This window comes from Bifidobacterium catenulatum DSM 16992 = JCM 1194 = LMG 11043 (assembly GCF_001025195.1).
GTDB classification, from domain to species: Bacteria; Actinomycetota; Actinomycetes; order Actinomycetales; family Bifidobacteriaceae; genus Bifidobacterium; species Bifidobacterium catenulatum.
On record NZ_AP012325.1, the window covers coordinates 690,661 to 806,003 of the forward strand.

The following is a 115,343-nucleotide window of genomic DNA, read 5'->3' on the forward strand; positions in this document are numbered from 1 at the left end:
CGCCGATTTGCTTCGCGCGGTTGATGTCTTCCGCAGACAACGTGCTTGGTTTGCTGACGACCGGCATGGGAATGGGGGCCGGGGCCGGTGCCGGATTTTTTGGAGGGAATAAAGCCATGATTGCTACTGTAACGGGTTAAGCTGACGGAAGGGACCAATTCACAGGCTTTTCACCCGCGGCGATGAGCGCTTGATTGGCGCGTGAGAACGGCTTGGATCCGAAGAATCCATATCGTGCTGACATGGGGCTTGGGTGGGGCGACGAGATGATGAACGCATTGGTGAGCAGCGGCTCCAACGTTTGCGCCTTGCGTCCCCACAGAATAGCGACCAAAGGCTTGGCGCTGCCGTCGGGATTGCGGCGGTTGTTGAGCGCCCTGATCGCAGCGTCAGTGACGATCTCCCATCCTTTGTCTTGGTGGCTGCCGGGCTTGCCTGCTTCGACGGTCAGACACCTGTTCAGCAGCATGACGCCCTGGCTCGTCCAAGGCGTCAGATCGCCGTTCGCGGGCATGGGGATACCGAGATCATCCGTCAGTTCCTTGTATATGTTGGTCAGGCTGCGAGGTATCGGCTTGACTTCCGGTGCCACGCAGAAGCTCAGTCCCACCGGGTGCCCGGGGGTGGGGTAAGGGTCCTGTCCCACGATAAGCACTTTGATGCTGTCGAACGGAATGGTGAACGCGCGTAGAATATTCGCGCTGGCCGGAAGGTATCGGCGTCCGGCTGCGATCTCCCCTCGGAGAAAATCGCCCATGTGGTGCACCTGTGGTTCGACTTCGGCGAGGGCGTTCGCCCATCCGGGCTCCACGAGGTCTTTCAATGGTTTGATGTGCGCTTGTGTCATGAACCTTACTGTACGACGTGTTGCGGTCCTGACGATTGACGTGGTCTGGTTTTCGCGGGATGGTTTCACGGGCGTGTGGAATAGGGTGGGAATGCGGTTCGATTGCATTCTGACTGAGGTGGTCGGTACACTTGGCAGATAAGTGTGTGAGAAACGAGGTTTGCAATATGGCTAAGCAGGACAAGGAGACCTACGATTCCTACGAGAAGGATGTGTACGACAATCCTCCGGCGGGGCCTATGGGTGTTCATCGTGGTGCGCGTTCTGCAGCGTCCCGTGCCATGCCGTACGTCATTGTCATCATTGTGGCGCTGCTTGCGGGTCTACTGTTCTGGGGCGTTTACTCGGGTGAGATCAACAATCTGAAGATGCCGTGGTCGTCGCAGGAGAGTCCGACCACTTCAAGTGCCGAAAAGAGCAAGAGCGGCGAGAGCAAGTCCAAGTCCCAATCCGATTCCGCTTCCGGCAATAAGACGGACGCATCCAATGCCGGTTCGTCGACCGACTCGCAGCAAAACGATCAGAACACCGATCAGAACACCGATCAGAACGCCGAGCAGGCGGATAACGCCACTGCGCAGCAGGTCGTGAACACGGGCACCGAGGTACGCGTGGTGAACGCGACGAACATCACCGGTTACGCGCAGAGCAAGGCTGATGTGCTGGTCCAAGCCGGGTACACCAGCGTTTCCGCCAGTAATCCGACGGGAAATGTTCCTTCGCAGACCGTGGTTTGGTATCAGAACGAAACCGATAGGGCCACCGCCGAGAATGTCGCCCAGACCTTGGGGATTTCTAATGTGCAGCAGAGCGATGGGCTTGTCACGCCGATCGTCGTGGTGTTGCTGGACTGAAAACGCCGTGGGTAACCATGTGAAGCCTTGTTCTCCTCGTGAGGGCAAGGCTTTTGTTTCCTTGAAATTCCAATGATTATGGCGTTTTTTATGAGGTTTGGTTTCTTGCTTACAGCGCAACCGTCGCCATTGAGTTTGGCACTCTCGGCCTGAGAGTGCTAATCTGCCAATTAGCACTCGAGGAGTGGGAGTGATAACTAGCAGCTGACGGCTGGTACGTTCTTCGCTTCGAAAGTGGGAATAATACCGTGTAGCCATATGTGGAGGAACAATGGCAAAGATCATTGCATACGACGACGAAGCTCGTCAGGGAATGCTCGCGGGCCTCGACAAGCTCGCTGACACCGTTAAGGTCACCCTCGGTCCGAAGGGCCGCAACGTGGTTCTCGACAAGACCTACGGCGCTCCGACCATCACCAACGATGGCGTTTCCATCGCCAAGGAAATCGACCTGGACGACCCGTACGAGCGCATCGGTGCCGAACTGGTCAAGGAAGTCGCCAAGAAGACCGACGATGTTGCTGGAGACGGCACCACCACCGCAACTGTGCTTGCACAGTCCCTGGTGCACGAAGGCCTGAAGAACGTCACCGCCGGTTCCAACCCAATCGCTCTGCGTCGTGGTATCGAGAAGGCTTCCGAGGCTATCGTCAAGGAGCTCATCGCAGCTGCCAAGGACGTTGAGACCAAGGATCAGATCGCTGCCACCGCAACGATTTCCGCAGCCGATCCGGAAGTCGGCGAGAAGATCGCTGAGGCGCTGGACAAGGTTGGCCAGGATGGTGTTGTGACCGTTGAGGACAACAACCGTTTCGGTTTGGATCTGGACTTCACCGAAGGCATGCGTTTCGACAAGGGCTACATTGCCCCGTACTTCGTGACCAACGCCGAAGATCAGACCGCAGTGCTCGAAGAACCGTACATCCTGCTGACCTCCGGCAAGCTGAGCTCCCAGCAGGACGTCGTACACATCGCCGAACTGGTCATGAAGACCGGCAAGCCGCTGCTGATCATCGCCGAGGACGTCGACGGCGAGGCTCTGCCGACCCTGATCCTGAACAACATCCGTGGCACCTTCAAGTCCTGCGCCGTCAAGGCTCCGGGCTTCGGTGACCGTCGCAAGGCCATGCTGCAGGATATGGCCATTCTGACCGGCGCACAGGTCGTGTCCGACGAACTGGGTCTCAAGCTTGACTCCGTCGACATGTCCGTGCTCGGCACTGCCAAGAAGGTCATCGTCTCCAAGGATGAGACCACCATCGTGGCCGGCGGCGGCTCCAAGGAAGACGTGGCTGCCCGCGTGGCTCAGATTCGTGCCGAAATCGCCAACACCGATTCCGATTACGATCGCGAGAAGCTGCAGGAACGTCTGGCCAAGTTGGCTGGCGGCGTTGCCGTCATCAAGGTTGGCGCTGCCACCGAAGTTGAGGCCAAGGAACGCAAGCACCGCATCGAAGATGCCGTGCGCAACGCCAAGGCCGCCATCGAAGAAGGCCTGCTGCCGGGCGGCGGTGTCGCTCTGGTTCAGGCTGCTGCCAAGGCCGAGAACGATGTCAAGCTCGAAGGCGATGAGGCAACCGGTGCCGCGATCGTGTTCCGCGCCATCGAAGCTCCGATCAAGCAGATCGCCGAGAACGCTGGCCTGTCTGGCGACGTGGTGATCGACAAGGTTCGTTCCCTGCCTGACGGTCAGGGCCTGAACGCTGCAACCAACGAGTACGAGGACCTGCTGGCTGCCGGTGTCACTGACCCGGTCAAGGTCACCCGTTCCGCTCTGCAGAACGCAGCTTCCATCGCTGGTCTGTTCCTGACCACCGAGGCTGTTGTGGCCAACAAGCCGGAACCGCCGGCAGCTGCTCCGGCCGCTGGCGCTGACATGGGCTACTGATCCAAGGGTTCGGTAAAGCCTAACGGCATAAGCGAAAAGCTATAAGCGGAGCCTGCTTCCCAAGATGGAGGCAGGCTCCGTTTTTTCTTTGTGCCTGCTACTGCTGTGACCGTATCGGAAGTATCTGCCGCTACTGTGCGAACAGACGCGACGCCTGCATTTCGGTTTCCGAATAGAGCATGGACGCTTGCGAAAGCGCATGCTGAATCGATTCAAGCGACTGCTCCATCTGCTGCTGGGCTGCCCGCCATTGTTCCGCCACCGCATTGAATTGCGTGGCGGCTCCGCCGCGCCAAACGCTTTGTAGATTATTGAGATTGGCGTACATGCCTTGCACCGATTGGCGAATCGCTTGGATTGAGGCGTTCACTGCCGCGCTTGAGGATTGAATCTGTTCGCTGTCCACCTGATACTGTGCCATAATGATCCTTTCGTTGTCGCGTTTTGTATGGCTGGTTTTTGCCGTTCCTCACGGTTGACGCATCCGAACGGTAATGTGGACTGTATGGCAAGAGTGAACGCGATGAACGAAAAAACCAGGGTTGTGGTCGGAGGATGGCCGAATTCGTGCCCTACCGGCGTGTCGCACCAGGGGCAAAACTCCAAAAAACGTTGGAACGAAGCGCTTTGTGCACTTCTTGCCATGATATTGTGCTGTATTGCGATGATGTGGATAACTCCTGTCGGCAATGCGGATGAAGGTACCGGCACCGGAATCACGGCCACTGAAAACATCACCGACACCGAGAATCTGCTCGGATCGAACGTCGCTGAAATTACGGACGCCATCAGCAAAACGAAGCAGGAAACCGGGGTTACCGTGCGTCTACTGTATCTGGCGAGCTTCAATAGCGACGAAAAACCTGCGAAATGGGCGAGCGCATTGTTGGAATCGCTTGATCCGAAGCCGAATACGGTGTTGTTGGCGGTCGCTTCGAATGACGGCAATCTGGTGGTTGCCGTGTCATCGAATTCCGACGAATGGCTGAAAACGAAGTCGACCGTCGACGCGCTTTCCGATGCCGCGCAGAAACCTCTGATGGAAAGCACCCCGAATTGGTCGAAGTCCGCGACCGATATGATGGACCAGATCGTAGTGCAGAAGAAAACCTCGACGTCGTCGCAGACGGTGCTGTTGGGTGTTGGCGGCATGATTGCCGTATTGGTACTGCTGATTGTGATTATGGTGGTGTTTCATATTCTGCGCAAACGCGGCGTCATCAAGCGTAAGGTTCGTAAGCATGCGGGGAAGCATGCCGAGGTTGCCGTGCGTTCCGAGCCGGTGAAGGTGTGGAGCGTTGATGACGAGCTGTCCGCTGATGCGCCTGATAAGGAACCGACGCCAAAGGAAGATTCAGAATCCGTTCAGGAAACATCCAGTGAAAAGAGTGATGCTTAAGGCATGAGCAAGCCTATTGAAGCATCCATTGTCGTTGTTGATGACGAACCGTCCATCCGCGAACTGCTGGTGGCGTCTCTGCATTTCGCCGGTTTTGAAGTGAATACCGCGGCTTCGGGATCCGAGGCCATCGAGGTTATCGAAAAAATACAGCCTGATTTGATTGTGCTTGACGTGATGCTCCCGGATATCGACGGCTTTACGGTGACTCGTCGCATCCGCCAGGAGGGCATCACCACGCCGGTGCTGTATCTGACGGCTCGTGATGATACGCAAGATAAAGTCATGGGCCTGACCGTGGGCGGCGATGATTACGTGACCAAGCCGTTCAGCCTTGAGGAGGTTGTCGCGAGAATCCGAGCCATCCTACGTCGTACTCAGGAACAGGTTGAAGACGATCCGATCATTCGCGTCGCCGATCTGGAAATCAACGAGGACTCGCATGACGTGTCCCGCGCCGGCCAGCCGATCGACTTAAGCCCCACCGAATACAAGCTGCTCCGTTATTTGATGGATAACGAGGGACGTGTGCTTTCGAAGGCGCAGATTCTGGATCACGTGTGGCAGTACGATTGGGGCGGAGACGCTGCGATCGTTGAATCGTATATTTCTTACCTGCGTAAGAAGGTCGACGGCCTCACGGTTGAGGATGAGAACGGCGAGAAGCGCAAGGTGGCTCCACTCATCGAAACGAAGCGTGGCATCGGCTACATGATTCGCGCGCCGAAGAACTAAACGGTTCCCCACGATGAGTCAGGATATCCGTCAGCCGTCGGCTGACCCGCAGAACACGCAGAAGAACGCCGCCCAGCCGTGTCCGCAACGTGTGCCCTTGCATCGGCGGATTGGAAGGAAGGTGCAGGCCATTCCACTGAGCACCAAGCTGGTCACCTGCATCATTGTGCTGCTCACCATTGGCACCATTGGTATTTCCTTTTCCATTCGCACGCTTGTAGGCAATTATTTGCTGCAGAAAACCGACAACCAGTTGGTGAATCAGGCGCAGATGATCTTCAATAGCATGGATTCGCTGGACAGCACCACAAGCGAGGATGGCAGGAGCTTGGTGAACACGTACTATGTCGAGGTACGTGACAGCGAATACAAGCGTACGGGAGCGGGATCGGTGCCCATGCTTCGGGAGGGCGTGGTATCCGAGCCGAGCCTGCCTTCCGACGGCAGTATCGATGGGGTTACGCTAGGAGAGCCGTTCACCACGCAGGCGGTGGTGCATGTCACCACCAGTCGGGTGCCGGATCATGCCATCATGCAGGCCGCGCAGTCGCCATGGCGTGTGGTAGCGTTGCCTTGGAGCGAGAAAAGCAAAGCCGGTGAAGTCAAAAACAGTGGCGTCGTGTTCATCGGATTGTCGCTCAGCGACCAGATTGACACTGCAAACACGTTGACGCGGTTCTGCGCCATGGTCGGCATCGCAGTGGTGCTGATCGGAGTCATCCTCGGCACCATCGTCGTGCAAAGTACGCTTGCTCCGCTGAAACGCATCGAAAAGACCGCGGCGAAGATCGCGGCAGGAGATTTGAGCCAGCGCGTTCCCGACTTGCCGGAGAACACGGAAGTCGGTTCGCTGTCCATGTCGTTGAACACCATGCTGACGCGCATTGAGGAAAGCTTCCACGCGCAGGAGGAAACGACTGAGAAGATGAAGCGGTTCGTTTCCGACGCCAGTCATGAATTGTGCACCCCGCTTGCTGCGATTCATGGTTACGCGGAACTCTACAAAATGCAGCGTGACATGCCGGGGGCGTTGGAGCGTGCCGACGAGTCCATCGCGCATATCGAGGCGTCCAGTGCACGCATGACGGTGTTGGTGGAGGATCTGCTTTCTTTGGCGCGTCTTGACGAAGGTCGTGGCATCGATATCACCCAGCAGGTGAAACTCACTTCTGTGGTGAAGGACGCTGCTGACGATTTGCATGCGCTTGATCCGGATCGTGGCATCACTTGCGGCCAGGTTGTGCTGCAGCCGGGGCAAGATATGAACAATCCTGCGAGGTTGACGTTCCAGCCGGGGCAGATGCCGGATATTACGCTGACAGGTGATGCTTCAAGATTGCGTCAGGTGGTGACCAATATCGTTGGCAATATCCACCGCTATACGCCGGCCGATTCGCCGGTGGAGGTTTCGATGGGCGTGCTGACGGCTTCCGTCAGCCCGGAGTCGTTGTCTCGCATGCCGTCGAACGAGCAGTCGCTACGTCACTTGGTCGAAGCCATCGAAGTCGGGCAGTCGATGCAGGTGGGCATGAACTATGCGATCGTTCGCTTCAGCGATCACGGTCCCGGCGTTCCGGTCGAGGCGCGTTCAAAGATTTTCGAACGTTTCTATACGGCTGACCCGTCTCGAGCTCGGCAGAAGGGCGGTACCGGCCTTGGCATGGCGATTGCGCAATCCGTGGTCAAGGCGCATCACGGTTTCATCTGCGCTTCCGGCAGTGAGGGAACTGGCTTGACATTGACGGTGGTGCTTCCGGTGGCTCCGGTGGAGCCGCGTCCGTTAGCGCAGGTCAGTGACGAACGTAAGGGTGACAAGCGGGGTCGCAGGCCGAAAAAGCAGTGATGCAAACGCCTGAAAAGCCTGATTTGACGCTTATTGGCGCAAGAGATGGTATATATCCCGCCTCTTGCGCTAAACTGTATCTTTGATTTGTAATCGGAGGGCAGTTTTCTTTCGCTTGCCTGAAGGTATGTGGATTACGTAAGAGTGAGGTGACAATGCCTAGCGGACGTGTTCGTTGGTTCGATGCGAACAAAGGCTATGGTTTTATTCAGAACGAGCAGGGCGCCGATGTGTTCCTGCCTGCAGCTGCCCTGCCGGAGGGCGTGAAGACGTTGCGCAAGGGCGCGAAGGTCGAGTATTCCGTGGTGGAAGGCCGCCGTGGCCCGCAGGCGATGGGTCTTACGCTCGTCGCGTCCGCCCCGTCTCTGGTCAAGGCGACGCGACCGAAGCCGGATGATATGGCCGCCATCGTGGAGGATCTCATAAAGCTGCTGGATTCCGCCGGAAACCAGCTGCGCCGCCATCATTATCCGTCGCCGGCCGAAAGCAAGAAACTGGCCACGCTGATGCGTGCCGTGGCCGACAACTTCGACGTACAGGAATAATTTATGTCCGATGCCACAATGGATCCCAGGGCGATAGCTCAAGCGGTGGCCATCGAAGTCGCCGATGAGGATAGTCAGGTCGGCGATTTCGTCGAAGCCATCGATTTGGGGGACAACGTCACTGATTTTCGTTTCGAAACCCGCGTGCGCGGGTATGAGGGATGGCAGTGGTCGGTGACGTTGTATCACGATGTCGAGTTGGATCATTGGACGGTCAATGAGTCGTCGTTGGTGCCTACCGACAAGGCGTTGCGTCCACCGGAATGGATTCCGTGGAAGGATCGTCTTGAACCGACCGACTTGGCGGTGACCGATTCAATCGGCACCGATCCCGACGATCCGCGTATGGAGAAGGGGTTCCGCAAGGTGGAACCTGCTGAGCAAGGCGAAAACGTTTCTTCCGATGCGGAGTCTGCCGAAACGATGGATGCCGGCGACAATACCGAGACGGACGCTGGTGGGGTTGACGGTTCACAAGACGAGAGCGCTGCAGCATCGGTGACTTCCGAAGAGGATATCGACGAGGCGGTTGAGGAATTCGACCTGTCCCGCCGACACGTGCTTACGCCTTTGGGACGTTCCCAGATCGCGAAACGTTGGTATGAGGGGCCACGTGGACCGAAGTCGTTGTCCACCAAAACGTCGGATGGCAATCCGTGCTCGACGTGCGGATTTTTCATTCCCCTGAAGGGTGAGCTGAACCTCCTGTTTGGCGTGTGCGCCAACAAGTGGAGTCCTGATGATGGTCGTGTCGTCTCCATCGACCATGGCTGTGGCGAGCATTCCGAGATCGAGCCTCCGGAACCGTCGCATCTGTGGGTGCAGTCGAAGCCGGCTTTCGACGACCTTCATATCGACATCATCGCTCAGACTCCGCGTGACGAGCGCAGTTCCGTCGAACTGATTGAACAGTTGTCAGTGGACGAAGACGACAATCCGAACGATGAGGAGGAAGCCTCCGAAGCCGATATCGAAGCCAATACCGTGGATGACGACGCGAATCAGGAGGAAGTGCTCGAACATACGGCCCCGCAGAACGAGCCTGAAGTGGAAGCCACCGTTGAACTAGGCGATGACGAGGATTCGGAAGTCGAAGAGGTGTCTGAAAACAATGCGGAAGCCGAATAATCCGGTTTTACTGCAGATATGAGAGAAGCCCGCATTCCCAACTTGGGGAAGCGGGCTTCTCTCATATCTGCAAACGTTGCGAATGTTTAGTGCACGACGGTGACGGTACAATCGGCGAAATTGACGATCTGCTTGGAGACGGAACCGAGGAAATGCGCATCCAATCCAGACAGTCCACGGGAACCGACCACCAAATGGCGTGCGTAACGGGAAGCTGCGATCAGTCCCTTCGCCGCGGAGATGTGGAAGGCGTGCGATTCGATCTGGAAATCGTCGGGAATGCCGGCCGCGGGAATCTCCACCGAATCGAGAAGCTCGTCAAGAATGCGTTCCGCGCGCTTCTGACCTACGGCGATTGGCGCGATGGCGTTCTCATACCCCTCGATGACACCGAGATCTTTCAGCTGCCAGCAGAACATTACCTGCAGGGGAGCATGATGCAGCGCAGCCAGATCGATGGCGAACCGCAGGGCGTGTCGCGATGTTTCCGATCCGTCGACACCGACCACAATCGGACGCTGGCTTCTTGGCAGCGGGGAACCCGGCAGGTCGTATGTCACGGTGTTCTCCGAGGGTGTAAGCGCATTGGCGATGGCATCCTGCACGTTGGACTCCTCGTCGTCGAGAATGCGCACCACGGTGACTGGAACTTCCGCAGCCTCGGCGAGCGAAGCCGAAAGAGATCCGAGGAACCAGCGCGCCACACGGCCAAGGGAACGGCGTCCTACCACAATCTGCTGCGCGTCCCTGCCTATCTCCAGCAACGCGGATGTTCCTGTGGCCTTTACCGATGTTAGTTTGACATGATCCTCATTGAGGGTCATGCCTTGCGAAGCCTCAGAAACCCAATCACGAAGCCTCTGCGCGATATCGTGACGGACTTCGGCCCATTGTTCTTCGTCTTCCGGCTCTGATCCCATATCCCAAGAATGGGACCAGGCGAACACCGCATTGACCTGCTGACCTGTAAGCGATGCCTCGTTCAGCGCCCAGCGTAATGCGGCGAAGGATTCGTCGGAACCGTCAACGCCGACGACGATGTCATGGAGACGGGTGTCTGCGATCGATTCGGAGCCGGTCGCATTTAGGGTGGTGTCGCTCATTTTGGTGACCTCCTTGTTTGTTGCTATATGCCAAGCATATCTGTTTGGTTGCGTCGAGAGCGCAATTTACGCGCGGATGAAACAAACGTCACCGCGAATCGGTAGAGTATTGAAGGACTAACAAGAGTGGAAGGACAAGCATGTTCGAACGGTTTACCGACCGTGCGCGGCGCGTGATCGTGCTGGCGCAGGAAGAAGCTCGTACCCTCCAGCACAACTACATCGGTACCGAGCATCTGCTGCTTGGCCTGATTCGCGAGGGTGACGGCGTTGCAGCCAAGGCGCTGGCCTCAAAGGGTGTGACCTTGGATGACACCCGCAAACAGGTCGAAGAGATGATTGGTAAGGGGAATGCCACGCCGAACGGCCACATTCCCTTCACCCCGCATGCCAGGCAGGTGTTGGAGCTGTCGCTGCGTGAGGCGTTGCAGCTGGGGCACAGCTATATCGGCACCGAGCATATCCTGCTCGGTCTGATTCATGAAGGCGAAGGCGTAGGCACTCAAGTGCTGATCAAGATGGATGTCAATCTTGGTGAACTGCGCAGCGCCACTATCGACTTGATTCGTGGCAATTCCGGTGACGGCAAGGGCGACGGCAAGGGCGATTTGGCCAACGCCGGTGGCGTACAGGATCGTCGTAACCAGACCGGTTCCGCGATTCTTGACCAGTTTGGCCGCAATTTGACCGCTGAAGCTGCCGCCGGCAAGCTTGATCCGGTGATTGGTCGCTCGAGTGAGATTGAGCGTGTGATGGTGGTGCTGAGCCGCCGCACCAAGAATAATCCGGTGCTGATCGGCGAGCCGGGTGTCGGCAAAACCGCTGTGGTCGAAGGTTTGGCGCAGAAGATCAACGCCGGTGACGTTCCGGAGACGCTGAAGGGCAAGCAGGTCTATTCGTTGGATCTGGGATCCATGGTGGCTGGTTCGCGCTACCGTGGCGATTTCGAGGAACGCCTGAAGAAGGTGCTCAAGGAGATCAAGACCCGCGGTGACATTGTGCTGTTCATCGATGAGATCCATACCATAGTGGGTGCTGGCTCCGCAGATGGTGCTCTTGGCGCTTCCGACATGCTGAAGCCTATGCTGGCCCGTGGCGAGCTGCAGACCATTGGCGCCACCACCACCGACGAGTACCGTAAGTACATCGAGAAGGATGCGGCTCTGGAACGTCGTTTCCAGCCGATCCAGGTGCACGAGCCGAGCATTGCCGAAACCATCGAGATCCTTAAGGGCTTGCGTTCCCGTTACGAGAACCACCACCATGTGACGATCACCGATGGTGCGTTGCAGGCCGCGGCCGAACTGTCGAGCCGTTACATTCAGGACCGTCACCTGCCTGACAAGGCCATCGATCTGATCGATGAGGCTGGCGCGCGCCTGCGCATCCGTCGACTGACCGCTCCGCCGGAACTCAAGGAACTCGACACGAAGATCGCCAAGCTTGCCGAGGAGAAGGACCAGTCCATCAAAGACCAGGACTTCGAAAAGGCTGCTGAGCTGCGTGATAAGCAGGAGAAGCTGGAAGCCGAACGCAAGCAGAAGGAATCTTCATGGCGTGAAGGCGAATCCGACGTGAAGATGGTCGTAGATGAGGATGTCATCGCCGAAGTGATTTCCCAGACCACCGGCATTCCGGTGTTCAAGCTCACCCAGGCCGAGTCCAAGAAGCTCATGACCATGGAAAGCGAGCTGCACAAGCGCATCATCGGCCAGGATGAGGCCGTGTCCGCATTGAGCCGCTCCATCCGCCGCGCACGTGTTGGTTTGAAGGATCCGAAGCGTCCGTCCGGTTCGTTTATCTTCGCTGGCCCCACCGGTGTTGGCAAGACCGAGCTGGCCAAGACGCTCGCCGAATTCCTGTTTGACGACGAGGACGCGCTGATTCGTGTCGACATGTCTGAATTCTCCGAGAAATATGCGGCTTCGCGCCTGTTTGGTGCTCCTCCGGGATACGTCGGCTACGAAGAGGGCGGCGAACTCACCGAGAAGGTGCGTCGCAAGCCGTTCTCCGTGGTGCTGTTCGATGAGATCGAAAAGGCCCATCCGGATATCTTCAACACGCTGCTGCAGGTATTGGATGATGGTCATCTGACTGATGGCCAGGGACGCAAGGTGGACTTCAAGAACACCATCATCATTCTGACCACCAATCTTGGTACTCGTGACATCGCCAAGGCCGCCAACACCGGCTTCAACTTGGGTGCCAACACCGAGTCGAGCTACCAGCGCATGAAGGATCAGGTTTCCGCGGAGCTGAAGCAGCAGTTCCGTCCGGAATTCCTGAACCGTCTGGACGACATCATCGTGTTCAAGCAGCTCACCGAGCCGCAAGTGCGTCAGATCGTCGATCTTGATGTCAAGCAGCTCAATGATCGCTTGTTCGATCGCCACATGTCGCTCGAGCTTACTGACGCTGCCAAGGATCTGCTCGCGCAGAAGGGCTTCGACCCGCTGCTGGGCGCGCGTCCGTTGCGTCGTGTGATTCAGCGCGACGTCGAAGACGCCATTTCGGAGAAGATTCTGATGGGCGAACTTGAAGATGGCCAGCGCGTGAAGGTCGATGCGGAAGGCGAAGGCATTCTGGGCGAGTTCACCTTTACCGGTGAGGCGTTCGAAGAGCCGAACACGGAGCCTGCCGATACCAAGTCTGCTGAAACTGAAGCTACACCGGCTGAAGCTGAGGCATCTGCCGAATCGACGGAATCCGCAGAGTAAACAGATTAAACTGGCGCATTGTAGGCGCAACAACAAAAGGTCCTGAAATCTTGGGAAAGGTTTCAGGACCTTATTTTTATTGGAATCCTATATGACTGCATTCGCGGGTGCAAATCGGTTCTTTCGTTTCATGCGAGGTCATATATGAAATCGCACGATATGAAAGATGCAAAAGATACAAAAGGGCTGGTATGCCAACGGTTTCGTCGCATACCAGCCCTTTGATACAGTCGTCGGATCCGGGGAACTTACTTGATGGCGTTCAGCCACTGCTCCTTGGTGGCCTTCTCGGATTCAAGCTTGGCCTTCTTCTTCGGATCGGATTCGGCCGCGATCTTCGCGTCAAGCTCGGCGAGCTGCGCGTTGAGCTGCTCCTCGAAGGAGGACTTGCGGGCGTCGGCTTCCGGATCGGACTGCTTCCACGCGGCATCCTCGACAGCCTTGATCTGCTTGTCGACGGCGTCGAGACGACCCTCGATGCGGCGTACTTCGTCGCGCGGCACATAGCCGATCTGATCCCACTCCTCCTGAATGGCGGCGAGAGCCTGACGAGCCTGCTTGGCGCTTTCCTCATCCTTGACGGGAACAAGCGCCTCGGCCTTGACCAGCAGAGCTTCCTTCTTGACGAGATTCTCCTTCTCAGAGGAGCTGATCTGATCACGATCGGCCTGACGCGCGTTGAAGAATACGTCTGCGGCGGCGCGGAAACGCTCCCACATGGCGTCATCATCACGACGACCGGCGCGACCAGCCTTCTTCCAACGATCCATCAGCTCGGTGAACTTGCGGGAAGTCTCAACCCAAGCGGTGGAATCCTGAAGCGCCTCGGCCTCCGCGATGATGGCTTCCTTGGCCGCCTTGGCGGAATTACGTTCTTCGTCACGGCTCTGCACCCACTTGCGGCGGGCGAAATTAAACTTGGTGCGGGCCGCGGAGAAGCGGGCCCACAGGGCGTCTGCGTCTTCCTTGTCGATACGGATGTTGTTGCGCTGGTGTTCCTGCCACTGCTGGAAAAGTGAACGGAACTTGTCGGCAGTGGAACGCCAGTTGGTGTTTTCGTCAAGGGAATCAGCCAATGCCTCGGCCTTCTCCACAATGGCGGTACGCTCCTCACGAGCCTTGGCGATGGCAGCCTTGCGTGCCTCGGTCAATGCGGTTTTCTTGGCCGCGCCTTCCTCTTTCAGTGCCTCGAACTGGGCCTTGAGAGCGGCCAGATCGCCCACCACTGCCGGCTGTTCGGTTTCCGCGGACAACGCCTTGATGGTTTCGTCGATTTCGCGGGACTTCACATTATTGGCCTTGAGCTTGTTGGCGAACAGGTCCAGCTTGGCCTTCAGATCAAGGTAACGGCGGGCATACAGGGCCAGCGCCTCTTCCTTGGAGGCGTCAGGGAACTGGCCGACCTCACGTTCTCCTTCGCCGTCCTTGACGAACACGGTGCCATCATCGGCGACACGGCCGAACGCTTCGGCGGCCTTCACATCAGCATCGGAGAATCCGGTGGACGCTGCAGCCGGGGCGGTGTGCTGCGGAGCCTTCTTGGCGAAGGCCGCAGGGCTCGGAGCGTGCGGCTTCATTGAAGCAGGGCTCGGAACGGCCGGTTTGCTGGCCTTGACTGCGGGCGTCGTCGCCTGCTCGGTGGTTTCATTAATGTTCTCGGACGCGGTGACATTCTCGTCGGCCATGGCCAGCTCCTTTAAGTAAGCTTCATGTAGTGCAGGGGATGCGGATCGTACGAACGTGCTTCCAAAGCCTGAAAAGCGCGATGCATTTTCCGCAACCTCATTTATTATAGGGAATCGTGGCAAAAGGCGCATCTATTTCAGGATTTCCAGAGTGGCTCCCCTCTGAACGTGTTGTGGAGCAGCGTGTTATCGACACGCTCCGTGAAGTTTTCGAGCTCAATGGCTTCATAGGCATTGAAACTCGTGCGGTTGAGCAGGGTTCGAGCCTGCTCAAAAAAGGCGAAACCAGCAAGGAGATTTACTTGCTGAGCCGTCTTCAGGAGGTCGGTCATGAGTCCGACACTCCGATTGAAGATCGTCTTGGTCTGCATTTTGATTTGACTGTTCCGCTGAGCCGTTATGTCGTTGAGCATTCGGGTGATTTGGCGTTCCCGTTTAAGCGTTGGCAGATTCAGAAGGTCTGGCGTGGCGAACGTCCTCAGGAAGGTCGTTTCCGCGAGTTCGTGCAGGCCGATATCGATGTGATCGGCAATGGTGATCTACCGGATCATTATGAGGTTGAGTTGCCGCTGGTCATGGTATCGGCTTTGGAACGTCTGCGCGAGTTCGGTCTGCCGAAGGCCACCGTGCATGCGAACAACCGCAAGCTCTCCGAAGGTTTCTACCGTGGTTTGGGCCTGAATGACATCGAAGGCGTGCTTCGTGAGATCGACAAGCTCGACAAAATCGGTGCCGACGAAGTGGCCAAGCTGCTGGTGGAAGGTTGCGGAGCCGACGAGGATCAGGCTCGTGCGTGCCTTGAGCTCGCGGAGCTTACCGCCGCCGATGGTGCGGAGCTGTCCAGCAAGTTCGACGCGTTGTGCGAGAAGCACGACATCGCCAATGATTCCGAGGCGTATGCGCTCGCACGTCAGGGGCTTGACACGTTGGCGATGATTGTTGACGAGGCCGCTCGTATTCGCCCGGGTTCCGTGATTGCGGATCTGAAGATCGCTCGCGGCTTGGATTACTATACCGGTTCCGTGTATGAGACGTTCCTTGACGGTGCAGCCTCGCTCGGGTCCATCTGCTCCGGAGGCCGTTACGACAACCTCGCATCGCAAGGCAGCAAGAAGTACCCGGGTGTGGGCCTGTCCATCGGCCTGTCCCGCTTGGTTTCGTACATGCTGCACACCGCCGGTGCCCACGCGAATCGTGTGTCCCCGGCTTCTGTGCTCGTGGCCGTGTGGAACGAGGAGAACCGTTCCGCGTCCAACCTGATCGCCAACCAGCTGCGTGCCCGTGGCATCGCCGCTGACGTGGCTCCGACCGCGGCCAAGCTCGGCAAGCAGATCAAGTATGCCGACAAGCTCGGCATTCCGTACGTGTGGTTCCCTGCAGACGAGTCCGCGCAAGACGCTTCGGACGAAGTCAAGAACATTATCACAGGTGACCAGCAGCCGGCCGACGCACAGTCTTGGGAGCCGGATACTGTGTATGCCCAGCAAACCGTTACTGTAGAAGCCTGAAATCGCAAGACTTCAATCAAGAGAATAAGGAATAGGGGAAGCATGAGCCAGACGGCTTATAGAACACATCATGCAACCGAAGTGACCGAGGAACTCGTCGGTCAGAAGGTGACGCTCTCCGGTTGGGTTGATCGTCGTCGCGACCACGGCGGCGTGGCCTTCATCGATCTTCGCGACAACACTGGTTTGGTGCAGGTTGTCATTTATGACGAGGACATGGCACGTCCGCTGCGTTCCGAGTTTGTGATTCAGGTTGTAGGCGAGGTCCGCCTGCGTCCGGACGGCAATGAGAACGATCATCTGGCCACCGGCAAGATCGAGGTCGTTGCCGAAAGCATCGAGGTGCTTGCCAAGTCCGATGCGCTGCCGTTCCAGGTGTCCACCGCTTTGGAGAACGAGTCCGAGAACAAGCTGCCGGGTGAGGAAGTTCGTCTCAAGTACCGTTATCTCGATCTGCGTCGTCCGTCCATGCAGCGCAATCTGAAGTTGCGTTCCCAGATGTCGAAGGCCGCACGCCACGCTCTGGAGGAGATGGGCTTCGAAGAGGTCGAAACTCCGACCATGATCAAGTCCACGCCGGAAGGCGCCCGCGATTTCGTGGTGCCGGCCCGTTTGGTGCCGGGCTCCTGGTACGCGTTGCCGCAGTCCCCGCAGTTGCTCAAGCAGCTGCTCATGGTCTCTGGCGTGGAACGCTACTACCAGCTGGCACGTTGCTACCGTGATGAGGATTTCCGTGCCGACCGACAGCCGGAGTTCACCCAGCTTGATATGGAAATGGCATTCGTGGATCAGGAAGATGTGATGGCCATGGCCGAAAAGGTCATCGCCGCCATTTGGAAGTCTGCAGGCTATGAGATCCAGCTGCCGATTCAGCGCATCACTTGGCAGGAAGCCATGGATAAGTACGGCTCCGACAAGCCGGATCTGCGTTTCGGCAATCCACTGATCGAGCTGACTGACTACTTCAAGAACACTCCGTTCCGCGTGTTCCAGGCTCCGTACGTCGGCGCGGTGCTCTTCAAGGGTGGCGCAGCCACGCCTCGCCGCCAGTTCGACGCTTGGCAGGATTGGGCCAAGCAGCGCGGCGCCAAGGGCCTTGCCTACGTGGTGTTCGCTGAGAACGGCGAGCTCAAGGGACCTGTTGCCAAAAACCTGTCTGAAGAGGAACGCGCTGGCCTGAAGGAAGCCGTTGGCGCGGAAGACGGCGATGCCGTGTTCTTCGCCGCAGGCCGCCGCATCTCCGCTCAGGAGCTGCTGGGTGCCGTGCGTGTGGAATTGGCTGATCGTGCCGGTCTGCTCAAGCCCGACGATTTCGCGTTCACCTGGGTTGTGGACTTCCCGCTGTTCAAGGCCGCCGACGATCCGGATGATGACGATGTGGCGGTCGGCCACTCCAAGTGGACTTCTATGCACCACCCATTCACCATGCCGTCCAAGGATTGGATTGACACCTTCGACAAGGATCCGGAACACGCCATGTCCGATTCCTACGACATCGTGTGCAACGGTAACGAAATGGGCGGCGGTTCCGTCCGTATCCACCGCGATGACATTCAGGATCGTGTGCTCGATGTGCTCGGCATCACTCCTGAAGAGGCTGCCGACAAGTTCGGATTCCTGCTTGAAGCCTTCAAGTACGGCGCTCCGCCGCATGCTGGCATCGCTCTCGGTTGGGATCGTACCGCAGCCATCCTGGCTGGCGCCGACTCCATCCGCGACGTCATCGCCTTCCCGAAGGCTGGCGGCGGTCGTGATCCGCTGACCGGCGCTCCGGCTCCGATTTCCGACGAACAGCGTGCGGAAACCGGCGTTGATTATGATCCGGAAGAAGACGAAGACTGATAGCGTTTTCGCTTTGAGATAACAGGCTGCCTTTGCATGAGAGACCATGCGAGGACAGCCTGTTTTTATTGTATGCGTTGTCTATTTTCTCTTGCTGCCGGTATGGTGGAGCAAAGATGAGTATTGAAATATTATGAGAAAGAGCTGAATCTGTAGTATGAATTTGAAACAATCGTTGGAAAAACATGATTTTCATGGTGTCTGGATGCGGCTTCTCGCGTTGGCGATGACACTGATTGTGACAGTGAGCGCACTCGTTGCATCCCCAGTCAGCGCTAACGCTGCCGAAGTCGGAGACCCCTCCGCAGTCAAGGGCAAAACCTACGCGGTTGGTACTGATACCACGTTCGCACCGTTCGAATATCGGGAGAACGGCAAGATGACCGGTATCGATATGGAACTGATCCGTGCCATCGCCCAAGAAGAAGGATTCAAAGTCACCATCCAATCATTGGGTTTCAATGCGGCATTGCAGGCTTTGAGCTCCAATCAGGTGGATGTGGTGATCGCAGGCATGTCAATCACCGACGAACGCAAGGCGACCTACGATTTTTCCAATCCTTACTTCCAGTCCGGCATTCAAATGGCCATCGCTGAAAACAACGATAGTATTACCAGTTACAAGGATCTTGACGGTAAAACCGTTGTTGCGAAAACCGGTTCGGAAGGTGAATCCTACGCTAAGCAACATGCGAGCGAGTATGGCTACACTGTGACTTCTGTGGACCAGTCGTCAACCATGTACGAGATGGTCAAATCCGGCAATGCGGACGCGGTATTCGACGACTATCCGGTGCTTGCCTACGGTGTTTCCCAAAATAACGGTTTGAAGATCGTGACACCGAAGGTGCCGCACGGCGAATATGGCATGGCCGTGAATAAAGGCAAGAACGCTGATCTGCTGGCCGCCATCGACGATGGTTTGAACAAGCTCATCGCTTCGGGCGAATATGAGACGATCGTTGCGCAGTATTTGGGCGAAGCCGGCGCGAAGGAACAGGTCGAGGCGATTTCCGGCAAGGTCACCGACAATGGTGCCGACGATGCGGCTCAGAAGAAAGTCGGTTTTTGGGGGCTTGTCAAACAGTCGATGCCGGCTTTGCTGACCGGTCTGAAGAACACGTTGTTGATTACCTTGCTGTCATTTGCGATCGCGCTGGTTCTGGGTGTCGCTTTTGGTTTGATGAAGGTGTCTGAAAACAAGATTCTGGAAGGCATAGCCAAGGTCTATATTGCAGTGTTTCGTGGTACGCCGATTCTGGTATGGGCGTTCTTCTTCTATTTTGGTGTGCCGCAGCTGATCGGGCACAGTGTGAACATTTGGGTTGCGGGCGCGTTGACGCTGTCGCTCAATTCCGGCGCATATCTGGCGGAAATCGTGCGTGGCGCCGTGCAGTCCGTTGACTCTGGTCAGATGGAGGGCGCACGCTCGCTTGGCCTCAATCATCATCAGGCTATGGCGCGCGTGATCATGCCTCAGGCCGCTGCGATCGCCATGCCATCGATCATCAACCAGCTGGTCATTATGATCAAGGATTCCTCGCTGCTGCTGGCCATCGGCTTCGGTGAATTGCTGTACCAGGCGCAGCAATTGTATGCGGCGAACTTCCGCGTCACCGAAACGTTGCTGATCGTCGGTGTGATGTACTTCGTGGCCATCACCATCCTCACATGGCTGGCCAATATCGTTGACAGGAAGGTGAATCGATGAGCGAGAACGGCAATCACGGCAACAATGATGGCGAAGTGATCATCGACGTCAAGAATCTGCATAAAAACTATGGCCATACGGAAGTCATCAAAGGCGTCGATCTTACGGTACGCAAGGGCGAGGTGATTTGCATCATCGGACCGTCCGGTGCCGGTAAATCCACCATATTGCGTTGCCTGAATGGACTCGAAAAAGCCTCCAGCGGCCAGATTGTGGTCAACGGCCATGATTTGGGCGATCCGCACGTGAACATCGACCAGGTGCGTGAGCAGGTTGGCATGGTGTTCCAGCATTTCAACCTGTTCAACAACATGAGCGTGATCGACAACATCACTCTCGCGCCGAAACTGGTGCACAAGAAAACCGACGAGCAGGCACGAGAACATGCGATGGCATTGCTGAAAACCGTGGGATTGGCCGAAAAGGCCGATGTTATGCCGAAATCGTTGTCAGGCGGTCAAAAGCAGCGTGTGGCCATCGCTCGCTCCTTGGCCATGCGCCCAAAAGTCATGCTGTTCGACGAGGCCACATCGGCGCTCGACCCGGAAATGGTCGGAGATGTGCTCGAAGTCATTCGTGAACTGGCCGAAGAGGGAATGACCATGGTGCTGGTGACCCATGAGATGGGTTTCGCCCGCGAAGTGGCCACCCGTGTGATCTTTACGGATGCGGGCGTGATCGAAGAGGAAGGCACTCCGGATGAGATCTTCAACCATCCGAAGAGCGAACGTCTGAAGACATTCCTTTCCAAAGTGCTCTGACGGTTTTGACAGGGTGGCATGCGGATTACGGTGGTAACGTGATGGTTGCGCCATCGTAAAGGTTCGCATACGAATCTGCATGTAAAAGACAGGCGAATGTAGGATGAAATTCATCTTGCGTTCGCCTGTTTTGCTCTTTCTCGTTGCCTGGTGTTCCTACGTTGGAATACATGAGTATTGGTGATATGTGTCGCCGCGTTATGGACGGTTTCAAATTCAAGGTTTCCGAACGGGTAGTGTTCGGTGCGGTGGTTGTATTGTTCGTAATATCCGTGCTGGCTATCGAATTACCGCGATTGTGGTAGCTGCCATCATGGTGCGTGAGATATGAGATATCAGTATTGCGGTCGGTAACGCGCTATGATGCATTTTGAGACAACGCTGTCTCATATTTCGAGCACGTCAGGGGACGGTAACAGCCGCGGAAACATGGCTTCCATATACTATCCGTATGACAGATATCAAAGAAACGCAAGAGACGCGCCCGATTATGCCGGGCACGGAAGACAGCGACCGACCGCTGGTCGAATTGACCCACGTTGAAAAGCACTATGGTGACTTGCATGTGCTCAAGGATATCAACCTCACCGTCAAGAAGGGCGAAGTGCTGGTCATAGTCGGTCCATCCGGTTCCGGCAAGTCCACGATGTGCCGCACCATCAACCGTTTGGAAACCATTGATTCCGGTGATATTCGCATTGATGGAAAACCGTTGCCTCAGGAAGGCAAGGAGCTCGCCAGCCTGCGTGCTGAGGTTGGCATGGTATTCCAGTCGTTCAACCTGTTCGCCAACAAGACAATTCTTGAGAATGTGACGCTCGCACCGATCAAGGTGCGCCACATGGATAAGAAGGCGGCCGAGGATCTCGCCATGGATCTGCTCTCCCGAGTGGGCGTGGCTTCGCAGGCTTCCAAGATGCCATCGCAGCTTTCCGGCGGTCAGCAGCAGCGTGTCGCCATCGCACGAGCGCTTGCCATGCAGCCGAAGGTCATGTTGTTCGATGAGCCGACGTCCGCACTTGATCCGGAAATGGTCAATGAAGTGCTTGACGTCATGGTGGAGCTGGCTCACGAAGGCATGACCATGCTGTGCGTGACCCACGAGATGGGCTTCGCGCGCAAGGTGGCTGACAAGGTCGTGTTCATGGCTGACGGCCAGATTCTTGAGCAGAGCACGCCGGAGGACTTCTTTGAAAATCCGAAGACCGATCGTGCCAAGGACTTCCTGTCGAAGATTCTCACCCACTGAAATGACTGACGGGAATAAGACGGAATAAGGTTTTTCGATATGAAACTTTCTATGAGGGCGAAGCGTATGCTGCGCAGGGTTATAGCGACCTTCTGCGCATGCGCATGCGTGTTCGCAGTGTCCGCCTGTGGCGCGGACGACGCCGATGGCAAGATTCGCGTCGGTATCAAGTTCGACCAGCCTGGTTTGGGATTCAAGAAGTCCGGCACCTATGTCGGCTTCGATGTGGATGTGGCCAAGTACATTGCGAAGAAACTCGGCTATTCCGAAGACCAGATCGTATGGAAGGAGGCACCGTCGAAGCAGCGTGAGGCTATGCTGCAGAATGGCGATGTCGATTTCATCGTTGCAACGTATTCCATCACTGACGAACGTAAGAAGGTTGTCTCCTTCGCGGGACCGTACTTCGTTGCGGGTCAGGATCTGCTTGTACGTAAGGATGAAACCTCCATCAAGGGTCCGGAGGATCTTAACGGCAAGCGTCTGTGCTCCGTGACCGGTTCCACTTCCGCGGTTACCGTCAAGGAGAAGTTCGCCAACGAAGTGCAGCTCATGGAGCAGCCGGGTTACGCGGAATGCGCTACCGCACTGTTCTCGGGCATCGTTGATGCGGTGACCACCGACGATATTATTCTGGCGGGTCTTGCCTCCGCTTCGCGTGGCCGTCTGCGTGTGGTCGGCAAGCCGTTCACCCAGGAGTATTACGGCGTCGGCATCAAGAAGGACGATACGCAGCTGGCCACCCGGATTAACAACGCCATCGCCGATATGATTCAGGATGGTTCCTGGCAGCGTGCCATTTCCGACAACACGAAGGGTACTGCATACACGCCGAACGCGAAGTACAATCCGCCGGAGCCGACTGAGGGGGAGAAGTAATGGAAGCGTTCATCTCATTGTTCAGCCAGTACAATGTGCCGGCTGCGTTTTTGGTGAACATCGAACTGACCTTGTGGTCGGCGTTGTTCTCCACGATTCTTGGCGTCATCCTCGTGATGATGCGCATCTCTCCAGTCGCATCGTTGCGCATAGTGTCGGGCGCTTATGTCGAATTGTTTAAGAACCTGCCGTTGACCATTATCATGGTGTTCATGGTGCTGGGCGCCTATGCACAGCTGAAGCTCAGCTTCTCCGACACGTTCGCCACGAACTTCTTCTGGCTGGCCGTCACCGGCTTGAGCCTGTATACGGCGGCGTTCGTATGCGAATCATTGCGATCCGGCATCAACACGGTGCCTCTCGGCCAGGCTGAAGCCTGCCGCGCATTGGGATTGAACTTCATGCAGTCCGCCACCCAGATCATTCTGCCTCAGGCATTCCGCGGCTCCGTGGCGCCGTTGGGCAATACGCTCATCGCATTGCTGAAGAACTCCACGGTTGCGGCCGCGGCATCCGTCGCCACCGAAACCTCGTCGTTGATGAGCGAAATGATCGAATACCGTTCCGACGTGATTATTCCAATCTTCCTTATCTTCGCGTTCGGTTATGTGATTCTGATCATTCCGATCGGCATGCTGACCACGTATCTGTCCAACAAGCTCGCGGTGAGGAGGTGACGCACCATGGCAAGCAATGAAAGCGCGGTGCTGTTCGACCAGCCCGGTCCTAAGAGCCGTAAAACCATTCGTATCGTCAATTGGATTGCAGGCATCGCCTTCGCGATTGTGGTTGTGTTGATTCTCATGAGGCTTCACAATCCGCCGGATGGCGAGAACCAGCTGAGCTGGGAACTGTGGAAGCCGGCTCTTGATGCCGAAGCGTGGACCGACTTCTATTTGCCGGGATTGTGGGCTACTATTCGCGCCTCCGTGCTGGCAGTGATTGGCGCGGTCCTGTTCGGTTTGCTGTTCGGTATTGGCCGTCTGCTTCCGAACATCGTGATTCGTGCGATTTCCGGCGCCGTCGTTGAGTTCGCCCGCGCGGTCCCTGTGCTGTTGCTTATGATCTTCTTCTGGCGTTGGTTCGCTTTTGCCGGCCTGGCAAGCCCGGCATATTGGGCTGTTGTGCTCGCATTGGTGATTTATAACGGTTCCGTGGTGGCTGAGCTTGTTCGTTCCGGCGTCGGCAACCTGCCGAACGGCCAGCGTGAGGCGTCGCTCGCCTTGGGTCTGACTCGCACGCAGTCGCTGATGGAAATCGAAGTGCCGCAGGCCATTTACGCCATGCTTCCTGCCGCTGTGACGCAGTTGGTGGTGGTGCTGAAGGATACTGCCCTCGGCTCGATCATCATGTATACCGATCTGTTGCAGGAATCACGTCGTCTCGGTTCGATGTATTTCAATATTCTGCAGACGCTGGTTGTTGCCGCCGTCATCTACTTTATCGCGTGCTGGCTGCTGAGCCGACTTGCGGAATGGCTGCCGGAACGCATGCAGAAGCACACCGCGGCACCTGCTGAACCGGAACCAGTTGCGCCAATCGCCATTATGGATCCGTCGAATGTGAACCAGATCGCCGTGGCCAAGGAAGGCGTGCCGCTTGGCGGCGCCCAACGCCTGTACCATGTGCATCATCGTGGTTCCAACGCGTCGATCCGCCATTGGCGTCAGACCCGCTACGTTCAGGGATTCGACGAGACGCATCCGGAAAGCCAGGTTGAGTTCGACAAGAACGGCAGGCCGATCAAAGATACGGTCAAGCAGGACAAGCTAAGATTCGATAAGCCGAAGTCCGACAAATCAAAGGGCGATAAGCCCAAGCAGTGACGTCATTTGATCTGCGAAGACCATAGGGCGCTGATTTCTTGCAGAGAGCGAGGAATCAGCGCCCTATTGCATGAAAGAAGTCAGACAAAACGTAAGAAAAGCAGTATGCGGCGATTGGGTGTGGCGATGCCACGTTTCAATCGCCGCATAGCTTATTATCAGGGGATAAGCAAGGAGGCTTGTCATGCCAGACAAAGACAAGGATGCGAAGATATCGTCCATTGCGAAGACGTTGAACAAGGTTGAGGACAGACTTGAGAAGGGGAAGAACTGCAGTTCCGTTGCCGAAGGACTTGCGAATGTTGCCAAGGCAAGCGAGTTGCTCAGTTCCGTATGGACGCTTCCGCCCAGTCAGTTGCTGCGATTCCACCACGATACGAGGGTTGCCGAAATCGACGGCGATTCCACGCCGGGTTTTGATGGCAACAAGAATGATGCGGAACGGTTCATCTCGATTAGTTCTTCTGAAATCGCACGATATCAGCGGCTGATGTATGCCAATGGTGTGAAAGGGTCTCGCCGTCGTCTGCTGATTATTCTGCAAGGCATGGATGCTTCCGGCAAGGGCGGCATCGTACGTCACGTATTCAGCCAAGGCGATCCTATGGGTATGCATTATCACGGTTTCGGTGCACCCAAAGGTGAGGAAAAGGACCACGATTATTTGTGGCGCATCAAACGCGAACTGCCGAAGAATGGCTGGATTTCCATTTTCGATAGATCGCAATATGAAGATATTGTCATGCCGCGTATTTACAAAACATATCCGGAGGAAGTATGGCAGGCGCGATATGACGAAATTAACCGATTCGAATCGCAATTGGTTGCGGACGGATGCTCCATCATCAAAATATTCCTTGTGGTGAGCAAAGAAGAGCAGAAGGAGCATTTCCTTAGCAGACTGGAAGATCCGACCAAATATTGGAAGTTCGACCCGAGCGACCTTGAAGCTCGCGCCCGCTGGAACGACTACATGGCAGCATGGCAGGACGTGTTCGCGCGTACGAGCACCGAGCAGGCGCCCTGGTACTTGGTGCCTGCCGACAATCGCTGGTATTCAAGGGCGGTCGTGTCTGAACTTCTTCGCAACACGTTGAAGAACATGAATATGATCTGGCCGCCCTTGGAGGTCGATGCCGATGAAATGCGGCGTCAGTTGGAAACGCTGTAGTCGAAGAACACGACTTCGCCGCTCGACTGTGTGGTATCAAGATCGATGGTTCCGGTAATGGCCCAATCATGGTCGCCATCGGAATCGTCGATGATCTGACGCACTTTCCAGCTGTGTTCGCTGTTCTCCTTGGAATCGTCGAGGATAAACAGCTCGCCGCTACGGGCTTTCGCATCCGTGTTGACGTATTCGTGCTCATCGTAGAAGTCATCGAGCGCGTCCTCCCATTCGTGCACGCCATAACCCCAGTCTTTGTCAAGCGCACCGAGCTCATCGGGCTTGTCGAGATCCATAAGCTGCACACGGCGGAACATGGCATTGCGTATGAGCACGGTGAGGCCTCGACGATCCTCCACCACGGCCTGCTTCGCGCCGGGCGCGGCCAGGCTCGCGGCGGCTTCGGAATCGTCGGTGCCGGCTCCTGCGTTCTCCCACTCATCGACCAGCGAGGAGTCGATGGAACGAACCACCACACGAAGCCAAGAAATGATGTCCCGTAACTGTTCGTTGCGCTTCTCCAAAGGAACGGTACGCGCCAGCGTGCGATATGCGTCAGACAGATAGCGCAGCAGCGTGCCTTCGGAGCGGGCGATATTGTAGCGCGCGATGTAACCGGTGAAATCGGAGGCTGTTTCGACCATGTCCCGGATCACCGATTTCGGGCTCAACCAATAATCGTTGGCCCAAGGCACATCATGGCGGTACTCGTCGAACGCCGTCTGAAGCATGTCTTCCAGCGGTTTCGGATAGGTGATTTCCTGCAAGCGGTCCATGCGCTCGTCATAGTCGAGGCCATCTTCCTTCATGCGGATCATCGCCGCATCGCGGGCTTGACGTTCCTGCGCGCGCAACACCTGCTTCGGATCTTCCAACGTGGCTTCCACCATGGAAATCACGTCAAGCGCGTAACTTTCCGATTCCGGATCAAGCAGTTCCAACGCGGCCAGCAGGAACGGGCTTAATGGCTGGTCAAGCGCGAAATCATCCGGCATGTCGACGGTCATGAAATAGTCCTTGCCGCCATCATCTCGGTCTTCCGTTTCGATCACATTCGTGTCGAACAGCGTTTGGAAGATCTCGTCGGCACGATCATGAAGATGCTCCTTCTGTTCCGGATTTTGCGCTGAATCGTCGATTAGGCGATCGATACGGTAGCGTGCGTCGCCGCCCTGCGCCACTTCGTTCAACACCATGGAATGCGTGACCTTCATATGTGGTACCAAAGTTTCAGGGGCCGCGTCGATCAGCTTGTCGAACGTGTTCTCATTCCATGTGACAAAACCTTCTGGCGCCTTCTTGCGCTTGACTTTCTTGAGCTTCTTGGGATCATTGCCTGCCTTGGCGAGGGCTTTGGCGTTCTCGATTTCGAATTCCGGCCCTTCGGCGATGACCAAGCCTTCCGTGTCGAAGCCCATACGTCCCGCACGTCCCGCGATCTGATGGAATTCGCGGGCACGCAGTTTGCGCATTTTCGTGCCGTCAAACTTGGTCAATGCGGTCAACACCACGGAATGGATGGGTACGTTGATGCCGACGCCCAACGTGTCGGTGCCGCAGATCACCGGCAACAAGCCATGCTGTGCGAGCTGCTCGACCAAACGACGATAGCGAGGGAGCATGCCCGCATGGTGAATGCCGACTCCGGTGCGCAACAGACGTTGCAAAATCTTGCCGAATGCAGTGGTGAACTTCGTGCCCTTGATCGCCTCCGCAATGGCGGCACGTTGTTCCTTGCTGGACACACCTGTGCTTGCCAGGGCGTTCGCCGTCTCCAATGCGGCGTCTTGAGAGAAATGCACCACATAAATCGGAGTTTCGCCTCTGCCGAACGCCAGTTCGACGGTCTTCTCCAACGAGTCAAGCGTGTATTCGTACGTCAACGGCACCGGGCGCGGCGCATCGGCGATGATGTCGACGTCCGTGCCCGTCATGTCCTCCAATTTGTCGGCGATCGCATCGACGTTGCCCAATGTGGCGCTCATCAGCAAAAACTGCGTGTTCGGCAATGTCAGCAGCGGAACCTGCCAGGCCCAACCGCGCTCCGAATCGCCATAATAATGGAATTCATCCATCGCTACACAGCCGACATCGGCATGACGGCCCTCACGCAATGCCTGGTTCGCGAGAATCTCCGCAGTGCAGCAGATGATCGGCGCATCGGCGTTGATGTGCGTGTCTCCGGTGATCATGCCGACGTTCTCACGACCGAACACCTCCACCAGATCAAAGAACTTCTCAGACACCAGCGCCTTGATCGGAGCCGTGTAATACGAGCGACGGCCCGTGCACAGCGCCGCGAAATGCATGCCCAACGCCACCAGTGATTTGCCGGAGCCGGTGGGCGTGTTCAAAATGACATGGTCGCCCGCGAGCAGGTCCATGATGGCCTCTTCCTGATGGGGCCACGGCTCAACACCTTTGATGTCCGCCACCCACTCGAAAAAACGCTCGTAGATTTCGTCCGTGTCGATGTTGCGCTCGCCATCGCTCCAATTCGGCGCCAACGCGCCCAGAGAACCGTAATTCGTATCGTCAGCCATGATTGCCAGTCTAGCGGTTGGCATGAACTCGAATGTCGAACGTGTGTTCGAATTATTGCGTATGTTGCGGTACAGTAGAAGTTATGACTGAGGATTTGTTTGGCGCGATGGACGCTCCCGAAGATATGATACGCCCGCTGGCCGTGCGCATGCGTCCGTCGAGTGTGGACGAGGTGGTGGGCCAGTCGCGGGTGCTAGGGCAGGGCTCTCCTCTGCGCAGGCTCGCCAATCCGGCGTCCAAAGGCTCGCTGACGGCACCGAGTTCCATTATTCTGTTCGGGCCTCCCGGGGTCGGCAAAACCACGCTCGCCTATATTGTGGCCAAACAGTCCGGTCGAGTCTTCGAAGAGCTTTCCGCAGTCACCTCCGGCGTCAAAGATGTGCGAGATGTACTCAGACGCGCCCATGATCGTCTTGTCGCGGAAGGCAAGGAAACAGTACTGTTCATCGACGAGGTGCACCGATTCTCCAAATCGCAGCAGGACGCATTGCTGCCAAGCGTGGAAAACCGTGACGTCACATTCATTGCAGCCACCACGGAAAATCCAAGCTTCTCGGTCATCAAACCGCTGTTGAGCCGATCCGTGGTCGTCAAACTTGAATCGCTGGAACCCGACGACCTGAAAACGCTCATCAACAGGGCCATCGAAAGCGAGTATGGACTTAAAAACGAAGTCAAAATCAACGACGAAGCCGTTGACGAAATCGTGCGCATGGCCGGAGGCGACGCGCGAAAAACACTGACAATCCTTGAAGCCGCCGCAGGGGCGCTCACCGGAGACAAGGCACGCAAAAAAGGCGCGAAACGGCCGATCATCACTCCCGACGTGGTGTCGCAGGTCATGGACGTGGCCACCGTGCGCTACGACAAAGACGGCGACGACCATTACGACGTGATCTCCGCATTCATCAAATCCATGCGTGGATCCGACCCGGACGCCACCATGCACTACTTGGCACGCATGCTGCGCGCCGGTGAGGATCCGCGGTTCATTGCCAGACGCATTATGATTGCAGCTTCCGAGGAAGTCGGCATGGCGGCTCCGCAAATACTGCAGGTAACCGTAGCGGCGGCGCAGGCCGTAGCCATGATCGGCATGCCCGAAGCGCGTATTATTCTCGCAGAAGCGGCGCTCGCTGTCGCCACCGCGCCAAAATCGAACGCCGGCTACAACGCCATCAACAGTGCGCTCGCCGATGTGGACGCGGGATTGATCGGCCAAGTGCCATTGCATTTGAGGAATGCGCCGACCGCCCTGATGAAAAGTTGGGGCAATCATGAGGGGTATCGGTACGCGCACGATTGGCCAGGAGCCGTAGCTCCGCAGCAATACATGCCGGACGAGCTGGTAGGGCGGGAATACTACCATCCGAACGACCGCGGCTACGAGCATGAGATCAAACCGAGATTGGAGAAAATTCGGAAGATTCTGCATGAGAAGAATGGTGGTCAAACCGGCAACTCTAATCGAGCCTAGTGTGGTGCCTGTTCTCATTCTTCGTTGCCGTTGGACTAGGGGTCCGCTAAAATTCTTCGTTGGGGTTGATGCCTGCTTGCTATGAGCAAGGTCCATGCATCAATCGCGGCGTCGCACATGGCCGCAGGAAAAAGTGCGCGGAAAGTGATTATGCAAGAACGGAATACAACGCTCGAAACCACCAGCCATATCAGTCGAAACAGTAACGAAAACGTCAGGAAAATGCCGGACGAACGCATTCCCGGCAAGCTCATTGGAGCCATCGTGGCGGTCGGCTCCCTCGCCTTCATCGGCATTCTCACCGAAACCGTGATGACGGTGCTCTTCCCGCAACTCATGCGGGAATTCAACGTCGACACCGCAACCGTGCAATGGATCACCACCATCTACCTGCTGGTGGTCGCGGCCACCATGCCGTTGTCGTCATACCTCAACCGTCGTTTCAAGCACCGCACGTTGTTCCTTGCCGCGGTGGCGCTTGCCGTGCTTGGCTCGCTCATTATGATCGTCGGTCATGCGTTCCCGGTCATTCTCATTGCCCGTGTGATTCAGGGCATGGGTTCCGGTGTGGCCACGCCGTTGATGATCAACATCATTCTTGAACAGTCGCCAAAGAGCAAAATCGGTCGTTTGATGGGCGTCGGTTCGCTGGTCATCACCGTCGCTCCGGCAATTGGTCCGACCGTCGGTGGCGCGGTGTCGAGCATTCTGCCATGGCGTGCGATTTTCGTGATCGTCATTCCGATTGTTCTGCTGATCTCGTTGCCGGTCGGTTTAAAATGCATCGAACAGCATCGCCCGACGGAAGAGGCACGTCTCAATTCGTTGCAGTTCGTGTCGATTGTGCTTGCATTGTGTGGATTGGTGATGTTCCTAAATCAAGCTGGAGTGTCCGTCAGCGCCGCGGTTTCCGGTAGCAGCGCCATGATGTCGGCAGTGTTCGCCGTGGTGAGTCTGATCGTTGGGTTGGGAGCATTGCTGTTTTTTGGCTGGTCGTCGAAGCGTTCGTTCTCGCCGCTGATCCGTTTGGGCTGGTTGCGTGACCCGATGGTGTTGCTACATTTGATCGCCTATATGTTGCTGCCGATCGTCGGCATCGGTTTCGGTTATGTGATTACCAATGTGGCGCAGCTTTCGTTGGGAGCCAGCGCGTTCCTGTCCGGCGCGTTGGTGCTGCCGGGTGCGTTGATCGGCGCGTTTTTCGCACCGGTTGGAGGTATGCTGTATGACCGTTTCGGACCGGTGCGTCCGATTCTCGGTGCGTTTTTCGCCGCGATTTGCGGGCCGATTCTGCTGCTGGTATTTTCCATGCGACTGACACCCGTCATGCTTGCCGGTTTCTACTTTATTTTCGGACTTGGCTATTCGCTTGGTTTTTCCAATATCATGACCAATGCGTTACGCAATATCGCGCCTCAGTTCATGCCGGACGGCAATGCGGTGTTCAACACCTGCCTGCAGTTTGGTGGTGCCGCCGGTACAGCGCTCTTTTCCACGATTCTGTCGGTGGCCCAGGCCGGTTCAGGCGAAGAGGGCAGTGATGCGTTCCGTCATGCCACGGCGGTTGGCGGAAGTTGGACGTTCGCCATGATGATTGCCATCGTCTCCATAGCCATCTGCTGCCTGATTGCGGCGTTCCGAATCGGCGCAAAACGTAAATAACCGGCTATAGAAAAAGCCTGTAGCGTAATGTGAGGAAAGCGCTTCGTGGGGAAATGCTGGCTTGCTATGCTGTCTCTACCATTTATCGAGAGGACAGCAATGGACAACCAACGACTGCATGGCAGCATTACCACCGGCCTGCTCAAGCCAATCACGGCAGCGCTTTCCATCGTCGCGCTGCTTGCGGGCTGCGGATCCGTGGAAGCGAAAGATACCGTGACCGAAGCCACCAGTGCCGATAAGGTGGTCAGCGTCAACGTTACGGAACCGTCGAATGGTCTGCTGCCAAGCGACACCAGCGACATGTCCGGCTGGAAGATCGTCAGCCAACTGTACGACGGTCTGGTCACATTCGATGCGGAAGGCAATGAAACACTGGTCGAGGCCAAATCGATCACGCCGAATGATGACGCTTCCGAATACACCATCGTGCTCAAGCCGAATTTGACGTTCTCCAATGGTGAGAAGATCACCGCCGACACGTATGCGAAAAGCTGGTCGTTCGCGGCCAACGCGGCCAACGGGCAGGTGGGAGCCTCTATTTTCGAAGACATTCAGGGCTACGATGATTTGCAGGATGCCGAAGGCTCCAAAGCCGCGCAGCTATCCGGCCTTACCGTGGTCGACGACACCACGCTGAAGGTCAAGCTCAAAGCGTCGAACTCGGCGTTCCTGTACAAAATCGGAGACATCGCCTTCTTGCCAATGCCGTCCGAAGTCATCAAAAACCCCAAGGAATACGGGCAAAAACCGATCGGCAACGGCCCGTACAAGCTGAAGGCGTACAAGAGCGGCGAAGAAATCATTCTTGAAAAAGACGACTCCTACAAGGGACCGCGCAAAGTCAAGAACGCAGGCATCGATTTCAAGGTGTATCAAAGCCTTGACGCGGCCTATTCGGATCTGCTGGCAGGCAATCTTGACGTGCTTGATTCCATTCCTACTTCCGCGCTGAAAACCTATCAGAACGAAAAGAACATCACAGCCGTCAGCAAGCCCGGTCCGTCTTTTTCGGCATTTACGATTTCGCAGAATCTCAAGCACTTCCAAGGTGAGGAAGGCAGGTATCGCCGTCAGGCCATCGCGCATGCCATCGATCGTGAGAACATCGCCGACGCGATTTTCAGCGGTACCGTGACGCCCGCCACCGATTTCCTCGCTCCCGTGATCAAGGGATACGATACCGATCTTGACGCTGATGACGTGCTTACGTACGATGAGGCGAAAGCCAAGGAATTGTGGGCGAAGGCGGATGCGATTTCGCCATGGAGCGGAACGTTCCGCATCGCATACAGCGCCGATGGCACCGACAAGGAATGGGTGGAGGCTGCGGCCAATTCCATTCGCAACGCTCTTGGTATTGATGCTGAAAGTTACCCATTCGCCACGTCCAAAGAGCTGAGGAGCGCCATTCAGGAGCGTACCATCGATGCGGCGTTCAAGTCGGGCATGCAATCCGATTACCCGCATCCGGAAGGCTATCTGGTGCAGGCATACGATTCCTCTGCGGCGGACGGCAAGGGCTTGAACAACGGTGATTACAAGAGCGATGAATTCGATGCGCTGATTGATCAGGCTGCGGCCGAAACCGATCTGGACAAGGCCGTGAGCCTGTATCAGCAGAGCGAACGTGTGTTGCTGAAGGATATGCCGGTGATTCCTTTGTGGTATACCAACGTGACCGCGGCATCGGCCAAAGGCGTGGAAGTGAACTACAACTATATGGGCGTTCCCGAATACAACACCATCGTCAAATAGGTTCGTTAAGCAGCCCCTCAAAGACGCATATCGAGGTGCGCGAAGACTCCACTGTCAGCGCAATTTCGTTCCCAGTCGCTTCGAAGCGGTAGGCTGTGAAGCTATAGAGAACATAGGAAAAGGAGACAAGGTGAGCAACTTCAGTGCACCTCTGCCCGTTATGGCTGGCGAAGACATGCCGGCAGGGCCCGCCGATCCGATTTTCAACCGTCTGCTGAAAGACCGCATCATCTGGATGGGCGAGGAAGTCAAAGATGAGATGGCCAACCGCATTTGCGCGCAGATGCTGATGCTGGCCGCCGAAGATCCGAAGAAGGATATTTGGCTGTACATCAATTCTCCGGGAGGATCCATCACCGCAGGTATGGCCATTTACGACACCATGCAGCTCATCGAGCCTGACGTGGCGACCGTTGGCTTGGGTATGTGCGCATCCATGGGCCAGTTCCTGCTGAGCTCTGGCACTAAGGGCAAGAGGTTCCTGACATCCCACGCCCGCGTGCTCATGCACCAGCCTTCCGGTGGCATCGGCGGTACTGCAACCGATGTGCGTATCAATGCCGAGCTGATCATGGACATGAAGAAGACCATGAGCGAGCTGACGGCTGAGCAGACCGGCCACACGGTTGAGGAAATCTACCGCGACAACGAGTACGACCACTGGTTCACTGCGCAGGAAGCGTTGGAATACGGCTTTGTGGACAAGCTCGTTTCCACGCACGACACGATGAACGCCACCAAGGGAGAGTGAACATGGCAAGCGAAGAATCCCAGTTCGTAGCCCGCGCAGAGCGACTTGCAGGTCCGGCCGGAGTGGTCGGATTCCGGGCGGCGGCCGCTCGTGAAGCCGCTTTCGCACCGCAGAACCGCTACGTTTTGCCGCAGTTTGAAGAAAAGACCCCGTACGGTTTCAAAAGGCAGGATCCGTACACCCGTCTGTTTGAAGACCGCATCATCTTCATGGGCGTGCAGGTCGATGACACTTCCGCCGATGACATCATGGCCCAGCTGCTGGTGCTCGAAAGCCAGGATCCGAACCGCGATGTGATGATGTACATCAATTCCCCAGGCGGATCCATGACGGCCATGACCGCCATCTATGACACCATGCAGTACATCAAGCCGGACGTGCAGACCGTGTGCCTCGGTCAGGCCGCTTCTGCGGCCGCCATCCTGTTGGCAGCCGGTGCCAAGGGCAAGCGTCTGATGCTGCCAAACGCCCGCGTACTCATACACCAGCCAGCCATCGACCAGGGTTTTGGCAAGGCTACGGAAATCGAAATCCAGGCCAAGGAAATGTTGCGTATGCGCGAATGGCTTGAAAATACACTGGCCAAGCATACTGGTCGTGATGTGGAGAAGATTCGCAAGGATATCGAGGTCGATACCTTCCTGACCGCTCCGGAGGCCAAGGAATACGGCATCGTCGACGAGGTGCTGGAACACCGCGGCTGAGCGGTCGTTGCGGCAATCTTGGCCGAAGGTCGAGTTGCGCATCTTCACAAATCAATACCCCTGCCAGGCGTCGGCAGGGGTATTGTGTTTTCAATGACGATTGCATGGCGTCAGTTGTTCAATGGCAGGTACGAAAAACAAAGGGGTGCGAATGGGACGAGTGGTCAGCTACAACGACGAAGTGTCACGATGCACGTTCTGCGGTAAAACGGAAAATCAGGTGCGCAAGCTCGTTACCGGGTCGGGCGCGGCCATTTGCGACGAATGCATCGAGCTATGCGTCGACATCATTTCCGAAGAACGTGTCAAGGATGCCCAGCTGAACACGTTGCAGTTGCCGAAACCGGCCCAGATCAGCGCCTATCTCGACAACTATGTGGTTGGGCAGGAATCGGCAAAACGTACGCTTTCCGTAGCCGTATACAACCATTACAAGCGCGTCAACATGGAAATGCGCGAATCTACGGAATTAAGCGATCGTGCAACCCGCGAAAACGACGATCCGTTGGCTGGCGTGCAGGTGGCCAAATCGAATATTCTGCTGCTGGGGCCTACCGGCGTGGGCAAGACGTATCTTGCGCAGACGCTGGCGAAAGTCATGAACGTGCCGTTCGTGATTGCCGACGCCACCACGCTCACCGAAGCCGGTTATGTGGGCGACGATGTGGAAACCGTGCTGCAGCGCCTTATCCAGGCTGCTGACGGCGATGTGGCGCGTGCGCAGCAGGGCATCATCTATATTGACGAAATTGACAAGATAGCGCGCAAAAGCGGCGAGAGCACGTCTATTACACGCGATGTGTCAGGTGAGGGCGTGCAGCAGGCCCTGCTGAAGATTTTGGAAGGCACTGTGGCTTCCGTGCCTGTGGAAGGTTCACGCAAGCATCGAGAAATGGAAACGGTGCAGATCGACACCCGCGACATTCTGTTCATTTGCGGTGGTGCTTTTGTTGGACTCGCCGATATTGTGGCACAGCGCCTGGGTGCTCGCGAAAGCGGATTTGGTGCGGCCTGGCATGAGCGCGAGGTGCCGAAGCGTGAGCTGCTTGCCCAGGCTTCGGCCGACGATCTTGCCGATTTCGGTTTATTGCCTGAATTCATCGGCAGATTGCCGGTGGTGAGCGTGCTTGAGGAACTTACGGAGGATGATTTGGCGCGCATCCTGGTCGAACCGGAAAATGCGCTGGTCAAGCAGTATCAGAAGTTGTTTGCGATCGATGGGGTGACGTTGACGTTCACCGAGGATGCGGTGCGGCAGATTGCGGCCACGTCGATTCGCAGGGGCACGGGAGCGCGCGGCTTGCGGTCGATTATTGAGAAGACCTTGGAAGATACGATGTTCCAGCTGCCAAGTATGACCGGCGTGTCGGAAGTGGTGGTGGATGAGGCTTCCGTCAATGGATCCGGCACCCCGAAACTGCTGAAGGTTTCGACGGAGGAGATTCCCCGCAGACGCACCGCGTGAGAATTCAGATTTTGTGGGGCTGAGGCAAATGCGAATCTCTCTATAAAATCCATGAAAACAAGTGCGACACGCCGAGATTTTGCTGCGTGGCCATTTGGGTGTATCTTATACGAGTTGCCGAAAACAAGCAACGTTGCGCGAGTAGCCCAGCGGATTAGAGCAGCTGACTACGGATCAGCAGGTCGCAGGTTCGAATCCTGTCTCGCGCACTGGCCACCGGTCATCAGGTGGCATAAATAAATGAGATGACGTTGCGCGAGTAGCCCAGCGGATTAGAGCAGCTGACTACGGATCAGCAGGTCGCAGGTTCGAATCCTGTCTCGCGCACATGAACCTCCCTCGCGAAATGCGGGGGAGGCTTTCGTTTTCTTACGGGTCTATGGTCTCGTCGAATTTATTAAAAGCTCCTATGTTGTATACCATTTCGTATTGGGCATAGACGCTATGCGTTTACAAAGAACGCCAAGACCTTTCGGTATACTGGAGGGCGTTTTCATGCATGTTTTCTCATGCGTCGTTTACCATGTGGCTGAACGATATCGGCCGCAAGACAAGGAGCATAATGACCGCATCGAAGAGGGGAACCTGGGCAACTATTCGGCGTATCGCCGCTTCCGATCGCATATCGGGTTTGATTATGCTCGGTTTCGCACTCGCCGGTCTGCTGCTCGCGAACCTGCCATTCACGGCACATACGTTCGAAGAGCTGGAGAACTTCCGCATCGCCATTCCACACACCAATATCGACATGGGACTGGGCCACTGGGTGCAGGATGGTTTGCTGACGGTGTTCTTCCTGACCGTTGGACTGGAATTGAAGCAGGAACTTACTACCGGCTCGCTGTCGAATCCCAAGGCGGCTGCGGTGCCGATGCTGTGCGCGGTCGGTGGCATGATGGTCCCGCCGGTGCTATTCCTATTAACGCTGTTCCTATTCTCTGGTTTCGGTTCCAATCCGCTGGTCATCGCTTCCGGAACGAGTTTCACATTTGGCGAGATGTCCCACGGTTGGGCGGTTCCTACAGCTACGGATATCGCGTTCTCGCTGGCTGTGCTTGCCTTGTTCGCCAAGGCGTTGCCAGGCTCCATTCGCGCGTTCCTGATGACATTGGCTACGGTGGACGATCTGCTTGCCATCATTTTGATCGCGGTGTTCTTCTCTTCGGTGAACGCATGGTACTGGTTCGTCGGCATCGCCGTGTGCGCGGTCGTATGGTATTTCCTCGTGCGTATGCGCAAAGTGCCATGGTTTGCCGTGGCCATCGTCGGTATTCTGGCTTGGGTGATGATGTTTGAAGCTGGTGTGCATCCCACTCTGGCTGGCGTGTTGGTAGGTCTGCTTACTCCCGCGCATGAATGCTACGGCGAAAAGACTCCACGCGCCGAACGCTATGCGGACAAACTGCAACCGTTTTCCGCGTTGCTGGCCTTGCCGATTTTCGCGCTGTTCGCCACAGGCGTGCATTTTGAATCGTTGACTTTGGCGCTGTTCGTTTCGCCAGTCGTTGTCGCCGTCATGGTGGCGTTGGTGGTCGGCAAGCCTTTAGGCATCATGATCACGGCCTGGCTTTCCACGCATGTGGCTGGATTGAAGATGGCCAAGGGGCTGCGTGTGCGTGACATGTTCCCCGCAGCCTGCGCTTGCGGCATTGGTTTCACCGTGTCGTTCCTGATCTCCTCGCTCGCATATAAGGATGCCGAATTGTCTGCGGAGGCACGCTTTGGCGTGCTTGTTGGCTCCATGGTCGCAGCGGTGATTTCTGGTATTTTGTTGAGCCGTCAATCCAAGAAGTTCGAACTGACCGCTGCCGCATCGTCGAAACATAAGCATCATACTGCCGACGAGGACGCTGCTGGGGAAGTGGAATCTGTGCTTGAAGATGGCACCGTTGTGGTCAGCCAGATGATCAACACACATCCAAAGGTCAAATAACGACGTTCCGGCTATGGCATTCCGCGCCATATGCCAGACACGCAAAAAGCCGACGTTTATCACATATCGTGAGCGTCGGCTTTTGTTGTGTAAGGAAACGGCAGATCGGTGGAAACAGCCATACTAGCGTTTGACCGCTACGAGCAGACCTGTACCGGTCGGAGTGAGCGCGGTGATGAAACGTTCATCGGATTCCACGGTTTCCAGTAGGGTACGCATGGCAATGGATTTGGCGTCGCGGTTGGCGGGATTCAATACGCCACCTGCGGAAGTCGCAGCGTCGAAAGCGAGCACGTCCGTGAATACGATCACACCATGCTTCTTCAGCAGGCGGGGAGCCTGTTCAAAAGAGGCAGCATAATTTTCGGCGTCGCCAGCAACAACGATCAAATCGTATGTTTCGGCGTTCAAACGCGGCAGAAACACGTTGACAGGAGCATTCACCGCACGAAGCGTGGTCTGCGTCTCGTCGGAAAGACGATTGAACAACGTGCGAATCAGCGCAATGCCTTGGGAAGAGGAATCGACCGCGGTAAGCTGCCCCTTGTTATCCAAACCATTGACAAGCTGCAACGTTTCCACTACGGAACCGGTACCGACGGCAATCACTGACGACGCATCCACCATATGCACCAGCATGCGCAACAACTCCGCCTGTGCCGCGGAACCCTGCGGAATGCCCGCTTCTTCGGCGTGGGTACGAATGGCGTTCAGATTGGTTGACTGGCGTGAGAACGCATGATCTTCAACGTATTCCCAAGACTTGGCGAGATTGGTGTACGACGTTCTATCCATGGGTTCAGCGTTCCTTGACTTGGGCGATCAGTTGCCAGATTTCCTCGCCGACGTCGATGCCACGTGGACATTCGCGGGTGCAGGCGCGAACTGACTGACATGCTGCGATACCGTCCGCGGAATCAATGGCATCCATACGAGCATTCGCCTGACCATCTCGCGAATCATTGATGAAGCGGGACGCGGTAATCAACGCCGCTGGACCGATGAACGCCTCGCCTCCAGCGTACACTGGGCAGCTTCCTTCGCAAGTGCCGCAAGCAATGCAATTGGTGAGCAGCTCATATTTGGCAAGCTGCTGAGGATTCTGCAGATATTCGAAAGCGTTGATTTTTCCGTCTTTGGTGGTGGCTAATTCGTTATTGGCCTGCAAATACGGCTTAAGCTTCCTGATTTGATCGAGCATCTGATCGATATCAGCAATCAGATCACGCTGCACGGGGAAACCCGGCAGGGGAGCGAGCTCGATCACGCCAAGATCGCCTGAAGAAACGGAAACGGCGTCATCTGCAAGCGACGCATCTGCGTCTCCGGTATGGCGGAATCCCTCATTGTCCACTAATACGGTATTCGGCTGCTTGGCCCAATCCTTGATGGAAGCGGTGCACAGCAGCGTCGGCGTGCCATTGATGGACACTGCATCGGAGCCACACATGCCATGACCGCAGGAATAGCGGAACGCCAAAGTCGGATCGACGGTTCGCTTGATTTTCAACAGGCAATCAAGCACCGTGTCTTCCGGGCGCACATGCAACGTGTAATCCTGCACCCACTGCTTGCCGCGGGGACGGCGGCGCGCCGACGCGCCGGAATCTCCGAACGGAGAGCTTTTCTTGGCGAACGGGGAGCCCCCGCGTTCGCGGTCGCGGGCACGTTCAGGGCGCGGGGTGAACCTATTGACCCGCAACGTCACCGTGTTCATGCCGTTTTCTGTACCGCTCATCTACTCGCCTTTCCAATAAAAACCGACAACAAGTCTGCCATACACCGTGCCCAGAGGGCTCAGTACTCACGGGCTTTTGGCGGCATGTTCACAATATGCACCGGCTGCCAGGAGATCTGTCCAGAAGCATTCACCATGGAATGCGCGAGGAACTGCTCATCATCACGTTCCGGGAAGTCGAGACGTTTCAATGAGCCGCGGGACTCATGACGAGCGCCAGATGCCGCAAGCATGGTCGAACCAAGCCCAAGCAGATGTCGCACCTCCCAAATGGCGGTGATCTCCTGATTGAACGTGGCGGAATCGGAATGCGCATGCAAAACCTGGGCGCGGGCTTCCAGATCGCTACGCAATACGGATTGCGCCTGCTCGATGCTGTTCGCATCGCAGCGCACGGCGACCGCTTTTTCCATAACGGATCCCAAATCGGCCATAAGTTGGTATGGATTATCTGAAGCGTGCTCGTCGTCTTCAGGAAGCTGCGTCAGGAGATCTTTCAATTCAGAGGAACGCGCATCGGCGGCCTGCTGCACATCGTCTGTTCCATCTTCGGCATCTTCATCGGCTTCGGCCATCGGATTATTCACCGGAGCGGCGGCGATACGTTCCGCAAGCGCCTTGCCGGAACGAGTGCCGAACAGGCAGGCATCCAGCAGGGAGTTGCCGCCAAGACGGTTCGCGCCGTGCACGGATACACACGAGCATTCGCCGGCTGCGAACAGGCCGCCAACGATGGCGCGTTCGCCGTCAATCCAACGGTACACTTCGCCGTTGGTGGTGATCGGAATGCCGCCCATGGTGTAGTGTGCGGTCGGTTTGACCGGCACATAATCCTTGGTCGGGTCAAGATCGGCGTACTTTTCGATTGTTTCCACCACCTGGGGCAACACTTCATGCATATGGTCGGCATCAATGCCGGTCATATCGAGCCACACGCAATCCTTCGGGCCATCTGGATCCTTCGGATCCGCCACGCCACGTCCGGCGTCGATTTCAGCGGTGATGGAGCGGCTGACCACGTCTCGCGCGGCCAGATCGGCGTGCCCGGGAGCATACTTTTCCATGAAGGCCTCACCATCGGCATTACGGAGCACGCCACCTTCTGCGCGGGCCGCTTCCGACAGCAGAATGCCGGTATGTGCCAAACCGGTCGGGTGGAATTGCACGAATTCGCTGTCTTCCAGCTGCAGTCCGGCATGTAGTGCGAGCGCCATGCCGTCGCCGGTCAGATCCCACGAATTGGATGTGGTGTGGAACAGGCGGCCTGCGCCTCCGGTGGCCAGAAGCACGTTGTGCGCATGAATGGCGTGCACTTGACCCTTATGGGTGTCGAATGCCACCACGCCTTCGGCTTTGGTGCCATCCTCGGAGACCACCAGATCGGTCACATACCATTCTTCTGCGAATTCGACGCCTTCCGCCACGCACTGCTGCCACAGCGAGAAGAGGATCTGATGGCCGATGCGGTCTGCGGCGTATGCGGCTCGGCGAATCGGTTCCTTGCCGAAATCCTTGGTATGCCCGCCGAAACGACGCTGTGCGATGTGTCCGTCTTCGGTGCGGGAGAACGCCACGCCGGCATGTTCCAGTTCGATGACCGTTGCCGGAGCCTCTTGCGCGAACAGTTCGGCCGCATCCTGATCGACCAGCCAATCGCCGCCCTTGACAGTGTCGTAGTAGTGCCAATGCCAATCGTCGTGTTCGACATTGCCGAGGCTGGCCGCGATGCCGCCTTCTGCGGAACCGGTGTGCGAACGTAACGGCTGGAGCTTGGAAATCACCAGAATATTCGGTTCGATGCCGGCTTCCTTCAGCTCTTGGATCTGTTCGCTTCGTAACATCCCTAACGCTGCGGAAAGACCTGCCGCTCCTGCGCCGACGATTACTGCATCATACATATCTTCAACATGCTTCGGACTCATACCAACGATTTTCGCACAAGGTGTGACCTCGCTGTGGTTCGTTGGATGACGGGCATGTTGTCGTATGCGTGTTTTCACATGTTCTTGCGTGTTTGTTCGTCGGTGGCTGTGACGATTGGCGGTGTCAGTTGCGCTGTTGAGTGGTGTTTGCGTTGACGATGGTGATGTTGCCGTGTTGCGTGCTGATGAGCCCGTTGAGTTCCAGTACACCGAGTTCCAACACGATTCGTGAGATCGGATATTCTTCGGGATTGGTCTCTGCCAGTATGGCGAGCAGCCCGTCAGTGGAGACATGGCCATATTTCGCGTCGCATTTTCGTATGGCTTTCAATATGATTCTGGTGGTGTCGTCTGATTCCGGCAGGACGTCGTCGGCTGGTTTTTCCGTCTGTTCGCCGTCTATGACGATTGGTTGCGGTCGGTGCGAAGCATGGCAGAATTCATCGATGTCGGTCAGTGAGCAGATGATGTTTGCTCGTCCTTCTTGAATGAGCCGGTTGCAGCCCGTGTTGTGTGGCATGGTCACGTCTCCTGGCACTGCGAATACGCGGCGGTTGAGTTCGTTGGCCCATCCCGCGGTGTTGAGCGCGCCTGAACGTGCGCGCGCTTGGGCGACGATGAGGCTGGATGACAAGGCCGCTATCAAACGGTTTCTAATGAGGAATCGTCTGGCTTCCGGAGCGGTTCCTGGGCACAGTTCCGAAATCAGTGCGCCGGAATGGCTGATGATGGTTTCAAAAAGACGTTCGTTGCTTTTCGGCCCGATATGGTTGAGGCCTCCGGCGAATACCGCGACGGTGCGGCCTGCGAGGGGAGCCCCGATTTCGTCCATGGCTTGGATGGCACCCCAGTGGGCTGCCGCATCGGTGCCCAATGCGCCCCCAGATACTATGAGGTGCCCGGCACGGGCTGCCTGTTTGGCGAGCTCGTGTGCACTTTGCCTTCCGTATTCGCTCACTCCGCGTGACCCGACGACGCCGATCGGTTCCGGACATGATACCAATGCTTGCGGGTTGCCTTGCCCCCAGAGACATAATGGGGCGGCCCAGTCCGTATACATGGTGAGGTCGGCGAGCTGCGAAGGCCAGCAGGGATGGTGTGGTGCGACGATCCACTGTGTGCCCCCTACTGTGAACCAGTCCTTGAGCTCATCGGGATCTGTGCTGGGCAGCGTGGTCAAACGATGCTGCCAGGAGACCATCGCACCGTGGAATGAGGCCATACCTCTGGAGTTGATGCTGCGTCCCCAACGCGTGATGCCGTTGATGAACGCCGCATCCAGGGTTTTGCAAGCGGCTGTGGCCACGTTTTCGTGATTGCCTGGACCGCTGTCGGCGAGTAGTTGCAAGGTGTGCGTGGCTGATCCGATGCCTTTGATCAGCGCATACATCATTGCGTCGGCGCTGTCCAGACAGTAGGTGAGCACCGCACGTGCCAGGGTCTCGTCGTCGATGGCGGTTGTGTTGCCGTTCGTATTCGTATTTTCGTTCATATCAACTTCGTTCTCATGGAGATTCCCTGCATCATTTCTTCCGGTCCCGGAGAGGTTTTGCCTGATAGGTCGGCCAGGGTCCATGCGAGCCGCATGGCACGGTCCGCCCCTCTGAGGCTGAGCCGCTCACTGGCCAACGCATGGTTCACCAGTTCGATGGCTTTTGTGGACGTGTTGGCGCGAAGCCATGTTCCGGTGGCCTGCGCATTGCAGACCCACCCGAATTCACGAAAACGCTCCTGCGCGGTTTGCCTGGCCACGATGACTCGCAGGCGAATGGCATGGCTGGATTCGCCGGAAGGTGTCATTCCCGGATTGATTCGTTCCACGGGAGGCACTTCGATTTGAATGTCGATGCGGTCGAGGATCGGACCGGACAGTCGGCTGAAGTATTTGATACGGTCTTTTTCCTTGCATGTGCAGCGCTCTCCATTGCCGTAGGCGTAACCGCAGGGGCAGGGATTGGCCGCCATGATCAGTTGGAATCTCGCTGGATAATAGGTTGTGCCTTTCGCGCGCGATATTGCCACGTACCCGGATTCCAAGGGTTCGCGCAATGTTTGCAGTGTGCGTGCCGAGAATTCGGGTGCCTCGTCCATGAACAGAATGCCTCGGTGCGCTCGTGTGATCGCGCCTGGCTGCGCCAACCCTGCGCCACCGCCGACCAGGGACGCGGTGGATGCGGTATGGTGCGGCGCTTCGAATGGTGGAATGTCGCTGATGCCATAGCTGGGCAATGTGCCGCATAGGGAGCGGATCGATGCGACTTCCAGCTGTTCCGATTCGCTTAACGGGCTCATAATGCCGGGAATGCGAGAGGCAAGCATAGTTTTGCCGGTGCCGGGAGGGCCGGTCATCATCAGATGGTGCCCGCCTGCGGACGCCACCTCCAACGCCCATTTGGCCGTTTCCTGCCCCATGACCTCATTCATGTCTCCCGGAGGAGGGCATATCGACATGGTGCCGTCGTTGGGGTTCACGTCCCTGATCAGATCGGGAATCTCGTACTTTGTGGCGCCTCCCATCAGTTCGATCAATTCGCCCACGTGGCGCACGCCGATGGCGTTGACGTCGGGCACGAGGGTGGCTTCATCCAGATTGGCATGAGGCACGATCACCTTGCAGACGCCTTGATCGCGTGCATGCAACAGAATCGGCAGTAGGCCGTTGATGGGAAGCACCGTGCCGTCGAGATTCACTTCCCCGAGCACGACGGTGTCGTTCAGGCAATCGTGGGGTATCGTTCCAGATGCGCTGAGTACGCTCGCTGCGATCGCCAGATCATGAGAGGAACCGCGTTTGGGCATGGATGCCGGCGAAAGATTGACCGTAACTCGTGTCTCCGGCCATTTTGCGCCGCTAGCTTGGCATGCGGATTTGACACGTTCCCTCGCTTCGGAAAGCGAGGTGTCGGGAAGCCCGATGATGGAGAAGTAAGGAAGTCCGGGGGAGACGAACGCCTGGATTTGGATGATGAAGGCTTTCAGTCCGATCAGTCCCACGGAAAGTGCGCTGCCGATAGCCATCAGAACGCTCCTTCGATATGGTGCATAAGCGGCTTGCCGCTACGTACGATGACGGTGATGACGTCGAAGCGTACGCCGTTATGTGGTGTGCGATGGTCGCTGTCCGACAGCCATTGCACGGCCGCATGGCGCAGGTTGATCTGTTTGGATGACGTTACGGCTTCCTGCGGAGTGCCGTAGCGGAGCGTCCGCCTGGTTTTGACTTCGACGAAGACGATGATTCCCGCATCGTCGCGTGAGACGATGTCGAGTTCGCCATACCGGCAGTGCCAATTGCGGTCGAGCGTCTGCCAGCCTTGGCTTTCCAGCCATGCGGCCGCATATTGCTCGCCGAGTTCTCCGAGCTGCCGTGCGCACAGAGTACCATCATGCAATCGCTGTGCGATGGAATCAAGAAGCTGTTCCGAACGCTGCATTGCGGTCGGAACGTCATGTGTTGTATTGCCGTTCATGGTTCAAGTCCAGCAGAAAGAACCGGCGTGAAGCAAGCGTGAACGGCAAATGTGGATAAAGGATGCGGTTTCGGGCGTGTTTGGGATAGTCGGTGGATAACTTGCCGTTATTCACATTGCTCCACGGGGCCAATGGCTATGGAACGTCCGAAACCGTATGCGATCGGAATGCTCAGTGACGGACCAGCTGCGTCAGCTCGTCAAGATTCAGTTCAAAGCTCACGCCACGTTCATCATGATGCGGCTGATACTGCGTGTTTTCCATGGCATGACGCACAAACTCGCCTGCGATATGCGCCGATTCGGCTAACGGCCTGCCCGCCATCAGTGCACCACAGAGTGCGGAAGCGAACGCGTCGCCGGTACCATGCGTCATGAACGGCAGCTTGCTGTGCGCAAGCTCCTGCTTGCCGGAAGCCCCCGAATCAGCTGAGGCAACATAATTGCGAATCGTACCATCGTCATGATCGATGCCTTTCAAAACCACGTTTTTCGCACCCAAATCAAGCAATGCGTCAATCATGTCATCTACTTCGGCATCGCTCAGATCGCGCCCTGGATATGTGCGTTTCGTCAATATGGATGCTTCCGTCAAATTCGGCATCAGCACGTCGGCGCCATCCACCAGCGTGCCCATAGCTTCGCAGAGTTCCGGCGTGTATGTGGCGTAGATTTCGCCTCCATCTCCCATTACCGGATCCACTAAACGCAAGGCATGCGGATATTGCGAATACAGGCGTTTGATGATCGCAACCTGTTCGGCGGAGCCAAGGAAACCGGAATACACGCCGTCCAAATCGACGTTTTCCTTGCGCCATGCGTCCAGATAACCGTCCAAAATCTCGGTCGTATCGTGGAAGGTGAATACGCTGTAGCGCGTGTGTGCCGAAAATAGCGCGGTCGGCACCGGACATACGTCGCATCCGGCCGCCGACAGGATCGGAATGGCCGCCGTCAGCGAGCAATTGCCGTATCCGCACATGTCATGCACCGCCGCAACGCGCGGAATGTAATGCGGATCGCGATCATACAGAATCACGTCATCCATGTTGAAACCCTCTCTTGCGATTGTCTGACCACGACTTTAGCCGCCTGTCTGACTTCGGAGCCACGATGCTTCGTACGGTGTATCACCGCAGTGCCGTTTGCCGGCGTGTCGCAGATTTTCAGACGGTTGTCAGAACGGTTTTATAGAGCATGAATGGCAATGATTCCAACGGTTTATAAAGGGATATAGGCAAGTGCGATAACGTTTGGCTTGCATTGCGGAGCGCGGCCGGATTATTGTCGCTACCAACACCTGACCAGCCGCCACACACGGCAAGGCGGGTGGCCAGCAAGACAGGCAGCGAACCATTCCACACAAGGAGCAGAAACCATGGCAGATTCCAAGAACTACCGCTTCGAAACCCTGCAGCTTCACGTCGGCCAGGAGCAGGCCGATCCGGCAACCGATTCCCGCGCGGTGCCGATCTACCAGACCACCAGCTACGTGTTCCATAATTTTGACCACGCCGAGGCCCGTTTCGGACTGGCGGATCCAGGCAACATCTACGGCCGCCTGACCAACTCCACCCAAAGCGTGTTCGAAGACCGCATTGCAGCCCTCGAAGGCGGTACCGCAGGTCTGGCCGTCGCATCCGGCGCAGCCGCGGTCGAATACGCGGTGCGCAACATCACCCAGTCCGGCGATCACATCGTCGCCGCCAAGAACATCTACGGTGGCACCTTCAACCTGCTGCGTCACACCCTGCCGCGTGACGGCATCACCACCACCTTCGTCTCCGCCGAGAATCCGCAGGAGTTCGAGGACGCCATCCAGGAGAACACTAAGCTCGTCTACTTCGAGACCTTCGGCAATCCGAACGCCGACCTGCCGGACTTCGAAGCCATCACCGCCATCGCCCACAAGCATCATCTGCCGGTGATCGTCGACAACACCTTCGCCACCCCGTACCTGTTCCGCCCGCTGGAGCACGGCGCTGATGTCGTGGTCGAATCCGCAACCAAGTTCATCGGCGGCCACGGCACCACCCTCGGCGGTGTGATCGTGGAAGGCGGCAACTTCAACTGGGCCGAAGTGCCGGGCAAGTTCCCGACCCTGACCGAGCCGGATCCGTCCTATCACGGATTGAACTTCTACGAGGCCCTGGGCGGATCCGCGTTCGTGACCCGCATCCGCGCCATCCTGCTGCGCGACACCGGTGCCACCCTGTCTCCGTTCGCCGCATTCCTGCTGCTGCAGGGCACCGAAACCCTGTCGCTGCGCGTCGAGCGTCACGTTGAGAACGCGCTGAAGGTCATCGATTACCTGAAGACCGTTCCGGAAGTCGAGTCCATCTCCCACCCGTCCATCGAAGGCCGCAAGGACAACGAGCTGTACAAGAAGTACTTCCCGAATGGTGGTGGCTCCATCTTCACCTTCGACATCAAGGGCGGCAAGGACGCGGCACGCGTGTTCATCGACAACCTGCACCTGTTCAGCCTGTTGGCCAACGTGGCCGACGCCAAGAGCCTCGTGATTCACCCGGCCTCTACCACGCACTCCCAGGAGACAGTGGAGGAGCTCGAGGATCAGGGCATCCACCAAGGCACTATCCGCCTGTCCATCGGCACCGAGAACATCGAAGACATCCTCGACGATCTCAAGGGTGGTTTCACGGCTCTGCGTGAATCTGGCCTCGCCAAGTGAAACGAATCGGATCGGCGAAATAACGCCATCCTAAACAAATGAAACGGTCTGCGACGCCGAAAAGAAGGGCGGCGTCGCAGACCGTTTCGTCGTATCTGCAAGTGATGTCATCTCAATGTATTACAGCTGGTATAGAATTTGCGATTGTTCCGAAAAGCAATATCTCAATTCTTTTCTTTGAAAGAAAAAAACATTGGATTCTTTCAAAAATACAAGCATTACTGATGATATTGAGAATAATGTAAAGAGAGAAGAGATCATGGCCCAAGAAGTCAAGAACGATATCAAAAAGGCGTTGCAGGTCAATACCATTCCGCTGATCGCCATTATGACCGCGGTCACCACGGTGCTGACCATGCTCGTGAAGATCCCGACCCCGATCCGTGGCTACCTCAACCTGTCCGACACCATGATCTATTTCAGCGCGTATGCGTTCGGACCGTGGGTGGGCGGCATTATCGGCGGTCTTGGCCCGGCGTTGAGCGATTTGATCTCCGGTTATCCGCAGTGGGCCATCTTCACGTTCGTCATCGATGGCCTGCAGGCCGTGCTCGTGGGCTTGCTCGTCAAGAAATTCAATCCGGCGAACATCATCATCGGCTCGGTGATCGCAGGCGTATGGAAGGTGTTCGGCTATTTCATCGCAGGCGGAATCCTTTCTGGATTCGGTCCGGCGTTGGGCGAGATCGCGGGCAACTCCTTCCAGATGGTGGTGGGTCTGATTGTGGGCTTCGCGCTGTTCACCGCCGTCCGTCAGGCCTATCCGCCGCTGGTACGTTTGGGCAACCTCGGTATTAAGGCGGGGGAGTGATACATTAATATCATGTGAAGGCAGGCCCGTGGATTTGCCGATGAAAGGCGATTCCACGGGTTTTATTGTGAAATGCGGTTGTCGGCTGCGGAAAAAATGCGTGAAAGCACGGGGTGGACGTCATGATTACGGTTCGCGACTTAGGGTGGAAGTACGCGCCACTGACCGACGGGGGCAAGCCGGTGGAAAGCCTCAAGCACGTCAGTTTCGACATCCGGTCCGGATCCTTCGTCGGTATCATCGGACCGACCGGAGCGGGCAAATCCACGCTATGCATGGCATTGGCCGGTATCATTCCGAACCTGGCCGACGGCACCATGAGCGGTGTCGTGGAGGTCAACGGCATGAATACGAGCAGGCACTCCGTCTCAGCACTGTCGGAGCGCGTCGGCTATGTGCAACAGGATCCGGAGGCGCAGCTGTTCTGCTCGAGTGTCGAGGATGAGATCGCTTTCCCGCTGGAAAACCGCGGAGTAGCCCCGAACATCATCGACAAGCAGATCGACATCATGCTCGACTTGGTCGGCATGGCCGGATACCGCAAACGTGTACCGACCAGCCTGTCGGGAGGCCAGATGCAGCGCGTGGCCATCGCCGCCGCGCTTGCAGCGGAACCCGATGTGCTTGTTCTTGACGAACCCACCGCGGCTCTCGACCCCGAAGGCAAGCAGGAAGTGTTCGACGCGCTCGAACGTATTCGCCAAACCCGTTCCATGACGGTGATCATGGCCGGGCAGGACACCGAACACATCGCCTACTGGGCCGATCAGGTGCTGTTCATGGTCAACGGTGAAGTGGTGCGTAATGGAGACGCCAGCCTATTTACCCGGGAACGTAGACTGTTGGAATCCTCCGGCGTGCAGGTGAGTGACGGACCATCCCCCGTCATCAAGGCGTTGCCGGTAAGGAACGACGGCAAGCCGAAGCATACGATCATCAGTCTGGACCATGTGACGCACCGCTATGGACAGGGCGGCAATGCGTCTCCCGCATTGGATGATATCAGTCTGGATATCGAACAGGGCGCCTTCGTGGGACTTATCGGGCGCAACGGGTCAGGCAAGACCACGCTCGCCAAGCATCTGAACGGGCTGATCCAACCCACACAGGGAATCGTGAATGTGGATGGGCTCGACGTATCGAAGCATAGCGTGGGCGAAATGGCCGCGCACGTCGGATTCGTATTCCAAAATCCTGACCATCAGATCTTCTGTTCCAGCACCAAAGAGGAGATCGCGTTCGGTCCGACCGCGCTCGGACTTGATGCGGCCACCGTGTTCAAACGTGTCGACGGAATGATGACATTGTTCGACCTGCACCGGTATGAGGACGTTTCACCGGCCACGCTTGGCTATGGCGAACGACGTGCGGTGGCATTGTCTTCGGTGATCGCCATGCGCACGCCGATACTCGTGCTCGACGAACCTACGGCAGGTCTCGACCATCGTCTCGCATCACGATTCCTTGGAACCGTGGAAAGACTCAACCGGCATGGCGTCACCGTCATCATGATCAGCCATGACATGCGTGCCGTATATCGATATTGCACGCACGTGCTCGAATTGGAAGACGGTCATGTTGCGCAATATGGGCCGATCGACAAATCGCAGGAAGCACAACAATCGCCCGCGCGACAGGCGCGGCAACCGCACAAGGTGCGCGGTCCGGTATCAGCGACCCACGTATTGTTGAAAATCGCCAAGGATGAATGTGACAAGGAGGAACGCTGATGGATGCCGACCTGTATGTGCCAGGCGACGGATGGTTGCATCGCACCGATCCGCGCGTCAAATTCCTCATCTCCATCGTCATGCTGGCCCTTTGCCTCGTATGGCGTAACTGGGCGTTCATCCTCGGCATCCTCATTCTCGAACATGTGATGCTCGCCACCGACCGTGTGCCCGCCGAACGCATTGGATGGGTGTGGAAGATCCTCGCCGTGCTCATCGTGTTCATTGTGGTGCTTTGGCCGGTCTTCGACCAGAGTGGAACGCACGTGCTCTGGCAGTGGGGATGGCTGCGTCTCACGCAGGAGAACCTGCTCATGGCGGCAGTGATGGGTCTGCGCATTCCAGCGCTCGGCTTTGCATGCTTCATCACGCTGTTCACCACCAGCCAGACCAAACTGGTTCGTGGCCTTACCTCGCTCGGTGTGCCCTACAAGGCCGGGCTCACCCTGGCAACCGCGTTACGGTATATTCCCGTGTTCTTCTCCATCTTCCAATCCGTGTCCGAAGCGCAGCGTGCGCGAGGGCTTGATCTGAGCGGCAAAGTCAATGCGGCAGGTAAAAAACGCAACATATTCGTACGTCTCGTAGACCGGTTCAAATCGTATCTGCCGATCATTATCGCCGTATTGATTCGCGCCTACAAAATGAGCCAAAGCGTGGGCTGGGCCATGGAATCGCGTGGACTCAACCTGAATCGGAACGGCGTGAAACGCACATATCGGGTCAACCTTACGATGAGAATTGCCGACTGGATTATTCTCGTGATTACCATCGCCGCCACCGCAGGCAGCGTGTGGTTGATGACATGGCTGTCATAGGGGGTGTGATGACGCAGGATGAGGAGCGTACTACAATCACCGCACGTGATTTGAAGGTGGTATCGGCGCTGCAATGCAACGGACGTATGACCATGCAGGCGCTTGCCGATAAAATCGGCATTTCCGTATATGCGGCGACGGAAAGCTACAAACGGCTCACCGAAGCGGGCATCATGACCATTGTGCCCGTATGCAATCCGTTGAGTCTTGGAAATTACAGTCAGGTGCTTGTGGGACTGCGCATCAACGGCAATCGCAACGAGGCACTCGCCATGCTCAAAGCCATGCCTCAGGTCACCTATGTGGTCTGCGCGTTGGGCGATGCCGACATCATTGCCGAAGCCGTGGTGTATTCAGCCGAAGGTATGGACCATTTCCTGAAGTACGATTTGCGCGCACTGCCCGGATTGACCCGTCTGCAAGTGTTCTCCTGCGGTCGATTGGTGCTTGACGACCATAATGTCAGCGTGGTCAACCGTCTGCTGGCCGAACGCGGCGAAACTGGATTCATGACCAAACGTGAGGCCAGCGTCGGCACCGATATTCCCGTGCATCGGTTGGACTCGCGATTCGTGCACACGTTCAACGAATTACAGAAAGACGGCAGGGCAAGCTACGCCACGCTAGGGGAGCATCTTGGCGTGACGCACACCGCGATTCGTGGGCGCGTCAAAAAACTGGAGGATTCCGGTGTGATGCGCATTATGGCCACGGTCAGCCCCATGCGTTTAGGCGGATTCCGCCAAGCATTTCTCGGCATCGGTGTGAAGCCGCCGTATCGGCTTGATGCCGAACAACTGTTGGAAATCGATGAAGTGACGTACGCGATGAGCGGCGTCGGATTGAACGGAGCCGACTACCTCATCGAAATCATCGCCGGAGATGACGGGGATCTGTGGCGTGTGGTAGACGAATCCATTCGCTCGCTGCCAGGCGTGGAACAGACCTGGTGGGCATCCACCGTCAGCGTGGAAAAAGAGTCGTATTGGCTTGAGCCTCCCCGCGACGGCGTGCTTCTCGACGATTGATGGATCAATGGTATTATGCGCCCCGTCTTTGCTCATTCTCAAGGATGAGATGATAATTCAGACCAACGCATGATATTCGAATCAGCTGTTTTTCCGTAATTTTGGAGGTAATCCAAAGAAAGGAATGACAGCATGGATATCAGGGACACCATCAAAGCTACCAATACGGCCATTGCAGCCGTGGATCTTGTGAAGGACTACGGTTCCGGGAATAACACGGTGCATGCGTTGCGTGGCGTCAACGTCGCTTTTGAAAAAGGAAAATTCACGGCGATTATGGGACCTTCCGGTTCCGGCAAATCCACGTTGATGCACACGTTGGCAGGACTGGATTCCGCAACCGGCGGGCACATCATATTCAATGGCGACGATCTGACGCACATGAACGACAACCAGCTTACGTTGCTGCGCCGCCGCGACATCGGATTCATCTTCCAAAGCTTCAACCTGCTGCCGATGTTCACCGCCGAACAGAACATTCTCATGCCATTGACCTTGGCTGGAGCGAAACCCGACCGACAGTGGTTGCGTCTGCTGGTGGAAACGCTTGGCCTTAAGGAACGTCTCAATCATCGTCCGAACGAACTATCGGGAGGTCAACAGCAGCGTGTGGCCATCGCACGAGCATTGATCACCAAGCCGAAACTAGTATTCGCAGACGAGCCCACCGGCAATCTTGACTCCGTATCAAGCGCCGAAGTGCTGAGCTTCCTGAAACGTTCCGTCAACGAACTTGGCCAAACCATCATCATGGTCACGCATGATGCGGTCGCCGCGTCTTACGCCGACCGTGCGCTCGTGTTTGCCGACGGCCAGATTGTGGCGGACGTGAACAAGCCGACAGCAGACCAGATGAGTGAACTGTTGATGAAGGAACGCGAAGCCGCCACAATGAATGTGGCTTCCGTGAGACATTCCCACTAAACGCACTGTAGAAGCATTCGAAGAAGGGAACAGAATTCACCATGTGGTCCATCACTTTGAAACTCATGCGAAAAACCAAGCGCATGCTCATACCCGCAGGCATCGCCATCATGATCGGCACGGCGTTCATCGCCAGCACCTTCCTGTTCGGCAATGCCATGAACGACTCCCTGACACGGCGGCTGACCGCTATGTTCGGAAACGCCAACTATGCGGTGACCGTCAACAGCTCCGACCTGAGTGATGAGGAACTCAACGAAGCGTACTCCAGCACTGTCGGCGACTTCCATCTCGACCAGATCGCCGGCATCGAAGGAGTCGACGGCGTCCGCGCTTCGGTGGAAACCGGCGCCAGCGTTTCCAAGGGAGACAGCACCATCAGCGGTGAGATCATCTCCACCGCGGCACAGAAGAACATGCTTCCCGTGAATATTACGGAAGGGGACCAGCCGAAGGACTCCAACGAAGTCGCACTGCCGGAAGACATGGCGAAACAGCTGAACGTCGGCATTGGCGACACTGTAAGCCTGACCTCCCAATATGCGGTAGGCACCGATGGCAAAGCCAAAGCGGACAACGTGCGCGTGGTCGGACTCACCTCCGATCCGAACGGCGCTTACTCGTACTATGGTGGCGCGATTGTAGGATCCAACAATCTGCTTGCCGCAATGCAGGGAACGGACGATTTCAACACCACCGGAACAACAACGGTATATCTCGACCTTGCCTTGGATGGAAACAGCGCATCCGCAAAAACCATCAACAGTGTGAAAGCGTTGCTGCCAAAGCATTTCGATTTGATGCCGCGACAGCAGGTCAGTGACGAAAGCATCAAATCCTTAAGCGGCAACCAAACCAACATCGTCACCACATTCCTCATGTGCTTTGGCGTGCTTGCCATGTTCGTGGCGGCACTGGTGATCGCCAACACGTTCCAAGTGCTCGTGGCGCAACGCCGCCGCACACTCGCCTTGCTGCGCACCATCGGCGCGAAGAAAGGCCAGCTGTATGGTTCCGTGCTGTTCGAGGCGGCAGTGCTTGGCTTCGTTGCATCCGTGCTTGGCGTGGTGCTGGGCAGTCTGCTCATGTGGGGCATGTGCGTCAGTGACATCATGCAAGAGGGTATGCGATTCAATTTCTCTTGGCAGGCCGCCGTCGTACCTATTCTCTTCGGTATTGTGGTGACGGTGCTCGCATCCTTGGGATCCGCACGTTCCGCTACTGCGGTGACGCCATTGGAGGCATTGCGCCCGATTGAACTGACCGACAACCGTCATTCCAGCCTCACTCGAGCCATAATCGGTATTCTGATGGTGGTGGTCGGTATCGCCATGGCAGTATTTTCCATCTGGCAGGTACAAGCCACCAATGGCGGCGAGGAAGCGAACAGCGATCAATTCACGATGATTCTGCTCATAGCCATCGCCGGCGCCGCACTGGTGTTCCTCGGCATGGTGATCACCGCGGTGTTCTGGATGCCGACCCTCATGAAGGGCGTTGGATCGTTGGCCTCACTGACAGGCCCTTCCGCAACGGTTGCGCACGCCAACATTCAGAAGAATCCGCGACGCATCGCAGCAACCGGTGCTGCTCTGCTCATCGGTGTCACCTTGGTTTCCACCATCGCAACCGGTGCCGCTAGCGCCAAAGAGACTATGAATGGTGCGCTCGCCACCCGTTATAGCGTCGACATCGTGGCTATGGGCGATGGCATCAGCCAGCAAATGGCCAAGGATGTAGCCGACATCAACGGCGTGTCCGACATGTTGTATGCGCCGGCGGTTTCCGTGACCTTGGAGAAAGCGGATGGAACCCGGCCTACGTCCGCATTGCTGGTCGGTGTGAAGAACATCGATCAGGTCAAGCGGGTCATGCGTGCCAACTTGGGTAACGCCTCCATCGACAGTGATAGCGTTCTCATGCCAACATACAATGCGCAAACCGGCAAGGAGCTGCAGTTCGCCAATGGCACGGCTGATTTCTCTACCGAATGGAACCAGGACGGCGTCACTACGCGTTCGCTGACATTGCAAGCAAACCAAGCTGACTACCGTCGCGTATCCGCACAGTATGGAGCTGTCGGATTCGTGGATGAAAGCCATTTCACCAATGGTGACCTTGATGCTGCCACCCATGTGTTGCTGGTCAAAGCAGATACTGACAAGTCGGGAGTTTCCGTCGACGGCATCTACAACGACATGCAGGCCGCATTGGAAAAGAGCACTGGCGCGACAGTGACCGGACCGATCGCCGAACGCATCGTATGGGCGAACATGATCGACTCCATGATGATGCTTCTGGTGGGATTGATCGCCGTGGCCGTGCTCATCGCACTTGTCGGCGTAGCCAACACGCTGTCGCTGTCAGTGATCGAACGCACCCGAGAATCCGCCACACTGCGTGCCATCGGCATGACTCGAGGCCAGTTGCGACGCTCCCTGGCGGTGGAAGCCCTGCTCATCTCGCTGGTATCCGGCATCGCGGGCGTACTACTTGGCACCCTGTTCGGCTGGCTGGGCGCATACGTGGTGTTCAGTATGTACGGCAAAGTGGTGTTCCCGTTCGAATGGGGCATTAACGGCATCGTACTCGCCGTGGCAGCCGTGGCAGCATTGCTCGCCAGCGTATTCCCCGCACGCAGGGCAGTGAGCACGCCTCCTGTTGAGGCGCTCGCCGAAGCCTAAGCTTCATAGCAAACATAACGAAAAGGACTCCTGCCACAAACATGGTAGGAGTCCTTTTTGCGTATCATGCATACGCAAAACAACAAATCAATCAGACCAAATGGTTTTCGTAAGCGAACACCACCGCCTGCACACGGTCACGCGCATTGATCTTCGCCAGAATATGAGCCACATGCGTTTTCACCGTTGGCAGGCTGATGAAAAGCTTGTCGGCAATCTCCTGATTCGACAATCCATGCGCGATCTCAATAAGCACTTCGCGCTCGCGATCGGTCAGTTCATCTAATTCCGGATCGGTGTACGTCGAATCAGAAGTGGAAGAAGCAGTGGAATTTCCATGTGCGCCAACATTCGCAGCCATGAAATCGCCTTCCATCATTTTCTCGATAAGACGTTTCGTGGCGGACGGTGCGATAATCGCATTACCTTGAAAAACCGTGCGAATCGAATTCAACAACGTTTCCGGTTCCGTATCTTTCAGCAGAAAACCGGAAGCTCCGGCAGTGATTGCAGCCATAACATATTCATCCAAATCGAATGTCGTCAAAATAATCACTTTGGTACGGGCGACTTCTGATTGCGTTCCATCGGCAGCGAAGCGATGCTGCAACGCACTGATCTGCCGAGTCGCCTCGATACCATCCATGCCAGGCATACGCACATCCATCAACACCACGTCAGGATGCAGCGTTTCCGCCAACGCCAAGGCTTCCGCGCCATCGCGAGCCTGTGCCGCGACCGCCATATCAGGTTGGGAGCCGATCACCATGGCGAAACCGGCACGTACCAATTCCTGATCATCGGCAATGACCACACGAATCTTCTGTTCTTTACTCATACTCTCCACCTTATCGGCATTGTTCCGCTCACAGCGCGAAACAAACCCTTAAATCTCCCTGAAAAACTTGAACCGGCTATCGAGACGCGCGCTGCAGCTGCTCTTCCAGCGGTGCAGCGGGCCTCAACTGCAGTTCGCTCGCGCTACCGGCATGAGCGTCATCGCTGAAACCAGTCTCACGAAGCACACCAAGCAGTTCGCGCATACGCTTAAGTGCGGCGCGCCCCTGTTCTCCAATGGCTTTGAACGCTGCGGAAATCTCGTCGGCGGTAGGCTCTTTGCCTTGTGCTTCGGCGCTATCCAGCATGCGGATACCATCGACGGCTTGACTAATCACGCTGTTCAACGTGGCGGTGACTTCAGCCTGAATGCTGGCACTGATACGGTCACGTTCCATATTCGCCGCGAGAATACGCTGCTTCTCCTGCTCGGCCACCAGCGCTTCCTCTCGCGCCTGCAACACCAGTGCGTTTGAATCACTGGAACGAGCCCAACGTGCCCACGCTATAATGCCGGCGCACAGCATCAGCACTGCAACCGTATACATAACGCCGGTAAAGAACGCCGCCGTATTACTTGACGTGACTGAAACCGGTTTCGTCAAGCCTGCAAAAGCGGCGATGGCGCCGAACAAGGTAGTGTATCCGTGTTGATCAGCCGCGATTTTTAAGCCCATCAGCACCGAACAGGTAGCGGCGGCAAGACCGGTCCAACGCCATGCGTGTTCACGCCCATACAATACGGCTGAATACAGCGCACACAGCGACGCTACGATATGTCCAACCTCAATCGATCCCAAAAACACCAATTGCACAACCGACAATACGAACACAATAAGCGCGCAAGTCTCGGGGAGCCTGCGTCGAAGAGCCAGCGCCAGCAAGCAGCATGCGGCGATCGCATGAGAGAGCTGCGCCTGAGGTGAACTATCAAAAAAGAGCGTAACCGACATGCGATTCAGCAGCATGACCAATGCCACGGCACCAACGGAATCCATGAGCGCATAATGGTGCTGCGTCCACGCGGAAACACGTTCCACCCAATTCAGTCCTCGCGAATTGGATGTATTTGCAAGTTCTACGGATTTCAGTTTCAACGATTTGAGCAAATCATGCAGATTGGGTGCGGTGATGCGCAAATGTTGCAGGGCATTCGAACGATGATCGCGACCGGTCGGTTGGTTGGTTTCCTGCGTCTGCTCCGATGGCTGATCTGGGATTCGCGCCGATATGTTGACGACTGTGTGAGGTGCGATTGTTTCGTCGGATAGTTTCGCTTTGCTGGATATGGTAGTTGTGTTGCACGATTCGGACTGTTCCGAGGCATACTGTTCGCCGGTTTCTTCTGTCACCTGTTCTTTACCGCCGTAAGGCAGGGTGGCCATGACTTCGAAGCCTCCGCCGAGTTGGGGGCCAGCCTGCAACGAGCCTCCGGCCGATTCGATGCGTTCTTTCATGCCCAGCAGGCCGTAACCTGGCGTATGCCCGTCGATATTGGCCGCCGCGCCATGACCATTGTCGGTGATGGTCAAAGTGAGCAAACCGTTGTTCCATGACTCTTTAATGTGCACATTGACGTGCGGCCCCGCATACTTGCGGATATTCGTCAGTGCCTCCTGCACTACATGGTAGGAAGCTATCGAGGCTTGTTCGCCGAGTTGTTCTGGGCTGGCGATGCCGGTGATATTCCGTCGGATTCGAATGTCGGGGGAGACGTTTTGCGCTTGTTCCACAAGATTGCCGATATCGTTATAATCGGCGTGCGGTGAACCCCCGAATACTCCCAGAAGACGTTGCATGTCATGCAGTGCGCGTTCCGATTCGTGTCGAATCGTCTCCATGGTGTTTCTGGCTACCGCGGGATCATGCGTGCCTGCATAGCGACCGCCATCAGACTGCACGATGATGATTGACAGGGTGTGCGCCACCACATCGTGCATGTCGCGTGCGATGCGTGCGCGTTCCGCCAACGCGGCGATATCGCGTTCGTTCTGGTCTCGCGCGGCGATTGCCTCATTGCGTTCCCGCATCATGCGAATGGTTGCCAGACGGGCACGCTGCCAGAACGCTACAATGACGGTGGAAATAATGCATACTTCGAAAATCGGCGTCAGTACCAGCATGTATTGCGCCATCATGTCGGCGACTTCCGACATGGATGTTCCTGTGTAGATGGAGCCGAGAGTGTCTTCCGTGACCATAACGCCATTTGGATTTGGGTCATTCCAGCTGCTCCATGTATGCACTTTGCCTCCGGTGAGCAGTGGTCCATTGGTCATGGTCCATGCCACCAGCGCCGAAGCCAGAAGACCGATGGTCAACGCCAGAATAATGAAGGCTTTCGTGTTTTTGGGATTGCCGTAGACGATCACTGAATACAGCATGAACAATGCCAGAATATCGGCGCCCAACAGGCAAGGGCCGAATATGAGATGCGCCAAGGTCAATGCCACGCAGAGCAACGCTCCGGTCTGCGGCCACCATCGACGGATTAGCAGCGGAATAAGCATTGCCGCTTCCCATGCCATCTGCGTGGAAGGCTTAAGGTCAAACAGCAATCCCGGATTATAGGTGATGCTGCCGGTCACGCCGAACAGCAGAACACCTATAACAAGCGTGATGATGAGATCGCCGGCGAAAACATGGCCATGCATCCATGACAAGAGACGCTGCTTGAGATTCGACATACGTTCCACCCTAGCGCCAGATATGCTGTGACGCCATCATGCGCAGGAATGAAATAGCGGTAAGATAAAGCCGCTTTTGTGAGGTAAGGTTGTCTCCGCATGTGGGTGAGATGGAAGCCATCAAAAAGTCACTACCCGCATTGAACATGCCGATGATGCCAAGGGAAAGGTGAATGCATGACGTTGCTGAGCGAATACTACGTGCCCGGATTGCATATTGAGGATCGTTCCATCAAGGTGCCGTTGGATTGGACGGGCCACGAGCCTGGTCATGGGTTCGATGGCGAATCGATCAGCCTGTTCTACCGTGTGGTCACCTCTCCCGAACATGTGCATGACGACCTGCCGCTGCTCGTGTTCCTGCAGGGTGGTCCCGGTGGTTCCGGTCCGCGTCCGCTCGGCCCAAGTTCCGATGGTTGGATCGAGGAGGCCATCAAGCATTTCCGCGTGGTGTTGCCGGATCAACGTGGTACGGGGCGTTCGTCTCGTGTCGATACGCATGTGATTGAGGGCATGGACGGTGACGGCAAGGCAGGTGCCGCGTTTTTGAAGCGTTTCCTCGCCGATTCGATCGTTCGTGACTTCGAGCATCTGCGTCGTACCGAATTCGGGGGCGCACGTTGGGTCACGCTTGGTCAAAGCTATGGCGGATTCCTGACGCTGACGTATCTTTCGCTGTTCCCGCAAGGAGTTATCGCTAGTTTCACCACGGGTGGCATTCCGCATGTTCCCGCCGATGCGACCGACGTGTACCGTCATACGTTCCCGCGCATGGCGGCAAAGACGAAGCAGTTCTACGAGCGTTACCCGATCGATATCGAACGTGCCGCGGCCGTCGCCGACATTCTGCAGTCGCGCAAGGTCGCATTGCCGAACGGCGATCCGCTCACGGTGGAACGTTTCCAATGCTTGGGATCCGATTTCGGCATGAAGCCAAGTTTCGAACGCGTGCATTGGATTCTTGACCAGGCATTCCTTGACGGCGACGGTTCGGCCTCGACCTCGGCGGAACTGTCTGACGAATTCCTGTCTTCCGTGATGAATGCGACTTCATCTCGCCCGCTGTATTGGCCGTTGCAGGAGTTCATCTACGCCAACGGTGAGCTGGAAACGCCGATTTGCTGGGCCGCCCAGCGCGTGCGCGGCGAGCATCCGGAATTCGCGGGTGACATTCGTCCGCTTAATTTCACCGGCGAGGCCATGTTCCCGTGGATGTTCGAGCAGGAACGTGCGTTGCGTCCGTTCAAACCAACCATGGACGTGCTTATGGAAGACACGCATTTCGGTACGATCTACGATGCCGACCAGTTGGCGCGCAATGAGGTTCCGCTGCAGGCTGCCGTCTATTTTGACGACATGTACGTAGATTCTGGATTGCAGCTCGACACGCTGTCTCGCATCGGTCGTTCACATTATTGGACTACCAATGAGTTTGAACATGACGGCGTGCATGGTTCAACAGTGTTCAGGCACCTGTTCAATGAAGCATTGAACCGCGGAGATTTGGCGGAGTTGTTCTGACGATCGTTCAGCAACGACGAGCATCGATAGCAAAGGAAAGAAACATGGCCAATCCAACCATCGGATTCATCGGATACGGCAATATGGCGCAGGCGATCGCCGAAGGCCTGGTCAATGCCGGCACAATCAGCGGCGACGACATTGTGGCTTGTGCGGCACACTATGACAAGCTGGAACGTAACGCCGCCAAACTTGGTGCGAAAGCGGTGCATACCGCTGCACAAGTGGCCGAAGCTGCCGACGTGGTCGTTATCGCCATCAAACCGTATCAGATTGAAGCGGTGATCTCACCGATCGTTGACAAGCTGGCGCAGCCAAACACCATCGTCGTGTCCATTGCGGCAGGCTGGGATCTGAACAAATTCCATGACCTGTTCGGAACGTCTTTCGAACAGGCGCACATTCAATGCACCATTCCGAACACGCCGATGGCTGTCGGCAAAGGCGTGCTGGTCGCGGAAATCGACAACACGCTCACGCAGGAACAGACGGAAACCTTCGAAAACCTGTTTTCGTCAATCAGCCTGATCGAACGCGTGGACACCGCACACATGGGCATCGGCATGTGTATTGCCGGCTGTGCGCCGGCCTTCACCGACATGTACATCGAAGCATTGGGCGATGCCGGTGTGAAATATGGATTGCAGCGTGCCACCGCGTATCGTCTGGCCGCCAAAATGGTGGAAGGTGTGGGTGCGCTCTATTTGGCCGACGAAATGCATCCGGGTGCCATGAAAGACGCTGTCTGCTCTCCAGGGGGCACCACCATCAAGGGTGTCGCATCGTTGGAGGAAAGCGCGTTCCGTGGTGCCGTGATCAAAGCGGTCGACGCCATCGAAGCCTAATACTAAGCTAAGGAACCATGTCTCTTACTATCGGAATCGTCGGACTGCCGAACGTCGGCAAGTCCACCATGTTCAACGCATTGACCCGTAACAACGTTCTGGCGGAAAACTATCCGTTTGCCACCATCGAACCGAACACCGGCATCGTGCCATTGCCGGATGACCGTCTGCCAGTGCTTGCCAAGCTCGTGCACACGGAGAAGATCGTGCCGGCCACCGTCACCTTCGTCGACATCGCAGGCATCGTCAAGGGCGCTTCGGAAGGCGAAGGCCTGGGCAACAAGTTCCTCGCCAACATTCGCGAAGCCGACGCGATCTGCGAGGTCGTGCGTGCCTTCGAAGACGATGATATCGTGCATGTCAACGGCAAGGTCGATCCGTCCGACGACATTGAAACCATCAACACCGAGCTGATCCTCGCCGATCTGCAGACCATCGAGAACGCGCTGCCGAAGTTGGAGAAGGATTTGCGCGGCAAGAAGATCGAACCGGCCTACATGGAGGCCGTCAAGCAGGCGAAGACCATTCTTGAAGCCGGCGAAACCATTGATAAGGCGGCTCGCGAAGGTCGTTTCGACAAGGACTCCGTCTACGATCTGCACTTGATGAGCGCCAAGCCGTTCATCTACGTGTTCAACGTGGACGATGCCGAACTGCAGAACAAAGACATGCAGGCCAAGCTCGCCGCATCCGTGGCTCCGGCTCCGGCCATTTTCCTCAACGCGCAGTTTGAAGCCGACCTGACCGAACTCGACGAGGCTGACGCTCGCGAGATGCTTGCGGACGCAGGTCTTGAGGAGTCCGGATTGGATCAGTTGGCGCGAGTCGGCTACGATACGCTCGGCCTTTCCACCTTCCTCACTGCAGGCGAGAAGGAAGTGCGCGCATGGCAGATCCACAAGGGCTATACCGCGCCGCAGGCTGCCGGCGTGATTCATACGGACTTCGAAAAAGGCTTCATCAAGGCCGACATCGTCTCCTACGACGATTTCGTGGCTGCCGAAGGCTCCATGGTCAAGATCAAGGAGGAAGGCAAGCTACGCCAGGAAGGCCGCGACTACGTGATGCAGGACGGCGATATCGTCGAATTTAAATTCAACGTCTCCAAAAAGTAAGTGTTTCTCTGGCTCCCCTCTTTGAGGGGAGCTGTCGCTACAAGCGACTGAGGAGCGGCACGGATAAGGCCTGAGAAGTCGTCTTCTCAGGCCTTTGTCATGACATTGTTCTGCAAGGACTGGCTGCTGCAGCAGCATAATGTGTGTTTTATTATTCGGCCTTGGCGGCTTGCTGGTCAATCCAATTGTTGACGTCGGTGACCGCCTCGTCAAGGGTTGCTTTGGCGGCTTTGCAGTATTTGGAATCTACAGGTTGACGATTTCCGCGCCGAACGGCCAGAGCGCAAGCTTGGCCATCTTGAATGATTGCAATCCGAACGGAATACCGATAATGGTGATGCAGTTGAGCACGCCGGCTCCCAGATAGCCGAGCGCCATCCACCAGCCGACCAGCACCACCCACAGGATATTGCCGAGAACTCGCATGATTTGCCCCTTTCCGATTCCGGTCGATGCCTCGCATGTTCAGCTTCACTATTTTGCCAGACAGCATGACGGAAACGCGAGACGTAACCCTTAGCTCGCCCCTGATCCATTCTCGGACCGCTATTCAGGCGGATCGTATGCGGTAAGCCCAATCCTTTTGTGAAGATTTTGTGTATTGTCGGGCATACGTGGTTTTCACCGTCGATTTGAATGATGATAGGCTTCTCGATGTCTGCCGTATGAAGACCCATCAAGGAGATGCCATGAACCTGTATCGCTACGCGATGTTCATCGCACGCGCCTGCCGTGGGTCGTTCGTCGGCAATGTTCTGTTTGCCAATCCGCAAATGGCCCTATTCTCGATGCTGGTGTAGCGGGGACACGCCTTATGCCGGGATGTACCGATGGCCCATCCGCAGTCGACGTCGCATGAATCGCTCACCATAGCCATCAACTTACGCAAAGCCGCGAATCGTTTGCCGTATATGAATGCGGAACGGATGGCGGCTTTTCCTTTACCCCGGACTCATCAGTGTCCCCGCGTCTTGACACAAGTATGGGGCCGGATCGTCCATACATGCCGTTACCAACAGAAGGAAATGCTGTGACCTCACAGAAGACCGCGGAATTCGGGTCCGCCGCCAGTTCCGTAAAGCCTATTGATTCGCACGCCCGATTCATCGTCGTGGGCGTGATCGTCGTCGGCTCGTTCATCGCGCTGCTCAACCAGACCGTCATGTCACCGGCCTTGCCGGCACTGATGCGTGATTTCAATATCACCACCGGCACCGTGCAGTGGGTGACCAGCGTCTACATGCTGGTCTCGGGCATCATGGTGCCGATTTCAGGCTATCTGATTGATAAATTCTCCACCCGAAAGCTCTTCGCCGGAGCTCTTGCCACTTTCATGGTCGGCACACTGCTGTGTGCCGTCGCGCCGAATTTCATGCTGTTGCTCGTCGGACGCATACTGCAATCCGCCGGCTCCGGCGTGCTGTTGCCATTGGTCGCCGTAGTGCCGATGCTCGTCTATCCGCCGGATAAGCGCGGCACCGCCATGGGCATGGCCGGTATCGTCATGGCCGCCGGCCCGGCTATCGGCCCGGTTGTCGGTGGTCTGGTGATTGACAGTTTCGGATGGCGCCCGATGTTCATTGGCATCGCAGTTGTGGCACTGGTCATCCTTGTCGGAGGCACGATGATGCTCAAGAACGTCGGCGAGTTGAAGAACCCAAAGCTCAACATCCTGTCCGTGATCCTTTCGACCATCGCGTTCGGTGGCCTGCTCTATGGCTTCTCGTCTGCTTCCACGATGGGATGGACCAGTCCGGTCGTCATTATTTCAATCGTCGTTGGTCTTGTGGCCTTCGTCGCATTCGTATACAAGCAAGTCAAGCTCGATGAGCCATTGTTGCGCGTTGACACCCTTGCCACCCGCAACTTCCGCAACTCCGCGATTCTGGTCACTCTGATTAACGCCGCAGTCGCCGCAACCAACGTGACGTTGCCTATCTTCATCCAGAATGTACTCGGCCAATCCGCCACCGTCACCGGCATGGTCATGCTGCCTGCCGCGGCGGTCGGCATCATCCTGAGTCCGGTCGCCGGTGCCGCATTCGACAAATTCGGCCCGCGCGGCGTGGGCATCGGCGGCCTTGCGCTCATGACCATCTCTCTTGGTCTTCTCGGCACCATCAACACCAGGACATCAGTGCTGTTTGTCGCCGTGTTCTGCGCATTGCAGGCATCCGGTCAGGCTATCGCCAACATGCCGATCAACACTTGGGGCGTCAACGCTTTGCCGAACGACATGATCGCCCATGGCAACGCCATCGCCAACACCGGCCGCCAGATCGCGGCAGCCATTGCGACCTCGCTTCTGGTCACCGCAGAAACATCCGTGACCGCCTCGCACATGTCCCAGGGTGTGAAGTCCGCCACGGCCAGCGGCATCGCGTTCTCCTACCTGCTGTGCGCCGCCATCTCGCTGGTCGCCCTGATCATCTGCATCTTCACCGTCACCAGCCGTGCCAAGGAGAAGGCCGCACGCAACGCCAAGGCCTACGAGGCGCAAGCCTCCGCCGAAGTCGCGGTCGAAACCACTGAAGGCCAGCCCGCCGAGCATCACTACGCCGGCGCATACGTGGCCCCCGCCGCCTCCCTGTTCAAGCAGGCCCAGGAACAGTCCATCGGCGGGATCATGGACGATCAGCCCTACAGCTGCCTGGACAGCGATGACATCACGCATGTGGTGCGCGAGTTCATCCGCCTCAACGTCTCCAGCCTTCCCGTGGTGAACGGCGATGGCAGGCTCGTCGGCTTCGTCAGCGACGGCGATGTCATGAAATCGATTGCCACCTATGAATCCCGTACGGTTCCCACCGGCACCGGTTCGACGATGGTGGTGTTCGACGACGAAACCGTGGCCTCCAAGGTGCAGGCGCTCTCCGGCAAGAAGGTGATGGACATCGCCACGCGTAAGGTCGTTGCCGCCACGCCCGACCAGCATGTTGGAGAGGTGGCCCGAATCCTCGCCAAGAAGCAGTTCAAGAAACTGCCGGTGGTGGATGGTGATGGCAGACTCGTCGGTGTGATCCGCCGTAAGTCCGTGATGGAACATGCCTTCGACGCGCTGTTCCCAAAGGATGATCGGTGATTCGGCGTCATCATCGCTGAATAGAATGAATGAAATATGAGGCTTCCCTTCTCGCGGGGGAAGCCTCATTGCTTTGTCCGCGGAGTCTTACGGCACCTGCGCAAGGGCAACGTCACGCCTTCATGATGCACTATTGAATAGTGTGTTCCTATCGTTGCATGGTGACGCTAACGCATGGCGTCACGATACTGAAGCCTGCCATCTAACGGCGGGTACGGCTCGTTGCTGGAGTCGTGCACGCATACGCGCGTCGGCGTGCGTGGGATGTCCATTCAGGTTTTTCCCATCTTCGGACTCGTAAAATAGGTGAGGTTAACAAGACGAAGAACGATGACATCCGTCGATTCGCAAGGGGTGGACGCATATGGATTATCAGTATCAGGCCGTTGAACAGCCTTCCAATCCCCGCAAAACCTGGCCGATTGTCCTTTCCGTGGTCGTGGCGCTCACTGTGGCATGCGGCGCAGGAGTGTACGTCTACCACAACAAACGGCAGGAGGCGTTGGACACATGCCGGCAATCGCTTGCGGAATTCAGCTCGGCCCGTAAGGCCGTGCTCGACACATCCGAAAACGGTAGCGAGCTGCAGAAATTGATCCGTGGTGCGCTCGGCGTGAACGACATCATCGACGCGTTCGCGGACGCGGCCACCAGCGCAGAGAACACGGTCGATACGGAAGGCTGTAAGGCGGACGCCACCATCACGCAGCTCAATCTCATCGCCAAAACACTAGACAGCGCCACGGATTCCCTGAATAACAGCCTGAAGGACATCCGGGAGAAGAACGGCACGAATGCGCTGCAGGATTCGCGGAACGATTCGGATGGCACGACAACGAACGGACCATCCTCCAATACTCAGTCCAATACGTCATCGGGGCAATTGCTCGACGTTCCTTCGAACGGTTCTTCCGCCACGGAATCGTTGGATGAATCGAAGAAGGAACTGCAGCAGTCGCTCGACAAGGCGGACAAATTGGTCAACAAGCTTGACAAGGACGAAACACTGACGTTGACTGGCCGTAAACTGCTGTCCGCATTGTCCAAAGCTGTGGATTCCGGTCAAAAACTCATTGAAAACAGCAATATCAAGGATTCCAAGTACTACAAGGCCGCCAAAGTCACGCTCGATGAGGCCATCGATGTGGCCGAGAATTGGGTGGACAGACAGGCGTCCAAAGCGCAATGACGATTCTCCCTCGTGCTGCTTCCATACGTGCGTCTAAAGTTTCCCGGAAAAACGTCGACGATTATGACATCAGAGAATATGACGCCATGACGGATGGAAGCGTAAGAGGGGATACGAATGGCGAAATCGGGGTGTGGGCCGTCGGGAAACATAGCGTTTGCGACCCCGGTCGCCCGTCCATATCCTAGGCGATCGGGTTCGCAAGACCGATTAGAAGAACAGCGCTGAGACTCCGGCCGCAAAGCACATCAGCAGCACGGACGTGATGAAACTGGCGAGGAACGCCTTCTGTCCCTTCTTGGCGATGGCGCTGAAATTCACGTTGATGCCAAGCGCGGCCATGGCCATGCCGAGCACGATGTACGCGAAATCGACCAGATTCGGTGCGATGGCACCGATGAACGGCACGAACGTGCCGATGATGGAAGCGCCGATGAAACCGAGCATGAACCATGGGAACGACACTTTGCGTTTACCGTCCGCTGGCATTTCGGAATGGTTTTTATCCCACCAAACGGCGATGACGATGGCTGCGAACACCAGCATCAGTACTCGCGACAGTTTCATGATGGTTGCGATGTCCACCGCGCCGAACGCGTCGCCGGCCGCCACGGCATGGGCGATTTCGTGCAAGGAAGCTCCGGCGGTAATGCCCAGCTGTGTCTTACTCAAACCGGTCAATGGTCCAAGGGTGATTTCCAGTAACGCGAAGATGGTGCCCATGATGGCGATGATGGCCACGGCCATCACTTCGTTGTTGGCTTTTTCATCCTCTTTTTCCGGCGGTACTTTGATGGAGCCAGACAATCCCATGACGGCGGCCGCACCGCAAATGCCGGTGCCGCCCGCCACCAGAATGGCGAGTTGCGGGTCGACGCCAAATTTGCGGGCGATGGCGTAGCACACCACGATGGTGAGTGTCACGACCACGGCCGCGATGGGCAGACACTTGATGCCTTGGGTGAACAATACGGTCAGATTGAGCTTGAATCCGAGCAGAATGATTCCCAGACGCAACAGTTTATTGGAAATAAGTCCTGCTGCGTCCTTCACGCCGGACCTGTGTTCCACGGAACGGCTGGAATACCATTTGCGAATCGGAAACTGGGCCGCCATGCCGATGAGCAATGCGATGATCAGCGCGCCGAACAGACTGAATCCCGGAAACTGTTTAAGCCACGAAGCCACTAGTGAGGCGGCCAAAGTGACGATGCCGACGAAAACCATTTCCTTGGTGGCTATGCGAGCCCACCATGTTTTGCAAAAAACAATCACGTGTCTCAAGTGTTCCGGCCGGTTCGGACATCGGTATGGTGCGGAAAGCGATGACTTCAGCGCCGTGCCAACGATACTGAAATCCAATGCGCGATCGGCAGCAGGTACAGGAACACTGCCAATGTCAGACTGGACGTGGGCGCTCCCACCGAAGCGAGCGGCACCGCTCCGGCGATGGACCATGGAATCAGCGGAGCCACCACCACGGCGGTATCCTCCAGATTGATGGCCTTGCGATGCTCGTCGGACTCCAGATGGTCGCATAGCTGATTTGTCAGCATGATCGACAACGTTTGATTGCAGGCGACGGCACTCGCCACGAGAGACGTTACCAGCGTGGCGCCGAATACGCTGATATGCCGGGCAAGCGATGCGACCATCCGATGCGCGCCATCCAGCAGTTCCGTCTCTTGGAAAATGCCGGAATATGACGATGAAATGCATACGATTAGCATCACTTTGACCATTGAAACGATTCCGCCACCATCGATCAGCGGTGCGACGCGCGCGTCAGCACAGTGGAATCCGAATACCAGTGCGTGGCCAATCGCGGTCCAATCCATATGTTGCACTGCAACGCAAATCGGCAATGCAGTCAGTATGCTGGCGGTCATGGTGATGCGCACGTCAACCCTGGCGATCGCCAGCGCGACCAACACCACTGCGGGCAGGACGGTGACCCAATCAAGATCGAACGCGTTGGAAAACAGTCCGGCAATGTCAATGGAGCTGTTGGAAGGATGCGTGCACAGCGCCAATGTCGCATACACTGCGCACGTCAGCACGAACGGTACCACGGCGGTTTTCAACATCAGTCGGATATTGTCGAAAATGTTCGTGCGCGTCAGCGTTTTGACCAATTGGGCGCTGGTGGATACGGGGGAGCAGCGGTCGCCGAAATAGATGCCGGACAGTATCGCTCCACCGAGGAACACCGGTGGAACCTGCATGGAAGTGCCCAACGTCATCGTGATCACACCCATCGTCGCGGCCGAAGCGAACGATGATCCGGTCAGCAGAGACATCAGACAGTTGAGTAGGAACGTGAGTAGGACCACCACATGAGGATGCACCAGACCTGCCGTATTCGTCACAATAAACGACACAGTGCCTGCGGCGCGCCACAGGGTGGTCAGCAGGCCGATCAGAACGAACGTTACTACCACGATGCTGGCGGCACGCATGGTCGCGAAACCTTTGGAAATCATGGCGGTGAACGTATGCCCGGTAAGACGCCCATGAGCTAGGAAGATCACCACGCCGGCCAACAACGCCGGAATAATGGAAATGCCGGCGATAATGCAGACGATCAACGCACCACAGAACAACGCCATTGTGATGAGCTCGGCCATGGATACACGTCCTTCCTTCATAGGTGCCATGCGAAACACCGCACCAGTGAACCCGATTGGCATGGTTGATGCGTGGACTGTTTCGATATATGACTATCGGTGTGGCATGTGGCCGTTGCGCTGCGTCGGTTTGCTTCAAGCCGACTTGAAGTTGGTAATCTGGCTCTGGAAGCAAAATCGAACAGAATAAGGAGAATTCATGGCTGATTTCGAAGCAAGGAAGCTGGACGAATTGGATCATCGCACTGATGATGCCTCCGCGCCCGAAGTGTTCTTCACATCTGTGATCACGCCGGAAAGCCTGATTAGAGCCTATCATGCGCTCGGACGCAAGCCTCAAGGCAACGTGGCCATTAAAATCCATTCCGGCGAATCGGAGAAATCCAATAACCTCAATCCGGCGCTCGTCAAGGATCTCGTGCAGGAGATCGGCGGCACGCTCGTCGAATGTGCGACCGCATACGATGGCAATCGCGGAACGCCTGAGAAAAGCCTTGCCGTGTTCAAGGAACGTGGATACGCGGATATCGCACCGATCCAAATCATGGACATGGGCGGTGAAATCGAAATTCCGGTAGCCAAGCACCGTCATATCGCCTATGACATCGTCGGCAAGCATATCGACGACTATGATTCCATTTTCGTGCTCTCGCATTTCAAGGGGCATCCGATGGGCGGCTTCGGTGGCGCGCTCAAAAACGTGTCCATCGGCATCGCATCGTCGAACGGCAAACGCTGGATCCATTCCGCGGGCGTGGCCACCGACCACTGGGTGGAAACCGACCAAGATGACTTCCTCGAATCGATGGCCGAAGCCAACGAAGCAGTGATCAGCCACATGCATGGCAACATGATGTATCTGAACGTCATGAACCGCCTGTCCGTGGACTGCGACTGCTTACCCATCCCATCCGAACCAGACATGCACGATATCGGCGTGTTGTCATCGCTTGACCCGGTGGCGCTCGATCAGGCATGCGTGGACCTTATCCACGTTGCCCCCGACGGAGCTTCCGTCACCGAACGCATCGCATCCCGCCACGGCGAACACACGCTCGAATACGCCGAAGAACTCGGCATCGGCTCACGCTCGTACCGTCTGACCGTGCTCGACTGACAGTGTCCGTAATGACCACGAAACCGGCGGGAACAGGCGGTGTCGTAAGCGCCCATATTGAAGCGCTGCTTGCCGAACGCGACCATGTGCTCGTTGCGATAGACGGGCCATGCGCATCCGGCAAAACCATGCTCGCCGCAACCGTCAACAAGCGTTTCGGCGGCAACGTGCTGCATATGGACGATTTTTTTCTACGTCCCGAGCAGCGCACGCCGGAACGATTCGCGCAACCCGGCGGGAACGTGGACCGCGAACGGTTCGAAACGGAAGTATTGGCTCCGCTTTTCGCCGGAAAAACCGTGCAATACCGTCCATGGGATTGTCATTCGGGCGATTTCGCGGTCTCTCGTACCGTCGAACCGGCTCGGTTGACCATCGTGGAAGGCAGCTACAGCATGCATCCCGATCTGCGCGGGTACTACGATTGCATGATCTGTCTTGCGATTACGCCTGCTGAGCAACTGCGTCGGCTCGAGCAACGTAATCCGCGCATGCTGCGACGTTTCGTCGACGAGTGGATTCCGTTGGAAAACCGTTATTTCGAAGAGACCGGAACCGAATCGGCTGCCGACATGATCGTCGACACTGCATTGCCGGATAACGTATGACGATCATTGAAGAGAAGAAAACAAAAGGAGAATGAATATGTCTGATTCTGCAACTATGTCCGTGCGCGCTTTGCATCGTACCGACCTGCCGAAGCTGAGCCTGAGCACCAAAGCCGCGGCCACCGTGTTGGCCATTGTGGCCGCGGTCGCATTGCCGCAGCTGTTCCATGTCATCGGTGCCGTTTCCGGGCAGGGCACCATGCTTGGCGTAGCGTTTCTGCCGATGCATCTGCCGATCATCTTTGTCGGCCTGATTGCCGGTCCTGCCGTCGGCGCCATCGCCGGAGCTGCCGCGCCGCTCGCCAGCTTCCTGCTGTCCGGCATGCCGATGCTGGCGATGCTGCCGCTGATGATGGTGGAATTGTGCGCGTATGGTCTTGTGGCCGGTCTGCTGCGCGAAGTCAAGCTGCCGAGTCTTGCGAAGGTGGTCATCGCCCAGCTGGCCGGCCGTGTGGTGCTGACCGCGGCCACTGCGATCGCTGTGTTCGCGTTCGGCTCAAGCAAGGCGGTCGCCGCAACATGGACGAGCGACTTGGCCGCCGGTCTGCCGGGACTCGCCTTGCAGTGGGCGCTGATCCCGCTCGCCGCCTACTGGACCGAGTCGCTGATTGCCAAGCGCAATCACTGAACAACGATAGTTCAAACGCGGCAGTCAGCCACGTTCTGAACAAAACCGATATTTTCGGGAGCCAAGCCATTACGCTTGGCTCCCGTTGTCATATCAGTCGGGAAATCGGGAGAAACGGTCATGATCGCGGGAGTGTCCATCACCACATTGCTGCTGGTGCTCGCAGCTGGCATCGGGGCGGGATTCGTTGGATACGCGGTCGGCGCATCCTCGCTGATATCCTATCCGGCGTTGCTGGCGTTCGGCATTCCGCCTGTGCTATCCAACACCACGAACACGGTGGGTGTGTGCGGTACGGGCATCGGCGGACTGCTTTCCGCCCGCAGGGAGCTCAGAGGCCAAGGCGTGCGCGTGGCCGTCTACGCCTGCATCGGACTGGCCGGCGGCATTATCGGCGGACTGTTATTGCTGGAACTGCCGGCGAAGGTCTTCGAATTCGCGGTGCCGCCGCTTATCCTGTTCAGCGCGGTCATCATCGCACTCAATCCACGGAAGAAGGCGGCCGCGCGCGACGCCGTGGCGCAGGCGCTGCCGCAATCGCATCAAGGCGAACGAGCCGCGCGGATCGCCAGCAAAACCGCAAGCGGCACGTTGCGCAACGATCCGTGGTGGCTGTGGGTCGGCGTGAGTTTCGTCGGCATTTATTCCGGATATTTCGGTGCCGCCGCAGGTACGCTTGCCTTGGCGATCCTAGATTTGGGTAAGATCGGCCCGTTCCACCAGATCAACGCGCTGAAGACGGTAGTCGGGTTCGGTGCGAACATTTCTGCAGCAGTCATGTTCATCATCCGTGGTTCCGTCGATTGGCCGTTCGCCATCATGATGTGCCTCGGTTGCACGATCGGCAGTGCGATCGCACCACCCGTCACCCGCCATATTCCGGAGAACATCATGCGCGCCGCCGCTGTGCTCACCGGCATCATCCTCGCCGTCAAGCTCGGCTGGAGCACCTACCTGTGACATGCGCTGTACATTGATTCGCAAGGTGAAGTCCCGCTGGAAGAACCGGTTTCTCCAGCGGATTTCTTTTTTCTAGCTGCCTTGCGATTGAAGGACCTGCGAGCCGTCCATCGGTATCTCGCAAAACAGCATCGTGTCAGATAAGCGTCGACAGCGCTCGCATGACGATGTCCACGTCCTTGTTTTCCAATTCGCGAATGACATGCAGATAGGTTTCCTGTGTTGTGGTCATGCTGGCGTGGCCGAGGCGGCGCGACACGCTGGCGATCGATACGCCGGCGAACAGCAGCAGTGATGCGTGCGTATGCCGCAATCCGTGGATGGAAATGACTGGCACATCCACGTTCTTGCAATGTCTGGCAAGCACGTCGTTGGCTGTGGAATTGTAGACTTTGCCGTGCACGAAGATGGGTTTGTCATGCGGAAGATTCTTGAGCAGTCCGGAAAGCTGCATGATGAGCTGCCAGTCAAGCTGCACTTTGCGCACGGAGGATTCGTTTTTCGTGGGTACAAAACCGCCGCCGTTTTTGTAATCCCAGGTTTTGCTGACGGAAAGCGTTTGGTGGGCGAAATCGAAGTCGTCGGGCGTGAGCCCAAGCGCTTCGGAGAAGCGGAGTCCGGTTTTCGCGATGAGGAGGATGAGCCAATCCCAACTTGCCTCATCGCCAAGATCAAGATCAGCGAGCATAGCGTGCAGCTCGAATTGGTTGAGATACTTCATTTTTTTGATGCGTGGCTGCTTGCCTTTGATAATGACTTTGCGTGTCGGATCACGGGGAATGAATCCTTCATCAACGGCATCGAGAATGGCGCCTTTGATCTGGTGATGAAAATCCATGGTGGTCTGGCGCTCATGATGCTGCGCGTAACCGTTAATGAGCTGCTGATAGGCGGTGCGATCCATATCGGCAAGTCTTAGTTCAGGGATGAGTTTGCTGAGCCAAGATTGTGTGAGTCGATATTTACCCATGGTCACGTCTCTGATGGCACCTTCCTTATACGTTCTCACCCACTGGGCGTAGTAGTCGCAGAACAGCGATTCCGAGGTGATGTTTTCCTGCATAGTGTGCACCTTTCTAAAAAAGATAGGGGATAAGGTGCAGCCATCATACTTACGCTGATGAAGGGTGATGAGCGAGTCAAGGTGACTCAGCATAAAGCCGATTTTTTGTTGCTCAGGTAAGGACGGGATGGATACTTCAAGGTTCTTAACTATCACCCCCGATAGATTCCCTTGACCACCTTGCAAATAGGTTGTGACAATGTAACCTTTTTGCTTCCTCAGCCAAGCAGTGATGTATCTTGCATCACAATCGTCGCGAGGGAGTATGGCGAGAATAGCTTGGTTGATGGCACCTTTTTGCCTCGATACAGCCACCTCGCCACTTGTCGCTCCGTACAATGCATACAGCACATCGCCGGGTTTGACCATTCTCGCAGAGGATGATTCATAACCTTTTTCCGTAAGAAAGAGTTCAGTCGATTCAGCTGCAATTTCAGCAGACCTGATAAAAGGAATAGACCCACCGTAAAACTCAGATTCTCCAGCAGCGGGCGTACCTCCTGAATAGCTTTCGGTTAGTTCACCCAGCTTACGCTGTTCCCAAGCGGGGGCAATTAAAACCAGGAAAACAGCCGTATTACCGTCAATCTATACGGCTGAGCTTCCTTCTTGTGAGCATTAGAGTGTATCCGAGCAGGTTCCGACCGCGCCATTGGCTCGGATTGAACCTGGCTGGGTCATGCATCGACAGGCCGATACCCCAGATGCGGTCTTTGACGGCGCATTCCGCCAGCAGTGCGGTGCCGGTTACCTCAAGCCGTGCCCCAAGTTCGGCGTTCTGGCTGAATTTGGCAAGTAATCCTTCATAGACCTCGATTTGACGAACACCATTCCACACGTGATCGTCATAACCGGCCACCAGTCGACCAAGCCGTTTGATTTCGGCCACGTCATCGGTTTCGAGGATTCGCGCGGCTGTTTCGGCATCGCTGAAACAGCATGCCTTGCGGTACATCATGTACTGTTCCATCGAGGAGAACCCGACACCGTCCACAACGAAGCGTGATGGATACCAGTTGCTCAGGTACCCGTTCTCCTCATCGGGATTATGGAAGCAGACGATGCCTGTCATTCTTCGCCGACTTTCCGCACCGCAAGTTCCAGATCGAGATCATGAAGTCCGAAATAGGCTTTCTTCAGGAAGTCCAACGGCACCCTGGTGATCACTTCAGCACTGGGAATACCGTAGAACCATTGGTAGTAGGCATAGAACTCACCGATCCAATCAGGCATGAACCCTTTAAGCGCCTTGCCGTCCTTCAATTGGTAATGCTCGGTCTCGGTGAAATACTTCCATAGCTCTTCCGCATCCATCGTATTGACGTAGGCTTTGGCTTCATCAATGCTTTTGCGTGTTTTGCTCGTCATATACGTGGCAATGAAATCCTCCGTGCTCTTGTTAGGGAACGATTGCGCCACGTAGTCGAAAAGCTTGCCCTGGCTTTCCACCACATCATCCCGGTAGACCTCTGGATATGCCCGCATTGTCACCACCCCCTAGAGCAACGTGCTGAACACGTTGGTCACCGTATTGGCATCGGAATCGATAAGATCACGCATGTTCTGTCGCGCCTCAACATCCCTCTGATTGTATTTGTCGTTGAATTCGCTGTAGCTCACGGAAAGCAAGCCCTCATTGACTTCTCGCAATTGACCGTATGCCTTTTCGGTCTTGACACAATACTGAATTCCCAGTCCGCCAAGCGACAGCAGTTCCTCCAAGATATCGACGTCCACATTATCTCGAACGAATTCCTTAGCGATGTAGAAGTACGAGGCGTTCGCACGCCAACCTTTGATGATGTCATAACCGCTGGTATCGATGCCATATTGGGCGATGAACTTCGCGGCAAGCACGCGATAACGTTTGGAATCGGCGGCATCACGATGTTTCATCAGCTCGGCCAGCCAGGCAAGCACGCTATGCTCCTGAAAATCCAGGATGCTCAGCCCATTCGTGTCCAGTTCGTACTGGTGAACCCAGCCATTGGACTCATCCGGCCTGCACACGGCCCATTCCTTGGCGAGCTCGACACTTTTAGTCAGATAAAAACCACGACCGTAATCGTGCTTGTCATTGCCCAAACCGTATTCGGGGGTCACTGACTCATGCGGGGAACCGTGAAATAACGTGATCGTTGCCATGAACACCCCTATACGAACATCTTGTCGAGCATGGATTTCTTAATATTCCGGAGTAATTCGAGCTTACGCTGATGAAGGGTGATGAGCGAGTCCAGACGGGAGAAAAATGCTGAAATAACAGACTGCTCTTCACGGCTGGGGAATGTGACCATTCCTTTCAAAGCGTTCTCCGCAGTAACCTTCATATCATTCTTTGCTCCCTTATTAACTAAGGGATGCATGTAATTATTCATCCGCTCATGCTGCTCAAAATATACTTGAATGAAATTGGCATAAACATTATCCCGCGGATGATAAATCGCGTACAGAGTTGAGACTATGCCCGGAATCCCCTTATTTACTTTGATAATCCCATACGGATTAGAGTTCAACGGAGACTTCGTATATACGACATCTCCAGTATTAACGACTCCATAATTCGAGACAGACGCTCCGGCAAATGAACGTCCTTGGAAGGTAATCTGATTTACCACGCCATACTCGCCAGAGACAGAGAGGACGTCTTCCTTCCCGAATTTACCGTCAACATTTTTAGTAGTTGAAACAACGATGTAGTTCTCCAGCTTACGCTGTTCCCAAGCGGGGGCGCGGTATTCTTATGGAAGATGTGCAGTCACTCGTGGAGCCGTGCATTGGTTTGCCGGTACCGCAATGAGGAGGGATAGATGAATAAGCAGCAGCTCGCTTCGAAGATTTGGGAATCCGCCAATAAGATGCGTTCCAAGATCGAAGCGAACGAATACAAGGATTACATTCTTGGCTTCATCTTCTACAAATTCCTTTCGGAAACTGAACTGATGCGCTTGAAAGCCAGCGACTTTACTGAGGACGACCTTCCGCAGCTCACGGAGGACAATCCGGACATTGTGGAATTCGTGCAGGGTGAGTGCGGCTACTTCATCGCCTATGACAACCTGTTTTCCACATGGATTAAACAAGGTAACGATTTCGAGATTTCCAACGTACGTGATGCGCTTTCGGCGTTCTCCCGCAACATCAATCCGGCGCACAAGAAAGTATTCGACGGTATTTTCGACACTCTACAGACCGGACTTTCCAAGCTCGGTACCGATGCAAGAAGCCAGTCCAAGGCCGCGCGAGATTTGATTTACCTCATTAAAGACATTCCGATGGATGGTCGTCAGGATTATGACGTTCTCGGCTTCATCTACGAATATCTCATCAGCAATTTCGCCGCCAATGCGGGGAAGAAGGCCGGCGAATTCTACACACCTTCTGAGGTTTCCCAGCTGATGAGCGAAATCGTCGCCTGGCATTTGCAGGGGCGCGAGCAGATCAAGATCTACGACCCGACATCCGGCTCTGGTTCCTTGCTGATTCATATTGGCCAAGCTGTGGCTCGGCGCAACGGCAATCCGGATTCCATCATGTATTACGCGCAGGAGCTCAAGGAGAACACCTATAACCTCACGCGTATGAATCTGGTGATGCGTGGCATTCTTCCCGACAACATCGTTGCCCGCAACGGCGACACCTTGGAGGATGACTGGCCATGGTTCGACACGTTGGAGAACAAGGAGGAAACGTACAATCCGCTGTTCGTGGATGCGGTGGTCTCCAACCCACCCTATTCGCAGAATTGGGATCCCACCGACAAGGAGATCGATCCGCGTTTCAGCTATGGCATAGCTCCGAAGTCCAAGGCAGATTATGCTTTCCTGCTCCACGACTTGTACCATCTGCGTGCCGATGGCATCATGACCATCGTTCTGCCGCATGGCGTGCTGTTCCGCGGCGGAGAGGAAGGTCAGATTCGTAAGAATCTGATCGAGAACCGTCATATTCAGGCGATTATTGGTCTACCGGCGAATATTTTCTTTGGTACGGGTATCCCCACCATCGTGATGGTGTTGCGCAAAAAACGCGATGATGACAGGGTACTCATCGTTGATGCGTCGAAGCATTTCATCAAGGACGGTAAGAACAACAAGCTACAGGCCTCCGACATCAAACGCATTGTCGATGTGGTGTCGAACAATCGCACGGTACCCAAGTTCAGCCGTCTGGTGTCCATTGATGAGATTCGCGCCAACGATTACAACCTTAACATTCCGCGTTATGTCGATTCATCCGAGGATGCGGAGACGTGGGATATGTACGCTTCGATGTTCGGTGGCGTTCCGAAGAATGAGGTCGAGCAGCTTGAGAAATATTGGAACGCCTGGCCAAGTCTGAAGGCTGAACTGTTCCGTGATAATGGTGCTTGCTATGCCTGCGATCACGATGATATCGCCACCGTGGTGCGCAACAATGCCGACGTACAGGCGTTCATTGCCTCGTATGGGCAAGCCATTTCCGGCCTGCCTGCTGACCTGCGCTCCCGTTTGGTGGAGCATCCCGAACAAGTGGATGCGCTCGCCCAGGAAACGGCCATCGGTAAGGAATTGGATGCGATGATTGCCGATACCGCGCTGGTTGACCCGTATGATGCTTATCAGAAGCTTGATGACGCATGGAACGGCATCTCCATTGATCTGGAAGTGTTAGGTTCCGAAGGCTTTGACGCAGTAAGAGCCGTGGATCCGAACATGGTCGTCAAGAAGAAGGCCGGCAAGGATGTGGAAGTGCAGGATGGCTGGATTGGCCGCGTTCTGCCGTTCGACCTGGTTCAGCGCGAGCTGTTGCACGATGATTTGGCCGCAATCGAGACGGACGAACGCCGTGTGCAAGACATCGATTCCGAGATTGAAACCATATTGGAAGGTTTCGATGAGGATGACAAGCAGAACAGCGATGCAATCAATCAGGACGGTGACGCCTTCGTTGCCGCCGAGCTGAAGAAAGCGGTCAAGGCGATCGGCAAGAATCCGGCTTCCGACTTCGAGCGTGGCTTGGTGCAGGCCCAGAAGCTGTTTGATGAGGCGAAGAAGCTGAAATCCGGCATCAAGACCAAGCGAAACGTGTTGGAGGAGAAGACCTACAACACGATTAAGGCATTGAGTGACGAGGAAGCCAGACGATTGCTGGAATCCAAGTGGATTACGCCGCTGCAGAAGCAGCTGGAAGCGCTGCCGAATGCGGTGATCGACGAATTCATTGGCAAAGTGAACGCGTTGAAGAACAAGTACGCCACCACATATGCCGACGTATGCGGCCAAATCGATGAAGCGGAGAAGGAATTGGCCGGAATGCTTGGCGATTTGACCGGCAATGTTCGTGATATGGCGGGCTTGGAAGAGCTCAAAGCACTGCTCGGGGGTGAATGATATGGCCGAACAGCATGGAAAAGCGTTGGTTCCGCAGATTCGTTTCGCTGGTTTCACTGACCCTTGGGAACAGCGTAAGCTGGGGGAAGTTGCTTATGGATTCGAGTACGGTTTGAATGCGGCTGCTTCGGATTTTGATGGTGAGAAAAAATATCTTCGAATCACTGATATAGATGATCGAACTCGTGAATTCCGTACGGATGATTTATCATCACCTGATATCAATAATCCGATTGATGACAAGTACCTACTTAAAGAGGGTGATATATTATTTGCACGAACCGGGGCTAGCGTAGGTAAAACCTACTTGTATAGGGCATCAGACGGGAAAACGTATTATGCCGGTTTCCTTATTCGAGCACATGTTTCGGACGAGGCGGATGCTGGTTTCATCTTTCAAAGCACACTCACTGAACGATATAAGCAATTCGTTTTGCTTACTTCTCAGCGCTCTGGACAGCCTGGTATCAATGCACAAGAATACGCGGATCTTCTTTTGCCTTTGCCGTCCTTATCCGAGCAGCGCCGAATCGGCAAGTTCTTCTCTCGTCTGGACTCGCTCATCACCCTTCATCAGCGTAAGTATGACAAGCTCTGCGTGCTGAAAAAATCCATGCTCGACAAGATGTTCCCTAAAGGGGGTTCGCTATATCCGGAGATTCGTTTTGCCGGTTTCACTGACCCTTGGGAACAGCGTAAGCTGGGTGAACTAACCGAAAGCTATTCAGGAGGTACGCCCGCTGCTGGAGAATCTGAGTTTTACGGTGGGTCTATTCCTTTTATCAGGTCTGCTGAAATTGCAGCTGAATCGACTGAACTCTTTCTTACGGAAAAAGGTTATGAATCATCCTCTGCGAGAATGGTCAAACCCGGCGATGTGCTGTATGCATTGTACGGAGCGACAAGTGGCGAGGTGGCTGTATCGAGGCAAAAAGGTGCCATCAACCAAGCTATTCTCGCCATACTCCCTCGCGACGATTGTGATGCAAGATACATCACTGCTTGGCTGAGGAAGCAAAAAGGTTACATTGTCACAACCTATTTGCAAGGTGGTCAAGGGAATCTATCGGGGGTGATAGTTAAGAACCTTGAAGTATCCATCCCGTCCTTACCTGAGCAACAAAAAATCGGCTTTATGCTGAGTCACCTTGACTCGCTCATCACCCTTCATCAGCGTAAGCTCGAATTACTCCGGAATATTAAGAAATCCATGCTCGACAAGATGTTCGTATAGGGGTGTTCATGGCAACGATCACGTTATTTCACGGTTCCCCGCATGAGTCAGTGACCCCCGAATACGGTTTGGGCAATGACAAGCACGATTACGGTCGTGGTTTTTATCTGACTAAAAGTGTCGAGCTCGCCAAGGAATGGGCCGTGTGCAGGCCGGATGAGTCCAATGGCTGGGTTCACCAGTACGAACTGGACACGAATGGGCTGAGCATCCTGGATTTTCAGGAGCATAGCGTGCTTGCCTGGCTGGCCGAGCTGATGAAACATCGTGATGCCGCCGATTCCAAACGTTATCGCGTGCTTGCCGCGAAGTTCATCGCCCAATATGGCATCGATACCAGCGGTTATGACATCATCAAAGGTTGGCGTGCGAACGCCTCGTACTTCTACATCGCTAAGGAATTCGTTCGAGATAATGTGGACGTCGATATCTTGGGGGAACTGCTGTCGCTTGGCGGACTGGGAATTCAGTATTGTGTCAAGACCGAAAAGGCATACGGTCAATTGCGAGAAGTCAATGAGGGCTTGCTTTCCGTGAGCTACAGCGAATTCAACGACAAATACAATCAGAGGGATGTTGAGGCGCGACAGAACATGCGTGATCTTATCGATTCCGATGCCAATACGGTGACCAACGTGTTCAGCACGTTGCTCTAGGGGGTGGTGACAATGCGGGCATATCCAGAGGTCTACCGGGATGATGTGGTGGAAAGCCAGGGCAAGCTTTTCGACTACGTGGCGCAATCGTTCCCTAACAAGAGCACGGAGGATTTCATTGCCACGTATATGACGAGCAAAACACGCAAAAGCATTGATGAAGCCAAAGCCTACGTCAATACGATGGATGCGGAAGAGCTATGGAAGTATTTCACCGAGACCGAGCATTACCAATTGAAGGACGGCAAGGCGCTTAAAGGGTTCATGCCTGATTGGATCGGTGAGTTCTATGCCTACTACCAATGGTTCTACGGTATTCCCAGTGCTGAAGTGATCACCAGGGTGCCGTTGGACTTCCTGAAGAAAGCCTATTTCGGACTTCATGATCTCGATCTGGAACTTGCGGTGCGGAAAGTCGGCGAAGAATGACAGGCATCGTCTGCCTCCATAATCCCGATGAGGAGAACGGGTACCTGAGCAACTGGTATCCATCACGCTTCGTTGTGGACGGTGTCGGGTTCTCCTCGATGGAACAGTACATGATGTACCGCAAGGCATGCTGTTTCAGCGATGCCGAAACAGCCGCGCGAATCCTCGAAACCGATGACGTGGCCGAAATCAAACGGCTTGGTCGACTGGTGGCCGGTTATGACGATCACGTGTGGAATGGTGTTCGTCAAATCGAGGTCTATGAAGGATTACTTGCCAAATTCAGCCAGAACGCCGAACTTGGGGCACGGCTTGAGGTAACCGGCACCGCACTGCTGGCGGAATGCGCCGTCAAAGACCGCATCTGGGGTATCGGCCTGTCGATGCATGACCCAGCCAGGTTCAATCCGAGCCAATGGCGCGGTCGGAACCTGCTCGGATACACTCTAATGCTCACAAGAAGGAAGCTCAGCCGTATAGATTGACGGTAATACGGCTGTTTTCCTGGTTTTAATTGCCCCCGCTTGGGAACAGCGTAAGCTGGGGGAAGTTGCTTATGGATTCGAGTACGGTTTGAATGCGGCTGCTTCGGATTTTGATGGTGAGAAAAAATATCTTCGAATCACTGATATAGATGATCGAACTCGTGAATTCCGTACGGATGATTTATCATCACCTGATATCAATAATCCGATTGATGACAAGTACCTACTTAAAGAGGGTGATATATTATTTGCACGAACCGGGGCTAGCGTAGGTAAAACCTACTTGTATAGGGCATCAGACGGGAAAACGTATTATGCCGGTTTCCTTATTCGAGCACATGTTTCGGACGAGGCGGATGCTGGTTTCATCTTTCAAAGCACACTCACTGAACGATATAAGCAATTCGTTTTGCTTACTTCTCAGCGCTCTGGACAGCCTGGTATCAATGCACAAGAATACGCGGATCTTCTTTTGCCTTTGCCGTCCTTATCCGAGCAGCGCCGAATCGGCAAGTTCTTCTCTCGTCTGGACTCGCTCATCACCCTTCATCAGCGTAAGTATGATGGTGTTGCTTCTTGGATGTTAGGGGTTGCGCTCGTAAGATTGGGCTCAGAAAGTGACGGTGCATTCGGGGAGATGAAACATGTTCTACAATAGAGAATCGGATTTCGAAGACGATCTGGTCGCGGTACTGAATCGCCATGGATGGACCGATGGCGTGTTGGAATACCCAACCGAACAGGACCTTATCAGCAATTGGGCCAACATCCTGTTCGACAACAACAAAGGCATCGATCGATTGAATGGGCAGCGCCTTACCAAAGGCGAGATGGCGCAGATCCTCGAACAAATCGAAACATTGCGCACGCCATTGGCGCTGAATTCCTTCATCAACGGTAAAACCGTATCCATTAAACGTGATAATCCCAAGGATGAGGCTCATTACGGCAAGGAAATCAGCCTGAAGATCTATGATCGCCAGGAAATAGCAGCGGGGCAAAGCCGGTACCAAATCGCAAGACAGCCGATGTATCCGGCGAAAAACAAGATGCTGAACGATCGCAGGGGGGACGTTTGCCTGCTTATCAACGGCATGCCGGTCATCCACATCGAACTGAAGAAAAGCGGCATCCCCATAAGCCAGGCCACCAATCAAATCGCCAAATACGCGCATGAAGGCGTGTTCACCGGATTGTTCAGACTCGTGCAGGTCTTCGTGGCCATGAATCCGGATGATGCCGTGTACTTCGCCAATCCTGGCGAAGGCGACTTCAACAGCAACTACTTTTTCCACTGGGCTGATTTCAACAATGAGCCCATAGCGGCGAACAAACATGTTGGGCAGGACGAGTGGAAACGGTTCGCGTCGGACCTGTTGTCCATTCCCATGGCTCATCAGCTCATCGGTTTCTACACGGTTGCAGATTCCGCGGACGGATGCCTCAAAGTGCTGCGCAGCTACCAATACCAAGCGGTGAACGCCATTTCCGATCGTGTACGCACCTGCAAATGGGATGAGCCGGTGCCAAGCGGTACTCCGGGACGCCCAGGCGGCTATGTGTGGCATACCACCGGCTCGGGCAAAACCATGACCAGTTTCAAAGCGGCGCAGCTCATTGCCGGCTCGAAAGACGCTGACAAGGTCATCTTCCTTATGGACCGTATCGAGTTGGGTACGCAGTCACTGCTGGAATACCGGTCGTTCGCGGATGATGCCGATGACGTGCAGGGTACGGAAAACACGGATGTGCTCAAGGCGAAGCTGGCAAGCATCGACCCGAAGGACACGCTTATCGTCACGTCCATTCAGAAAATGAGCAACATCAAAGCAGGCGAGGGGCATATCACCGAAGAGGAAGTGAAGAAGCTCGCCGGCAAACGCATCGTGTTCATCATCGACGAATGTCATCGTTCCACATTCGGCGAGATGCTGCAGGATATTCGCCGTTCCTTCCCGAACGCACTGTATTTCGGTTTCACAGGTACTCCAATCCATGAGGAGAACCGTAAGAAGGGCTCGACCACATCAATGGTGTTCGGCGATTGCCTCCACCGGTACAGCATCGCCGATGGCATCCGCGATGGCAATGTGCTCGGCTTCGACCCGTACATGGTGCTGACGTACCGAGACAGGGACGTTTGCCAGGTGGTCGCATTGGAGAAGGCGAAGGCGTCGACGATTGAGGAAGCCCAAGCGGATCCGGCGAAAGCCGAAGTGTTCTACCATTACATGGATCCGAATCAAATGCCGATGGGACCTATGGAAACGCAGGCCGGAGAACGCATCAAGGGCATTGAGGATTACCTGACTTCGGCACAGTACGCGCAGGGCACCCCGCATGAGGGCAAGGTTGTGGAGGATATTCTCGATCAATTCCCATTGCTGAGCAGGGGCAACAAATTCCATGCGATGCTGGCCACGAGTTCCATTCCCGAGGCGATCAGCTATTATCGCTTGTTCAAGGAGCGTGCGCCGCAGATGCATGTGACTGCGCTGTTCGACCCCAATGTCGATAACTCCGACGGCGCGATTCTCAAAGGGGACGCGCTTCAGGAGATCATCGGCGATTACAACGAACTGTTCGGCAAGGATTTCATCATCCCCACATGGCCGAAGATGAAGAAGGACATCACGGCGCGGCTTTCCCACAAGCGGCCATATCTGACGGTCGACCAGCATCGCGAGGAACGGCTGGATCTGCTGATCGTGGTCGACCAGATGCTGACGGGCTTCGACTCCAAGTGGGTCAACACGCTGTATCTCGACAAAATCATCGATTACGAGAACATCATTCAGGCGTTCAGCCGTACGAACCGACTGTTCGGCCCTGATAAGCCCTTCGGAACGATACGCTACTACCGCAAGCCGCATACCATGAAAGGGTATATCGAAGCGGCGGTGAAACTGTATTCCGGAGACAAGCCGCTTGATCTGTTCGTGCAGAAGCTGCCGGAAAACGTGCGTCTGATGGATGCGCGTTTCGAAGAGATCGCTTCCGTGTTTCGCGCCGAAGGCGTGGAGGATTTCATGAAGCTGCCGGAGTCCGTGGAAGCATGCCGGAAGTTCGCGAAGCTGTTCTCGGAACTCAATGATTTTCTTGAAGCCGCCAAAGTGCAAGGATTTACATGGCAGCAGCGGGAATACTCCGTCACCCATGACGATGGTTCGGTGGAGGTTGTGCGGCCGGAACTCGATGAACGCACATATCTGATTCTCGTTCAGCGATACAAGGAGTTGTTTGCTGGAGATGGCGAAGGCCATAGTGAGGGTCCTGAGGCTCCATACGATCTTGATGGGCATATCACCGAAATCGACACGGGATTGATTGATACGGATTACATGAACGCCAACTTCACCAAATGGCTCAAGGCGCTTGGTGGAGGAGATCCAGACCTGTTGGCATCAGCTGAGGAGGAATTGCATAAGTCGTTCGCTTCGCTCAGCCAAGAGGAACAACGGTACGCCGAACTGTTCATGCATGATGTGGAACGTGGCGAAATCGAGTTGGAGGAAGGCAAGACGCTGCGCGACTACATCACGTATTACGCTGACAGTGCTCAGAATAGCCAAGTAGAGAAAATCACAGAGAAGCTTGGTGTTGACAGCAATCTGCTCAGAGAGATGATGCGGCTTGATCTTACGGAAAACAGCCTGAACGAGTTCGGCCGGTTTGATCGATTGAAAGCTTCGGTTAACAAGTCTCTGGCGAAGGCATTTTTCGATAAGCCGGATAGTCCGGTCTCACAATTCACTGCAAATCTTCTCGCCACCAAGTTGCTGAAAAGCTTTATCCTTGAAGGAGGATTCGATCTGGACGATCGTAAATAGCGGACGGTAGTAAAACAGGGGGAGAATCATGTCGGTTGTCGATGAGGCGAAACTGAGGTATCTGGACTTTCTTTCGCGTGAGGATCGGGTACGCCACCATCGCTACGTTGAGGAAATGAAGCAGTATGACATGATGCGCTCCGGCGACATCAATGCCATTTCGGAAAGCGCGAAACTGTGGGATTCCGGACTATACGGCCATCTGTCGGACGATCCTCTGAAAAACGCGAAATACCGTTTCGTCACCACCATTACCTTGGCCACGCGTTTCGCCATTGAAGGTGGCATGGACGAGGAAGACGCATACAACGCCTCCGATCTGTACATTCAAGATCTTGACAATTGCAAGACTCCGGAAGATGTGCGCCGACTGCACACCGACATGATGACCTTCTTCACTTGGGCCATGGCCGACATGCAGAAAACCGACACCCATTCCAAAGCCGTCAACGAGTGCATGGACTACATCCACTACCATCTGCATGAGAAAATCACTGTCGCGATTCTGGCACAGCACGTGCATTTGAATCCCACGTATCTGTCGGAACTGTTCGCACGCGAAACGGGAACGTCATTGTCGCAATACATTACCGACAAACGTATGGAAGCCGCCGAAAACATGCTGAAATATTCGGAATACAGCTTCAATGAGATCGCACAGATCCTCGCATACCGGTCGCAAAGCCACTTTTCGAAAGTGTTTAAAAAACATAGCGGCATGACACCGGGGGAGTACCGCGCCAAGTATTCACAGAACGGCATTTGGCCGGAGTAGTAGCGCCTCGGCGTGTCGCGGGCGATGCGGTGAACCGGACGTAACGACATCGCGAACTTCGGGTGTGCCAATCGTGAAATCGATGTGGTTTCGCGTGTGGCATACGTTCGAATCGACTACGGTGAAAGTATTCAATGATGATGCGCGCCGGCCGAATGAACGACAGAACGGAAACGCGCGCAGGATGTGGATGAAAGCAAAGGAATAAACGAATATGGGAATGCCCCTTGATTTGTATGTGATTCGACATGGCGAATCCGAAGCGAACGTGATTATCAGTGCCGGTGAACAGGGTGACAACTCGCTGTATACGCAGGACAACGTCACCGTGCCCGACCGTTCGTGGAGGCTTACGGCCACCGGCCGCAAGCAGGCGGACTGCATCGGCCGCTGGCTGGTCTCACAGCAGCCATTGTTCGACCGCTACCTCGTCTCGCCGTACGTGCGCACGCGTGAGACGGCTGCCACGATGGCCCTGCCTAAGGCGAAATGGGAGGAGACACGCGTGCTGCGCGAACGCTCCTGGGGTGAGATCAATACCATCACGAAAGACGATTTCAAAACCAATTACGCGCGTAACTGGATGTTCAAGAACACTGATCCGCTGTATTGGCGTCCGCCGGCGGGCGAATCGATCGCCGATGTGGCCGAAAACCGCGTGCATAATCTGCTCACATCCCTGAACCGCAAGTCGGACGCAGAATCCGTGGTGATGGTCAGTCACGGCGACCTCATGCTGGCGCTTATGCTCACTTTGGAGGACTTGTCCGACGAGGAATTCATGCACCGTGCGGCGTCCGACGAATGGAAGATCACTAATTGTACGTGCTTCCATTATTCGCGCCGTGATCCGGCGACCGGGCGTACGCATAAGCGGTTCTGTTGGGAGCAGACCGCCCGCCCGGTGTTCGACGATGCGGAAGGTCGTTGGGCGGTGAAAGTGGACGATTGGCGTGAATTCAAGCGTCCAGTGCTGTCGAATGGCGATTTGGTGGACGTTGTTCATGCGGTTGACCGTCACCTGTGATGTGTGTTGGTCTGTTGATTGCATGATCGGATTGGCTGATATCGACGATTGATGCCCCCATCTTGCGTGCGCAACGCGCCCGTGTCCACGCCCCACTACAATGGCTGTGACACGCGGCGCGTTTTTGCTTGCCGCGCAAGAGAGTTAAGGAGACAATCGTATGTCCAATCTGTTCACGTGGCAGGTCCACGGTGACGGCAAGACGCTGAAGCCGGGCGAAGTCGTTGAGCCTGACGAGCGCCTGACTTGGCCGCGCACCGCCGAAATCGGCGCACAGCATGTCATCGCCATGTTCGGCGCCACGTTCCTCGTGCCGATTCTGACCGGTTTCGACCCGTCCACCACCTTGTTCTTTACGGCCATGTCGACCGCACTGTTCCTGCTGATCAACAAGAACATGCTGCCGAGCTACCTAGGCTCGTCCTTCGGTTTCATCGCGCCGATCGCCGCCGTGGCCAGCGCCCACAAGGGCCTCGCTGTCGCGTCCTTCGGCATCATGGTCACCGGCATCTTGCTGGCCCTGATCGGCGTGCTCGTCCATTACGCGGGCGCCAAGTGGATCGACATCATCATGCCGCCGGTTGTCAACGGTGCCATTGTGGCCATCATCGGCTTCAACCTGGCTCCGAGCGTGTGGAACAACTTCAAGGTCGCTCCCGACACCGCCATCGTCACCCTCGTGGCCGTGCTGCTCGTCGCCGTGTTGTTCAAGGGTCTGCTCGGCCGACTCAACATCCTCATCGGCGTGATCATCGGCTATGCGTACGCCTGCTTCCGTGGTCAGGTCGACTTCTCCGCCATCGGCAAGGCCGCATGGATCGGCCTGCCGGAATTCCGTCTGCCGCAGGTCGACTTCACCATCCTGCCGATGTTCATCCCAGTCGTGCTCGTGCTCATCGCCGAAAACGTCGGCCACGTCAAGTCCGTGTCCCAGATGACCGGCCGCGATTATGACGACCAGATCGGCACCGCCCTGTTCGCCGACGGTCTTGGTACTACCATCGCCGGTTTCGGCGGCGGTTCCGGCACCACCACGTACGGTGAGAACATCGGTGTGATGGCAGCCACCAAGGTGTATTCCACCGCAGCTTACTGGTGCGCCGCTGCGTTCGCGCTGATTCTGAGCCTGTGCCCGAAGTTCGGCGCCATCATCAACACCATTCCTGCTGGCGTGCTCGGTGGCGTGACCACCCTGCTGTACGGCATGATCGGCATGGTCGGCATTCGTATTTGGGTTGAGAACAAGGTCAACTTCGACAAGCCGCTGAACATCATGGTTGCCGCGATCACCATGATTATCGCCATCGGCCAGTTCGCGTTCGCTTTCAATGGCATTTCCTTTAACGGCATCGCCATCGGCACCATCGTGGTCCTCGTCGCCTACCACGGCCTGAAGGCCATCGGCAAGGCTACCGGCACCATTGCCAAGGACGATCCGGACATTCTGTGACGGACGGCAATCAGCCGTATCGGACCCGTCGGTCTTATGGCCGGCGGGTTCTTTTTGTACGTGTTTCCATACAAACGTTCCAACATATTTCGTCAATCGATCAATGTGTTGCGTTGAGCAGGTTTTATGATGGTGCGTGTAAGTGAATGCGCATGCGGCAAGGGAGGTATGATGAGCACTGCAGCAGGAAAGAAGATCGCTATCGTCACCGGTTCCGCGCTTGGATTGGGATATGAGCTGACTCGACAGCTGATCGCCAAAGGATGGTTTGTTGCTGGTATTGATTTCAATGGCGCACGTCAGGCGGAGTTGTCAAAGGCTTTTGCTGCCGACGAATACAGAGCTTTTGTGGGGGATATTTCCGACGAATCGTTCGTGAAGAACTCTGTTGCCGCAATCTCGAAAATCGGTCATATCGATTTGCTGATCAACAATGCCGGGCAGCCTTCGTTCAAAGTCCCGACCGCATACGAGGCGGCCGATGTGGACAAGTGTCTGAAGGGGCTGAAAGGCATGGTGTTGTGGAGTGTGGAAACGCTGAAAGCAGACGGTGAGCGGGATCTCAAAATCGCCAACGTCATGTCTACTGCGGCAACGCGAGGCAACCCCAACGAATCCGTGTACTGCGCCACCAAGTGGGGTGAGAAGGGCTACACCAAGAGTTTGCAGGCCGCATACAAGGGGACCAGTGTGAAAATCGTGGGTGTCTATCCGGGTGGCATCGACACCCCGTTCTACCGTGACAGCCATGACTACGTTTCAGAAGAAAAGCAGCATACCTTCATGCGTGCCAACCAACTGGCCGAAGTGATTCTGTTCAATCTGGTCAACGAAGCGAATCTGACCGTCACTGATATCGAAATCAACCGCAATCCGGCGTGAATATAACGAATATGAAGGATTGAAGGAACGTAAGAAAAAGTATCGGGCATAGGCTACAGTTATCAGGTTTGCGCAACGTGCGTAATATTTGACATGAAAGGCCATTGTGCCCGATACCGTTTTTGATGAAGATACCCTCGCAGCCGCTTCCGAAGCGATGGGCGAGGAAGAGGAACGCCCGCTGACATTCGCCGAACTCGGCGTTCCTGGTCCGCTGGTCCGCGTGCTTGCGGCCGATGACAAGAAAACCGCTTTTCCGATTCAGGCCGACACGCTTCCCGATTCGTTGGCTGGGCGAGACATTCTTGGCCGCGGTCGTACCGGCTCCGGTAAGACGTTGGCGTTCTCGATTCCGCTGGTCGCTCGTCTGGGTGAAGTGGATGCCAACGAATATGAGAATATGAGCCAGTTCCGCCATGAGGTTGATCGTGTGAAGCAGGCTCATGCCAAGGAGCGGCGCGCCGATGATTTCGTGCCTCATCCGCGTGGCTTGGTGCTTGCTCCGACCCGTGAGCTTGCCAACCAGATCAACGACGTGCTGATGCCACTTGCCCAGATATACGGCATCAACACCACTACCGTGTATGGCGGCGTACGTTATGCCCGTCAGATCCGTGACCTTCAGGCCGGTGCCGATATTGTGGTGGCTTGCCCAGGTCGTCTTGAGGATTTGATCGAACAGGGCGCGCTCACCTTGGACAAGGTTGAGGTCGCGGTTATTGATGAGGCCGACGAAATGGCCGATATGGGCTTCCTTCCGCCAGTCAAGCGACTGCTCGGCCAGATTTCGTTCGACGCACAGATTATGCTGTTCTCCGCCACGCTCGACCATGGTGTGGACGAAGTGGTGGAAACCTTCCTGTCTGATCCGAAGGTGCATAGCGTTGATTCCGCGACGGCGACCGTTGACGAGATGACCCACCATGTGTTCAAAACCACGCAGGGCAACCGTCACGAGCTGGTGCGCACCCTCGCTTCCGGCAAGGGCCGTCGCATTCTGTTCACACGTACCAAATTCCAGACGCAGAAGCTTGCCAAGGATTTAACGCAGAACGGCATTCCTGCGGCCGAATTGCACGGCAACCTGAGCCAGAACCAGCGTGACCGCAATCTGGCCGCTTTCAACTCCGGCGATGTGAACGTTATGGTGGCCACCGATGTGGCTGCGCGAGGCATCGACGTTTCCGGTGTGGAACTCGTAGTGCAGGTCGAACCGCCGGAAGATCCGAAATCCTTCCTGCATCGTTCCGGACGAACCGCGCGAGCCGGTCATTCCGGTGACGTGGTGACCATCATTCTGCCGAACCAGCGCCGCAGAACCCGTCGCATGATGCGTGAGGCCGGGCTGACGGTCGAACCGATCGACGTGACCCCTGATTCGCCGGAAGTGTTGGAACTCGTTGGTGAAGTGGCCGAGCCGGTGTTCGGCTGGACGCTTGAGCAGTCGCAGCCGGTAGGAAATCCGCGCCGTAGGAAGAATGGCAAGGGGGGTGCCGACGGCGAACGTTCCGGCAGGCCGAACCGTTCCGGCGGGCGTAACAAGGATCGCGGCAAAGACAAGGGCGGCAAGCCGTTTAAGTCCGAACGTAAGGATCGTCGTGATCGCGACCAGCGTGAGGAGCGTAACGACAGCGCGAAGAAGTTCGAGCCGAAGAAGAACCGTGCGGAACGTCGTGCCGCCAAGTTCGAAGGTCGTGACAATCGTGAATTCGAAGCGCGTGAACATCGTTGGGAACATCCTGAAATTCAGGAGGAACGCCGCGAACAGCACGAGGAAAAGCGCAACAACAAACGTCGTGAAAAGTACACGCGCCTGCATGAGCAGCAGCGCAGCGACAATGAACAGCGCGAAACAACGAACAAGCGTAGGAACGACGGCGATTACGGCAATACCGACAATCGCAGGAAGCCGGGAAAGAAGAAGTCCGGACAGCTTGCGAAAAGGCAGGGTGCGCCAAGCAAGAAGCAGCGTAAGTCTGAAGCCCGTGCCGAGCGTCGATACGACGACGATCGTCGGTCTAAAGGCAAGAAGTATGACGAGCGTTCCTCGGATGCGAAACGCTATGACCGTCATACGGAAGTCAAGCGTGGCGGTCGCGGCGAACGTCATGACAAGCATGCAGGGCAGTCACGGCATCGTCATGCGAACATCAGGAAAGCGCCATTCCGTACGCGTTGATCGCTGAAAAGCAAAATCAAAGCTTGCGTAGCTGGTAAACAAAGAAAACGGTGTCCGCCAAAGTCTATGAACACTTGGCGGACACCGTTTTTGTTAAATCTGATTATCTATTAATTTGCTTGGCTATATGAAAAGTTGCTCAGCCTGTAATCGGATTGTATTGGTCGTCTGCGGTGAAGCACTTACGGTACGCCATCACCATAATGAGACTGTCAGCCAGAAGCGTCAACGCTGCGATGGCGGCGAGAATCAGGAACTGGTATTTCGCAGCATCGATAGGATTGCCGCCGGCGATGATCTGACCGGCCATCATGCCAGGCACCGTCACAATGCCGCTGGAAGCCAGCGAGGCGGTAGTCGGCAGCAGACCCAAACGAATCGACGAGACGATGGATGGGCGCGCGGCTTCCCAAGCGGTCGCACCCAACGCCAGCAGCGTATCCACTTCGTCACGGCGTTCCTTCATGCTTTCGAAGAACCGGCTCAATCCAACCGCCAAAGCGGACACGGTATTGCCAAGCAGCATGCCGGTCAACGGTACCACCAATTGCGGCGCATACCACGGTTGCGGGCGAATGATCAATTCGGTGACCAACGAAATCATAATGAGCATGGTGATGACCAAGCTCAAAAACACGGGGCCGGCCAAGCCTTTTGGTACACCCTTGGCACGAGACAGGGTGATTTGCACGGCCGCGATCAGCATGAACATCACCAGCAGCAGCACCAGCCATGGATTGTTCGACTTGATGACGAACTCCATAATGAAACCCATGGCGCACAATTGCAGCAACGCGCGGCACGCCGACCATAGCAGTGTCTTGCCAATGCCCATGCGCATCGCTTCGGAAATGCCCGCGGCCACGGCAACCATAACCAATGCGATAAGCAGACCCCAAATATCAATGGAATAGTAATTGCCGCTCATGCCTGCGCTCCTTGCATCGAATCGGACTGTGCCGCGAAATCATTGGAATCATTGGTTGCTGTGGTTCGCGGAGCATTCGCACTCTGCAATACGCCATTGGCCAGTGTAAGAATACGCGTGGCACGCCCATCCGGTGGACGATGGCGAATACGGATCACCGTCATGCCCCGCTCTGCGGCCTGAGCCATGATGGACGCCACCTTATCGGCGTTCTCATCATCCAAACCGGCATCAACCTCGTCGGCAAGCAGCACTTTTGGCGAAGTAAGCAAGGTGCGCGCCAAACTCACGCGGGCGGCCTGGCCTCCAGACAAGTCATGCGGAGCACGCCCCAAGTCAATATCCGCGCAGCCAATGGCGTCAAGCGTGGCTCGAATGCGAGCATCCGGCAGTAGATCGGCGGGTTTGAGAGACTTGCCGGACGACCATTTCCTGCCGAATCCTTGCTTGCCTTCGCCCGCACGAATAGCCAGTGTGAACGGTAAACGAATCGCCTCGGCCACACTCGAACCGATCAATACTGGCTTCTGCGGCAAATACGCCACCTGACTACGCCACTGCTGCGGTGTGAATTCGCTGGCAGAGCGCCCTTCAAGCTGAAAATCGCCTTTCGCATTCGGATTCAATCGTGCGAAAGCGGTAAGCAGACTACTCTTGCCCGATCCGGAAGGGCCGACCAAATCCACAATCTCACCAAGCTTCATATCAACGGATAATCCGCTGAAAATCGTGCGTTGCTCACCATCGACAGGCACGACACAGGAAACATTCGAAGCCGAAAAAACATACTGCATAATCCAACACCATACCGCTTGACTGCCGTTCGGAAGCATTGGATGCGTTTTTTAGCGTCTTCTAAGCTGGATCACATTGCATGGGAATATTGCGTCTGCCAGTCACGAATTGAAAACACTGCTCGCCATCCTCTATACAAGAGCCGATCTTATTGAATTCCGCCATAAGCGAGATAAGTCCATCGACGAGCCGTTGAATGAGCTGAGATTCGATGTGGACCGCATGAAATGATCATCTCCAATCTGCTCGACGTGGTGCAGGCAGACAATCCGGAAAACACCGTCAATGCGGCACATGATGGCGTTCGAGGCGTGATCGGCAAAGGCAAGAACGCTACTGAATAGCATCATTCATTCAGCTTGCTTACAGTATTTTTCGTTGATATTCCAAGGAAAATCAGTCTCAAGGATGAGGTCGTGCCAACGTTTCGTGGACTACAACTGGCACGTTGGAAGTGAAAAATATGAAAGCAAGAAGTGAGCATGCGTGCATGGTTGATGAACATAAGTTTGGTGGATGGCTGGTTTCCGGCAACGTTGTTTTCGATAACCGCGGTGCTGGCGGCGATACTGCTGGGTATTGCAATATGGGAGATGGTTGACGGAAGCCGTGGCGGTGGTAAACGTGCAATTGCCGTAGTTGCGTGTCCGATGGTGATTGCGGTTATTGCCGGCATTGTCGGATTGGTGATTGCCTGGTTGCTGTCGGACGTGTTTGTGGTGTTCGGTGTTGAGCTGGGCCCGCGTGTGATCGCGTGGGCTGGTTGCGGTTGCGCGATCGTCGGTTTTGCGGTCAGCCATGTGATGCTGCATAGGGGAGTGTTGCGTGCCGTCGCCGTAATACTGGTGGTATGCGCAGTGTTTTCCACCGCCACCGGCATCGATCAGGCGTATGGAGAATATGCCACCATCGGATCATTGTTCGGCCAAGACTCCTATCGCGAAGCCGACCTGACGGGAATGGCGAAACGCAGCGATTTGATTAGCGTCACGCAATGGAGGCAGGAAGCGGCAGACGGTAGCATCAGCGATATTCCCGCACATGGCGAAGTCAGTAAAGTAAATATTCCAGCCACAACATCGCATTTCGAAGCGCGACAGGCGCTGGTATATCTACCGCCTGCAGCGCTTGTCACAGCCAAACACAAGCCGGCGTTGCCGGTCATACTGATGATGAGCGGCCAGCCGGGCTCTCCGGGGCGCGTGTTTGCCGCGGGTGGCATTCAAACCATGATGGACGATTACGCGCAGCATCATGGCGGACTCGCACCCATTGTTATTGCGGCCGACCAGTTGGGAGACGATTCGCATAACACCCTATGCGTGGATTCGCCGGTGTACGGCAAGGCGTTGACCTACTTGACGAAAGATGTGGTCGACTGGGTGAAAACCAATCTTCCTGCGGCATGGCAAGCACAAGATTGGGCGATCGCAGGTTTTTCACAGGGGGCCACATGTTCGCTGCAAATCGGTGCGAACCATCCGAATTTGTTCGGCACCATCATCCCCACCGGCAGCGAGCTCAAACCGACCAATGGCAGTGAAAGCAGTATGATCAGCCGGTTCTTTCACGGCGATCGCACCGCATATGAGAAGCAGATTCCCATCAACGCTATTCGCAACCATGCGCCTTCGAACCAGACGCTTGTGATCGGCGCGGGGGAGCGTGATCGCGAGTCTGTGCGCAATGTCGAACTCATTGCACCGGTTGCTCAACAGGAGGGCATGCATGTTACGGCAGTCGAATCGCTCGGCAATGCGCATGACTGGCATGCCGTGCGAGACACGTTGCGGTATGGGCTTGTCGTATTCGGTTATAACACGGGACTGAGTGATGCTAAGCCGAAATTGGCTGACTATCCGAATCTTAAACGCATCACGATCTGACATGTCGTTTTGAAGCGTCAGCAACTCGCAATCGCAAGTATCAATCTGAATCATCTATCGAATCATTAATCCGAATTATCGAATGGAAGCATTGTTATGACGACGCAATCGCAGGAATCAGCAGTAAAACCATTATTCGGCTTTCGCGCGCTCATATCCGATCTTGCCGACTGGATTCGTCGGCACCGTATGACCTTGGGCTTCGTGCTGTTCATCACGCTGTTCAATGTCGGCATGCAGCTCGTATGCGGCATCAGACATACGCAATTTCCGCCGCAATTGTCGCGCGTGAGTTTTGACGCGCTCGCGCATGGGCGTTGGTATACCGCGCCGATCTCACTGCTGTCGGTGCCTCATTTGGGTCGTCTGCTAATCGACATTCCACTGATACTCATCGCATTCGGCTTATGCGAAACGGTGATTGGAAAGGCGAAGACGGCATGGGTGTCGCTGATCACCACGCTTGGCGGCATAGCGCTCGGTATGGGATTATGCTCGCTGTTCGCAGGCAAAAGTCCGCAATGGCATGCGATTTCGCATGATGGCGCGATTCTGGGGCCGCTGGTTGTTGTGGTAGGCACGCTGATGTGTGCCAGCGCATTCACCGCCATGCTGTGGCGTCGGCGCATTCGTGTGATCGGCTATAGCGTGGTTCTGATCATGTTCTTATACCGTGGCGAAGCCGGCGATTATTGTTTGCTGGCTGCCGCGCTGATCGGTCATGTGCTTGGTTATTTGATGGCGTCCGAGAGTCAAGGCGATGTGTATAGGCATGGCGCCTTGTACGAGATGCGCAGGCTGATTGGTATGGCTGCCGGCGTGCAGGCGTTCGGTTCGCTGGTTGCCGTTTCCTCAAGACAATCATTCGGATTGCTCTCCATGTTCGGCTTGCTGACCGGTTCCACGGAATTCGACACGGAACAAGTGTTGGATTGCCTCAACGGTTCCTCGCATGCCAACTGTTTCGCGCAATATCGTATGATGCGATTCACCATGCCCGGAAACTGGCTGGTGTCGTTGATGCCGACGCTGATGCTGCTGTTGATCGCATGGGGTCTGTATCGCGGACGCCGCATTGCCGCCGTGTTAAGTGTGCTGTTCAATGCGTGCACGGTGGTACTTGCGATGCTGTTTTATGTGGTGCTTCCGCTGCAATATGTTGGAGATTCGCAGGCTGATACGTTGCCTGCGTTGGCTCGTCACGGTGCGTTTCACGCGATGTTTTCCACTATGGCATTGCCATTGATTTTTATCGTTATCGTCATTGCGTTCCGTCAGTGTTTTACGATTCGCACTAGAAGTGAGATTATGTTGCGTGCTGTGGCAGGTGCATTGTCGGCTTTTCTGTTGTTGGGATTGATGTATGTCGGGTATGGGCTTGCCTCTCCCGAGGATTTCAACGAAAGCCCGCAATTGATTGCATTGCTTGCCGATTATGCGCAACGATTGTTGCCGATCGGATTGCTGAGTGGTATCGAACCTGAGTTTGTACCCGTCGGGCAAATCTCCTTGCTGGTATATCAGTGCGTCGGTCCGGCGTTTTGGATTATCGCTCTGCTGTGTGTTTGGGAGTGTTTGCGGGATCGTTCCATGGTGAATGACGCTTCGCGCCATCGTGTTGACGCGATTATTCCGCTTGGCGGCGAATCCATGTCATTCATGGCAACTTGGGAAGGCAATGATTATTGGTTTTCTGCAACCGGACGTTCCGCAATCGCCTATCGAGTGTCGTACGGTATCGCATTGACGGTGACAGGACCATTCGGAGATCCAAACGAATATACGGAAGATCTCACTGATTTCGCAACATTCTGCACACAACATTCCTGGACGCCCGTGTTTTACAGCGTACACGAGCCACAGCGAGCCGAACTCGCCAAAGCCGGATGGGACTCACTTGACGTCGGCACGGAAATGATCGTCAATCCCGACGAATGGCAAACCCGAGGCAAGAAATGGCAGGACGTGCGCACCGCCATCAACAAAGCCAAACGAGACGGCATCACCGACGTGCTCACCACTTTCAAGGAGGCACCCTTCTCCGTACAAACGCAGATTCGTGAGATTTCCGCACAGTGGGCCGGCAAAAAGGCCTTGCCGGAAATGGGATTCACCTTGGGTGGCGTCGACGAACTGATCGACTCCCGGGTACGCCTGCTCTACGCGGTCGACGGCAACGGCAAAGTCCTTGGCGTAACCAGCTGGCTGCCCACCTATCGCGACGGCACAATCATCGGTTGGACGCTTGACTTCATGAGGCATCGCACCGACAGCGTCAACGGCATCATGGAATTCCTGATTGCACGCATGGCTGAACGACTGCGCGACGAAGGCAACGCGGAATTCATGAGCCTATCGGCGGCGCCACTGGCCGGTATGGGATCCAACAAAGGCGAACACGAGGAAAGCGAAGTGTTACGTCATGCACTGCAAATGGTTGCAGACATCATGGAACCAGCATACGGATTCCACTCACTGTTCCGTTTCAAACTGAAATTCCACCCCGACGAAGAGAAAGTGTATATCTGCTATCCTGACGCGGCCAAACTGCCGCAAATATCGCTTGCTGTGGCGCAAGCCTACGTGCCGTCACTCACACCTGCCGAAGCCATGCGTTTTGTGCGCACCATCACGCCACATGATTGACGGTACGTCAGATTTGGCATGGTAGCAGCTTTGACAAAATGTCAGACTTGAGACGGTCCATGGTCCTGGGGTAGCTCGGGTCTACACTAAAGAACGGTTCATAAAGTACTACTTTTCCTGATGGAAGGGGTAAGCATGTCAGCTGAAGCAAACGTCGGCGTAGTCGGTCTTGCCGCAATGGGCGGTAGCCTCGCACGTAACCTCGCACACCACGGCAACAAAGTGGCCGTGTTCAACCGTTCCTACGGTCGTACCGAAAAGCTCATGAACGAGCACGGCAGCGAAGGCGAATTCTTCCCGGCGAAAACCCTCGAAGAGTTCGTGGACAGTCTCGTCAAGCCACGTACCGCCATCATCATGGTCAAGGCCGGAGAGCCGACCGACGCCATGATCAACGCGCTCGCCGACCTGATGGAACCGGGAGACATCATTGTCGACGCAGGCAACGCCTACTTCCCAGACACCATTCGTCGTGAGAAGGAAATCAGCGCTCGCGGTTTGCATTTCGTCGGATGCGGCGTGTCCGGTGGTGAGGAAGGCGCTCTGCTTGGACCTTCCATGATGCCGGGAGGCTCCGAAGAATCCTGGAAGACGCTGAAGCCGATTTTCGAATCCATCGCAGCAAAGGCCGAAGGCGAGCCGTGCGTCACCCATATCGGACTTAACGGTGCCGGCCACTTCGTCAAGATGGTGCACAATGGCATCGAATACTCCGATATGCAGCTCATCGCTGAAAGCTACGATCTGATGCGTCGCGGCCTTGGCATGACCCCGGCTGAGATCGGTGACGTGTTCGAGGAATGGAACAAGACCGAACTTGACTCTTACCTGATCGAAATCACCGCCGAAGTGCTGCATCAGGTCGATAAGAAGACCGGCAAACCGCTGGTTGATTTGATTGTCGACCATGCCGGCATGAAGGGTACTGGTACGTGGACCGTGCAGACCGCACTGTCTCTGGCCGTTCCGGTCACTGGCATCGCTGAAGCCGTGTTCGCCCGCGGTCTTTCCTCCGAAGCTGATCTGCGTGAGGAAGCCCAGAAGCAGGGCTTCGCCGGCCCGAACGGCGAACTGAACCTGAACAGCGAGGAGAAGAAGGCCTTCATCGAAGACATCCGCCAGGCCCTCTATGCCTCCAAGATCGTCGCCTATGCCCAGGGCTTCAACGAGATCACCACCGCCGCCAAGGAATACGGTTGGGACATCGATCTGGCTGCCGTGGCACGCATCTGGCGTGGCGGCTGCATCATCCGCGCGAAGTTCCTCAACCGTATTTCCGAAGCGTTCGAATCCGGTGAGGCCAACGTGTCGCTGCTGTTCGCACCGTACTTCAAGAACGCCATCGAAACCGCCGAGAAGTCCTGGCGCAACGTGGTGGCACGAGCCGCGCTCAACGGCCTGCCGACCCCGGCGTTCGCTTCGTCTCTGTCGTACTTCGACGGCCTGCGTTCCAAGCGTCTGCCCGCCGCCCTGATCCAGGGCCAGCGTGACTACTTCGGCGCCCACACCTACCAGCGTGTGGATCAGCCGGGTGCGTTCCACACCCTGTGGGCCGAGCCGGGCCGCGAGGAAATCGAAGCTTGATGTCCTGCATCTGATGTGAAGGCATGAAGGATCCCGCTATGTGCAACGGGTTCCTTCATGCCAATTGTGGATTGAAAGAATTCATATCTGGCTTCTTTTGGACTGCAATTGGTGTGGCTCTGGAATGGACTGGCACACGAGTTGTACAACGATGTAAAAGACGGTATAGTACATCGATGTAAACCAACTATCTGTCAAGGGAGAAGCTCGTGCCGAATACCTATTCCCTGTTGTGTTATACGCGTGAAGCCACTGGCCGTGAAGAGGCGAACAACGAGGATATCGCCTACAGCATGCACTTGGCGCTGCGCCTTGGGGATGATGATGGCGCCAGATGGCGGCCGCTTAATGAGAATTACGGGATTTTTTTCGCTGCCGGCGTACCTATCGCCGCCGTGCCCGAAGAATCCCGCCGCGCATGTACCGCCGCGGCGCAATACGCCGCTGATCCATACGAGGCGCCGCAGCCGGCTTCTGAAGCCGTGGGCTATGGCGCGGTGATGCCCGGTGTGGATATCACGTTGAAATCATTGAAAGACCCTTTTCTGTTCCGTCTTGCGGATGGACGGTTCGGCATCGCAGCCACTCGCACCGATCGCGGCGGCGCACCGGACGGCTCCGAACGATCTGCGTTTTTAGTGGCGGTCAGCCGTGACCTGACATCGTTTGAGCAGTTGGGGCTGGTGCGGTTGCGCACGGACAGCGGAGTCAACCGCGTCTCTGTTGCGTACCAGGCGGCCTTTGATCGCTACGTCATCTCTTGGATCGGAGACAATGGGGAGTCATATGCCGCGCAGACGGGCAATATCACGGCGGAGGCTGGTTCGGAGGATCCGCTTGACGTCGTACGGGAGGCGCAGCCGCAAGAGCTTCGATATACCGGCGATTGCGGTATCGCCAATGCCGTACCGGGCAATGTCATTCCCATCAGCGAAACGGAAGCGAAGCGTTTGACGGAACGGTTCGGGCGCATCCGCAACGTTGGCGCGTCCGTTCCGGCGCAACATGCCGACTCGGCCTTGCGCGGGGAAGCCGCGAAGGCCTCGATACTGGCGTTGGGTGCGACTCGTGCCGAACTCGCCTACAGCGATGGTTCCCGGGGAACGCGTGCGGTGGACTGGGATGCGGCGCAGCTTGAAGCCCTGGCCAGCGAAGCCGCCGAAGGAACATTCGAAGCCGGCCAGACCCGTACCGTTGCAGGCCGCATTCGCCAGACGGTCTATCCGGTGCCGTTTGCTGTGGAACGGGCCGATCCTTCGGTGTTCGCATGGAACTATAACGGAAAGCCGATGTTCATGTTCATCGCCACCGACGATACCGACGGCAATTGTGTGGACCCGCATGAGGGCCGCACCCACATGCCGTTGCGTGTCGCGGATTCCATCGAGGCACTGTCCGACGAGGCCGGCGGTCGCGCCCGGGAGATTGATCTGCTCAAGTGCGGCGATCTCAATTCGGAAGGCCGTCGCATGACCGGCTGCTTCTGGGCTCCGGAGCTGCATGTGATTGGCGGGAAACTGAGCATTCTGTTCATGCCCTGTTTCGACGGGCCAGATCACAATCCTGATGGCACGCCGAACGACCGCGCCGGCAAACCCGACATGTGGACCGGCAGCTGCCATATCATGCAGCTCAAGCAGCATGCCGATGGCACCGACTTCGATCCGCGCGATCCGCAGAACTGGACGGTTCCTGAGCCAATTCTCGATCCGGATGGTGGTACGCTTAACCCCGTCCAACGAATTTCGCTCGACATGACCGTTATCTCCGACTCCGGCCGCTGGTACTATGCGTGGCAGCAGGTCGGCAGCATCTGGATCGCCGGCTTCGACCCATCCTGCCCGTCGCGGCTCACCAGCAGGCCCAGGCAGATCGTCGTACCGGAATTCGCGTGGGACAACATGATCGCCGAGGGGCCGAACGCCATCGTCCACGAGGGTAGGATCTTCTTGATCTATTCCGGTTCGCTGGTCGGCATCGACTACACGACGGGCCTTGTCGAGGCTCCAGCCGGAGCCAATGCCGATTTGACCGACCCTGCAGCATGGACGAAACTCGATTATCCGCTGCAGAAATCCGGCGTGTACAACGGCCGTTGGCAGCTTGGCACCGGTCATGGCATGTGGTCGCACGACGAGGACGGCAATCTCATCTATGTGTTCCATAACGCCGAGTATGACAACGGGTGCTACGGCGGCCGTGACGCACAGGTGCGGCGCGTGCATTGGTCCGCGGAAGGCATGCCGATTTTGGATATGCAGTCAGATGAGGAACTTGACCCGAGTTATGCTGATATAACGATGGAAATTACCGCTCGCTGACATTCGGCGCCAAAGGCGCCTGTACGAGAGGCGGGTGGTGGGGAAGGGAGAAAGGTATGGTAAAGCAGACTGGCGGCAACGTCGAACATGTGGTGACTATGCGGGACGTTGCCAAGGCGGCCGGCATGTCGGTCAAAACGGTCTCGAATGTGGTCAACGATTATGAATTCGTTTCGCAAGCCACGCGAGACAAGGTCAACAAGGCGATCGCCGAACTCGGCTATACGCTGAATATGTCGGCACGTAACCTACGAAAGGGCCAGACCGGCATCATCGGTCTGGCCATTCCCGATCTGCAGATGCCGTATTTCGCGCAGCTGTCGTCGCTGATCATTGCGGAAGCTAAGAAGGTGGGGCTGCGCGTCATTGTGGAGCCGACGCAGTATTCGCGCGAAGGCGAGCTCGAGGCGTTGCACGGCACTCAACAGACGATGCTCGATGGGCTGATCTATTCACCACTGGAGCTTGGGCAGGATGACGTCGACCAGCTGAACGTGGACTATCCGTTGGTGCTGATCGGTGAGCGCATCTTCACCGATGCCGTCGATCACATCGCCACGGAGAACGTGGAAGGGGCCAAGCGCGCCACCCAGTATCTGCTGAAGACCGGCTGCCGGCATGTGGCGGTAGTCGGCGTGCATCCGGGGGAGAAGGTCGGTTCTGCGGCTTTGCGCTATCGGGGATATTTGGAAGCGCTGGAAGAGTTCGGCGTGGATTTCGACGATAGATTGGTGGCGGCGTCGATTATGTGGCACCGCAGCGACGGCGTAAGGGCCATGAACGCACTGCTGGATTCCGGAGTCGATGTTGACGGCGTCGTCGCGTTGAACGATATGCTTGCCTCTGGTGTGATGCATGCGATTCAGATGCGCGGTCTGAGCATCCCCGAAGATGTTTCCGTGGTCGGTTTTGATAATTCCGATGATTCTCAGTTTCTTTCTCCCTCGCTGACTTCGATTGCGCCTGGGCTTGAAGCGGTCGCCCGTCTGTCGGTGAAAGTGCTCAAGGAACGCATCGATGGCCGTGATCCGAACGCCGGGCGTCCAGGGGAAAAGATATTCCGTAAGGTCTCCTCGTCTTTGGTGGTGCGGCAGTCCACTAGGCAACTGGGCGACTCACTGATTTTCTGAGGGGGCATTGACCGCCACGTAAAGGCGGTTTCCGGCGGAATCTCCCACTTTGGTATCCTCGCGCAGCGGCATGAGCCTATGATGCCGCTGCGCGAGGATACGCAGCTCTGCCATATGAATTCTGCAGAATGACTCGCCGAGTTGTTACAACGTTGTAAGAATGATATATTCAACGTTGTAAATACTGGAATATCGGATTGGAAAGGACTGAACATGGGTGTTTACCATAATCCGATCGTGCTTCAGCGCGCGGACCCCTGGGTAATCAAGGAAAACGGCGAATACTATTTCACCGCTTCAGATCCGGAATACAATTACATCGCCATTCGCCATGCGTCAAGCATCAACGATCTGCAAAAGGCCCCCGAGACGGTGGTGTGGCGTAAGCACGAATCCGGTCCGGCGAGCATCTACATCTGGGCTCCCGAGCTGCATCGCATCAACGGCGTGTGGTACATCTACTTCGCAGGTGCCGCGACGGATTTCGAAGCGTCCGGCCTGCCGACGCACCGCATGTTCGTGCTGGAGAACGCCGACGATGACCCGACCTCCGACAACTGGGTGGAGAAAGGCCAGATCGTCACCCCGATCGATTCCTTCGCGCTTGACGCCACCACCGAGGTAGTCGACGGCGTGCAGTACTTGGTATGGGCGCAGAAGGATCCCGCCATCGAAGGCAACTCCAACCTGTATATCGCCAGGATGGCCAATCCATGGACGCTGGGAAGCGAGCCCGTCATGCTCACCAAGCCGGAATACGACTGGGAATGCATCGACTTCCTGGTCAATGAAGGACCGGCCTTCCTGCTCCATGGGGACAAGATCTACATTACGTATTCCGCCTCCGGCACCGGCGTCCCGTATGCCGTGGGACTGTTGACCGCCGAGCGCGGCAGCGATCTGCTGGACAAGGCTTCCTGGAGCAAGAGCCCGGTGCCGGTGTTCAAGACCTGCGTCGAGAACGGTCAGTATGGCCCAGGGCACAATTCGTTCACCAAGTCCGAGGATGGCACTGAAGACCTGATGATCTACCACTGCCGTAACTATACGGAAATCAAGGGCGACCCGCTGTTCGACCCGAACCGCCACGCACGTGTCGGCGTGGTTCGATGGACTGCGGACGGGCCCGACTTCGGCGTGCCGGAACCTGATGATCTGTGGACTCCCATCACTACGGACGTACTGCCGGCCGATGGCGGCCCGCTTGCCGGGACACCTGCGACGCGTTGACCTGGCAGGCAATGCCGACGAGTGGTGCTCATAACTGAATATTGCAAGAGAAGCCGCCGATGCTGTCGGAGTGTCACAAATTTGTACAACGATAGAAAAAACGGTATAATTGAAATTACAACGTTGCAAATAGGCGGCGAGGCCTAGCGAATCCAAGGAATCGCTCTATCGGAAACGCAACGTGAGACTATCCATCGAAGGATCGTCGAGAAAAATGAAGGAAGGTAACAATGTCCCCCTTAAGACGTTTCGCGGGACTGCGGCGTTTCGCAAAAGCTGCAGTTGCAGTATGCGCGTCGTTGGGTCTTGTGGTCGCGGCCGGAGGCTGCGGTGCGGCCTCTAGCGAAGACAAGACCATTTATTTCTGGAACAATCTGGTCGGCGATGATGGTCCGGCCATGCAGCGCATCGTTAAGGAATACAATAGGCAAAGCGATTACAAAGTCGTATTCCAGCCTATGAACGGCAATGATTTGACCACGAAGATCTACTCCGTGATGCAGACCGGCAAGAACATCCCCGACATCATCATCGGTGACCAGTTCCAAACTGCCGTGCTGCAGTCCCAAGGGCTGATCAACACCATGGATGATTGGCAGAAGGTGGCGCCTGAACTGAAGGAGAGCAGCTTCCTGCCCGCCACATGGAAGGGCGTGACCGTCAATGGCAAGGCGTACGGCATTCCACTGTATTTGTTCCAGATGGCCATCTATTACAACAAGGACCTGGTTAAAAAGTACAATCTGCAATACATCTTGGATGACGGATACGTGACCATCGATGAGATCAAGGACCTCAAGGGCAAACTGCCCGAAGGTACGTATGCGCTGACCTACGGCAACCTTCCATGGGCGTTCATGTCGCTGCTGTACGGTGCTGGCGGCACGCTCGAGAACGATATGGACGACCTGACCAAAGATGTGTGGCGCAAGCCGATGCAAAAACTCAAGGACGCATACGACGCCGGCGTGGTCGCCCCGATGGACGTCGACGGCGAGCAGGCGTTCGGCTCCGGCAAGGCCGTGTTCGCGCAGCTTGGCACCTGGGCGCAGGGCAATATGTCCGATACGTTGGGCGCCGACAAGATCGCTGAGGCCAATACGTTGCAATACGACGCCGACAATCCGGTGAACTTCTTCTACCAGTGCAACTGGATGCAGCTCAAGGACCCGCATCGTTCCGCGGCGAAATCCGCGGCGGCGGCTGACTTCGTCAACTATGTGTACGAGCACTGGATGGATTGGTCGGAAGTCGGCTCCATCTCCCCGGCCTACCGCGATTTGAACAATCCGGAGTACCAGAAGCTCATCCAGGCATCCTTTACCAACGGCAAAAAGGAACGTGACGCCATCAAGACCTCCAACTATCTGTATGGCGGCTACGCGACCGCCGGTTGGGGCACATACAACGACATCGTCTACGGCAATGTCGGTCTTGAGGAAGGTCTGAAGACCCTCGACCTCATGGCCCAAGGCCAAATCGAGATTCAGGAGGAATCGTGATGAGCAAAACATCTACGATCGGATCCGCAGCATCATCCATGAAGCGCAAAAACTCCATCTGGCATGCTCTGCCGTACATCGCACCGCACTTCATCATCTTCGCGGTGTTCGGCATCATCCCGATTATCTTCGGCATCGGGCTGGCGTTCACCCGTTGGAACATGGTCGGCTCTCCGCAATTCGTCGGACTGCAGAACTTCGCGAAGATCTTCGATCCCAGCACCTACTTCTACTCGATCTTCTGGCGTGACCTCTGGCATACCCTGATCTTCGTGCTGATCAGCGTGCCGCTGACCATCATCGTGCCGCTGCTGCTTGCCGTGGCGCTCGGCAAAAAGGGACTCAAGGGCGCCGGGCTGTTCCAAGCAATCTTCTACATCCCCGGTCTGATTTCCATCGCCGCCGGCGCACTGGTCTGGCGCATGGTCTTCAACTCCCAGTTCGGTCTGCTGAACACCACCTTCCACACCGACATCAACTGGCTGGGCAAGAACCCATACGCATGGATCACCATCTTCGTGCTTGTGCTGTGGGCTGGCATCGGCGGCAACCTCGTCATCTACCGTTCCGCGCTGTCCGGTGTGGACGAAAGCCTGTACGAGGCGGCAAAGGTGGATGGTGCGGGTCCTATCAGGATCTTCTTCTCCATCACTCTGCCGGAGATCAAGCTGCCGCTGTTCTACACCACCATCATGACCACCACCGGTGCGTTCAACGTGTGGGGCCAGCCGGTCATGCTGACCAACGGCGGGCCGAACTACCAGACGCAGGTGCTGCTGATGGATATTCGAAACCTCGCATTCCCCGCCGGTCCTGCAGCCGCAGGCATGGCTTCCGCAATGGCATTGCTGCTGGGCATCATCCTGATGGCCATTGCCGCAATCCAGCTCATCTTCATGAACAAGGAGGACTGACGATGTCCGCTGCAACAATGCAAGCCTCGCGTCCGGTAATTCCAGAAAACAAAACGAAGAAAGTAAGCCCTTCGCTGATCGCGGTCTATGTGCTGCTCATCGTGCTGGCGGTCGTATGGCTCCTGCCGGTGATCTACACCGTGACGACATCGTTCAAGTCGGTCGCCGAATTTACCTCCAACGCGTTCAACTTCCTGCCGGCGAAGTGGGTGTTGGATAATTATGTGACGTTGGTTGAAGCGTCTGCCAGCTATCCTGTGCTAAACTGGCTCGGCAACTCGCTGATCATCTCGACCGTGTTCGCCGTGCTGTCCGTGGCCATCGTGGCCCTTGCGGGTTTTGGCTATTCGCGACTTAATTTCAAGTACCGTGATACGCTCTTCTTCGTCCTGCTGCTTATCTCGATGTTCCCCGCTGTCGTCAACATGATTCCGCAGTACCGCATCATCGCGTCCTTGGGCTGGGTCAACACCTACTGGGCCTGCATCGTGCCGGGTCTAGGCAATGTGGCGAACATCTTCTTGGTGCGCAACTTCATGAAGGGCATCCCGAAGGAACTGGATGAAGCCGCCGAAATCGATGGCGCGTCCGACTTCCAGATCTTCACCCGCATCATGTTACCGGCCATCCGTCCGATTCTGATCGTCATCTTCCTTTTCAGCTTCACCGGCGCTTGGAATGACTTCCTGTGGCCGACCTTGGTGTTCAACGATATCAATAAGATGCCGGTCACCGCAGGTCTGCAACTGTTGAGCAACCAGATGGGACAGTATAACCAGATGGGTTCGTTGATGGCAGCCACCTGCATGGCCATACTGCCGACGCTGCTTCTGTTCCTGTTCGCGCAGAAGTACTTCCTGCAGTCGCTGAACATCACATCCGGTCTGAAGGGCTGAGCCGCTTCGGATATGGCACAAGGATTGGGTCTGCTATCGGAAACGAGCAGTCCCAATCCTTCCCTTTTCCATCGTTGAAATGATAGTATCGCTAAGTCGGCAAACGGAAAGGAACACTATGAATTCGCAAAGCAATGGCGTTTGCCTGCCGGCCCCGTTGGCACGTAAGGCCGAACGGGTGCTGATGATCGTTGCCGCCTCCTATAACGTGATCATGGCGTCTGTCACGCTGTTCATGTTCGGCAGCTGGTTCAAGGGGCGGGCATACGATGTGCTGGAACGCAACGGCATGCTGCAGACGGACTATTCCGCGGTGGACAACGCCTCGACGGTGACAAACATCTACGCTCTGCTGGTGCTGATCGTCGGCATCGTCAGTTTCATCACGGCCATGCGTTGCCTCGCTCCGGGAACCGTCAATCGGTGGGTGATCATCTGGCTGGTGATTGTCATGGTCTTCTCCCTCGGAACCATGGATCTGATCGGACTCGCATTGTATTCCGTCACTCTGGCGATCTATCTTGCCCGCAACAAGGCCGTTGCCGCGCAGCAGGATGCGATTCGTAAAGCGATTCGGGCCCGCAGATAGCGCCACGACGGTTATTCACAGTATTCAAAACAACATACGGAAACGCAAAGGACAGTACATGACCGACAAACTCACTGCAACGCTCGATAAGGCGGGCGTACGCAACATCAGCACCGACCTGTGGGGCATCTTCTTCGAAGACATCAGCTATTCCGGCGACGGCGGTCTCAATGCTGATCTCGTGCAGAATGGAGCCTTCGAATACAGCCGTGCTGACAATGTGGATTGGAGCAACTACAGCTTCTGGCGCAAGATCGTGCCGGAGGGATCGTTTGCGGCTTTCTGCGTGCGTGACGGCGATCCGGTGGCGATCGAAAACCCGCATTATGCGAGCATCGAGATCGAACACGCCCCGGCTGCGTTGGACAACACCGGCTGGGACGGCATGGTGTTCCGAGCGGGGGAGACCTATGATTTCTCCGCCTGGCTGCGCCTGCAGTCCGGTGTGGCGGTGCCGTTGACCGTATCGCTGCGCAACGATGACGGCGACAGCATCGCCGAAACCACCATCGACATTGAACATGCGGCATGGACGAAATGCGAAGCGTCGCTGACCGTGCCGGCGAACAGCGACGGCACGGGGGCGGAACCCGGTTCGGTGGTGGCCAGACAGGGTGCTCTGCGACTGAGCTTCGGGGCCGAAGGCGTTGTGGATCTCGATTTCGTCACCCTTGAGCCGCGCACCACGTATCGGGGGCTCAAGCACTTCCGTCCTGACCTGGTGAAGGCCCTTGCCGATCTGCACCCGAGGTTCATGCGCTTCCCGGGCGGATGCATCACCCACGGTCTCGGCATGGATAACATGTACCACTGGGATCGCACCATCGGACCGGTGGAGCATCGGCCGCACAACTTCAACTTGTGGGGCTACCATCAGTCGTTCCGCATCGGCTACTACGAATACCTGTGCCTATGCGAGACCATTGGTGCCAAGCCGTTGCCGGTGTTGCCCGCCGCGGTAAGCTGCCAGAACACCAGCCAGGGGCCGGTGCCAGTCGCCCAGGAGGATATGCCCGCCTACATCGATGAGGTACTGCATCTCATCGAATTCTGCAACGGAGACGCCGAAACCACCGAATGGGGTGCCAAACGAGCCGCCATGGGTCATCCGGAACCATTCGCACTCGAATACCTGGGCATCGGCAATGAGGACCTCATCGATGATGTGTTCAAGAACCGTTTCCAGCAGATCTTCGATGCGGTCAAAGCCGTCTATCCCGACATCGTCGTCGTCGGCACCGTCGGCACGGCGCCCAGCGGCCCGGATTATGAAGCGGGCTGGCAGTATGCGCGTGAAGCCGGCATCCCGATTGTGGACGAGCATTCCTACCAGTCGTCCAGCTGGTGGTTCCACAATCTCGACCACTACGACCATATCGAGAGAAAGGGGCCGAAGGTCTATCTCGGCGAATACGGCTCTTGGGGTACGCAGCTCATCAACGGCCTGTCCGAAGCGGCCTTCATGGGCCGTATGGAACTCAACGGCGACGTGGTGGCCATGGCCTCCTATGCCCCGTTGTTCGCAAAAAACGGTCATCACAGCTGGGATCCGGATCTCATCTACTTCGACAACGAACGCACCTATCTGCCGTATAGCTACTGGGTGCAGCAGATGTACGCCGCCACCACCGCAGACACCGCGTGGCCAGTCGGTGTGGAAGGGGCGACCACGTTCCGCCGCAACCTGCCGGACGGCATCAGGCTACGCGTCGAGGGCGGTGCAAGAGCCGATTTGAATGATCTCGTCGTCACCACCGCGTCTGGGGCGCGGGTCGAACTCGGCGATGTGCAGTACCGGGGCAGCGCCATGGACTTGCCCGTCGATCTGCATGCTGATTCGTACTGCATCGATGCGACGGTGGTGTATTACGAAGGTAAGTGGGGCATACAGTTCGTCAGCGGTGATATCGACGGGAAGAACCATAATGTCACTTCTCTGGGGCGCGGCCATGAAGTGAAAGTGGTACGTGATGGCACCGCTTACGCGCTCGGCGGCACCGAATGGTCCATGAACGACGTGCAGCCGGGCACTACATGGCGTATGCACGTCGAGATAGCGGATCGTGGACAGTCCATGAAGCTGTACATCGATGGAACGCTTGTCGCCGAAGGAACGGAGACTAAAGACGAGCCAAGACGTACCATCACCGTATCGCGTAGCGGCGAACGAGGGGAGACCTATGTGCGTGTGGTCAATGCCATGGCTGAACCGGCCGAAGTGGATATCAGCCGGATTCTTGCCGCATTGGACGTCTCCTCGGAGTCCGCAGCGGGTGCGACAGCCACCATTCTGACGGGCGAAGACCCATATGCCGGCCGGGTCGGCGAGGAATCGCCCACCAGCCCAGTCAAAACCGTGGTGGATCTAACCGGTGGAGTCTATGCTGCGCCGGCTTGGTCGTTCTCCACCATCGTCATCGGCGACTAGGCGGATATGGCAGTTTGCGGAACCAAATCCGCCTGATGCAAGCCAGAGGATGCAACGGAAACGATCATCCGTCTGTGTGACGTTCTGATGGGAAAGCCCCGCAATGCATGGTGCATTGCGGGGCTTTCCCATCAGAGTCGATTTCCGCCGCTGGAAACTGTTTAGAGAATCACAGTTCGGAGGCAGCGCCACTGTCGATGAGCCAAAGCAGTTCCTCGCCGTCGGCGTAGGAGCTTGGGGCATGCGGGTTGTTGCGTTGCGCGAAGGCAGTTTTGACCGCGTTGGCCTTGCGTGTTTCGGATGTGAACACCCACGTATGCTTCGAACGGGCGATCATCGGCACGGTCAGCGTCAGTCGCAGCGGCGGCGGCTTCGGCGAATCGCGCACGCCCGCCACCAGCACGTGGGGGTCGGCGATCTCGGATTCGCCATGGTCGGGGAACAAGGATGCGAAATGCGCGTCCGGCCCCATGCCGAACATCGCGATATCCAATGCCGGATTTTCTCCCAGCTGCGCAGCCAGCTCACGCTGGTATTCGGCGGCGGCCTCGGCCAGCACTGCATCGGTCTGCTCGGGGGAGGCCGATGCGATTTCGGTGGCGCTACGGGTGTCGGCAGGCATCGCATGGACGTTCCCGGCAGGCATGCGTCCATCTTCCACAAGCGCACCGTACCAGGCTTCGCGAGCCTGCTTCGCATTGCGGTCGTCGTCATCGGCCGCCACGAAGCGTTCGTCGCCCCACCACACATGCACGCGGTTCCAGTCCACGGCATCGTTCAACGGACTGGCATTCATCGCGGCGAATACGCGGTTGCCGTCGGTGCCGCCGGTCACTGCGATGTCCACGCGACGACGTCCCGGTTCGGCCAGCAGGTCGATGATGGTCAACAATGTGCGTGCGGCCACAGCCTGAGCCAGCATTTCAGGATTCGGATACACAATGGTCTTGCGTTCTGCCATATTTGCTCCTTATACGGTGTCGCCCCGCCGGGTCATGGGCAGGGCGACTGGTTTTTCGGGTTCAGCGCTTCGGATTGATCAGATCCCAACCCTGAGTCACCACTTCGGCATAAATCTCGTCCGGATAGAGACGTCCCAGTTCCTCGCTCAGACATTCCTCAAGCGTACGTGCGGGCACGCTAATGGTCTGAGGTGATTGACCAGGCACGTTCTGCACTGCGATGCCATCATCGGTGGAAGGGCGTTCCAGACTCAGCACGCCATCGGAACGGGTCAGATACACGCCGGTCACCGCAGTTGCGTTCGGATCGTCTTCTATCACCACCGGTACGTTGAGGCGCAAACGCAACCATGCGGCCAACAGGTCCATCGGTAGATAATCCTTCTTGCCGGTCACACGCACACCGCTTACTGGCAGATGCGGAGGCTGGTCGAGCATCGAAGCCAGCATGGCGCGCCATACGGTGAGCCTGGTCCACGACATATCCACGTTCTTCGACGACCAATTACGACGCAGGTCATCCATCGTGCGCATCGGATTCGAGGAATGCATCGCATCCGTGATACGGCTGCGGGCCATCGATCCCAACAGGTCGGTGGACAGGTTCGCCGGAGCCTCGTTCGGCCACCAAGCTACCACCGGCGCATCGGGAACCAGCAATGGAATCACCAGCGTATCCGGATGATGCACCAAGCCGCCAAGCGGACGCAGCACGATAATCTCTCCTGCGCCGGCATCGGAGCCGAATCGCACTTCCGCGTCGAGGAAGGTGTGCGGCTTGCCATCATCGACAACGGCATCCACCTTGCGTGAATTCGGTGCGATTGCGATCACGCGGCAAGGATGCTCTCGGCTGGCGTTGTTCGCCACGGCAAGATCATGCTCCAGCGACGTCTCATTCGTGGAGATCAACAGTGTGAGCACGCGACCCAAAGCCGCTTCGCCACGCTCCTCGTGCAATTCGTCGATTTTCGCCGAAATCTCACGGGTTTCGGTGTTCTTCATGGTAATGATCACGGCATCCTCCAACGATGTCCATCACGGGCGAGCATTTCAACGGCTTCCTGAGGGCCCCACGTTCCGGAACGATACGGCTGCGGCTGGCCGAGCGTGGACCAGAATTCCTCGATCGGGTCAAGGATCTGCCAGCTCAATTCCACTTCGCGCGTGGTTGGGAACAGTGGAGGATCGCCCAGCAATACGTCAAGAATCAGACGTTCATAGGCTTCCGGAGACGATTCGGTGAACGAACGGCCGTAACCGAAGTCCATCGACACGTCACGGACCTCCATCGACGTGCCACCCGGCACTTTCGCGCCGAACCGCATGGTCACACCCTCATCGGGCTGTACACGGATCACGATCGCGTTCTTGCCGAGCTCCTTCGTCGCGGTCGACTCGAACGGCAGATGCGGGGCACGCTTGAACACCACGGCAATCTCCGTGACACGCTTGCCCAAACGCTTGCCCGTACGCAGATAGAACGGCACACCGGCCCAACGGCGCGTATCGACATCCAAACGGATCGCCGCATACGTCTCGGTCGTCGACTCCGGATCGATACCCTTCTCGTCCAAATACCCCACGACCTCATGCGAACCCTGCCAACCGGCCGCATACTGGCCACGCGCCGTATGCGCCGCCAGATCCTTCGGCAAGCGCACTGCGGACAGCACCTTCGTCTTCTCCGCCGTCAGATCGGAAGCGGAGAACGAAACAGGCTCCTCCATCGCCGTCAACGCCATAAGTTGTAGCAAATGGTTCTGGATGATGTCACGCGCCGCGCCGATACCGTCGTAATAGCCGGCACGACCCGCCACGCCGATATCCTCGGCATGCGTGATCTGCACGTGGTCGACGTAATTATTGTTCCAGATCGGCTCATACATCGCGTTCGCGAAACGAAGTGCCAATATGTTCTGCACGGTCTCCTTACCGAGATAATGATCGATACGGAACACACTCGATGGATCGAACACCTCGGAGACCACACGATCCAGTTCCTTGGCGCTTGCCAGATCATGCCCGAACGGCTTCTCGATGATCACACGACGCCAAGCACCTTCAGACGATTTCGCCAAACCGCAATCGGCCAACTGTCGGGAAACCTGCGGGAACGCGCGCGGCGGCACCGACATGTAGAACGCATGGTTGCCTCGCGTGCCACGATCGCGGTCAAGCTCGGCAACAGTGTTCGACAGTCGTTCGAACGCCTTCGGATCGTCGAACGTGCCTTGCACGAAACGAATGCCGTCGGCGAGCTGCTTCCATGTCGCCTCCTTGAATGGCGTACGGCAGTGCGCCTGCACATTCTCCTTCACAAAATCCTTGAAGTGCTCTTCGGTCCAATCACGACGGGCGAACCCCGTCAGACCGAAGCTTGGCGGCAATAGACCACGATTAGCCAGATCATAAATGGCAGGAAGCAGCTTCTTGCGTGACAGATCGCCGGTCACGCCGAAAATCACAATACTGCACGGGCCTGCAATACGTGGAAGTCGAAGATCGCGCGGATCGCGCAGCGGATTCGTCCACGTGCCGGCCGCGTTGGATGCGGTTGAAACGGTTTCAGTCATGCCTTTCATACTAATGCGTAGCCTCCACCCAACGTCAAGAGAGAATCGAAAACGTCATAGCCCTTTTTTATGGCTTTCTACAAATCGACCTTCGATTCGGATTCCCGCCATTCATGAAGGCGGCAATTTTGCGGGTGAGCGCGCGGGGGAGTGTGCGTTCCGCGATTGCGCCCGCCTTGGTGAGCGGACCATGATAGGCGAGAGCGGAACCGCGCATCATTTTGCGGTAGGCATATACCGCCAATTGCCGTGCGGTGGCCGGCTTGGTCATAGTGAAGAAGTTACGGCCATGCATGTTGGCGGCTTTTTCGAAACCGGTGGTGGTCGGGCCAGGACACACGCAGGTCACCGTCACACCCGTGCCGCGCAGCTCATGGGCCACAGCCTCCGACAGCGAGCGTACGAACGCTTTCGAGGCGAAGTACATCGCCATATACGGTCCTGCCATCATTGACGCGACTGACGAAATATTCAAAATCCTGCCATGCCCGTTGGCACGCATATCACAGCCATACCGGTACGTCAATTCGGCGGACGCATGCATGTTGAGCTGCATCAT

93 protein-coding genes, 2 tRNA genes and 2 pseudogenes (2 of these 97 only partly in view) are annotated in these 115,343 nt (G+C 56.2%); 67 read left to right on the top strand and 30 right to left on the bottom strand.

What is annotated here, in order from left to right; all coding sequences use genetic code 11:
* Together BBCT_RS02895 and BBCT_RS02900 are read right to left on the bottom strand one after the other, a co-directional pair.
* Nucleotides 1-118 carry the beginning of an AAA family ATPase gene (locus tag BBCT_RS02895; protein ID WP_035136345.1) on the bottom strand. Its footprint begins 950 nt before the window's first position, so the window shows 118 of its 1,068 coding nt (coding positions 1-118); its start codon is at nucleotides 116-118; its stop codon lies off the left edge, out of view.
* 18 nt (nucleotides 119-136) lie between these two features.
* Nucleotides 137-847: a uracil-DNA glycosylase gene (locus BBCT_RS02900; protein WP_003836526.1), complete on the bottom strand. Its 711-nt coding sequence runs from the start codon at nucleotides 845-847 to the stop codon at nucleotides 137-139.
* Between the two features lie 167 nt (nucleotides 848-1,014).
* On the opposite strand from BBCT_RS02900, the gene BBCT_RS02905 reads away from it, so the two are divergent.
* Nucleotides 1,015-1,701, top strand: a complete 687-nt coding sequence (locus BBCT_RS02905; RefSeq protein WP_003836528.1) for a LytR C-terminal domain-containing protein — start codon at nucleotides 1,015-1,017, stop codon at nucleotides 1,699-1,701.
* 271 nt (nucleotides 1,702-1,972) lie between these two features.
* Entirely contained in the window at nucleotides 1,973-3,589 is a 1,617-nt protein-coding gene (gene groL, locus BBCT_RS02910) for a chaperonin GroEL (protein ID WP_003836529.1), read from the top strand.
* Nucleotides 3,590-3,719: 130 nt separating this feature from the next.
* Here groL and BBCT_RS02915 read toward each other — a convergent pair whose 3' ends face one another.
* Nucleotides 3,720-4,010: a WXG100 family type VII secretion target gene (locus tag BBCT_RS02915; protein ID WP_003836531.1), complete on the bottom strand. Its 291-nt coding sequence runs from the start codon at nucleotides 4,008-4,010 to the stop codon at nucleotides 3,720-3,722.
* 84 nt (nucleotides 4,011-4,094) lie between these two features.
* On the opposite strand from BBCT_RS02915, the gene BBCT_RS02920 reads away from it, so the two are divergent.
* From BBCT_RS02920 to BBCT_RS02940, 5 genes are all read left to right on the top strand, one after another.
* Nucleotides 4,095-4,988: a TPM domain-containing protein gene (locus BBCT_RS02920; protein ID WP_003836533.1), complete on the top strand. Its 894-nt coding sequence runs from the start codon at nucleotides 4,095-4,097 to the stop codon at nucleotides 4,986-4,988.
* 3 nt (nucleotides 4,989-4,991) lie between these two features.
* Entirely contained in the window at nucleotides 4,992-5,723 is a 732-nt protein-coding gene (locus tag BBCT_RS02925; protein WP_003836535.1) for a response regulator transcription factor, read from the top strand.
* A gap of 13 nt (nucleotides 5,724-5,736) precedes the next feature.
* Nucleotides 5,737-7,566, top strand: coding sequence for a HAMP domain-containing sensor histidine kinase (locus BBCT_RS02930; protein WP_033513442.1), 1,830 nt, complete (start codon nucleotides 5,737-5,739; stop codon nucleotides 7,564-7,566).
* Nucleotides 7,567-7,721: 155 nt separating this feature from the next.
* A complete protein-coding gene (locus BBCT_RS02935) occupies nucleotides 7,722-8,111 on the top strand; it encodes a cold-shock protein (RefSeq protein WP_003836539.1) in 390 nt (129 codons plus the stop codon).
* A gap of 3 nt (nucleotides 8,112-8,114) precedes the next feature.
* The gene (locus tag BBCT_RS02940) at nucleotides 8,115-9,239 is read left to right on the top strand and encodes a DUF3027 domain-containing protein (RefSeq protein ID WP_003836541.1); all 1,125 of its coding nucleotides are present in this window, start codon (nucleotides 8,115-8,117) and stop codon (nucleotides 9,237-9,239) included.
* A gap of 86 nt (nucleotides 9,240-9,325) precedes the next feature.
* Here the strand turns inward: BBCT_RS02940 and BBCT_RS02945 are convergent, their stop codons facing one another.
* A complete protein-coding gene (locus tag BBCT_RS02945; RefSeq protein WP_003836543.1) occupies nucleotides 9,326-10,342 on the bottom strand; it encodes a universal stress protein in 1,017 nt (338 codons plus the stop codon).
* A gap of 140 nt (nucleotides 10,343-10,482) precedes the next feature.
* Between BBCT_RS02945 and BBCT_RS02950 the strand changes: the two genes are divergently transcribed.
* A complete protein-coding gene (locus BBCT_RS02950) occupies nucleotides 10,483-13,059 on the top strand; it encodes an ATP-dependent Clp protease ATP-binding subunit (protein WP_003836544.1) in 2,577 nt (858 codons plus the stop codon).
* A gap of 248 nt (nucleotides 13,060-13,307) precedes the next feature.
* Here BBCT_RS02950 and BBCT_RS02955 read toward each other — a convergent pair whose 3' ends face one another.
* The gene (locus tag BBCT_RS02955; RefSeq protein WP_003836545.1) at nucleotides 13,308-14,744 is read right to left on the bottom strand and encodes a DUF349 domain-containing protein; all 1,437 of its coding nucleotides are present in this window, start codon (nucleotides 14,742-14,744) and stop codon (nucleotides 13,308-13,310) included.
* A 116-nt stretch (nucleotides 14,745-14,860) separates the two neighbouring features.
* Between BBCT_RS02955 and hisS the strand changes: the two genes are divergently transcribed.
* The 10 genes from hisS to BBCT_RS03000 all read left to right on the top strand — a co-directional run bounded on the left by hisS (nucleotide 14,861) and on the right by BBCT_RS03000 (nucleotide 25,691).
* Nucleotides 14,861-16,252 carry a histidine--tRNA ligase gene (gene hisS / locus BBCT_RS02960; RefSeq protein WP_033513233.1) on the top strand — a complete coding sequence of 464 codons (1,392 nt, stop codon included), beginning with the start codon at nucleotides 14,861-14,863 and terminating at the stop codon, nucleotides 16,250-16,252.
* Between the two features lie 42 nt (nucleotides 16,253-16,294).
* On the top strand, nucleotides 16,295-18,094 hold the full coding sequence (gene aspS / locus BBCT_RS02965; RefSeq protein ID WP_003836548.1) for an aspartate--tRNA ligase: 1,800 nt from the start codon (nucleotides 16,295-16,297) through the stop codon (nucleotides 18,092-18,094).
* A 157-nt stretch (nucleotides 18,095-18,251) separates the two neighbouring features.
* Nucleotides 18,252-19,805: an ABC transporter substrate-binding protein/permease gene (locus BBCT_RS02970; protein ID WP_003836552.1), complete on the top strand. Its 1,554-nt coding sequence runs from the start codon at nucleotides 18,252-18,254 to the stop codon at nucleotides 19,803-19,805.
* Nucleotides 19,802-20,566: an amino acid ABC transporter ATP-binding protein gene (locus BBCT_RS02975; protein WP_003836553.1), complete on the top strand. Its 765-nt coding sequence runs from the start codon at nucleotides 19,802-19,804 to the stop codon at nucleotides 20,564-20,566. Before BBCT_RS02970 ends, BBCT_RS02975 begins: the two co-directional genes overlap by 4 nt.
* A gap of 170 nt (nucleotides 20,567-20,736) precedes the next feature.
* Nucleotides 20,737-20,871, top strand: coding sequence for a hypothetical protein (locus tag BBCT_RS09600; RefSeq protein WP_003836555.1), 135 nt, complete (start codon nucleotides 20,737-20,739; stop codon nucleotides 20,869-20,871).
* Between the two features lie 185 nt (nucleotides 20,872-21,056).
* Nucleotides 21,057-21,815 (top strand): amino acid ABC transporter ATP-binding protein, encoded by a 759-nt coding sequence (locus BBCT_RS02980; RefSeq protein WP_172620109.1) that lies wholly within the window; start codon nucleotides 21,057-21,059, stop codon nucleotides 21,813-21,815.
* 39 nt (nucleotides 21,816-21,854) lie between these two features.
* Nucleotides 21,855-22,694: a glutamate ABC transporter substrate-binding protein gene (locus tag BBCT_RS02985; protein WP_003836562.1), complete on the top strand. Its 840-nt coding sequence runs from the start codon at nucleotides 21,855-21,857 to the stop codon at nucleotides 22,692-22,694.
* On the top strand, nucleotides 22,694-23,371 hold the full coding sequence (locus BBCT_RS02990; protein ID WP_003836563.1) for an amino acid ABC transporter permease: 678 nt from the start codon (nucleotides 22,694-22,696) through the stop codon (nucleotides 23,369-23,371). Before BBCT_RS02985 ends, BBCT_RS02990 begins: the two co-directional genes overlap by 1 nt.
* Before the next feature lie 6 nt (nucleotides 23,372-23,377).
* Nucleotides 23,378-24,520 carry an amino acid ABC transporter permease gene (locus BBCT_RS02995; RefSeq protein ID WP_003836564.1) on the top strand — a complete coding sequence of 381 codons (1,143 nt, stop codon included), beginning with the start codon at nucleotides 23,378-23,380 and terminating at the stop codon, nucleotides 24,518-24,520.
* Between the two features lie 184 nt (nucleotides 24,521-24,704).
* Complete coding sequence (locus tag BBCT_RS03000) at nucleotides 24,705-25,691, top strand: PPK2 family polyphosphate kinase (RefSeq protein WP_003836565.1); 987 nt, start codon at nucleotides 24,705-24,707, stop codon at nucleotides 25,689-25,691.
* Here BBCT_RS03000 and BBCT_RS03005 read toward each other — a convergent pair.
* The gene (locus BBCT_RS03005) at nucleotides 25,673-28,231 is read right to left on the bottom strand and encodes a DEAD/DEAH box helicase (protein WP_033513235.1); all 2,559 of its coding nucleotides are present in this window, start codon (nucleotides 28,229-28,231) and stop codon (nucleotides 25,673-25,675) included. The genes BBCT_RS03000 and BBCT_RS03005 overlap by 19 nt on opposite strands.
* An 83-nt stretch (nucleotides 28,232-28,314) precedes the next feature.
* Between BBCT_RS03005 and BBCT_RS03010 the strand changes: the two genes are divergently transcribed.
* The 9 genes from BBCT_RS03010 (at nucleotide 28,315) to nhaA (ending at nucleotide 37,982) form a co-directional block, all read left to right on the top strand.
* A complete protein-coding gene (locus BBCT_RS03010) occupies nucleotides 28,315-29,709 on the top strand; it encodes a replication-associated recombination protein A (protein ID WP_003836567.1) in 1,395 nt (464 codons plus the stop codon).
* Between the two features lie 222 nt (nucleotides 29,710-29,931).
* The gene (locus BBCT_RS03015; RefSeq protein WP_033513238.1) at nucleotides 29,932-31,371 is read left to right on the top strand and encodes an MFS transporter; all 1,440 of its coding nucleotides are present in this window, start codon (nucleotides 29,932-29,934) and stop codon (nucleotides 31,369-31,371) included.
* Nucleotides 31,372-31,470: 99 nt separating this feature from the next.
* Nucleotides 31,471-33,129, top strand: a complete 1,659-nt coding sequence (locus tag BBCT_RS03020; RefSeq protein ID WP_033513240.1) for a peptide ABC transporter substrate-binding protein — start codon at nucleotides 31,471-31,473, stop codon at nucleotides 33,127-33,129.
* Between the two features lie 130 nt (nucleotides 33,130-33,259).
* Nucleotides 33,260-33,880: an ATP-dependent Clp protease proteolytic subunit gene (locus BBCT_RS03025; protein ID WP_172620097.1), complete on the top strand. Its 621-nt coding sequence runs from the start codon at nucleotides 33,260-33,262 to the stop codon at nucleotides 33,878-33,880.
* A gap of 2 nt (nucleotides 33,881-33,882) precedes the next feature.
* Nucleotides 33,883-34,584 carry an ATP-dependent Clp protease proteolytic subunit gene (locus BBCT_RS03030; protein WP_003836574.1) on the top strand — a complete coding sequence of 234 codons (702 nt, stop codon included), beginning with the start codon at nucleotides 33,883-33,885 and terminating at the stop codon, nucleotides 34,582-34,584.
* A 151-nt stretch (nucleotides 34,585-34,735) separates the two neighbouring features.
* Entirely contained in the window at nucleotides 34,736-36,049 is a 1,314-nt protein-coding gene (clpX, locus tag BBCT_RS03035; RefSeq protein WP_033513248.1) for an ATP-dependent Clp protease ATP-binding subunit ClpX, read from the top strand.
* A 135-nt stretch (nucleotides 36,050-36,184) separates the two neighbouring features.
* Nucleotides 36,185-36,258, top strand: a tRNA-Arg gene (locus BBCT_RS03040).
* Nucleotides 36,259-36,302: 44 nt separating this feature from the next.
* Nucleotides 36,303-36,376: transfer RNA gene (locus tag BBCT_RS03045), tRNA-Arg, on the top strand.
* A 232-nt stretch (nucleotides 36,377-36,608) separates the two neighbouring features.
* Nucleotides 36,609-37,982, top strand: a complete 1,374-nt coding sequence (gene nhaA, locus BBCT_RS03050) for a Na+/H+ antiporter NhaA (protein ID WP_407921706.1) — start codon at nucleotides 36,609-36,611, stop codon at nucleotides 37,980-37,982.
* Between the two features lie 123 nt (nucleotides 37,983-38,105).
* Here nhaA and BBCT_RS03055 read toward each other — a convergent pair whose 3' ends face one another.
* The 7 genes from BBCT_RS03055 to BBCT_RS03085 form a co-directional block, all read right to left on the bottom strand.
* The gene (locus BBCT_RS03055; RefSeq protein WP_003836579.1) at nucleotides 38,106-38,777 is read right to left on the bottom strand and encodes an O-methyltransferase; all 672 of its coding nucleotides are present in this window, start codon (nucleotides 38,775-38,777) and stop codon (nucleotides 38,106-38,108) included.
* A 4-nt stretch (nucleotides 38,778-38,781) separates the two neighbouring features.
* Nucleotides 38,782-39,720: a succinate dehydrogenase/fumarate reductase iron-sulfur subunit gene (locus tag BBCT_RS03060; RefSeq protein ID WP_003836581.1), complete on the bottom strand. Its 939-nt coding sequence runs from the start codon at nucleotides 39,718-39,720 to the stop codon at nucleotides 38,782-38,784.
* Nucleotides 39,721-39,779: 59 nt separating this feature from the next.
* Nucleotides 39,780-41,642: an FAD-binding protein gene (locus tag BBCT_RS03065; protein WP_003836583.1), complete on the bottom strand. Its 1,863-nt coding sequence runs from the start codon at nucleotides 41,640-41,642 to the stop codon at nucleotides 39,780-39,782.
* A 124-nt stretch (nucleotides 41,643-41,766) separates the two neighbouring features.
* On the bottom strand, nucleotides 41,767-43,134 hold the full coding sequence (dprA, locus tag BBCT_RS03070; RefSeq protein WP_003836584.1) for a DNA-processing protein DprA: 1,368 nt from the start codon (nucleotides 43,132-43,134) through the stop codon (nucleotides 41,767-41,769).
* Nucleotides 43,131-44,660 carry a YifB family Mg chelatase-like AAA ATPase gene (locus tag BBCT_RS03075; RefSeq protein ID WP_003836586.1) on the bottom strand — a complete coding sequence of 510 codons (1,530 nt, stop codon included), beginning with the start codon at nucleotides 44,658-44,660 and terminating at the stop codon, nucleotides 43,131-43,133. Before BBCT_RS03075 ends, dprA begins: the two co-directional genes overlap by 4 nt.
* Complete coding sequence (locus BBCT_RS03080; RefSeq protein WP_003836587.1) at nucleotides 44,660-45,112, bottom strand: YraN family protein; 453 nt, start codon at nucleotides 45,110-45,112, stop codon at nucleotides 44,660-44,662. Before BBCT_RS03080 ends, BBCT_RS03075 begins: the two co-directional genes overlap by 1 nt.
* A 172-nt stretch (nucleotides 45,113-45,284) precedes the next feature.
* Nucleotides 45,285-46,160: a pyridoxamine kinase gene (locus BBCT_RS03085; protein WP_003836592.1), complete on the bottom strand. Its 876-nt coding sequence runs from the start codon at nucleotides 46,158-46,160 to the stop codon at nucleotides 45,285-45,287.
* Between the two features lie 330 nt (nucleotides 46,161-46,490).
* Here BBCT_RS03085 and BBCT_RS03090 point away from each other — a divergent pair, with 330 nt between their 5' ends.
* The 7 genes from BBCT_RS03090 (at nucleotide 46,491) to BBCT_RS03120 (ending at nucleotide 55,799) form a co-directional block, all read left to right on the top strand.
* The gene (locus tag BBCT_RS03090; RefSeq protein WP_003836594.1) at nucleotides 46,491-47,804 is read left to right on the top strand and encodes an O-acetylhomoserine aminocarboxypropyltransferase/cysteine synthase family protein; all 1,314 of its coding nucleotides are present in this window, start codon (nucleotides 46,491-46,493) and stop codon (nucleotides 47,802-47,804) included.
* Nucleotides 47,805-48,063: 259 nt separating this feature from the next.
* Nucleotides 48,064-48,615 carry an ECF transporter S component gene (locus BBCT_RS03095; RefSeq protein ID WP_034248241.1) on the top strand — a complete coding sequence of 184 codons (552 nt, stop codon included), beginning with the start codon at nucleotides 48,064-48,066 and terminating at the stop codon, nucleotides 48,613-48,615.
* A 122-nt stretch (nucleotides 48,616-48,737) separates the two neighbouring features.
* Nucleotides 48,738-50,345 carry an ABC transporter ATP-binding protein gene (locus tag BBCT_RS03100; protein WP_003836600.1) on the top strand — a complete coding sequence of 536 codons (1,608 nt, stop codon included), beginning with the start codon at nucleotides 48,738-48,740 and terminating at the stop codon, nucleotides 50,343-50,345.
* A complete protein-coding gene (locus BBCT_RS03105) occupies nucleotides 50,345-51,163 on the top strand; it encodes an energy-coupling factor transporter transmembrane component T family protein (RefSeq protein WP_003836602.1) in 819 nt (272 codons plus the stop codon). The genes BBCT_RS03100 and BBCT_RS03105 overlap by 1 nt, the downstream gene beginning before the upstream one ends.
* A complete protein-coding gene (locus BBCT_RS03110; protein ID WP_003836603.1) occupies nucleotides 51,151-52,191 on the top strand; it encodes an Lrp/AsnC family transcriptional regulator in 1,041 nt (346 codons plus the stop codon). The genes BBCT_RS03105 and BBCT_RS03110 overlap by 13 nt, the downstream gene beginning before the upstream one ends.
* A gap of 132 nt (nucleotides 52,192-52,323) precedes the next feature.
* Nucleotides 52,324-53,115, top strand: a complete 792-nt coding sequence (locus BBCT_RS03115) for an ABC transporter ATP-binding protein (protein WP_003836606.1) — start codon at nucleotides 52,324-52,326, stop codon at nucleotides 53,113-53,115.
* Between the two features lie 41 nt (nucleotides 53,116-53,156).
* Entirely contained in the window at nucleotides 53,157-55,799 is a 2,643-nt protein-coding gene (locus BBCT_RS03120; RefSeq protein ID WP_003836607.1) for an ABC transporter permease, read from the top strand.
* Between the two features lie 91 nt (nucleotides 55,800-55,890).
* Here the strand turns inward: BBCT_RS03120 and BBCT_RS03125 are convergent, their stop codons facing one another.
* Together BBCT_RS03125 and BBCT_RS03130 are read right to left on the bottom strand one after the other, a co-directional pair.
* A complete protein-coding gene (locus BBCT_RS03125) occupies nucleotides 55,891-56,637 on the bottom strand; it encodes a response regulator (RefSeq protein ID WP_003836609.1) in 747 nt (248 codons plus the stop codon).
* Nucleotides 56,638-56,713: 76 nt separating this feature from the next.
* Nucleotides 56,714-59,323 carry a sensor histidine kinase gene (locus BBCT_RS03130; protein WP_003836611.1) on the bottom strand — a complete coding sequence of 870 codons (2,610 nt, stop codon included), beginning with the start codon at nucleotides 59,321-59,323 and terminating at the stop codon, nucleotides 56,714-56,716.
* A 177-nt stretch (nucleotides 59,324-59,500) separates the two neighbouring features.
* Between BBCT_RS03130 and BBCT_RS03135 the strand changes: the two genes are divergently transcribed.
* Genes BBCT_RS03135 through ychF form a run of 3 tightly spaced genes read left to right on the top strand, consistent with a single transcriptional unit; the run spans nucleotide 59,501 to nucleotide 62,804 of the window.
* Nucleotides 59,501-60,844 (top strand): alpha/beta fold hydrolase, encoded by a 1,344-nt coding sequence (locus BBCT_RS03135; RefSeq protein WP_003836615.1) that lies wholly within the window; start codon nucleotides 59,501-59,503, stop codon nucleotides 60,842-60,844.
* A 44-nt stretch (nucleotides 60,845-60,888) separates the two neighbouring features.
* Nucleotides 60,889-61,689, top strand: a complete 801-nt coding sequence (proC, locus tag BBCT_RS03140) for a pyrroline-5-carboxylate reductase (RefSeq protein WP_003836616.1) — start codon at nucleotides 60,889-60,891, stop codon at nucleotides 61,687-61,689.
* Between the two features lie 17 nt (nucleotides 61,690-61,706).
* Nucleotides 61,707-62,804, top strand: coding sequence for a redox-regulated ATPase YchF (ychF, locus tag BBCT_RS03145; RefSeq protein WP_003836618.1), 1,098 nt, complete (start codon nucleotides 61,707-61,709; stop codon nucleotides 62,802-62,804).
* Nucleotides 62,805-63,050: 246 nt separating this feature from the next.
* Here the strand turns inward: ychF and BBCT_RS03150 are convergent.
* Nucleotides 63,051-63,221: pseudogene (locus BBCT_RS03150) on the bottom strand (YccF domain-containing protein); the annotation flags it as partial.
* A 197-nt stretch (nucleotides 63,222-63,418) separates the two neighbouring features.
* On the opposite strand from BBCT_RS03150, the gene BBCT_RS09665 reads away from it, so the two are divergent.
* The 3 genes from BBCT_RS09665 (at nucleotide 63,419) to BBCT_RS03165 (ending at nucleotide 67,075) form a co-directional block, all read left to right on the top strand.
* Entirely contained in the window at nucleotides 63,419-63,604 is a 186-nt protein-coding gene (locus tag BBCT_RS09665) for a hypothetical protein (RefSeq protein WP_003836622.1), read from the top strand.
* Between the two features lie 230 nt (nucleotides 63,605-63,834).
* Complete coding sequence (locus BBCT_RS03160; RefSeq protein WP_033513274.1) at nucleotides 63,835-65,886, top strand: MDR family MFS transporter; 2,052 nt, start codon at nucleotides 63,835-63,837, stop codon at nucleotides 65,884-65,886.
* Nucleotides 65,887-66,250: 364 nt separating this feature from the next.
* Nucleotides 66,251-67,075 carry a hypothetical protein gene (locus BBCT_RS03165; RefSeq protein WP_003836626.1) on the top strand — a complete coding sequence of 275 codons (825 nt, stop codon included), beginning with the start codon at nucleotides 66,251-66,253 and terminating at the stop codon, nucleotides 67,073-67,075.
* Between the two features lie 210 nt (nucleotides 67,076-67,285).
* Here BBCT_RS03165 and BBCT_RS03170 read toward each other — a convergent pair whose 3' ends face one another.
* Nucleotides 67,286-68,302 (bottom strand): YeiH family protein, encoded by a 1,017-nt coding sequence (locus BBCT_RS03170; protein WP_003836627.1) that lies wholly within the window; start codon nucleotides 68,300-68,302, stop codon nucleotides 67,286-67,288.
* A gap of 104 nt (nucleotides 68,303-68,406) precedes the next feature.
* On the bottom strand, nucleotides 68,407-69,702 hold the full coding sequence (locus BBCT_RS03175; RefSeq protein WP_033513270.1) for a Na+/H+ antiporter NhaC family protein: 1,296 nt from the start codon (nucleotides 69,700-69,702) through the stop codon (nucleotides 68,407-68,409).
* A 199-nt stretch (nucleotides 69,703-69,901) separates the two neighbouring features.
* Between BBCT_RS03175 and BBCT_RS03180 the strand changes: the two genes are divergently transcribed.
* From BBCT_RS03180 to BBCT_RS03195, 4 genes are all read left to right on the top strand, one after another.
* The gene (locus BBCT_RS03180) at nucleotides 69,902-70,819 is read left to right on the top strand and encodes a DUF362 domain-containing protein (protein ID WP_003836631.1); all 918 of its coding nucleotides are present in this window, start codon (nucleotides 69,902-69,904) and stop codon (nucleotides 70,817-70,819) included.
* An 11-nt stretch (nucleotides 70,820-70,830) separates the two neighbouring features.
* Nucleotides 70,831-71,427, top strand: a complete 597-nt coding sequence (locus tag BBCT_RS03185) for a uridine kinase family protein (protein WP_003836632.1) — start codon at nucleotides 70,831-70,833, stop codon at nucleotides 71,425-71,427.
* Between the two features lie 37 nt (nucleotides 71,428-71,464).
* Complete coding sequence (locus tag BBCT_RS03190) at nucleotides 71,465-72,055, top strand: ECF transporter S component (protein WP_022245048.1); 591 nt, start codon at nucleotides 71,465-71,467, stop codon at nucleotides 72,053-72,055.
* A 120-nt stretch (nucleotides 72,056-72,175) separates the two neighbouring features.
* Nucleotides 72,176-73,015, top strand: coding sequence for a sulfite exporter TauE/SafE family protein (locus tag BBCT_RS03195; protein ID WP_003836635.1), 840 nt, complete (start codon nucleotides 72,176-72,178; stop codon nucleotides 73,013-73,015).
* A 136-nt stretch (nucleotides 73,016-73,151) separates the two neighbouring features.
* Here the strand turns inward: BBCT_RS03195 and BBCT_RS09250 are convergent, their stop codons facing one another.
* From BBCT_RS09250 to BBCT_RS03220, 6 genes and pseudogenes are all read right to left on the bottom strand, one after another.
* A complete protein-coding gene (locus BBCT_RS09250) occupies nucleotides 73,152-74,078 on the bottom strand; it encodes a site-specific integrase (protein ID WP_033513268.1) in 927 nt (308 codons plus the stop codon).
* Nucleotides 74,079-74,183: 105 nt separating this feature from the next.
* Nucleotides 74,184-74,666, bottom strand: a pseudogene (locus BBCT_RS09255) (restriction endonuclease subunit S); the annotation flags it as partial.
* Nucleotides 74,662-75,150 carry an NADAR family protein gene (locus BBCT_RS03205; RefSeq protein WP_003834050.1) on the bottom strand — a complete coding sequence of 163 codons (489 nt, stop codon included), beginning with the start codon at nucleotides 75,148-75,150 and terminating at the stop codon, nucleotides 74,662-74,664. The gene BBCT_RS03205 and the pseudogene BBCT_RS09255, both read right to left, overlap by 5 nt.
* The gene (locus BBCT_RS03210; protein WP_003834048.1) at nucleotides 75,147-75,563 is read right to left on the bottom strand and encodes a hypothetical protein; all 417 of its coding nucleotides are present in this window, start codon (nucleotides 75,561-75,563) and stop codon (nucleotides 75,147-75,149) included. Before BBCT_RS03210 ends, BBCT_RS03205 begins: the two co-directional genes overlap by 4 nt.
* A 12-nt stretch (nucleotides 75,564-75,575) precedes the next feature.
* A complete protein-coding gene (locus BBCT_RS03215; RefSeq protein ID WP_003834045.1) occupies nucleotides 75,576-76,223 on the bottom strand; it encodes a DUF3990 domain-containing protein in 648 nt (215 codons plus the stop codon).
* An 8-nt stretch (nucleotides 76,224-76,231) separates the two neighbouring features.
* Nucleotides 76,232-76,696 carry a restriction endonuclease subunit S domain-containing protein gene (locus BBCT_RS03220; RefSeq protein WP_053001057.1) on the bottom strand — a complete coding sequence of 155 codons (465 nt, stop codon included), beginning with the start codon at nucleotides 76,694-76,696 and terminating at the stop codon, nucleotides 76,232-76,234.
* Nucleotides 76,697-76,888: 192 nt separating this feature from the next.
* On the opposite strand from BBCT_RS03220, the gene BBCT_RS03225 reads away from it, so the two are divergent.
* The 12 genes from BBCT_RS03225 to BBCT_RS03280 all read left to right on the top strand — a co-directional run bounded on the left by BBCT_RS03225 (nucleotide 76,889) and on the right by BBCT_RS03280 (nucleotide 92,397).
* Nucleotides 76,889-79,450, top strand: coding sequence for a type I restriction-modification system subunit M (locus BBCT_RS03225; RefSeq protein ID WP_003836334.1), 2,562 nt, complete (start codon nucleotides 76,889-76,891; stop codon nucleotides 79,448-79,450).
* 1 nt (nucleotide 79,451) lies between these two features.
* Nucleotides 79,452-80,684 (top strand): restriction endonuclease subunit S, encoded by a 1,233-nt coding sequence (locus BBCT_RS03230; RefSeq protein ID WP_047750596.1) that lies wholly within the window; start codon nucleotides 79,452-79,454, stop codon nucleotides 80,682-80,684.
* 8 nt (nucleotides 80,685-80,692) lie between these two features.
* Nucleotides 80,693-81,340, top strand: coding sequence for a DUF3990 domain-containing protein (locus tag BBCT_RS03235; RefSeq protein ID WP_047750723.1), 648 nt, complete (start codon nucleotides 80,693-80,695; stop codon nucleotides 81,338-81,340).
* A gap of 12 nt (nucleotides 81,341-81,352) precedes the next feature.
* The gene (locus tag BBCT_RS03240) at nucleotides 81,353-81,769 is read left to right on the top strand and encodes a hypothetical protein (protein WP_003834048.1); all 417 of its coding nucleotides are present in this window, start codon (nucleotides 81,353-81,355) and stop codon (nucleotides 81,767-81,769) included.
* Nucleotides 81,766-82,254 carry an NADAR family protein gene (locus BBCT_RS03245; RefSeq protein WP_047750598.1) on the top strand — a complete coding sequence of 163 codons (489 nt, stop codon included), beginning with the start codon at nucleotides 81,766-81,768 and terminating at the stop codon, nucleotides 82,252-82,254. The genes BBCT_RS03240 and BBCT_RS03245 overlap by 4 nt, the downstream gene beginning before the upstream one ends.
* Nucleotides 82,255-82,342: 88 nt before the next feature.
* On the top strand, nucleotides 82,343-82,912 hold the full coding sequence (locus tag BBCT_RS03250; RefSeq protein ID WP_070098245.1) for a restriction endonuclease subunit S: 570 nt from the start codon (nucleotides 82,343-82,345) through the stop codon (nucleotides 82,910-82,912).
* On the top strand, nucleotides 82,899-86,084 hold the full coding sequence (locus BBCT_RS03255; protein ID WP_003835337.1) for a type I restriction endonuclease subunit R, EcoR124 family: 3,186 nt from the start codon (nucleotides 82,899-82,901) through the stop codon (nucleotides 86,082-86,084). Before BBCT_RS03250 ends, BBCT_RS03255 begins: the two co-directional genes overlap by 14 nt.
* A 28-nt stretch (nucleotides 86,085-86,112) precedes the next feature.
* Nucleotides 86,113-86,859, top strand: coding sequence for a helix-turn-helix domain-containing protein (locus BBCT_RS03260; protein WP_003835336.1), 747 nt, complete (start codon nucleotides 86,113-86,115; stop codon nucleotides 86,857-86,859).
* 214 nt (nucleotides 86,860-87,073) lie between these two features.
* Nucleotides 87,074-87,886, top strand: coding sequence for a histidine phosphatase family protein (locus BBCT_RS03265; RefSeq protein WP_003835331.1), 813 nt, complete (start codon nucleotides 87,074-87,076; stop codon nucleotides 87,884-87,886).
* Between the two features lie 160 nt (nucleotides 87,887-88,046).
* Nucleotides 88,047-89,336: a uracil-xanthine permease family protein gene (locus tag BBCT_RS03270; RefSeq protein ID WP_003835330.1), complete on the top strand. Its 1,290-nt coding sequence runs from the start codon at nucleotides 88,047-88,049 to the stop codon at nucleotides 89,334-89,336.
* Nucleotides 89,337-89,507: 171 nt separating this feature from the next.
* Entirely contained in the window at nucleotides 89,508-90,218 is a 711-nt protein-coding gene (locus BBCT_RS03275) for an SDR family NAD(P)-dependent oxidoreductase (protein WP_033512922.1), read from the top strand.
* 106 nt (nucleotides 90,219-90,324) lie between these two features.
* Nucleotides 90,325-92,397: a DEAD/DEAH box helicase gene (locus BBCT_RS03280; protein ID WP_003835324.1), complete on the top strand. Its 2,073-nt coding sequence runs from the start codon at nucleotides 90,325-90,327 to the stop codon at nucleotides 92,395-92,397.
* 139 nt (nucleotides 92,398-92,536) lie between these two features.
* Here BBCT_RS03280 and BBCT_RS03285 read toward each other — a convergent pair whose 3' ends face one another.
* On the bottom strand, nucleotides 92,537-93,325 hold the full coding sequence (locus tag BBCT_RS03285) for an ABC transporter permease (RefSeq protein WP_003835323.1): 789 nt from the start codon (nucleotides 93,323-93,325) through the stop codon (nucleotides 92,537-92,539).
* Nucleotides 93,322-94,119, bottom strand: coding sequence for an ABC transporter ATP-binding protein (locus tag BBCT_RS03290; RefSeq protein ID WP_033512910.1), 798 nt, complete (start codon nucleotides 94,117-94,119; stop codon nucleotides 93,322-93,324). The genes BBCT_RS03285 and BBCT_RS03290 overlap by 4 nt, the downstream gene beginning before the upstream one ends.
* Before the next feature lie 594 nt (nucleotides 94,120-94,713).
* On the opposite strand from BBCT_RS03290, the gene BBCT_RS03295 reads away from it, so the two are divergent.
* The 11 genes from BBCT_RS03295 (at nucleotide 94,714) to BBCT_RS03345 (ending at nucleotide 111,246) form a co-directional block, all read left to right on the top strand.
* A complete protein-coding gene (locus BBCT_RS03295) occupies nucleotides 94,714-96,006 on the top strand; it encodes an alpha/beta hydrolase (protein WP_231858087.1) in 1,293 nt (430 codons plus the stop codon).
* Nucleotides 96,007-96,102: 96 nt separating this feature from the next.
* A complete protein-coding gene (locus BBCT_RS03300) occupies nucleotides 96,103-98,652 on the top strand; it encodes a bifunctional lysylphosphatidylglycerol flippase/synthetase MprF (RefSeq protein WP_003835316.1) in 2,550 nt (849 codons plus the stop codon).
* 135 nt (nucleotides 98,653-98,787) lie between these two features.
* Nucleotides 98,788-100,236, top strand: a complete 1,449-nt coding sequence (gene gndA / locus BBCT_RS03305) for an NADP-dependent phosphogluconate dehydrogenase (protein ID WP_033512913.1) — start codon at nucleotides 98,788-98,790, stop codon at nucleotides 100,234-100,236.
* 209 nt (nucleotides 100,237-100,445) lie between these two features.
* Nucleotides 100,446-102,557 carry a family 43 glycosylhydrolase gene (locus BBCT_RS03310; protein ID WP_003835311.1) on the top strand — a complete coding sequence of 704 codons (2,112 nt, stop codon included), beginning with the start codon at nucleotides 100,446-100,448 and terminating at the stop codon, nucleotides 102,555-102,557.
* A 56-nt stretch (nucleotides 102,558-102,613) separates the two neighbouring features.
* Complete coding sequence (locus tag BBCT_RS03315) at nucleotides 102,614-103,687, top strand: LacI family DNA-binding transcriptional regulator (RefSeq protein WP_003835309.1); 1,074 nt, start codon at nucleotides 102,614-102,616, stop codon at nucleotides 103,685-103,687.
* Between the two features lie 213 nt (nucleotides 103,688-103,900).
* Nucleotides 103,901-104,917, top strand: a complete 1,017-nt coding sequence (locus BBCT_RS03320; protein WP_003835306.1) for a glycoside hydrolase family 43 protein — start codon at nucleotides 103,901-103,903, stop codon at nucleotides 104,915-104,917.
* A 230-nt stretch (nucleotides 104,918-105,147) separates the two neighbouring features.
* A complete protein-coding gene (locus tag BBCT_RS03325) occupies nucleotides 105,148-106,419 on the top strand; it encodes an ABC transporter substrate-binding protein (RefSeq protein ID WP_003835305.1) in 1,272 nt (423 codons plus the stop codon).
* On the top strand, nucleotides 106,419-107,333 hold the full coding sequence (locus BBCT_RS03330; protein WP_229027182.1) for a carbohydrate ABC transporter permease: 915 nt from the start codon (nucleotides 106,419-106,421) through the stop codon (nucleotides 107,331-107,333). The genes BBCT_RS03325 and BBCT_RS03330 overlap by 1 nt, the downstream gene beginning before the upstream one ends.
* A 2-nt stretch (nucleotides 107,334-107,335) precedes the next feature.
* Nucleotides 107,336-108,229, top strand: a complete 894-nt coding sequence (locus BBCT_RS03335) for a carbohydrate ABC transporter permease (protein ID WP_003835301.1) — start codon at nucleotides 107,336-107,338, stop codon at nucleotides 108,227-108,229.
* 118 nt (nucleotides 108,230-108,347) lie between these two features.
* Nucleotides 108,348-108,818, top strand: a complete 471-nt coding sequence (locus BBCT_RS03340) for a hypothetical protein (RefSeq protein WP_003835300.1) — start codon at nucleotides 108,348-108,350, stop codon at nucleotides 108,816-108,818.
* A gap of 58 nt (nucleotides 108,819-108,876) precedes the next feature.
* The gene (locus BBCT_RS03345) at nucleotides 108,877-111,246 is read left to right on the top strand and encodes an alpha-L-arabinofuranosidase C-terminal domain-containing protein (RefSeq protein WP_003835299.1); all 2,370 of its coding nucleotides are present in this window, start codon (nucleotides 108,877-108,879) and stop codon (nucleotides 111,244-111,246) included.
* 169 nt (nucleotides 111,247-111,415) lie between these two features.
* On the opposite strand, the gene pgl is transcribed toward BBCT_RS03345, so the two are convergent.
* The 4 genes from pgl to BBCT_RS03365 form a co-directional block, all read right to left on the bottom strand.
* A complete protein-coding gene (gene pgl, locus BBCT_RS03350) occupies nucleotides 111,416-112,207 on the bottom strand; it encodes a 6-phosphogluconolactonase (protein WP_003835297.1) in 792 nt (263 codons plus the stop codon).
* Between the two features lie 61 nt (nucleotides 112,208-112,268).
* The gene (locus BBCT_RS03355; protein ID WP_033512924.1) at nucleotides 112,269-113,225 is read right to left on the bottom strand and encodes a glucose-6-phosphate dehydrogenase assembly protein OpcA; all 957 of its coding nucleotides are present in this window, start codon (nucleotides 113,223-113,225) and stop codon (nucleotides 112,269-112,271) included.
* Nucleotides 113,222-114,793 (bottom strand): glucose-6-phosphate dehydrogenase, encoded by a 1,572-nt coding sequence (gene zwf / locus BBCT_RS03360; protein ID WP_003835295.1) that lies wholly within the window; start codon nucleotides 114,791-114,793, stop codon nucleotides 113,222-113,224. The genes BBCT_RS03355 and zwf overlap by 4 nt, the downstream gene beginning before the upstream one ends.
* Nucleotides 114,794-114,851: 58 nt before the next feature.
* A protein-coding gene (locus BBCT_RS03365) for an SDR family NAD(P)-dependent oxidoreductase (RefSeq protein ID WP_003835294.1) crosses the window boundary here: on the bottom strand, nucleotides 114,852-115,343 show its 3' portion. Its footprint extends 315 nt past the window's final position; the window shows 492 of its 807 coding nt (coding positions 316-807); its start codon lies off the right edge, out of view — the gene reads right to left on this strand; the stop codon is at nucleotides 114,852-114,854.

What these genes read in the sequence shown, in the direction of transcription:
- BBCT_RS03090 (WP_003836594.1), top strand. Translation starts at nt 46,491, where the DNA reads ATGGCAGATTCCAAGAACTACCGCTTCGAAACCCTGCAGCTTCACGTC.
- BBCT_RS03300 (WP_003835316.1), top strand. Translation starts at nt 96,103, where the DNA reads ATGACGACGCAATCGCAGGAATCAGCAGTAAAACCATTATTCGGCTTT.
- BBCT_RS03130 (WP_003836611.1), bottom strand. Translation starts at nt 59,323, where the DNA reads ATGTCGAATCTCAAGCAGCGTCTCTTGTCATGGATGCATGGCCATGTT.
- BBCT_RS02915 (WP_003836531.1), bottom strand. Translation starts at nt 4,010, where the DNA reads ATGGCACAGTATCAGGTGGACAGCGAACAGATTCAATCCTCAAGCGCG.
- BBCT_RS03125 (WP_003836609.1), bottom strand. Translation starts at nt 56,637, where the DNA reads ATGAGTAAAGAACAGAAGATTCGTGTGGTCATTGCCGATGATCAGGAA.
- groL (WP_003836529.1), top strand. Translation starts at nt 1,973, where the DNA reads ATGGCAAAGATCATTGCATACGACGACGAAGCTCGTCAGGGAATGCTC.
- BBCT_RS03345 (WP_003835299.1), top strand. Translation starts at nt 108,877, where the DNA reads ATGACCGACAAACTCACTGCAACGCTCGATAAGGCGGGCGTACGCAAC.
- BBCT_RS03120 (WP_003836607.1), top strand. Translation starts at nt 53,157, where the DNA reads ATGTGGTCCATCACTTTGAAACTCATGCGAAAAACCAAGCGCATGCTC.
- BBCT_RS03015 (WP_033513238.1), top strand. Translation starts at nt 29,932, where the DNA reads ATGCCGGACGAACGCATTCCCGGCAAGCTCATTGGAGCCATCGTGGCG.
- clpX (WP_033513248.1), top strand. Translation starts at nt 34,736, where the DNA reads ATGGGACGAGTGGTCAGCTACAACGACGAAGTGTCACGATGCACGTTC.
- BBCT_RS03075 (WP_003836586.1), bottom strand. Translation starts at nt 44,660, where the DNA reads ATGGCTATCGGCAGCGCACTTTCCGTGGGACTGATCGGACTGAAAGCC.
- BBCT_RS03320 (WP_003835306.1), top strand. Translation starts at nt 103,901, where the DNA reads ATGGGTGTTTACCATAATCCGATCGTGCTTCAGCGCGCGGACCCCTGG.
- BBCT_RS02970 (WP_003836552.1), top strand. Translation starts at nt 18,252, where the DNA reads ATGAATTTGAAACAATCGTTGGAAAAACATGATTTTCATGGTGTCTGG.
- BBCT_RS03095 (WP_034248241.1), top strand. Translation starts at nt 48,064, where the DNA reads ATGGCCCAAGAAGTCAAGAACGATATCAAAAAGGCGTTGCAGGTCAAT.
- BBCT_RS03265 (WP_003835331.1), top strand. Translation starts at nt 87,074, where the DNA reads ATGGGAATGCCCCTTGATTTGTATGTGATTCGACATGGCGAATCCGAA.
- BBCT_RS03165 (WP_003836626.1), top strand. Translation starts at nt 66,251, where the DNA reads ATGGATTATCAGTATCAGGCCGTTGAACAGCCTTCCAATCCCCGCAAA.
- BBCT_RS03065 (WP_003836583.1), bottom strand. Translation starts at nt 41,642, where the DNA reads ATGAGTCCGAAGCATGTTGAAGATATGTATGATGCAGTAATCGTCGGC.
- BBCT_RS02935 (WP_003836539.1), top strand. Translation starts at nt 7,722, where the DNA reads ATGCCTAGCGGACGTGTTCGTTGGTTCGATGCGAACAAAGGCTATGGT.
- BBCT_RS03190 (WP_022245048.1), top strand. Translation starts at nt 71,465, where the DNA reads ATGTCTGATTCTGCAACTATGTCCGTGCGCGCTTTGCATCGTACCGAC.
- BBCT_RS03325 (WP_003835305.1), top strand. Translation starts at nt 105,148, where the DNA reads ATGTCCCCCTTAAGACGTTTCGCGGGACTGCGGCGTTTCGCAAAAGCT.
- dprA (WP_003836584.1), bottom strand. Translation starts at nt 43,134, where the DNA reads ATGAACGAAAATACGAATACGAACGGCAACACAACCGCCATCGACGAC.
- BBCT_RS03235 (WP_047750723.1), top strand. Translation starts at nt 80,693, where the DNA reads ATGGCAACGATCACGTTATTTCACGGTTCCCCGCATGAGTCAGTGACC.
- BBCT_RS03000 (WP_003836565.1), top strand. Translation starts at nt 24,705, where the DNA reads ATGCCAGACAAAGACAAGGATGCGAAGATATCGTCCATTGCGAAGACG.
- BBCT_RS02990 (WP_003836563.1), top strand. Translation starts at nt 22,694, where the DNA reads ATGGAAGCGTTCATCTCATTGTTCAGCCAGTACAATGTGCCGGCTGCG.
- BBCT_RS03195 (WP_003836635.1), top strand. Translation starts at nt 72,176, where the DNA reads ATGATCGCGGGAGTGTCCATCACCACATTGCTGCTGGTGCTCGCAGCT.
- BBCT_RS03115 (WP_003836606.1), top strand. Translation starts at nt 52,324, where the DNA reads ATGGATATCAGGGACACCATCAAAGCTACCAATACGGCCATTGCAGCC.
- BBCT_RS03055 (WP_003836579.1), bottom strand. Translation starts at nt 38,777, where the DNA reads ATGGATAGAACGTCGTACACCAATCTCGCCAAGTCTTGGGAATACGTT.
- BBCT_RS03260 (WP_003835336.1), top strand. Translation starts at nt 86,113, where the DNA reads ATGTCGGTTGTCGATGAGGCGAAACTGAGGTATCTGGACTTTCTTTCG.
- BBCT_RS03205 (WP_003834050.1), bottom strand. Translation starts at nt 75,150, where the DNA reads ATGACAGGCATCGTCTGCTTCCATAATCCCGATGAGGAGAACGGGTAC.
- BBCT_RS03255 (WP_003835337.1), top strand. Translation starts at nt 82,899, where the DNA reads ATGTTCTACAATAGAGAATCGGATTTCGAAGACGATCTGGTCGCGGTA.
- BBCT_RS03060 (WP_003836581.1), bottom strand. Translation starts at nt 39,720, where the DNA reads ATGAGCGGTACAGAAAACGGCATGAACACGGTGACGTTGCGGGTCAAT.
- BBCT_RS09250 (WP_033513268.1), bottom strand. Translation starts at nt 74,078, where the DNA reads ATGCAGGAAAACATCACCTCGGAATCGCTGTTCTGCGACTACTACGCC.
- BBCT_RS03270 (WP_003835330.1), top strand. Translation starts at nt 88,047, where the DNA reads ATGTCCAATCTGTTCACGTGGCAGGTCCACGGTGACGGCAAGACGCTG.
- BBCT_RS03180 (WP_003836631.1), top strand. Translation starts at nt 69,902, where the DNA reads ATGGCTGATTTCGAAGCAAGGAAGCTGGACGAATTGGATCATCGCACT.
- BBCT_RS03210 (WP_003834048.1), bottom strand. Translation starts at nt 75,563, where the DNA reads ATGCGGGCATATCCAGAGGTCTACCGGGATGATGTGGTGGAAAGCCAG.
- BBCT_RS03100 (WP_003836600.1), top strand. Translation starts at nt 48,738, where the DNA reads ATGATTACGGTTCGCGACTTAGGGTGGAAGTACGCGCCACTGACCGAC.
- BBCT_RS03230 (WP_047750596.1), top strand. Translation starts at nt 79,452, where the DNA reads ATGGCCGAACAGCATGGAAAAGCGTTGGTTCCGCAGATTCGTTTCGCT.
- BBCT_RS03240 (WP_003834048.1), top strand. Translation starts at nt 81,353, where the DNA reads ATGCGGGCATATCCAGAGGTCTACCGGGATGATGTGGTGGAAAGCCAG.
- BBCT_RS09600 (WP_003836555.1), top strand. Translation starts at nt 20,737, where the DNA reads ATGAGTATTGGTGATATGTGTCGCCGCGTTATGGACGGTTTCAAATTC.
- BBCT_RS02955 (WP_003836545.1), bottom strand. Translation starts at nt 14,744, where the DNA reads ATGGCCGACGAGAATGTCACCGCGTCCGAGAACATTAATGAAACCACC.
- BBCT_RS03105 (WP_003836602.1), top strand. Translation starts at nt 50,345, where the DNA reads ATGGATGCCGACCTGTATGTGCCAGGCGACGGATGGTTGCATCGCACC.
- BBCT_RS02985 (WP_003836562.1), top strand. Translation starts at nt 21,855, where the DNA reads ATGAAACTTTCTATGAGGGCGAAGCGTATGCTGCGCAGGGTTATAGCG.
- ychF (WP_003836618.1), top strand. Translation starts at nt 61,707, where the DNA reads ATGTCTCTTACTATCGGAATCGTCGGACTGCCGAACGTCGGCAAGTCC.
- BBCT_RS02945 (WP_003836543.1), bottom strand. Translation starts at nt 10,342, where the DNA reads ATGAGCGACACCACCCTAAATGCGACCGGCTCCGAATCGATCGCAGAC.
- BBCT_RS03335 (WP_003835301.1), top strand. Translation starts at nt 107,336, where the DNA reads ATGTCCGCTGCAACAATGCAAGCCTCGCGTCCGGTAATTCCAGAAAAC.
- BBCT_RS03315 (WP_003835309.1), top strand. Translation starts at nt 102,614, where the DNA reads ATGGTAAAGCAGACTGGCGGCAACGTCGAACATGTGGTGACTATGCGG.
- BBCT_RS03085 (WP_003836592.1), bottom strand. Translation starts at nt 46,160, where the DNA reads ATGGATGACGTGATTCTGTATGATCGCGATCCGCATTACATTCCGCGC.
- BBCT_RS03175 (WP_033513270.1), bottom strand. Translation starts at nt 69,702, where the DNA reads ATGGCCGAGCTCATCACAATGGCGTTGTTCTGTGGTGCGTTGATCGTC.
- BBCT_RS03010 (WP_003836567.1), top strand. Translation starts at nt 28,315, where the DNA reads ATGACTGAGGATTTGTTTGGCGCGATGGACGCTCCCGAAGATATGATA.
- BBCT_RS02905 (WP_003836528.1), top strand. Translation starts at nt 1,015, where the DNA reads ATGGCTAAGCAGGACAAGGAGACCTACGATTCCTACGAGAAGGATGTG.
- BBCT_RS03020 (WP_033513240.1), top strand. Translation starts at nt 31,471, where the DNA reads ATGGACAACCAACGACTGCATGGCAGCATTACCACCGGCCTGCTCAAG.
- pgl (WP_003835297.1), bottom strand. Translation starts at nt 112,207, where the DNA reads ATGGCAGAACGCAAGACCATTGTGTATCCGAATCCTGAAATGCTGGCT.
- BBCT_RS02920 (WP_003836533.1), top strand. Translation starts at nt 4,095, where the DNA reads ATGGCAAGAGTGAACGCGATGAACGAAAAAACCAGGGTTGTGGTCGGA.
- BBCT_RS03110 (WP_003836603.1), top strand. Translation starts at nt 51,151, where the DNA reads ATGGCTGTCATAGGGGGTGTGATGACGCAGGATGAGGAGCGTACTACA.
- BBCT_RS03245 (WP_047750598.1), top strand. Translation starts at nt 81,766, where the DNA reads ATGACAGGCATCGTCTGCCTCCATAATCCCGATGAGGAGAACGGGTAC.
- proC (WP_003836616.1), top strand. Translation starts at nt 60,889, where the DNA reads ATGGCCAATCCAACCATCGGATTCATCGGATACGGCAATATGGCGCAG.
- BBCT_RS02930 (WP_033513442.1), top strand. Translation starts at nt 5,737, where the DNA reads ATGAGTCAGGATATCCGTCAGCCGTCGGCTGACCCGCAGAACACGCAG.
- zwf (WP_003835295.1), bottom strand. Translation starts at nt 114,793, where the DNA reads ATGAAAGGCATGACTGAAACCGTTTCAACCGCATCCAACGCGGCCGGC.
- BBCT_RS03030 (WP_003836574.1), top strand. Translation starts at nt 33,883, where the DNA reads ATGGCAAGCGAAGAATCCCAGTTCGTAGCCCGCGCAGAGCGACTTGCA.
- BBCT_RS02900 (WP_003836526.1), bottom strand. Translation starts at nt 847, where the DNA reads ATGACACAAGCGCACATCAAACCATTGAAAGACCTCGTGGAGCCCGGA.
- BBCT_RS03295 (WP_231858087.1), top strand. Translation starts at nt 94,714, where the DNA reads ATGGTTGACGGAAGCCGTGGCGGTGGTAAACGTGCAATTGCCGTAGTT.
- BBCT_RS03275 (WP_033512922.1), top strand. Translation starts at nt 89,508, where the DNA reads ATGAGCACTGCAGCAGGAAAGAAGATCGCTATCGTCACCGGTTCCGCG.
- BBCT_RS02980 (WP_172620109.1), top strand. Translation starts at nt 21,057, where the DNA reads ATGCCGGGCACGGAAGACAGCGACCGACCGCTGGTCGAATTGACCCAC.
- BBCT_RS02950 (WP_003836544.1), top strand. Translation starts at nt 10,483, where the DNA reads ATGTTCGAACGGTTTACCGACCGTGCGCGGCGCGTGATCGTGCTGGCG.
- BBCT_RS03285 (WP_003835323.1), bottom strand. Translation starts at nt 93,325, where the DNA reads ATGAGCGGCAATTACTATTCCATTGATATTTGGGGTCTGCTTATCGCA.
- BBCT_RS03135 (WP_003836615.1), top strand. Translation starts at nt 59,501, where the DNA reads ATGACGTTGCTGAGCGAATACTACGTGCCCGGATTGCATATTGAGGAT.
- BBCT_RS02940 (WP_003836541.1), top strand. Translation starts at nt 8,115, where the DNA reads ATGTCCGATGCCACAATGGATCCCAGGGCGATAGCTCAAGCGGTGGCC.
- BBCT_RS02925 (WP_003836535.1), top strand. Translation starts at nt 4,992, where the DNA reads ATGAGCAAGCCTATTGAAGCATCCATTGTCGTTGTTGATGACGAACCG.
- BBCT_RS02975 (WP_003836553.1), top strand. Translation starts at nt 19,802, where the DNA reads ATGAGCGAGAACGGCAATCACGGCAACAATGATGGCGAAGTGATCATC.
- BBCT_RS03330 (WP_229027182.1), top strand. Translation starts at nt 106,419, where the DNA reads ATGAGCAAAACATCTACGATCGGATCCGCAGCATCATCCATGAAGCGC.
- aspS (WP_003836548.1), top strand. Translation starts at nt 16,295, where the DNA reads ATGAGCCAGACGGCTTATAGAACACATCATGCAACCGAAGTGACCGAG.
- BBCT_RS03215 (WP_003834045.1), bottom strand. Translation starts at nt 76,223, where the DNA reads ATGGCAACGATCACGTTATTTCACGGTTCCCCGCATGAGTCAGTGACC.
- BBCT_RS03185 (WP_003836632.1), top strand. Translation starts at nt 70,831, where the DNA reads ATGACCACGAAACCGGCGGGAACAGGCGGTGTCGTAAGCGCCCATATT.
- BBCT_RS03005 (WP_033513235.1), bottom strand. Translation starts at nt 28,231, where the DNA reads ATGGCTGACGATACGAATTACGGTTCTCTGGGCGCGTTGGCGCCGAAT.
- BBCT_RS03340 (WP_003835300.1), top strand. Translation starts at nt 108,348, where the DNA reads ATGAATTCGCAAAGCAATGGCGTTTGCCTGCCGGCCCCGTTGGCACGT.
- BBCT_RS02995 (WP_003836564.1), top strand. Translation starts at nt 23,378, where the DNA reads ATGGCAAGCAATGAAAGCGCGGTGCTGTTCGACCAGCCCGGTCCTAAG.
- BBCT_RS03290 (WP_033512910.1), bottom strand. Translation starts at nt 94,119, where the DNA reads ATGCAGTATGTTTTTTCGGCTTCGAATGTTTCCTGTGTCGTGCCTGTC.
- BBCT_RS03225 (WP_003836334.1), top strand. Translation starts at nt 76,889, where the DNA reads ATGAATAAGCAGCAGCTCGCTTCGAAGATTTGGGAATCCGCCAATAAG.
- BBCT_RS03170 (WP_003836627.1), bottom strand. Translation starts at nt 68,302, where the DNA reads ATGGTTTTCGTCGGCATCGTCACTTTGGCCGCCTCACTAGTGGCTTCG.
- BBCT_RS03080 (WP_003836587.1), bottom strand. Translation starts at nt 45,112, where the DNA reads ATGAACGGCAATACAACACATGACGTTCCGACCGCAATGCAGCGTTCG.
- gndA (WP_033512913.1), top strand. Translation starts at nt 98,788, where the DNA reads ATGTCAGCTGAAGCAAACGTCGGCGTAGTCGGTCTTGCCGCAATGGGC.